Consider the following 115,343-nt stretch of genomic DNA (forward strand, 5'->3'; position numbering starts at 1 on the left):
AAAACCGGCAATATGAGTACTATTAGTTTTTTCATCAGTATTTTTCTCTTTATTTTTATGAAACCTGCAAATGCATGCAGGTTTCATATTGGTAATTATAAATTAGTAGCCTAGAATCTAAACTTAAAGTTGAAACCAAGGTTTCTAACTGAAGGGTAGGCACCACTTTGGTATCCCTGAATATTTCCTGAACTTAATCCAGCTTCCGGATCAGAAAAAGGAACATTACTGTGGATAACCCATAGGTTACGGCCAACTAATGACACATCTATACCTTTAATTGCTTTTTCACCTAACCATTTACTAGGAACTGAATAAGTGATAGCAGCTTCACGTAATTTCACAAAACTTGCATCATAAACGAATGCTGCTTGTGGGTTGTGAGAATAGCCGTATGGGGTAGTACCATTGTCATAAGCCTCAACTCTTTTTGTGTTAGGTGTACCATCAGCTGTTACACCTGGTAGCAATACACCACCACCTGCACTGATTGGAAGTCTTTTTGGATTTCCTAAATCATTTAAGCCAGCTGTGATAGGATATAGTCCTGTTGCTTGTCCGTAGTATTGGTCAAGAGAGAAAACACTTCCGCCTTTTTTAATATCAATTAAAAAGCTCAAGCTAATATCTTTGTATCTGAAGTTATTCTGGATACCACCTTGCCAATCTGGATTAACATCACCAATGATTTGGTTAGCCGCAGAAAAAGCATAATAACCATTTGCATCAACAACTTTCTCTCCATTATTATAAACAAAATCAACAGCTCTTAATGTACCGAAAGGCTGACCTTTAGTTGCATTAAGGGTTACACCGCCTTGGAATGATGCCAACTGAAGGTTGTCATTCTCTCCATACAGGTCCATCACTTTGTTTCTGTTTCTAGAGAAATTGAAGTTCATTGTCCAGGAGAAGTCTTGTGTTCTAACCGGAAGAACAAAAGCAGAAACTTCAAATCCCTGGTTTCTTACTGTACCTGCATTGACGAAGTTTTTACCATAACCAGTAGTAGTTGATACATCAACTGCCATAATCTGGTCAACTGATGTGGAACGGTAATAACTTACATCAAAACCAAGTCTACCATTTAAGAAATTTGCTTCTAAACCAGCCTCTACACTTTTAGTACGTTCCGGTTTAAGGTTAGCATTGTTTCTGCTGATTGGCATAGACGTTAGCATATTGCTATTATATACTGTTTTAATCGTATAAGTATCTAACAAGCTTAATGCAGCCGCATCATTACCTACTTCAGCATAGTTTAAACGAAGTTTACCATAATTTAACCAGTTTGAATCTTTCATCAGGTTAGAGAATACAAAACTACCTGCTACCGAAGGGTACCAATAGCTGTTGTTGTTGGTTGGTAAAGTTGTACTCTGGTCACGTCTGATACTCGCATCTAAGAATAAGAATTCTTTATAACCAAAGTTTGCGCTGGCGAAAATACCATCTACGCCTACACGCTGATAGTTTTCAAGTGGTGCATTGATCAAATTCACTGAACTTGACAGGGAATAAAAATCAGCAATTGCTAAACCACCATTGGTTTCTGCAAAAATTGAGTTAAGATTAGACCTTCTCAAGTTGGTTCCTAACAAACCAGTGAATGTAATATCTTCAGAAATGTTTTTATTGAAATTAACTAATAAGTCATAGTTGGTTTCGCTAAATGATCTGTTAAATCTTGAATAAGAAGAAAGATCTGCGCCACCTACAGCAACACGTTCTTCCTGCATTTCACTAGATCCGTCATAAGAGATACGACCCATCACATCTAACCATGCTAATGGTTTCCAAGTCAAGGCTACGTTACCAAAATACCTGTCTCTAGTGTCATTCTGGAAATTCTTATATCTTGACCAGTAAACGTTGTTAGAGTAAATCGGACTTGAAGCCGTTTCATCAGACCAGTTCCATGTCGCATTTTTACCTTCTCTTTCATAGGCTGCTTTCAAATCCTGAACGTCAACATTCGTTTGCCACCATTGTCTGAATTGTTGATTCGGGTTAGAACCATCATATCCTGTTCCATAACGACCTAAACCCTTAATTTGAGTGTAGTTTGCCGCAGCACTGATCGTTAAGTTTTTGGTGATGTTATGATCACCACCGAAGTTGAAATTGTTTTTTGAGATCTTACTGTTTGGTAAAACACCAGTTTCATCACTTCTCATGTAACCAAATTTGAAGGTTGTGTTATCACTTCCACCTGTCAAACTTACACTTTGATTAGAGCTCACTGCTGTTTTGTAAAAAGTACTTGGATCATTTGCACCGGCAACCCAAGGAGTTGCTTTTCCATAAGTAGGAGAAGCAGGATCAAAAGAATCCCATTGGTAAACCAAAGTGTTTGGATTAAATGCACCACCATAAGAAGCATCTTCTGTAAATGGTGTAATTAAGCTATTTCCTGCACCATGAACATCTTCATACCAGAAATTACGGTCTGGAGAACCATAGCCAGCTAATGCACCTCTACCATTACGTGAATATTCATTTACATAACCTGCACCATATTCATTTTGATATTTTGCAAAAGTACTTTTGTCGATTTTACCAAAAGTAACGCCTGAATTAACTGTAATACCCAGAGAATTCTTCTTTCCTTTTTTGGTCGTAATCATGATTACACCATTAGCAGCTCTTGAACCGTATAAAGCAGATGCCGCAGCGCCCTTCAATACGTTAACAGATGCAATGTCATCAGGATTAATATCTGCAGCAGCACTACCATAATCGTAACCACCGCCACCTTGTGCCTGAGCAGATGTGTTGGTATTGGCATTACTAACAGGTACGCCGTCAATAACAAATAATGCCTGGTTATTTCCTGTTAAGGATTTATAACCCCTCATGACTACGTTTGTTGAACCGCCCATGGTATTAGACTGTTTAATTTCTAAACCTGCAACCTTACCAGATAAGCCGTTAACGAAGTTATTATCCCTTGTACGGGTTAAATCATCGCCTTTAACTTCCTGAGCTGCATATGGCAATTCATTTTTCTTACGTTGAATACCTAATGCCGTAACAACGACTTCAGATAACGCCTGAGCGTCACCTGCTAAAACAATATTGATTACATTTTCGGTACCAACTGTACGTGTTTGTGGAAGATAACCGATTGAAGAGAATTCAATAACTGTCGCATTTGCGGGAACGCTAAGTTGAAATTTACCCTCTGCGTTAGCACTCGTTCCTGTTGTTGAACCCTTAACTCTTACACTTACTCCAGGTATTGGCAAGCCATCTTCTTTACCAGTAACTGTTCCAGTGATTGTACGTTGTTGTGCTATTGCAGATGCCGCAAAAAACACTAACACGAACAAACTTAGTAGAAGTTTTTTCATGAAAAATTTAAATTTAGGTGAATAATAATCCCTAAATATATTGGTTTTTCTAACATTATTAAGGATCACTCTCCATTATTTTGGAGTATACTTAAAAATATAAGTATATACCACCAATTTTTGACACTAACATGATACTAGCAACCCCTTAATAATGTGCTTCTTAAAGCAACCGACCGTTGATTTAACATAATTTAACACAAAAAAAAAGCAGTATATATACTTCGACTTCAATTCTTAGAACAGTCTGACTGTCAACGAAGGATCGTCTTCCAAGATATTAAAGAATTAAGCGGGTCATGGTTTAAGAAAAGACGGATTGCCCGTTCCTAAAGGTTATTAGGATTGCCTAATGAATGTCTACCTACCCTTACGATAAAAGCCTGCCTCATTCATCATGAGACAGGCTTTTATGGTAAAAATTGCTAAATTTTAAAGTACATCCCAAAATAACTTGGTCCCCACTTCATCGCCACCGATCGATGAAGCAGCGCTTTCCACGTTAGCCTGGTTTAAGGTACGCTCACTGGTTGGATAAGTTAAACGCAATGGGATAACACTTAAAGCATTAGCCGCTGGTGTAAGCTGCGGATAATCCAACCGCCTCCATTCCGTCCAGGCATCATGGCCACGGTTAAAAAGCGCAAGATATTTCTGTTCGCCAATTTTCTGCTTATAATTACCTGCGGCACTCGCATAAGCAACAGCCGGCTGCGCTAGATAAGTAGCGGCATCTGCAGCTGTTCCTCCCCAATAGGTAATAGAAGCCGTAATTGCATTGGTATAATGCTGTTCAGGCGTTCCTAGAATTCCCCACCGGGCAGCAGCTTCCGCAAGAATAAATTCTACTTCCGCATAATCCAGCAGTATAGCTTCGAAATTTGCCGCAGAAACTTTGTCACTAACATGGGAATAATTTGCATAATTGTTATTAACCCCTATCAGACCCCCTACGTAAGCTCCACCCACTGTAGTGAAATAAAAAGGTCTTCGAGGATCATTCAAGGCGTTTAATTTATCAGTCATTGTTTTACCGGCAATGTAATCCTGCCTTGTGGTAAAAATCGGGTTAATTTCAGTCGATATCGGGTTATTATTCGGTTGCGCATTTAAATACTGAAAGGTAGCATTATCCGCATTACTGGTGAAGGCATTTGGTGCCGCAGCCTCAATTGCTGCTCTGGCAGTAGCCTCATTCACATCAGCAACGGTAATCGCCAATTTCATTTTTAAGCTATGTGCAAACTTTATCCAGCCTGCAGTATCATCATTATATAACAAATCTGCTGAACCAAAGTTAGCTCCGGGGGACATTAAACCGATGGCAGCATCTAAGCGGGTAAATAAATCTGCATAAATGTCTGCTGCTTTATCGTATTTAGGTTGATTGATACCAGCCAGTGCTTCTGAATAAGGGACATCACCCCAGGTGTTCACGAGCACCATCCAGGCATAAACTGAGGTGACTTCAATTACCCCTATGCGGTTATTCTTCACTTCCGGACTAAGATCTGTATCTGCTTCAGTCAGCCTTTTGCTCTCTTTTAAATCGGGCAGAACCTCACGGTAAAAAGGTGTCCAATAATTTAAAGATATATTCCGGGTCACAAAATTATACCGCGGCTCATCCTGGTAAGTGGTAGTGGTCCACTGCTGTGTCCATAACCTAAACACGTTAATGTTTATACTGGAGGTGGTCTGGTTATCGGTTAATTCGATCAGCGCATTACCAAATAAAGGGGCAGCAGAGACTGAGGACGGATTTTTCTGATCAACATTATATTCATCTAAATCCTTTGCACAGGAAACCAACAGCATCACTGGCAAAATATATATTAATAGTTTTTTCATCGGAGTAATTTTTGCTATGTAAGGGTGATGAAGCTATCATAAGCTTGTTTATTGCTATTTATAGGCGGTAAGCTTATGATGGTTTCATAATTGTAAGTCTAAAACTTGAGCTTAAAATCTAAATTTCACGTTGAAACCAAGTGTTCTCACAGATGGATAGGCACCACTTTGATATCCCTGTATATTTCCAGAGCTCAAACCAGCTTCCGGATCAGAATAAGGAACATTACTGTGAATAATCCATAAGTTACGGCCAACCAAAGAAAGATCAATTCCTTTAACGGCTGAGGTTCCCAGCCAGCTTGTCGGCAACGAATAGGTAAGGGCTGCTTCACGCAACTTCACAAAACCTGCATCGTATACAAAGGCTGCTTGTGGATTGTTAGCATATCCGTAGGGGGTAACAGCGTTATCAAATGCTTCCACCCTAATGGCATTGGGAGAACCATCAGCTTGCACACCTGGTAAAACCACACCACCACCTTCACTGATAGGAAGTCGTTTTGGATTGCCCAGATCATTTAAACCGGCAGATTCCGGATAAACACCTGTTGCCTGGCCATAGTACTGGTCGAGCGAGAATACACTGCCTCCCTTTTTGATGTCAATTAAAAAGCTCAGGCTTAGTTTTTTATATCGGAAGTTATTTTGGATACCCCCTTGCCAATCAGGGTTCACATCCCCGATCACAGAGTTTGGTGGGCCGAAAGTGTAATATCCATCTTCGCCAACAACTTTCTCTCCGTTAAGGTACACCAGGTCACGACCTCTTAAAGTACCGAAAGGCTGACCTACAGTAGCATTTAGGGTAACACCTCCCTGGAACGTTCCTAGCTGGAGATTGGTATTCGATTGATACAATTCAACGACCTCATTTTTATTTTTAGAGAAATTCAAATTAAGCGTCCAGGAAAAGTCGGGTGACCTGACCGGAAGTACGAATGCCGAAAGCTCGACACCTTCGTTTCTAACTGTACCTGCATTCACGAAATTTCTGCCATAACCTGTCGTTGTGGAAACATCAACGGCCATGATCTGATCTACTGAAGTAGAGCGGTAGTAACTGAAATCGATGCCGAACCTGCCATCCATGAAGTTGGCCTCCACTCCGGCCTCCACACTGCGGGTACGCTCAGGTTTAAGGTCAGCATTATTTTTATTGATCGGCAGTGAGGTCAACATATTACTGCCAAACACAGTAGTGATTGTATAAGTATCATACAAACTCAGTGCAGCGGCATCGTTACCCACCTCAGCATAATTTAAGCGAGCCTTTCCATAACTTAACCACGATAAATCCTTTAATAGATTAGAAAACACAAAGCTACCTGCAACAGAAGGGTACCAATAGCTATTGTTTTCAGTAGGCAATGTGGTACTCTGGTCACGCCTGATGCTACCATCTACAAAGATCAACTCCTTATATCCCAGGTTTACACTGGCAAATAACCCATCCACAGCAATACGTTCATATTTTTCAACAGGCGGATTAATTAAATTGACTGAACTGGATAATGCATAGAAATCGGTAATCGCAAGTCCTCCATTAGTTTCAGCAAAAATAGAAGAGAGGTAATTTCTTCTCAAGTTGCTACCCAATAAGCCTTTGAAAGTAATGTCTTCGTTAATATTTTTGTTGAAATTAACCAATAGATCATAGTTGGCCTCAGATGCTGTTCTGTTAAATCTGGAGTATTCAGAAATATCTGATCCACCGACTGCAATACGCTCTTCCTGCAGTTCACTTGAGCCGTCAAAAGTTACCCTACCCATTACATCTAGCCACTCAAGGGGTTTCCAGGTAACGGCTACATTACCCCAGTACCTGTCTCTTGAATCTGTTTCAACGTTTTTGTAGCGCTGCCAGTAAGGGTTATTAGAATAAATCGGTCCTTCTGCTTCTTCACTCGCCCAGTTCCAGGTAATGTTTTTACCTTCCCGCTCATAAGCAGCCTTTTGCTCTTTGATGTCAACATTGGTTTGCCACCACTGTCTGAATTGCTGGTTCGGATTGGCACTATCATAACCAGTTCCATAACGCCCTACCCCTTTTACATTGGTGTAGTTCGCTGAAGCGCTGATCGTTAAATTTTCAATAATATCATGGGAACCATTAAAGTTGAAATTATTCCGGGTGATTTTGCTATTTGGCAATACGCCTGTCTCATCGTTTCTTAAGTAACCAAATTTGAAGGTGGTTTTTTCACTACCACCATCTAAAGTTACACTCTGAGAGGAGTTAACACCCGTTTTGTAAAATGTGCTGGGGTCATTAGCACCTGCAATCCAGGGTGTTGCTTTACCAAAGTTTGGAGAATTCGGATCAAATGCGTCCCATTGGTAAACCAATAGGTTTGGATCAAATGCACCACCGTAAGAAGCATCTTCTGTAAATGGTGTGATTAAGCTACTTCCCTGCCCAAATACATCCCTGTACCAGAAATTCCGGTCGGGAGATTCATATCCTGCGAGTTCGCCATCGCCATCTCTTGAGTATTCGTTTACATAACCTGCTCCATATTCTTTCTGGTACTTGGCAAAAGTACTTTTATCTATGTTCCCGAAGGTAACACCGGTGTTAACAGTAATGCCAAGTGAATTCTTTCTGCCTTTCTTGGTGGTAATCATGATAACACCATTTGCTGCCCTTGAGCCGTATAAAGCAGAAGCCGCAGCGCCTTTCAATACGTTTACCGATTCAATATCATCCGGGTTAACATCCGCAGCGGCGTTACCATAATCGTAACCACCGCGACCAGTCGTTTGATCGGTGGTGTTGGTATTGGCATTGCTGATAGGTACACCGTCAATAACGAATAATGCCTGGTTATTACCTGTCAATGATTTATAACCCCGCATCACCACGTTGGTTGAACCACCCATGGCATTAGATTGCTTGATGTCCAGACCAGCAACCTTTCCCGATAAGCCGTTGATAAAATTGACATCCCTGGTACGGGTTAAATCATCGCCCTTCACTTCCTGAGCAGCATAGGGTAATTCATTCTTGTTACGACGGATGCCCAATGCGGTTACCACAACCTCGGATAAAGATTGTGCGTCACTGACCAAAACTACATCTATAACAGTTGCATTGCCGATAGTTTTGGTTTGAGTCTGAAAGCTTAAGGAAGAGAAAATCAATTCTGTGGCGCCCGCTGGAACCGTGATGGCGTATTTACCTTCCGCATTGGCACTTGTGCCGGCATTTGAGCCTCCAATCTTTACACTAACGCCTGGAATAGGCTGCCCATCTTCTTTGCTAATAATTGTTCCTGTGATTGTTCGTTGCTGAGCCATTGCGGCCGACGCTGCAAAGAGCAGCAACACGAGCAAACTTTGTAAAAGTTTTTTCATGAGTCTTTTTATTTAGGTGAATAATAATAATATCTAATATATCGAATTTCCACCTTTAAATACGGCCGACTCAGTATTTTACACACTGATTTACAGGAGTTTACAGTGTTTAATAGTTAATAATATTGAACCATAAGCAAGCGTTTTAAAAAGCACTTTTTACATAATTAAGACAAATTCAAAAGAGGTAAATAACATAACTAATAAGCATTACTAGCTAACTATATGTTAATTTCAACTCTTTGTATGCAATCGTAATATTTGTATGCACATCACAAAAAAGACCTTATTCTACATCCCACCAAACACGTCTTAGCAAACTGGTATTCCGGGGTGCGTTTACATTATAACGCTGTTCTCCAGAAGGATAAGGCAATGATCTTGGCAGTTCTCCACCTAAAGAACTACCCTCAGGGGCAACGAGCGTTGGGTAACCAGTTCTTCTCCAGTCGGTCCAAACCTCCGGACTTAAAAACAAGGCAATGTATTTTTGAGTCATCACGTCTGCCAAAGTAATATTAGCTCCGGTTTTGGCAATAGTGGCGGCATAACTTTCATTGCTGATGGTCCTGCTCAGGTTGGCTCTAACGCCTTCATTGTAGGCTGTAGCAGCGGCGCCAGCATCACTGGCCGATTTTTGAAGATGGCATTCCGCTTCAATAAACTTCAGCTCGTCGTAACTCATTAAAAATACCGACGAATTGTTACTGCCATACAGCGTTCCTAATCCTTCTGCACCATCACTATATACCGCCAAACGGGGATCACTAGCCGCAGCCATCATATCATAAATATTGCCAGTAAAACCAATATCAGCCCTTTGTGTGTTAAACTGGTACCAGGGATTCTCAGAAGTCACACTGGTGCCTGCAAATCTCACTTCAGCATTTTCACCGGGCAGAAAACCTAATGCAGCTTCTGTCAGGGCCCTGTCGTAATTAGCCCTGTCGCGCTTTGCAAGGTGTAAAAAGAATTTCGCTCTCAAGGAATGGGCAAACCTTAACCATTGCTCCAAATCACCTCCGAATAAAAGGTCTTCAGAACCAGGCTGGAACGGCGACTCCTCTTCTGTGCCTAAGGACGTGATTGCACTGGTCAGCAACTGATCAATGGATGCATAAATCTGTTCCTGGGTATCATAAGTGGGTTGTGTATTCTCGATACCTTTAAATGCTTGAGTATAGGGCACGTCTCCCCATACATCTGTTGCCAGGCCCAGGTTAAAAGCCATCATTACCTGGCCTAAAGCTGCGTAATGTAATTGATTTTCACGTGTTGCTATATTGATTAAGGCATTTGCATTATTCATTATTCCTCCGCCATACAAGCCCGCAGTCCACATATTATCTACATCATCTGATGACACCGCATAATTGTTTGCCAAAACCGATTGGTTGGCAGCACCGGTAACCTGCTGCATAAATATGGAAGAAAAACGGGATGCATCACCTCCCCAGTTATAGCCTGTACTTAGAATAATTCCCGGCACCAGACTGGATGGAGCAGGATCCTGCAATTCGGAAGGATCTACATTGATGTCATCGTAGAAGTAGTCTTTTTTACAGGATGGCACCAGCATTAAACCTATTAATAGCATGTACCACCGACCTGCTATCTTTTTTATCAAAGTTTTCATCGCGTATAAATTTGTTTTTAAAGGTGATGAAGCTAAAATTTAAATCTTAAATTCAGGCCGTAGCTTGCTGTTCCGGGGTTATTGAAATAATCAATTCCCTGGGCACTGGTTGCACCGGTTAAACTTGTTTCAGGGTCAATACCATGATAAGGTGACCAGATGATAATGTTTCTTGCATACAGGCCGGCCGATAAGCCCTTCACAAATGGGTTTCTCATTTTCGAAAAAAGCGTCTTGAAATCATATGACAGGGTGACTTCCCTTAATTTTATGTAAGATCCTTCTTCAATAAAGGATTCCACCAGGTTACCAAAACCGCCACCATCACCCAGATACCAGCTTTCATCTAACGGAACACTAGTGGCATTAACCGCTCCGCCACCGGGCACTTCTGCGCCGCCAGCATCAAAATGCACCAGGTCTCCATTTTCATTCAAATGGCCAAGAACACCTGGAAATACAGTTTGTGTACCCCTGTTATTGGTAAGGTCTGAGGTACCAATAGCAGCCAGAGAACCTCTTGTGCCATTCCAGATATCCCCTTTGAACTTCCAGTCTACCAAAGCATACAAAGAGACATTTTTATAGGTAAATGTATTTCCAAAACCCATCAGGAACTTCGGGTTAGGATCCCCGATTTTCTTCTGCACATTGGTATTACTAATTGGATAGCCCACATTATCGCGGTCGTCAATAATAATATTTCCATTATCATCCCTGGTGTAGCCATAGCCATATATTGAACCTGCAGGCTCGCCTGGCAACTGGGATATCGTGGTTCCGGTAAATCCATTGAGTGTGATCTGGTTCACGCCGGGAGCAAGCGCCAGCACTTTACTTCTGTTTAAACTGAAGTTTAGAAAAGTTGCCCATTCGAAATCTCTTGCTTTAATGGGTACTCCTGTAAGCTGTACTTCCACACCTCTGTTCCTCACAGAACCTGAATTTAAAGTAATGAACTGATAGCCACTGGAGCCTGAAATAGGCACATCCAAAATGAGGTCATTTCCCTTGCTGGTATAGGCCGTAACATCAAGGCCTAAGCGGTTTTGAAAGAATTGCAATTGCGCACCAACTTCCCATGCTGTTGTTTTTTCGGGCTTTAGGTTTGGATTACCTAAGGTTTCATTTAAGCCATAACTTGAAACGCCATTGCTTGGAAATGAAATACCGGAAGTATAGCCATCTGGATAGGTCAGTGGAACAAAATAAGTTTGTGTTAAAAATGGTCCCGGATCTTTACCCACTTGTGCAAATGAAGCCCGCAGTTTACCAAAAGTCAACACTTCTCCTCCCTTCATCCCATCCAGCTCAGAAAACACAAAGCTTAAACTTGCTGAAGGATAAAAGAATGAATTTTTACCTTTTGGAAGGGTGGATGTCCAGTCGTTACGGCCAGTGGTCTCCAGAAACAGCATATCCTTGTAGGATAAATTGATGAGGTAATACAACCCGATTTTCCGATAAGGCTCGATGAAATTAGCCGACTTTATAGAATTTGCATTATAGATATTATCGAAGCCGGGAGCCACTAAACCATCCCCCTGGGTGTATAATTGATCTTGTTTCCTGCCATAAAAGTTATTACCTACTTTTATATCAAGCTGTAATTGCTCGGAGAAATCTTTTCTGTAACCAAGTATCAAATCAGAGTTTAAACTTCGGTAAGTGTAGCGGTCATCGAAGATCCTGCCACCCGGATAGGCACCGGATTGCAGCTCGAAATATTGATGCCGGTTATCTGCGTAGGTGTCCAATCCAAACCTGTAAAGGGCCGTAAATCCATTGCCCATATTATAATCTACCTGCAGATTGCCGAGTAACCTATCTAAATAAGTAGTATAAGGGTTCTTGTTAATGGTCCAGTAAGGGTTATCATAGATACCGTTCCGATAAGACCGCTGCAACCCATTAGACAATAAAAAGGCTGCCGGATCTTCTGCATCATCTGTACCGTTGGAGTTATCAAACGATATCGGCGTCCGCGTTAAGCCAAGCATGATTCCTGATGTATTACTGCCTTGTTGTGGCATATTGCCATCGCTGGTGATATAATTCAGCGTGGTTCCAATTTTTAACCTTTCAGAGAGTTTCAGCTGACCGGCGAAGGTTACCGAAGTTCGCTGAAAATCTTGCACCGGAACGATGGAATTGGAGTAAGAATTACTGATGGAAGCCCGGTAGGTTGCCGTTTCATTACCACCAGACAGGGACACGGAATTGGTAAAGGTACTTCCGGTTCTAAAGAAGTTGTTTAAATTGTCGTAAGGCACAAATGGAATTCTGGCAAGCGGACTATTACTGCTTACAATGTTACCATTGCGGTCGTATTCGTTAGGCACGCCATCCCATGATAAGGTATCAATCTTTGCACCCCATGAATACCTGTTGGTGGAAGTGAATGGTGCAATTTGACCACCTTGTCCTTTTATCCATTGGTATTGAAGTTTAGGCATGCGGTTGATCTCGTCAAAAGATACACCAGTGTTAAATTCCACCTGCATTTTTCCGGCCACACCTTTTTTAGTGGTGATTAAAACGGCTCCATTTGCGGCTTCAATCCCATAAACTGCTGCTGCTGCTGGCCCTTTCAATATAGTGATGCTTTCAATCTCATTCGGGTCGATATCCGCACCCCTATTGGTGTTTGTTGCCCCAAACAGCAAGGTATTCTCGTCATCTGAAGGGTCTCCCGAGAAATTCTGGGCATTATTGATGGGGCTGCCATCTACAACGAACAGCGGCTGATTATCGCCGGTTAAGGTGTTGGAACCCCTTAACTGAATATAACTTGATGCACCAGGTGTACCTGATGAAGAGGTAATCTGTACACCAGCGATCTTACCGGAGAGAGATTTCAAAACATCGGTCTGAGCTGCCTTGGTAAGGTCTTCACCCTGCACACTTTGTGCCGCATAGCCCAGCGCCTTAGATTCCCTTCTGATACCCAAGGCTGTTACCACAACTTCAGATAAGCTTTTGGTATCAGAAACAAGGGTTACATTAATGACACTTTGTGTGCCAAGAGGAACAGTCTGGGGCACAAAGCCGATATAACTAAACTCTAAAGCGGTTGTTCCCTCGGGCGCACTAACGGTATATGTTCCTTCATTAGTTGTTACAGCACCCCCGGGAGCACCTTTAATTCTTATGGTTACACCGGGAAGTGGTGTACCGTCATCTCCGACGACTTTCCCGGTAATTGTCCGTTGTTGCGCTATCCCTGATAGCGCAAGGAGCATAAATACGAACAAAGTTTGTATATGCTTTTTCATGATTCAAGAAAATTATATAGTTTCCTTATTTATCCCACCATACTGGCTCATAAACTGGTACAGAACCAGGAAAATTTAAATTAGTGTTTACCTCAGAACTTGGATACAAAAAGCGTAAGGGCAGCCTTCCTTCCCCTATAATAGAAGCAGCAGACACAACCAAAAAATTAGGGTAACCGGTCCTTCGCCATTCTGTCCATGCTTCAAAGCCCTGGAAACCACACATGGCATAATATTTTTGCGTGATGATCAACCTGAGCTGCTCTGCCGGAGTTCCTGTTAACTGGGCATCCGGAGCAGAAGCAATATATGCCGCTGCCTCTCCCGGTATGCCTGTGGCAGCAAAACTTGCTGTAATACCCTGGTTAAACAAACTGGTTACATCGCCAGCAGTTGCCCAGCCCCTGTTTACAGCCTCAGCCTGCAAGAAGTAGCTTTCTGCAGCAGAAATAAGCTTTACAGGTGCCGTCGCCGAAAGCGGGTCTGTAGCCCTGCCGCCAACCAGTGCAGAAGGTGGTGATACACGTTTTAATGTATTAGCCCTGTAGGTTCCCTGAGGGATATAAGCAATGGTGTCTTCGGGAGCGCCGGTCTCAACGGATATATTCGGCTCATAAAATTCAAAAAGCCTTGGGTCATTATTTCTGTTAAATTGCTGCACTGCGGTACCACTTGCTACTATATTTTGTGTTCTGTTGAGCGCAACCATTTCATTATACAAAGGATTATCGTTTCCACCGGTAGTGGTATAAGCAATACTGGCATCCTGGGTTAAAAACACCGGATTTGTGGCATATAACGCTGCTATTCCTGCCTGTGCTTTAGCCGGATCTACCTGCGACAACCTTAAATAGGCCCTTAGTTTTAAAGTGTTGGCAAACGCGCGCCACAGCTCTATATCACCACCGAAAAGGAGGTCCTGTTCTCCAGGTGAGGTGGCATTTGTGGCATCGAAGGCGGCCAGGCCAAGGTCGATATAGTTGTAAATACTGTCGTAAACCAGTTGCTGAGGGTCATAATGTGGATTTCCAGCTTCATTCCCCTTCAAAGCCTCGGTTAACGGAACATCACCAAATCCATCAGTGGCCAGCTGATAGGTATAGGCTTTCATGATATAGGCCATCCCTTTCAAATGCTCATTGTTTGGCGTATTACTATTGATAATCAGCTGTGCATTTTGCAAGGCATTACGGTAAAGGATCAACCAGGGCCAATCGAAATTTGTATTCGTTACGTTATATTGTTCATATGCCCTGTATTGAGATGAAGTTGGATTCTGAGTCCAGTATTGCGCCCATATATTTCCATACAGCTGGAACTGATTACCAACCAGCTGTCCTACTGCTGCTTGCACAGTGGGCAATAATAAAGTAGGACTTGCAGTATCTGGATTATTTGGGTTTTCGTTCACATCTAAAAACTTCTTACATCCAGCAAGTCCGACTGTGCCGATCATAAGCAGAACAAATAGTTTTTTAGCTATTTTTTGATATTGTGCTTTCATGGGTAGCTGCGTTAAAATGATACTCTTACATTAAGTCCATAGTTTCTAACTGAAGGCTGGGCTGTATAATCGAAGCCCTGCACATTTCCGGCTCCGGCAGAGTTAACCTCCGGATCAGCATATTTATTCTCACCTGGTGTCCAGATGAATAAATTGTTGCCGTAAAGACCAATGGTCAGCTGGCCAAAAGGTGTTTTTGAGAGCTGTTGTTTATTGAAGGTGTAGGAAAGAGAAAGGGTACGTAATTTAACATAAGTAGCATCAACGATGTCGTGACCAGGATTAAGGTCTGGGTAGTAATCCTGCTTATTGTAAAGCACATCCGTATTGACCACACTGTTTCCATTTTCATCTAAATAAACTGAATTTGGGAAAATTACACCAATCCTGTCTCCGCCGGTTTCTTCAGAAGTACCGACAAAGGCCATTAAATTTCTGGTTCTGGAATAAAATACGCCACCATGTTTAGTATCAAAGAGTACATTCATGGAAAGGTTTTTATATTTTATATTTGCGCCCGCAGAAGCCTGGTACTTAGGATTATAACTTCCCAGGTATTGTGCTGATTCGGTAGGCAGCGGCAACCCGGTTCCCGGATCTACGATGGTTCTTCCCTGTGCATCTTTAGCATCGTCAACTCCATAAAACTCGCCATATGATTTTCCTACGGCTGCTACAATCGCCATTCCCGAAAAACCACCTAAAACAACCTGGTCTACACCTGGCAACAATTCAACGACCTCACTTTTATTTTTGGTATAGGTAGCAAAAAGTTCAACCGATAAACCATTGCCTGTTCTGATCGGGGTTCCCCTCAGACTTAATTCCACTCCTTTGTTTTGAATCTCACCAGCGTTGACTACACTAAAGCCATAACCTGTTGAATTGGCAATTGGAATACTTAAAATCTGGTCTTTTGAACTGTTGGCATAATAGCTAAAATCTACTGCCAGCCTGTTGTCAAAGAAACCCAATTCTGTACCAACCTCAAATGAACTTGTTTTTTCTGGCTTAAGTCGTTCGTTTCCAATAGTTGTATTGGCCATCAATGCAGCAACATTTCCAAAAGGGAAGGTGGTACTACCACGGCCAGTCAGGATCTCGCCCCTGGCAAAGGTGGTAAAAAGCTGGTAAGGGTCTGTATCATTACCCACCTGCGCATAACTGGCCCTGATCTTTCCATAATCAAGAAACTTAGTGATAGGACTTTCTTTCAAAAGTTCAGTAAATAAGAATGAACCGCTCACACTTGGATAAAAGAACGATTGGTTCTCTTCAGGTAATGTAGAAGACCAGTCATTCCTGCCGGTTACCTGCAAGAAAAGCATATTTTTGTAGGACAAGTTTAAATCTGCATATAAACCAAATAGCCTTCTTCTGGTCCAGTTATCAGTTAATACTGCCACCGGACCGTTACTATTCGCCAGGTTGTAATAACCCGGCACCACCAAACCACCAGCTGTATTTGTAGAGGTAAGGACAGTATTGGTATTTCGTATACGGATATTATTACCAATCATCAAGGAGCCTTCAAAATCGTCATTAAATTTATGGCTACCTGTAACCATTAAATCATGAACAACTTCATTGATATTGTATTGATCAATTTCATAAGAACCATTGCTGTTTTGAACGTTATCCTCAGAATAATTACCAGCCTCGTCAGCAGGAAAAAAATTGTATTTCGGCGCTAACAACCTTCTTCGGTCCGAATAGGTATCCACACCTAAACGCTCGGTAATATTTAACCATTCAAAAGGTTTGTATCCGATATTAAAGTTCCCGGTAAGCCTGTTTAAATCATCGAAATTATCGTAATTTTGAAGTACATAATAAGGATTTATGGCATATGCACCATAATAGCCATATAGATCATCATGCCTTACCCCGTCAGCGGTAACAATTCCATATCCATAATATTTATTGTTAAGGTCCTTCAAATCTTCAAGAGGAATGTCCCTTGGGGTTTGCAGCACGTTGTCGTAAACTGAGCTATTTATCTGTCCACCGGCTACCTGGTTGCTGCTGATTTTGGAGTAATTAAAGGAAATACCGGCATTGAACTTGTTGCTGAATTCAGCATTGCCATTAAAACGAACATTATAACGGTCGAACACATCTTTATCCCCAGGGTAAATGCCATTGGAATTTAAGGCATTTAAACCCAGGTAAAAACTGGTTTTTTCGCCACCGCCAGAAAAACTTAAGTTATTGTCCGTGGAATATCCTGTTTTGAAAAAATTTTGTATATTATCTTCAATTGCAGCATAAGGTTTCATCAAACGTACACCATCTATCTGTTGCCCCCATTCCTGCATTTCTCCGGTAAAAGGCGCACCCCAACTCCAGTTTTCCTTCGGGTCATTGAAATAGGTGGCCTCGGTACCATCATCAGAGATCACATCGTAATAGCCTTGCCCGTATTCGTTTTGAAAATCGGGCAGTTTTAAGATCGAGGAAGCAGCCGTAGCTGTGCTAAATGTAATCTCCGTTTTGTCCGCTCCTTTTTTACCGGTTTTGGTGGTAATGATCAAGGCACCGTTTGAGGCACGGGAGCCATAAAGGGCAGCAGCAGCAGGTCCTTTCAAGACCGTTACCGAAGCAATATCGTCCGGGTTGATATCGTTTCCCCTGTTACCAAAGTCGACACTACCTAACTCGTTTTCACCGCCAATAACACTAGAGTTGTCTATAGGCACACCATCGATCACCATCAGGGCCTGGTTATTACCAGAAATGGAAGAACCGCCACGCAAAACAATCCTGGAGGAGGCTCCCGGTGTATTTGATGTGGTGGTGATGTTAACACCAGCTACCCGTCCGGTAAGGGAATTGATCGCACTGGCATTTTGTCCCTGGGTTAATTCTTCGTTACTAACGGTAGGTGCAGAGTAACCAAGGGTCCTTTTTTCCCTTCGGATGGCCTGGGCAGTGACTACCACCTCACCAAGCGTTTTAGCATCACTCACTAAACTTGCATTGATGACATTACTGGTACCTATGTTAACTGTCTCCGTGATATAGCCGATGGATGAGAAGTTGAGTGCTGTTGCTTCCGGCGGGACTGAAAGGGTGTATTTTCCTTCACCATCAGCTTGCGTTCCGCCTTGTGCACCGCGGATTCTAATTGTAGCCCCCGGAATGGGTAACCCATCTTCTCTGCCAGTTACCGTTCCGGTAATTGTTCGTTGCTGTGCGACTGCACAAATTGAAAAAAGCATGAATACGAACAAACAAAGTAGTAGTCTTTTCATGGTTTTAAAAATTAGGTAAAATCTTACACTAATTTACCAATACAAAGAATTTAAAACAAGCATATTTTATTGAAAAAACTTACAATTTATTAAAATAAATAAACCGTAACTAATTAATTAAGAGATGTATATAAATATTTAGGTGGTTTCCTAAATTTAGTAAGGGAAAGATGACTTCGGGGACTTTAAGCAAATAAAAACACCGTATTTACAACAGATAAATTGTGTAAACACGGTATTAGGTTATGGAAGGAATGGATTTAAAGATGATAGCTTAGTTGACCATAAATATGGCATTAGTAAACATTTGTTTACCACTTTCCCAAAAAAGGCGGAACAACACATTGGAGCCTAAGTAAACCACATTACCTTTACCAATGGGCTGCACGCCGAATAAAAGTCCTGTCTCAATTTTTTTCTGTACGTTTTTACCAGCGATGCCCGTCACGTAGGCCCCTTGCTTGAGCATGCCTACATTCCAGCCTTCTACCAATGGTTCATAGATTTTTTCTGCGGTTACTAAGGTATAGTAGGGGTTTAATCCTAAGGTAAGCGGATGAGTTTGATCAAGATTCACTTTATAAATCGCTCCCGGTATGGCATCATTTAAATCATCCCTGCCTTTTTCAGCATAGGAACGTGTATTTGGCTGCTCCTGTTTTAAAAATTCCCTGGCCTTTATTTCATATGGTTTAGTGCCTGCAAAAGCATTAATGGCATCTTCCATTAAAATCAATTTACCACCGTTTTGTACCCATGTAGTCAATTGCTCGCCCATGTTTTTAGGATAATTTCCGTCAGGTATCACCAGCACATTGATATCTTCTGAATTTAGCCTTGCAAGACTTTGTACATTAATCATGGTAACCGGGAAGTGTAATTCCTGTTCAAAGAAATTCCAGATCTCACCGACTGACTGCGAGGAGGTTTCTGTGCCGGAAACCACAGCAACTTTAGGCGTTTTTAAAATCGTATATACCGAAGATCCAAAATCTTTTCCTTTATCTACATAACCCGAGCCAATGGTGTTTAAACTGATCTCTGCACTTATAGCGATAGCCTGCATCCTGGCTTTGAGTGTGCCTGCCTGTTGCTCATTCTCCCTTCTGTAAACTAATAGGGTACCAGCAGGATAGGATTTGCCTCCACTGCTGAAGCCTTCTTCTGCCACCCGTACTTTTAACTTTGCTTTTTGCAAGGCAATTAACACCTTGGCATCATCAAGGCCGTTCCATGGAAAAACCCAGGCATAAGGATTTTCTGTTTGGACGGAAACCGGTTGAACTTCTTCCAGGCTTTTGAACTTACCAGTCACGCTTTCTTTTAAAGCATAGGCTTCTAAACCATAAGCATAAGGCAAGGCCCAGGCTGTAATATCATAAGTATTGGAGTCGCTAACCATTGTTTGCGGCTCAAACAATACGCCCGCCAGCAGTGACCTTGGCTGCTGCAGATTGATGACCAGGTCATTCCTTTCTATTTTAAATGACTTTTTCTTCCTTGTTTCAAAATCAAAGCCATTCAGGGAACGGTCGCCACCATAAGTGAATTCAATATGATTTTTGGTTAACAATTCGGCTAATTTTTTAAGCCTCGGTAAATGATTTGCCTTTACTACATAACTTTTATACGCACCTGCAGGGTCAACAGCCGACTGCACAAAGAAGTTCTTGAACTCTTGCACCAGCCTTTCTGCATGTGTGGAAACAGTTTCAATGGTTGCCATGCCGCTGGTAAAATGATGGTCGATACGGTCTTTCAGCGTCAGCGTATCGCCGTCTGCAGTAACTACTGCCAGGCCGGCACCAATGCCACCCTGTTCATAAGTCATCCCAATAGCGCCGTTGTATAATGGATAGGTATCGCCGTAAGAGGGGTATAACAAGTCAAAGCGTTCTTTAGTGAAATATTGCCAGCCTTGCTGATCAAAGTATTTCGCATTGTTCTTCCCGATCAGCACCTGGAACTCCCGTTGCCAGGAATTGACATGCTCATGTACAGGCTCTGCTGCAGGAGCAAAATAATAGGGTTCATTATATCCTTGTTCATGAAAATCCACATGCACTTCCGGCATCCACTGCTGGTAAAGCGCCATGCGGCTTTGTGTTTCTAGCTGTGTTTGCCAGGCCCAGTCGCGGTTTAAATCAAAGTAATAATGGTTTGAACGCCCTCTTGGCCATGGCTCCTGGTGCTCACGTGCATAAGGATTTGCGTCAGGGACACTCCCTACCACCGAATTGAAGTGGCTCACAAAACGGTCCCTCCCATCGGGGTTTAAACAGGGATCAATGATTACCACTGTATTATTTAGCCATTGCTTTATGTTGGCCGCTGTACCCTGCGACAAAGTATAAATCATTTTCATGGCCGTTTCCGTGGAACTGGCCTCATTTCCATGCACGTTATAGCTCAGCCACAATAGGGCAGGCTGTTTCTTGACATCAATATGCTTAGAAGCCTTGCTCATGGCTACATTATTCAGTCTGATGGACTCCAGATTGTTCATATTGGCCTCAGAAGAGATAACTGCCACAAATAATTCCCTTCCTTCATAGCTTTTTCCGTAGTTCAGAAGTTTTATATTGGGATGTTGAGCTGCTACATACTTAAAATAGTCCACTACTTTCTGATGAACCGTAAAACGACTGCCTAAAGGGTAACCTAAGTACTGATCAGGTGTTTGAGTTTGTGCTTTTGCACCTAAAACACCTGAAATAAAAAGCAGCGAGAGTAAAAATGACTTCATATATATAAATATACAGCCAATTTACTAAAGTTTATTTTTTGTTTGTGAAGCATAATGTAATTTTACCTCTACAAATACAACAAGCTACAAACTCGCTTTATCTATCCCGGATGTCAGACATACAGAATCTTTACCAGCTTTATTTAAAATACCCTAGCCTTTCAACCGACACCAGGAACATCAGTGAAGGCTGTATCTTTTTTGCATTGAAGGGTGAACATTTTAATGCCAATACTTTTGCTGCACAGGCCCTGCAGCTCGGTGCAGCTTATGTGGTGATTGATGATGCAGCTTTTCAGTTAAATGAGCGCTGTATTTTAGTGCCGGATGTCCTCCAGGCGCTCCAGGAACTTGCCCGTTATCACCGTCGACAGTTAAATATTCCTGTTATTGGCCTAACAGGCAGTAACGGAAAAACAACCACTAAAGAACTGCTGAAAGCCGTCCTTTCCGAGAAACTGAAGACTTTTGCCACAAAAGGCAATCTGAATAACCATATTGGTGTGCCGCTTTCCATTTTATCGATCAACGCAGAAACCGAAATTGCCGTTATTGAGATGGGTGCCAATCACCAGCATGAAATTGAGTTCCTGTGCAGCATTGCCCAGCCTACCCACGGCTTGATTACCAATATCGGGATGGCACATCTGGATGGTTTCGGGGGTTTTGAAGGTGTTAAAAAAGGAAAGGCAGAGCTTTACGCCTATTTGAAGCAAAACGAGGGCACCGTGTTTATTTACCGCGATAATCCATACCTAATGGAAATGAGTGCCGCTGCTTCCTTAAACAAGGTGGTTTATTATGGTACAGACAGCCACAATAAGATATCCGGCAAGCTGATGAAAACGGATCCTTATATTGAATTTACCTGGACTCATGCTGGCGAAACTTATCCTGCAAAAGCTAACCTGACCGGTGCTTATAATTTCGAGAATATATTAGCTGCAATTTCTGTAGGCAACTTCTTTGGCCTGAACCCAGTAGAAATTAATCATGGCCTGGCCAATTACTTCCCGAACAACAACCGCTCTCAGCTCACTAAAACTGCCGAAAACACCTTGATCTGTGATTTTTACAATGCGAATCCCAGCAGTATGGCTGCAGCATTAACTAATATATCAGGCTTGACGGCGACGCATAAAGCAGCAATTTTGGGTGATATGTTTGAGCTTGGAAAAGAAACCCCGGAACAGCATGAATTGATTGCAAAAATGGCTGAAAAAGCAGGTTTAACAGCGCTAATTTTTATTGGAAAGCACTTCTACGCCTTTAAAGACCAGTATGAGGGTCTATTCTTTCATACGCCAGCGGAGGCGGCTGCCTATTTAACACAAAATCCGATAAAAGATTCGCTGATCCTGTTGAAAGGCTCAAGGGGAATGGCTTTGGAGCAGTTGATGCCCTTATTGTAACAGGGCCTTAATTGCCGGGATCTTCATGGGTGCTTACCATTATTCCGGCATCACTGATGTGATGTAAGGGATTATCCCGCATGGCTTGCTCGACCACAAGCGTATACTTCCCTGCTGCAGGGAACTTGTAATTGCGAAGTAAGGGGAAAGTTGAGGAGAACAGATCACCTGAACCAGCACCTAACCAGTGACCATCTAATTGCGCCAGCTTATATTCATACCTGCGCGTTACCTCCTTTTCGCCAGGAGCCTTGAAGTGAAATAATATATAGATGTTTGAATAGCGGTACTTTGCCGTATGTCTTAATTTAAAGAAAAGATCATACGTTTTCGTATGATCTTTTATATCTACCTGGGCAGTAACCTTATCAATATAACTCCAGCGATGTTTTGGCATCGAAACATTGACATCAGCGACGTTATTATTCTTGATGCATCCACTTAATAAACTAAAGCTTATAATAGTGACAGCAACAACCAGGCACTTTACTTTATTCATTTCCTGGTTTATCCGTAGGTTTATCTGAGGATTTATCTGCGTTTTTATCAGCATTCCTGTTATTTCTTCTGCGGTTATTCCTGCTTTTGTTTTTACTTACAACAGCTTGTCCGGGTTGTGCCTCGACTACTTTTTTAGTTTCATCAACAGCTTTTTTCGGCTGTGGCGCTCTTCTTGCAGGCTCTGCACTACTTTTTACCTGATCAGGCTTTTTACTGCCGTCGGCAACTTTCCGGGCTTGCTGAGGGCGTGGCCCTCTTTCAGTTCTGCCAGCATTTTGATTGTTGCGCTGATTTGGGTTTTTGTTGCGGCTTGGTTTATTCTTTTTATCATCCAAACGGGTCAAACTATCTTGCCCTACCACGTTTTCATAATCATGCACTTTTTCTACAACAGCAGTTGCCTCTAATAAAACGGCTTCTTCTTTCAGGTTATCAGGCTTTTGTCCACGTTTGTTCATGGCCATAATTTCCTTCACACGGTCAACCTTCAAAGGAATCCAGTCTTCCTGATTCGCATAGCTAAACCACATTAACTTCTTGAAGATATCCGTTTTCTGGTGACGGGCAATTCCGACTTCCGTTTGCAAACTCTCTATACGGTCTGGAATATCTTTTAAAGCATCCAGGTAAGTATCAAGCTCGTAGTTTAAACAACATTTTAATTTACCGCACTGACCGGCAAGTTTTAAGGTATTCAGCGATAAATTCTGGTACCTGGCAGCAGCGGTAGAAACGGTTTTAAAATTGGTTAACCAGGTAGAGCAGCATAATTCCCGTCCGCATGACCCAATTCCGCCTAATCTTCCGGCTTCCTGACGCATACCAATCTGGCGCATCTCAATCCTTATTCTAAAAGTTTCAGCCATCTTTTTAATCAGTTCCCTGAAATCTACACGGCCTTCAGCTGTATAATAAAAAGTCGCCTTGGTTTTATCTCCCTGGTAATCAACATCGGAGATTTTCATAGATAAACGCAGGTCCAAAGCCAGCTTGCGTGCTTTGTGCATGGTTTCCCATTCCATATCCTTGGCCAATTTCCATTTCTCCACATCAGCTTCTGAAGCTTTACGGTAAATTTTCCTGGTAACCTGGTCCATTGCCGTTTTTCGGCGTTTCATTTGTGTCCTGACTAATTCGCCGGTCAATGAAACATGGCCAATATCATAGCCACCTGTTGGGCCTTCAACAGCCACAAGCTCTCCGATCTCAAGGTAAATGTTATCATTATTCAGGAAAAACTCCTTTCTTGCTCCTTTAAACTTTACTTCTACAACTTGAAAAGGTATATAATTTGAGGGCATGTCTAAATTCGACAGCCAATCGTAAACTTCTAATTTCTGGCAGCCACCGGTAAGGCAATTGCCATTACTTTTACAGCCAGCAGGGGCGCAACCGCCTCCTGTTGAACAACTTCCACATCCCATAATTAACTATATATATTGAGTCCCTTGCGGGAACGTTTTAAATTTGATTATTTTAACCAATTGTAAAGATACATCTAAAAACAGAATTTTTGGATTGGCATTCCTTTCAATGTGGTAATGAGCAGTCTCCAATTCACTGATAATAGCACCGGCCATATTTAAATTAAGCACATGGGTGCTTAGCTTTTTTGCCGTTTCCAATGCCCTCGGCGGCAATTTCACCAGTGCGCCGGCCTCACTCAATAGTAAACTGCAGTCTCTCAGAAAACTGATACCATATTTTAAAAAGTTTTTCTGATTCTCTCTTCCCCAGCTGGCCGCCTGGTCTACAAAGGCAATTAAATCCAGTCCTTTGTTGCTATAACCCATCCTTAACCATTCCGCAAACTTTTCTGCATGATCGTTGTGGCTTTGCTCCACTAAAAGTTTTGCATCGATCAGATTTCCGTCTGCCAGAAAACTGTATTCGATAGCCTGTTGTTCCGATAATCCATGATGTTCCACCAGGTATTGCTCCACTGTCGCATCAGAAAGCTTGGGTATTTTAACAATTTGGGTACGGGACAATAAAGTCGACAAGATCTGCTCCTGGTTATTCGCAACCAACAGGAATAAGGTGTTTTTAGGCGGTTCCTCAATAATTTTCAATAAAGCATTGCCTTCTTTATCTAAAAATTCAGGCAGCCATAAGATCAGCACTTTGGTCTCCCCCTCAAAAGCTTTATAACTTAACTTTTTAATGATATCATGACACTCAGCGATGTTAATATTGGCCTGCTTGTTTTCAGCCTGAAGCTGGGAACGCCAGATATCCAAATCAAAATAAGGATCGTGGAGCAGCATACTACGCCACTCTTCCAATACATCTACAGCAGTTTTAATATCTTTCGAAGCAAAAAAAGGATAGGAGAAATGCAGGTCAGGATGGATATAACGGGCATATTTACGACAGGAAGAACAAACACCGCAACTATCTACAGGAGATTTGTCAAGGCAATTTATGTACTGCGCATAGGCAATGGCTAAGGGCAAGGCACCACTGCCAGAACTGGAAAGAAACAGCTGGGCATGACTCACTCGGTTATCAGCAACTGTTTGTATCAATTGCCGCTTTATAGCCTCTTGTCCGATGATCTCTTTAAATTGCATCCGGTGCAAAATACTAATTTTTTGATATGGTTTCGCCATATTTGTAAAATGGCACGTATTATCGCATTTGATTATGGTACCAAGCGTATCGGTGTAGCGGTTACAGACCCATTGCAAATTATTGCCACAGGTCTTGATACCATACACCCTAAAGAAATACTGGAATTTTTAAAGAAATACCTCCTCACTGAACAGGTGGAAGCTTTTGTAATCGGGAATCCCATGCAAATGGATGGCTCACCATCAGCTTCCGCACAACATGTAAAAGGATTTTCAACAACGCTGAAAAAGAACTTCCCTGAGATCCCCCAATTCTGGGTAGATGAGCGGTTTACCTCCAAATTAGCCCACGAAACCATCATGAAAAGCGGCCTGAAAAAGCAGGACCGGAGGGACAAAGATCGGGTAGATACCATTGCCGCAACAATCATCCTACAATATTTCATGCAGGAACAGCGTTAATTACAACCATATGAGCATGATTAATGAAGACCTGCAGCATTTATTACTAAGGTATTGTGAGCCAGAAAGTGAGCTGTTGCAGCATATTGACAGGGAAACTAACCTGAAAGTGCTTATGCCCAGGATGTTGTCCGGCCATTACCAGGGCCGGGTACTCAGCATGCTCAGTAAACTGATCAGTCCCAAAAGAATTCTTGAAATAGGCACGTTTACAGGCTATGCCACCTTATGCCTTGCCGAAGGCTTAAGCAATGACGGAATGTTATACACTTTGGACATCAACACGGAACTGGAAGACATGGTCAGAAAAAGTTTTGCACAATCAGGCTACGACCAGCAGATCAGTTATATACTGGGTGATGCCACCACGACCATAAATACGCTAAATGAGGTTTTTGACCTTGTTTTCATCGATGCGGACAAGAAAAACAACGGTACTTATTACGACTTGATCTTCGACCGGGTGAGGCCTGGAGGACTTATAATTGTGGATAACGTGCTATGGAGTGGAAAAGTCCTTAATAACCAACAAGATAAAGACACTAAAAATATTGTTACATTTAATGACAAGATAGCAAACGACGTTCGGGTAGAGAAATTGATATTACCAGTACGCGACGGATTATTCATCATAAGAAAAAAGTAATATGATTAAAAAGCTAATGTTTATCTGGATCAGCCTGTTGTTTACAGCCGCTGCATCCCAAGCACAAACCACGCTACAATACATCAATAACAATGTAGCTTATGCGCAGGAACTCATGAGAGAAAACCAGATCCCGGCCAGTATCATTCTTGCAGTCGCCATTCACGAATCTGCCGCCGGCACGAGCAAAATCGCCAAAAATCTCAACAACCACTTCGGCGTAAAAGGTAAAAACTACAGTAAAAAAATCAAATCAGCTTATAAAGGCTATGGCACCGTGGAGGATTCCTATGATCATTTTATCGAAGTACTCCAGAATAGAAGTGCATTCAGCCGCCTTTTTGATAAATACGGCGCAGATAACTATATTGGCTGGGCTAAAGGCATACAACGTGGCGGCTATGCCCAAAGCCAGTTGTGGTCAACAAAAGTCATCGCCTTGATTGAAAAATACGAACTGTTTAAATACGATAAAAAACCCGTGCAATACCTGCAGGCCGTACTGCCTGTTTCAAAGTTGAAATAAAAAATGAAATACAAGCTACTGTTTCCTATACTCATCATTTTACTAGCATCCTGTAAATCACAAAAATACAGCAAGAATAACCGGCAGATTGAGAAACAGGCAACGAAAGCCAATCCAAATTACAATACCTATACCACCCAAAGCTATATTGACACCTTTAAGGCGGCCGCTATCAGTCAAATGAACGCATCTGGTATTCCCGCTAGCATCATCCTGGCGCAGGGAATCCTTGAGTCAGGCAATGGAAACAGCAGCCTGGCAAGGTATGCTAATAATCATTTTGGTATCAAATGCACATCTGAGTGGAAAGGAAAGGGTTACTATAAAGATGATGATAGTAGAAATGACTGTTTCAGGGTCTATAAAGACGCACGCGAATCCTATAAAGACCATTCTGAGTTTTTAAAAAGAAAACGCTATAGCTTTCTGTTTGAGCTCGACCGGAATGATTACAGAAACTGGGCCTACGGCTTAAAAAAAGCTGGCTATGCGACCAATCCTAAATATCCGGATTTGCTGATCAACCTGATTAACAGACACAAATTATATCAATACGACAGTCCGGAAACCGAGAGGGAAAAAATCCTGAGGGAAGACCGTATCTTTTCAGAAATTAACGAGAATATACCGAAGGAAAACGAAAAGTTTAAACCTGTGGATGTTCCTGCCACGAGGAAAGTAACCGCACCAGAAGCCGGAGCTAGTCCTGCGACACCAGTGACACCAGCGACTCCCGCCGCTTCAGCAAATACAAGCACCACAGGAAAGCACCATACTGTTGTACAGGGTGATACATTATACAATATCTCAAAACGTTACAATATTACGGTGGATGAGCTTAAATCATTAAACAGCCTTTTTAATGAGGGCATTAAAATCGGCCAGCAGTTACAGGTCGTTAAATAATGTTAATATAAAGCATTGCAGCTTCAGTTGTTGTAGTTTTGCATAAGGAATGAAATTTACAGGACTCTATATACTTTTTATTATTTTCTCCTGCACTGCATTTGCTCAGCAAAAAACTTTTCAGGGTTTTGTGATGGATAAAAACACCCGGCAACGCCTGGCAAAAGTTTATATCTACAACTCCCGTAATGATGATGCTTTGTACAACAACAGCAAAGGAGAATTCACCTTCAAAGCCATCCCAGGCGATACGCTTTTTGCTGCCTTACAAGGATATGCCATAGACACCATCGTCTATAAAGGCCAGAACTCGGTCCTCTTCCAGCTAAACCCGCTTTTTATCAGGTTAAAAGAAGTAAAAATTGTAGGGAGCATGCCTACGCCTCAGGAAAAATACGAGAAAACGCTTAAAGAATATAAATATGCCACCGACAGGGGCAGCTCGAAGGACCTCTTGAACCTAGGTGGTGGTGGCGTAGGTTTAGGCATAGATGCCATATACAACCTCTTGAGTCGCAAGGGAGCCAATGCCAGGCGCTTACAGGGGATCCTGGAAAGAGATTACAAGGAACAGATCATTGATTTCCGGTTCCGCCCAGAATTTGTTGGACGTATATTAGGGATCAGTGACTTTGAACTGAGTGATTTTATGCAGCAATACCGGCCGACTTATGAATTTGTGTTATCTGCCTCAGATTATGCTTTTGTGGTTTTCCTAAAGAACAACTATAAAGCCTATAAACGAAACCCCGCCGCTTTGCGCTTAAAGCCCTTGAAACAACCTGTAATTGAAGAATTAACCCCTTAAAATAGTTAGAGATATATACCCAAATTTCAATTAGTTTACTTTTAGGTCTTCAAAAAGGAACATTTTTGTTTTCTTTGTAATAATGAAAGGTTTTTATATCAGCACATTACTGTTTATTTCAATTTTCACCAGCAACGTATTTGCACAGGAAATTGACACGGTCCCGATTAATACGAAAGATCTTCATATTAAACTGAAACGCAGCCCCCTGCCGGCAAGAACGGGTAATTTAGAATTCCAACCACTTAGCCTTGCGCCCAAGGTCGTAGATGCAAAAATTAATTACTGGAACACCAGGACTTCTGTGGGGATTAACCTAAACCAGGCTGCCTTCAGTGATAACTGGAAAAATGGCGGGGTAAACTCCATGGCTCTGGCAGGTTTGATCAATTATAAAACTGAGTATAGGAAAGAGAATTTCAGCTATGCCCAAGAAGCCATCTTAAACTATGGAAAAGTGAAAAGCAGGGGTCAGCTGGAAAAGAAAACGGTCGACAGGATTTACTGGGATCATAAAGCGGCCATGCAATTATCTAAAAACTGGTACTTCTTCGCTTCCCTCAACTTTGAGTCGCAGTTTGATGATGGATATACCTACAGAATGGTCGATGGCGTAGAAGAAAGATTGCTACACGTCTCTAAATTCATGTCTCCGGGATATTTAACAGAATCTATCGGTTTTGAATACAAGCCTAATCAATATTTTTCTACCAGGATTGGTACAGGAACTGCAAGACAGACCTTTGTACTTGACGAAAGTGTAAGAAGTGTTAAAGACTATGGAGTAGCACCCGGTTATACCGTTAGAAATGACCTCGCTTTCCAGATCGTTATGAATTATGATAAGGATATCTTTAAGAACATCAACCTGAAATCAAAATACATGGCTTTTATACCCTATGATAATTTTGGTTATACCAACCACAGGCTGGATGTGGCACTTACTGCAAAAGTAAACCGCTTCATGAATACCTCTATTACAGGTGTTGGTTTATATGACCGGAATTCTGATAGTAAGATACAGGGAAGTCAAACATTAGCACTCGGACTCACTTTTGTATTTCCGAGATAAAAGATTAGTATAATATCACTTCTGATTCAAGCAAAATTAATAACTTTGCCTACTTACAAAAAACTGAACACTAAGCACTAATAAAATGTTTGAGAATTTACAGGATAAACTGGACCGTGCGTTTAAAGTCTTAAAAGGACAAGGAAGCATTTCGGAGATTAACGTGGCTGAGACCATGAAGGAAATCCGCAAAGCGCTTTTGGATGCTGACGTAAATTACAAAACAGCCAAATCTTTTACGGATGATGTTAAAGAAAAAGCATTAGGCTTAAATGTATTGACGGCGGTTTCACCAGGTCAGTTGCTGACGAAAGTGATGAACGATGAGCTTACAGCCCTGATGGGTGGTGAAGTGACCGAACTAGATTTAAAAAATAACCCAACAATTATATTAATTGCAGGATTAAACGGAGCTGGTAAAACTACCTTTTCCGGTAAACTTGCTAATTTTCTAAAAAGCAAAGGAAAAAAACCTTTACTGGTAGCGGGCGACGTTTATCGTCCGGCAGCTATTGACCAGCTGCAAATCCTTGGTGAGCAGATTGGCGTCCCTGTTTATGCCAATAAGGAATCCAAAGATCCGGTTGCCATTGCATTGGAAGGTATTGCGGCAGGTAAAGCGCAAAATAACAACGTCATCATTATTGATACCGCGGGTCGTCTGGCCATCGATGAGCAAATGATGAATGAGATTGCTGCTGTTAAAAGCAGTACGAAGCCACATGAGATTCTGTTTGTGGTTGATGCCATGACTGGTCAGGATGCGGTGAATACGGCTAAGGCATTTAACGACAGGTTAGATTTTACCGGGGTTGTTTTAACCAAACTTGATGGTGATACCCGCGGTGGTGCTGCCCTTTCCATTAAATCTGTAGTTAACAAGCCTATTAAATTTATAGGTACGGGTGAAAAAATGGAAGCATTGGATGTTTTCTATCCTGAGCGTATGGCATCCCGTATTTTAGGGATGGGTGACGTGGTTTCCCTTGTTGAGCGTGCGCAAGAGCAATTCGACGAAAAAGAAGCTGCTGAACTACAGAAGAAAATCCGGAAGAACAAATTTGATTTCAACGATTTTTACAACCAGATCCAGCAGATCAAAAAAATGGGTAACATGAAAGACCTGATGGGCATGATACCTGGTGTAAGTAAAATGATGAAGAACGTAGAGATTGAGGATGATGCCTTTAAAGGTGTTGAATCCATCATTCAATCGATGACTAAGTACGAAAAAGAGAATCCAGACAGTATCAATCCGAGCAGGCGTTTACGCATCGCTAATGGATCAGGTAATAAAGTAGAAGATGTAACCAAACTGATCAAACAGTTTGAAGATATGCGTAAGGTGATGAAACAGTTCTCTAACCCGGCTGCTGCCGCTAAGATGATGCGAAATATGCCAAAAATGCCGCAAGGAAAAATGTAACAGGAAACATCCTGATTGACTTATAAAGGCCGTATCATTGAAAAATGAACGGCCTTTTTTGATGAGACAAATTGACCTCAAGGAGAATTTACACCTTCAAAATTCTGATAAAATTATTAAATAAAGAATTAAAACCTTAGCTTTTGGGAGGATAGCTTTACCACCTTTAAATCACAAACTAAATCCAATGAAAATAGGTGCTCTTTTAATAATGATTTCCTTAGCAACTGCCGCTTTCAGTCAGGATCGAAACGGACAGCTAGATTCACTATGTAATCAACTCGTAAATGAGCTGCAGAGAGCCGCCGAAACTGATCGCATTAAGCTTGACCTCTTTAACGGACACATGGGCTCTGTCTCGAAGCTAGATATCAGGATCACAAAATCAAGGGATTTTTTCCGTGTGGAATGTCGAACTGGCGAGCAGTTTGTGAACGGTCCATATGATTTAAAGACGCTTAAATTTAAAATGAGGTTAGATACCGTGTACCAAATCCGCTCAGGACAACTCATCTCCAACTTGAGAGAAGAAATGAAGGCTGTGAAAAGGCGTATGATTTTGCTTCCAGATTTTTATTTAGCCAGGTTAGATGCGAACTCGAAATCCCGAGCGTATTCATTAGCATACGGAAGCGGCGATGGATTAATGCTGCTGTTTAGGAAAAACATGCTTTATGAGCAGTATTTTGAGAACCGCCGCTTGCAGAAAAACATATTCTAAAATTTCCAACCAACCTGATCTTCATTTCATTTACATTGGCTTATTTGATCTTGAAAATATGCTGGTAAAAACTTTTGGAAGTGCTGTGTTTGGTGTCAATGCCCTGACCATTACCATTGAGGTAAGTATTGGGGGCGGTAACCGGTACCATATCGTCGGTTTGCCTGACAACGCCATTAAAGAAAGCTTGCGCAGGATAGAAAGTGCCATTCAAACTGCAGGACTCCGGATGCCCAGGCAAAAGATCGTGGTCAACTTAGCGCCGGCCGATATCCGTAAAGAAGGTTCCTCTTACGACCTCCCTATTGCCATCGCGATTTTAGCCGCCTCAGGACAAATTGAACAAAAAGACCTCCACCAATACTTCATTATGGGAGAACTCTCCTTAGACGGCGGCTTACAGCCCATCAAAGGAGCCTTGCCGATTGCCATCCAGGCCAGGTCGGCAGGCTTTAAAGGGTTCATTCTGCCCGCCGACAATTCCAGGGAGGCCGCCATCGTCAATGAGCTGGAAGTTTACGGCATGAAAAACCTCCAGGAAGTCATCGCCTTTTTTAATGAACAAACTGTTTTTGAGCCGGTGATTGTGAAGACCCGCGAGTTATTTTTTGCCAATGTAAACCATTATGAACAGGATTTCTCTGATGTCAAAGGACAGGAAAACATCAAAAGGGCATTGGAAATTGCGGCTGCAGGCGGACATAACCTGATCCTGATCGGTCCGCCGGGTGCCGGTAAAACCATGTTGGCAAAAAGACTGCCCACCATATTACCGCCCCTAAACCTGCAAGAAGCCCTAGAAACCACAAAAATTCACTCAGTAGCCGGAAAGTTAACAGCTGCAGGATCCTTGATGACGGAAAGGCCCTACCGCAGTCCCCACCATACCATTTCAGATATGGCCCTGGTTGGCGGCGGTGCCGACCCGCAGCCCGGGGAAATTTCCCTGGCACACAATGGCGTTTTATTTTTAGATGAACTGCCGGAATTTAAACGCGCTGTACTGGAAGTGATGCGCCAGCCCCTGGAAGACCGGCAGGTCACCATCTCGAGGTCGAAGTCTAGCGTAGAATACCCTGCAAGCTTCATGCTGATTGCCTCGATGAACCCTTGTCCTTGTGGTTTTTACAACCACCCCAACAAGGCCTGCATTTGCGGTCCTGGCATGGTGCAGAAATACCTAAGTAAAATATCTGGTCCATTGTTAGACCGGATTGACCTGCATGTAGAAGTTACACCGGTTAATTTCAATGACCTGTCTTCTTTAAGAGTGGCAGAGAAAAGTGCGGAAATCCGGACGAGGGTGATCAAGGCAAGAGAATTACAGGAGATGAGATTTGAAGGAACACCTTCCCTTCACTGTAATGCACAAATGAGCCCTAACATGGTCCGCAACATTTGTGACATCAATGAGGCTGGAAGGATGCTGATCAAAAAGGCGATGGAAAAACTGGGCTTATCCGCAAGGGCTTACGACCGGATCCTCAAGGTTTCGCGAACCATCGCAGACCTGGATGAAAGTGAAGACATCAAACTGGAGCACCTGGCAGAAGCTATACATTACCGCAGCCTCGATAGAGAAAGCTGGGCTGGTTAATTTTCCTCAGGGAAATCTTCTGCTAAATCATCTTCGTCCTCATCCTCTTCAGGAACGTAGGCCATAATTTCTTTTCCAATGTTATTGATTTCTTCATCAGATTCAAATAAAGGGGTCTCCGTTTCCGGATCAAGCTTAATCCACTGAAGTTCGGTATCCTTTTGAATATGAACGTATTCTATACCATCCTTAAAAATCACATACTTGTCTTCTCCTTCCGGAAAAACGGCGTAATCAATGTTTCCTATGGTAATGTCGAATGGTGATTGCATAACTATCTATTTAATTTTTTGTATTCTGGAATCAAAAGCAAATTTATACAGATTTGTTTCAATTCACAGCTTAATTTACGTCGGGGGCATATTTAGAGGTTTGACAAGGGGCGATGTCAATACTTTCCTTAACACAAATACTACATCTCAATTAACTGATTGATGAAATCAACGAACTTTTGATCGGCATAATTGGCTGCACCTTCGCCATGGTAAGAGAGCCTGCCCATTTTATCAAAGACAACTGTAGTCGGCAATGACCCTTTAAAAATAGTTTTGGGGATAGGGCTGGCGACTGCATATACAGGCATTTCATACTTTTTCTTGTCCATAAACTGCTGCGACCTTTCGAATTCGCCATCAGCATCGACAAGGAGGAAAACCACATCCTTATGGTCTTTAAACTGCTCATAGAGTTTGTTGACAGAAGGCATTTCTGCGATACATGGAGGGCACCAGGTGGCCCAAAAATTAACAAAGACCACCTTGCCTTTTAAAGCACCCAGATCAACGACATTTCCTTTAGCATCCTTAAATCTGACGCCTGCTAAATCTGTGGTACTACTTGCAGCTTTTACATCCGTATCAGGCTTAAACAGCCCTATTTCCATTAAACCCTGTAATAAAAAAGCTTTGGCTGAAGGAACAAACAGCAGAATTAAAATCGCCGAAATGAATAATATATTGACTATGCCTTTTTTACTAAAAATCTTTTTATTCATTGTAATATCAACTAAGTAAAACCTGTGTTGCAGATTGTTGTTTAAATAATACCTTATAACTACATAAAGTATGGAAGATCATAAATATACGGAAGTTGCGCCTGGCATTTGGGGCATGAAGATCGTTTTTGTAAATATTTACATGGTTGCGACAGGCCCTGATGAATGGGTTTTAATTGATGCCGGCCTCAAAGGCAGTACCTGCAGGATCAAAAAGATGGCGGAAGAGCTTTTCGGCGAAGACAACCCACCGGCAGCCATCATTTTAACTCATGGCCATTTCGACCATGTAGGTGCATTGCACGAACTATTGAAAACATGGAATGTACAGGTTTACGCCCATTTACAGGAAACCCCTTATTTAACTGGTCAAAATGCCTATCCACCTGCTGATCCCTCTGTTGGGGGCGGTTTGATGAGTCTGTTGTCGGTGATGTACCCCAACAAGCCGATCAACCTTGGGTCACGCATTCATGCCTTAGCCAAAGATGGCAGTCTGCCTAAAATGCCGGATTGGATTTACATCCATACACCGGGACACACGCCCGGTCATATTTCCCTGTTCAGGGGCAGGGATAAAGTTTTAATAGCCGGGGATGCTTTCGTAACCACCAAGGCAGAATCTGCCCTTTCAGTATTCAGTAACCGGAAAGCAATATCAGGGCCACCAAAATACTTTACACCAAACTGGATCTCTGCAGCGCTTTCGGTACGCAAGCTGCGTGATTTAAGGCCTGCCATTGCAGCAACGGGACATGGTCCGACCATGAGTGGGGAGGAGCTTTCAGAAGGCCTGGAAGAACTGGTAGATCAATTCAAAGAAATCGCTATTCCCAGAACCGGCCGCTATGTCAGCGAGCAATTTCCCACAGAAACAGTCAGTAGAACTTTGTTGGGTGCTGTAGTCGCCATTTCTGCGGTGGTGGCTTTTAGTTTATTCAGTCAGATGAGGAAACAGTAGTAAAATGAGTTGTTGGCGAGTTACTGCTTAAGGTAACTTCGCTGAAGAGTTAAGGATCATTAATCGTAAGCGCGGAAATGAGGCCGCACAAAGAGGGACCTTCTTATGTGCAACTCATCTTTTAGGGATCCTTTATTGATCCTTAATTGAAATGCAAGTGAACGATAAAAGGGAAACAAAAAAGCCTGTCAGCATGATGAATGCGACAGGCTTTAAATATGATTGATTAATTGCTTAGATCAACTCCACGCTTCTGCTTACAAAGGCTGTTAATTCAGCACCGGTAAGCATTCCTTGTGTTAATAAAGCTAAATCTACGGCTTGCTTAGCCAAAACTTTCTGTTCTTCTTCATTCTCGGTTTTCAAGATACGGGAGATCAGCTTATGGTTACCATTGATGGCTACTTTGTAGTTATCAGGCATGGTGCCATAGAAACTCATACCGCCACCCATTTGTGCCATATCCTTCATCCTGCGCATAAACTCGTCCATGGTTACAGTTACCGGAAGTTCATCCGGATTTAAACCTACCACCTCTACATTCATCCCTGGTTTGGTAATTGCTTTTTCAAAAACTTCCTTTACCTGTTTTGCCTGTTCTTCGCTTAATACAGATTCAGTGATTTCATCCTTTTCAATCAGCTTACTGGCAACACTTGAATCAACACGCTTCAAGGCTGTTTTCTCCAGCTTACTCTCTAATCCCTGGATAAAGTGATTATCGATCGGTGAATCCATCACCAACACATCATAATCTTTTTTATTAGCCGATTGGATAAAGCTATCTTGTTTAGATGGATCGGTTGAGTAAATATAAACCACCTGGCCATTTTTATCCGTCTGGTTATCTTTTACCTTTTCTTTGTATTCTTCTAGGGTGTAATTCTCTTTTTTAGTATTGGTCAATAAGGCAAAGTCTTTCGCTTTTTCGTAAAACTTTTCTTCACTTACCATACCGTATTTCACAAATAGACCGATATCGCCCCATTTCTCTTCGTAACCTTTACGGTCTTTATTGAAAAGCTCACCTAATTTATCAGCTACTTTTTTAGTGATATAGCTATTGATCTTTTTCACGTTTTTATCAGCTTGTAAAAAGCTTCTGGAAACGTTCAAAGGAATATCCGGTGAATCAATTACCCCGTGCAGCAACATCAGGAATTCCGGCACAATATCTTTTACCTCATCGGTAATAAATACCTGGCGCGAAAACAACTTGATCTTGTTCCGTTGCATTTCGAAATCGTTCTTCACTTTAGGGAAGTACAACACACCGGTCAGGTTAAATGGATAATCTACATTAAGGTGTATCCAGAATAATGGATCTTCTGAGAAAGGATATAATTGTTTGTAAAAATCAAGGTACTCCTGGTCTGACAAATCTGCAGGTGCTTTTGTCCAGATCGGGTTGGTGGTGTTAATGATGTTATCAACTTCAACCGAAGTGGATTTAGGTTTACCTTCTTCGTCTTCACCATCAGGAACCTGTTCTGTTTTAGTACCGAATTTAATAGGCACAGGTAAGAATTTACCGTATTTATCTAGAATTTCTTCCAGTTTAAATTTGCTTAAAAACTCTGCTGATTCTTCATTAACGTGTAGAATGATGTCTGTACCACGTGTAGTTCTGGTACCTGTTGTGATTTCATATGAGGTACTACCATCACAAACCCAGCGTGCAGGTTCTGCACCATCCTGGTAACTCAGGGTTTGAATTTCAACTAAATCAGCCACCATAAAGGCAGAATAGAAGCCTAAACCAAACTTACCAATGATTTCATTGGCATCTTTGGCGTCTTTAAATTTCTCTACAAACTCGCTTGCCCCGGAAAAAGCCACCTGGTTGATATATTTTTTAATCTCTTCGGCCGTCATTCCCAAACCATTATCAGAAATAGTAATGGTTTTATTCTCTTCATCCAAAGCCACTTCTACTTGTGGATTGCCAAGCTCGCCATTGTACTGACCTAGTGCTGCTAAACGTTTTATTTTCTGAACGGCATCAACCGCATTGGAAACCAACTCCCGCAAAAAAATCTCATTGTCTGAGTACAGGAATTTCTTAATGATGGGGAAAATGTTTTCGGTGTGTATGGAAATACTTCCTTTTTCTTCTATGCTCATATGTTTAGACTAATTTTTGTTTTACTTCTCCCTTACAGCAAGCTGTGTTCCAATCTTAATATTTGACATTTTGACAGTAAACAGCTTATGCTACAGTTGCGTATCTTTGCGTTGATTATGGTCTATAACGTACATACTTTAAAAAATGGCATACGTCTTTTACATGTGCCTTCTCCTTTTGCAATCTCCCATGCCTGCATCATCATCAACAGTGGCTCAAGAGATGAAAGCGAATCACAATCAGGACTTGCCCATTTCATAGAGCACCTGATTTTTAAACGTACCGAGAAAAGGAGTACCAACCAGATTTTGAACCGGCTGGAGAGTGTAGGTGCGGATTTAAATGCCTATACCACTAAAGAATATACCTGCGTACATGCTTCATTTTTAAATCCTTACCTCGACCGCACCCTGGAATTGTTTAATGACATAATTTTTCATTCTACCTTTCCTGAGGAAGAAATGGAAAAGGAAAAGAGTGTGATTCTGGATGAGATTGCCTCTTACCTTGATCAGCCGGAAGAAGCCATTTATGATGACTTTGAAGACCTTCTTTTTGATGGCCATCCCCTTGGGCGCAATATTTTGGGTACGAACGAGAGTGTCAGCAAATTATCAAGAAAGGATATCGATGACTTTATGGCCGCCAATTACCATACTGATGAGGTGGTGATTGCCGTGTTGGGCAATTATTCTCTGGCTAAACTGGTAAAAATAGGCGAAAAGTATTTCGGCGATATTCCCGCTAATTTAAAACAAAGAAAACGAGCGGCACCGATCACCAATCCGGTTAAAGAGTTGATTTTCCAGAAGCCGATTTCACAGGCACACAGCGTTTTAGGGAGTCAGGCTTACAGCTTGCATCATCAAAATAAAACCGGTTTATTGTTGCTGAACAATCTTTTGGGAGGTAATGGCATGAGTTCTATCCTGAATTTACAGATCCGTGAAAAATATGGTATTGCCTACACCATTGAAAGTGGTTACAGCCCTTTAAGTGATACCGGGTTATTTACCATCTATTTTGGTACGGATAAAGAAAAAGTGGAACGTGCGCTTTCCCTCATTTTTAAAGAATTAAAACGGCTGCGCGAAAAGCCATTAACTGACGTCCAACTGCAGAAAGCTAAGCAGAAATTTATCGGACAAATTGCTTTAGGGGAGGAAAACAGGATCGGATTGATCGTTTCTATGGCAAAAAGTTTAATAGATTATGACAATATTGACGATCTGCAAACCGTTTTTACCAAGATACAGGCCGTAAGCAGGCCAGAAATGGCCGATATTATCAACGAAATCCTCGATGAAAAAAATCTTAGTGCCCTAACTTTTTATCCTTTAACCTAATATTCGTATTTTTGTGCCATGAAGTTTCCAATAGTAGCCTACGGCGATCCGGTTTTGAAAAAAGTTTGTAAGGATATAGAACAAACTTACCCTGATCTAAAACAACTCATCAGCGATATGTACGAAACCATGTATGGAGCCAGTGGAGTTGGATTAGCGGCCCCTCAGATTGGTTTACCCATCCGCCTGTTTGTCATTGACACCGGGACTGATGAAGACGGAAAAGAAGGCTTTAAAAGAGTACTGATCAACGCAGAAATTGTAGAAGAATCTGGCGAAGAATGGGCTTTTAATGAAGGCTGCTTAAGTATTCCTGACATCAGAGAAGATGTAATGCGCAAACCAGTCATCTTAATTAAATATTATGATGAAGACTGGGTATTGCACCAGGAAAGAGTTTCAGGTATGCCTGCACGTGTAATACAACACGAATATGATCATATTGAAGGTAAGTTGTTTACTGATAAATTAAGCTTGCTGCGTAAAAGAATGCTAAAGGCTAAATTAGACAACATTGCTAAAGGAAATGTGCACACAGAGTATAAAATGCGCTTCCCTAAAGTAACTAAGAAACGCTAATCTTCTGAGCGGTTTTTATCCCCGTTTAAGATTTGCTGCGTTAATTTACCCCATGCAAACGGATTTAGTAATGGATTCGTTTGCACCATATTCTTGTTTAAGGCCCTGTCGTGGTTCAATCTCCAGTTTATGGAAGAAATCTCTCCCGCATCCCTGGACAAGGTCTGTCCCATGCCGACTAAACTTTGTCTGCTTAAGTTCTTTTTTGCAATTTCCAGGTCATCATCCGCAACTTTCATCGATAAAAAGTCCTTGGTGAATTCCTCCGCCGTTGCCCATGGATAAATGTTTACCGTGGGCAGGTAAACAATTTCACTCTGCATTTTCACCATCGCAGTATACTTGTCCTCAGGAAGATCATGAGGAATGACAAGCTGTGTTTTGGTGAAACCTACAGCTGTATAAACAATGGTATCTCCGGGATGTGCAACAAATGAAAAGTACCCTTTATAATTGGCAGAACGCTGTTCATTGGTATTAAGATTACTCATCGTTACATAGGGCACAACCCTATTGCTATCTACATCTGTAATTATTCCAGAAAACTGTATCAACTTGCTTCCTGAAGGCTTTTGTTGTGCAAAAGCCCCAAGAACAAGAAATAACAATAAAATGGTAAAATTATACTTCATTCTACGAAAGTAAAGGTAATAATAGCAATGAATAGTTAAAAATTGTTAAAAGGTATTAAACCGGTTCTGCCAGGTCAACAGCGACAACAGAAGTAATCTGCGGTACTGCTTTCATAATGGCTTGCTCAATGCCTGCTTTCATGGTCATATAGCTCATTTTACAAGATCCGCAATTCCCCAATAATTTCAGTTTAACTACATTATCTGATGTAATTTCCTCTATGGCAACATCTCCCCCATCTGCTTTTAAATAAGGTCTGATTGTTTCCAATGCCTGCTCTACTTGCTCTATTAAATCCATCTGACTATCTTGTTTATATTATCTATGATTTATAAAAATACTAATTATTTGGCAATTACACCTTGTGCATTGTTAATTGCCACTTGCTGTGCCACTCTGCCGGCTATTTCTGAAAAGCAGGCTGCTAAAACACTACCTTCGTTCAAGGCTACCGGCCTACCGCTATCGCCACCTTCGGTGATACTTTGAACAATAGGGATCTCCCCAAGGAAGGGCACATCAAAGGAAGCTGCAAGGGCTTTACCGCCATCTTTTCCAAAAATATAATACCTGTTATCCGGCAATTCTTCTGGCGTAAAATAAGCCATATTCTCTATAACGCCCAGAACCGGGATGTTAATACCTTGCATTTTGAACATCAGCAAGCCTTTTCTTGTATCGGCAAGTGCTACTTGTTGTGGTGTGGTCACAATTACCGCCCCCGCTATTGGGAAACTTTGTGTAATTGTGATATGAATATCACCGGTGCCCGGTGGCAAATCTACAATCAGGTAGTCAAGTTCACCCCAATCTGCGTCGTTGAACAATTGCTTCACCGCATTGGATGCCATAGGTCCGCGCCATGGCACAGGTTGATCAGGATTGGCGAAGAAGCCCAGAGAAAGCAGCTTAATGCCGTATTTTTCTATGGGAACGATCAGCGTTTTTCCATCTGCTGTTTCTCTGGCAGAAGGTTTTGCATCGTTTAACCCAAACATCATCGGAACGGAAGGACCGTAGATATCGGCATCGATTAAGCCTATTTTAGCCCCATTTGCAGCCAATGTTACCGCAAGGTTACTGGCTACGGTAGATTTACCCACCCCACCTTTACCTGAGGAAACCAAAATAATATTGCGGATGCCCCGCAACTGTGCTGTATCTGCAGGTTTGGTAACCCGGGAAGTAACATTGATATGAACCACGGCATCCTGCGCCACGAAGTATTTAATGGCATTTAGACACGCGTTGGTAAGCATGTCTTTCATAGGACAAGCCGGCGTCGTTAATTCCAGCGTAAAGCTGATCTCTTTATCTGCGATTTTCAGGTCCTTGATCATGTTCAAAGTAACCAGATCTTTCTTAAGATCAGGATCTTCCACATTTCTCAGGGCGGCTAAAACTTGTTCGTTCGTAATAATCATTACCCAAAAATAACCAAAACCCCTTACAATAAATTGAGTTTAGGGTTTTTAAGCGTAATTTTAACACGAAATAAACATTTGTGTTTATCGTTAATCAAAATACTGCTATATTATCGCATGGATTTACCGAAAATTAAGATCCCAAAAAAATATATAAAAATTGGTGCCTGGATAGCAGGCATATTTCTTACCCTCTTTATTGTTGCCGGCGCTGTTGCTTATAGCAAGAGATCTGACCTCTTAAAAACCTTTATCGCAAAGGCCATAGACAAAGCGGATAAAAGTTATGGCTTAGAAGTTAAAATTGGCTCTGCCGGCTTTAATGGATTAAGTACGCTACACATGAGCAATATCACGGTGGTGCCGAAAGACAGGGACACCCTGACCACTATTGAAGATCTTACCATTGGTGTGAAGCTGTTCCCCCTGCTTGTTGGAGATATCAAACTGTCTGAGATGACACTGAGCAATGGCAAAGTAACCGTGGTAACGAGAGATTCATTGACCAACCTTGATTTTATTCTGAAAAGAAAAAAGAAAGACAGTACGGCGACTAAAAACAAGACCGACCTGGCTCACCTTGCACAAAACCTGCTGAACCAGGTTTTATATAAAATACCGGATAACATGGTGGTGAAAAACCTCTTGTTTCAGTTTAACGACAATGACACGGCTAAAGTAGATTTCATGACCAGCACCGCGACCATTGATGACGGTGATTTGAAATCCACCATCGTGGTAAATAACCAGGAATCCACCTGGCATGTCAATGGCGTCGTTAATCCGGCTAAAAAGCACCTGGATGTGCTGCTCTTTGCCGAGAACAAAAAGGTTGAACTACCCTACCTGAACAGAAAAATGAATGCGAAGTTAAGCTTCGACACCGTAAGGACGGTTTTAAAAGAAGCCAACTACCGAGCAGGGGTGTTTAAGGTTCAGGGATCATGGTCTGTTAAAAACTTATTGATTAACCATGCAAAGATTGCCGCTAATGATGTGGTTGTTCCCGAGGCAAGGATTGATGCAGATGTGTTATTTGGAAAGAACTATGCTGCCTTAGACAGCACCTCCACGGTTTATCTAAAAGACGCCACATTTCATCCCTACTTAAAATACACCTTGTCGCCGAACAAAATCTACGAGGTTAAAATTCATGCCGCAGAGCAGGAAGCGCAGGCTATTTTAAATGGCTTTCCACAAGGGCTTTTTGAATCGCTGGAAGGGTTGAAAGTAAGCGGAAAGGTGAAATATGATCTTCATTTTTTCCTTGACTCTGCCATTCCAGACAGTGTAAAATTTACTTCAAGCCTTACGCCGAACAATTTTAAAATACTGAAATGGGGTAAAACCAACCTGCAGAAAATAAACAACACCTTTGTTTATACGCCATATGAGTATGGGAAACCGATGCGTAACATTACGATTGGCCCTTCTAACCCCAACTTCACACCATTATCGGAAATATCCAGTAATTACAAAAACGCTTTGTTGACTGCTGAAGATCCTTCTTTTTTCACCCATAAGGGCTTTGTGATGGAGTCCATCCGTAAATCTTTTGCGGTAAATTTTAAGGAAAAAAGATTTGTGCGGGGCGGAAGTACCATTTCGATGCAGCTGGTTAAAAACGTGTTCTTGAGCAGGAATAAGACCCTGGCCAGAAAAGCGGAGGAGATTTTAATTGTATGGCTGATTGAAAATAACCGCCTGGTGAGTAAACAACGCATGCTGGAGGTTTATTTCAACATCATTGAAATGGGCAGGAATGTTTATGGCATCGGTGAAGCTTCCCGCCATTATTTTGGGAAAACGCCAGGCAATTTAAGTGTTGGTGAGGGAATATTTCTAGCCAATATTGTGCCCCGACCGAAAATTGCCATGTATAAATTCAGGGGAGATGGGGGTTTAAAAGACTATATGTACAATTATTTCAGGTACATGGGCAATATCATGGCCAGACGCGGCCTAACTCCTGTCGATACGAATGGTTATGGGTTTTACAATGTACGTTTGAGAGAGGGCTTGCGACAGTACTTGTTACCTGATTCAACAACTTTGGATACAACCGCCTTTGATGACGATGACGATACGCCGGTTATAGAAATGCAGGATGAGTCTAAGAACCTATTCGACAGGCTTTTTGGACCTAAAAACACTAAGGACACCAGCGGAAAAGCTACCGCGAAACCAGATACGGTTCAAAAAACCAAAAAACAGTTGCGTCAGGAACGTAGAGAACAGCGCCAAAGGGAAAAAGAAATGGAAATACCGCAAAGCGGCGGACAATAGTTTTTTTAATAAAATATGAATTTCATACAAATAGAAGATAAGGATTTTGAAATCTTTCTGGAGAATGACCAGATCAGTAAACGAACCCGTTTAATAGGGATACAACTAAATGTGGATTATGAAGATCGTTGCCCCATCATTATCGGGGTTTTAAATGGCAGTTTTGTGTTTATGGCAGATCTGTTGAAAGAAATTGAGGTTTCCTGTGAAGTCGCCTTTATCCGCGCCTCCTCTTATAATGGGACAGCCAGTACCGGTGTCATTAAAGAAGTTTTGGGATTGCCTGATAACCTTCGTGACCGGGATATTTTGATCGTTGAAGATATTGTAGAAACGGGTATTACGTTAAAATATATTCTGGAAAAAGTTTATTTACAAAACCCCGCTTCCGTGAAGGTATGTTCGCTGTTATATAAGCCCGCTGCCTTGTTGAAAACCATTCCTGAATTGGAATATATTGGGTTTGAAATTCCGAATGAGTTCGTGGTTGGCTATGGATTGGACTATAACGGGCTTGGAAGAAACCTGAAAGACGTCTACCGGGCGGTTAAAAACAGTTAATTTACCACTTATATCTTTATAATTTTAATGTTGTGCGTGTCTGTTGGAATAAATTTACCAATTTTACGCCAAATTATTTTTTGACCAAATGACGATACATAAAGAAGGCTATACAACGATTGCAATTACTTTGTTGTTTATTTTTGTTTTAAATGCTTTTATTGACTACCGATATGCTGATATCACCTGGCTTCGCTGGCTGATTTATATCTTGTCTTTTGCCTTATTTTTAACAGTCCTGCAATTCTTCAGAAATCCGAGACGCGCTTTTGCTTCGGATGATCAGGTGATGATTTGTCCCGCTGACGGTAAAGTTGTGGTTATTGAAGAAACTGAAGAAGGTGAGTATTTTAAAGACAGGAGATTGCAGGTTTCTATTTTCATGTCGCCGATCAACGTTCACATCAACAGAAATCCGATTTCCGGTGTGGTGAAGTTTTTCAAATATCACCCAGGAAAATACCTGGCAGCATGGAACCCTAAATCATCTACCGAGAATGAGCGTACAACAGTAGTTGTAGAGCACAGTTCTGGTGTTCCGGTATTATACCGCCAGATTGCAGGTGCTTTAGCCAGGCGTATCGTGTGGTACGTAAAAGAGGGTGACATCGTTGAACAGGGAAAAGAATTTGGCTTTATAAAATTTGGTTCAAGGGTAGACATCTTTTTGCCTTTGGGCACCAAGGTTAACGTAGAGCTTAACCAGATGGTTAAAGGTGGTATTACTGTACTTGGTGAACTGAAAAGCTAATCTCCCTTAGAAGCGATTTTTGCTATTGGACCATCAGTGATAACGGGTGTAGCTTGTGTGCAAGCAATTCTCCAAACATCATTTTGTTTTACAAAGGTATGGATGGCCATACCTTCCCTTTTATGACCTTTCGTATCTCCTTTGGTGCCATCAGGAAAATAGACATCCCGTTCAGTCTGGTCTGCGGCATGTACAATGACCAAAGCCACTGAAGGTGCCATAAAGCGAATATTCTTAACGGTATATTTGGTGCTGAAGTTTTTTAATATGATGTCTTTTACTACAGCGATGCCCTTTTCAATCTCTGCCTGCCCATTCCAGACCGCGCCAAGGGGATTAATTAGAATGGCATCCGGCATATAGGTTTCATCTGTAAAAAATGAAAAATCATCTTTGTTCCATTGGTTTTCCAATTTTTGAATGATATCCTTCAATTGTTGTTCGTCATCAGCGCTTTGCCCAACAGCAGTGAAGCAAATCAGCAGACTGAAAATTAATAATTTGATGGTTTTCATGAGCTTCAGGTATTATGTTCATCTTCAATTATCTATCATAGCTAATTTATACAAAGCCCCTGCCTGTGCATAGCATAAACACGACAATAGTTGTGGAGCATTTATACAATCGTACGATACAGTAATCGCCAGCAGCTCTTTTCGATATCCTTTTTTAAGAGTTCAGGGGTTGTACCGGCGAAGTCTTTGAACGCCCTGATCATGTGCGTCTGGTCGGCATAACCGCAAATAGCCGCTATCTGCAGCCAGGTAAACTGTGGTTGTTCCTCACTTAATATACGCGAATTGTCGAAACGCTGGAGCCTGGAAAACAAGACAGGCGACAGGCCAATTCTTTCTCTAAATTGCCTTTCAAGTTGTCTTTTACTAACGCAGGCCATTTGGGCCAACTGACTGATGTTGAGCATCTTTTTCGTGACCAGCATTTGCTTAAGTACCCTGTCGACCGGCAATAAGGGCTTTAGCCGCTTTACCATCTTCAATAGATAAGCTTCAATAACAGCGATCATCCTGTCAAAATTAGACTCTTCGCGCAATTGTATGGACACTTGTTCAATTTCCGGCCCTAAAAGCAAGGCTGCGTCGAAATACTGATCAACCATTTCATGCATGGGCCGTCTTAACAAACGGTGCAGGCCGCTAGGATGAAAATTAACGATAATGATGAGCATGTGACTGCCCATACAGAGATCAACACGGGTTAATTGTGGCCCGACAATGGTTTGTTGAGGTAACTGGACAATATGCTGATAAGTGTTACTAAAGCATGTAACCTTATCATAAGGAAAGAAATAAAGGGAATGGCCAGGCTGTGGAGGAAAAGGGAAAAGTGCTTCCAGTCCGGTTTGATCAACCTTACGATGGATCAGAATAAACTGGCTAATAAAATCCTGCAGGCGCCATTGAGGTGTATAGCGAAATGATACCATAACACATCGATAAGGTATTCATTACAAAGCGATTAACCTTACAATTGTTTTGCTAAACTAGCCAGGATTATTTAAAACACAAAAAGCCTCCCTGGTTAACCCAGGAAGGCTATAATATGTTTGAAGAGAATTAAACTCTTTTAGTTTTAATACGGGCGGCTTTACCAGTCAATGCACGTAGATAGAATAATTTCGCTCTGCGCACTTTACCGTGACTGTTAACTTCGATTTTTGCAATGTTAGGAGAGTTGATCGGGAAAATACGTTCAACACCTACGCCATTGGACATTTTACGAACTGTAAAAGTTTCATTAGCACCTACACTGTTACGTTGTAACACTACGCCTTGGTAAATTTGAATACGTTCCTTATTACCTTCGCGAATTTTATAGTGAATACTCACTGTATCTCCTGATTTGAATGCAGGAAATTCATTTTTTACGATTACCTGCTCTTCAACAAATTTTACTAAATCCATGATTTTAAGCTATTAAACCGACTTTCTGTTGATTGAAAATCGGATTGCAATATTAGGGATATTTTTTGGAATATAAAAGCTATTTTTTGAATTTCTCCACATTCTTTAAATTTTCCACATTCTTGTGCTATTTATTGTTGATCTATTTCCTTAAATATTTGATAGAACATCTAGTATTTTGCTTAAATTTATAAGAACCAAACAATGTTTTCTTAAAATCAAAAAAAGATTTAGAAATTAAAGCGCTTGTTAAACTCAACTCAATCACTATGTATTTAAAAACGATAGTCGCCGAAATCTTAAAGAAGAATAACAGGTCTCTGAGCTGGCTTTCTGTTGAGATGAACAAAACCTTCGACGGGTTAAAGCTGAGCCTTCTAAAGGGCTCTATGAAGTATAATGACCTGCTTTTAATGGCCAAAGTTTTGGATGTGCCGCCTACTATATTTTTTGAGGAAACTAACCCGACTCATGTAACGGAAAAAGAAGCTTTAAAAGTGGCAGACACCAATCACCAGACCTCACATTTGGAATTAGAGCTGAGAAACTACAAAGAAATGGTATCTACTTTGAAAGAGCAGTTGAAGGATAAAGACAAAATTATATTCCTGTTGAGCAAATGATTAGTCATTCAATAAATCCGGTCTTCGTTCACGCGTTCTGGCCAGCGCTTGCTCGTGGCGCCACTCGTTGATTTTTGACTCATGTCCGCTCAGTAAAATATCAGGCACCTTATGACCTTTCCAGTCAGCGGGCCTGGTATATACCGGGGCATCTAAAAGCTCGCCCTGGAAGCTGTCTGACAGGGCAGAAGTTTCATCATTTAATACACCGGGGATCAGTCTTACAATGGCATCTACCAGTACAGCTGCAGGAAGTTCTCCGCCAGATAACACATAATCTCCTATAGAGATCTCCCGGGTCACAAACAGGTCCCTGATGCGTTGATCTATGCCCTTATAATGCCCGCAAAGGATAATGATGTTGCCTTTACCAGATAGTTCGTTAGCGATGGTCTGGTTAAGCGTAACGCCATCGGGACTCATAAAAATTACCTCATCATAAACTCTTTCCGCTTGCAGTGCTTCAATACACCTGGCAAATGGAGGAATAGACATCACCATGCCCGAACCTCCGCCATATGGATAATCATCAACGCTTTTTTGCTTGTTCTCCGCATAATCCCTCAAATTGTGTATAACAATTTCTACAATGCCCTTATTCTGGGCACGCTGTAAGATAGAATGAGCAAATGGACTCTCCAATAAAGCTGGTAACACAGAGATGATGTCAAAACGCATTATATGGCGATTAAGGGTTAAGGTATAAGTCTAATAGACCTTCGGGAAGGTCAACGAGTAAGGTTTGTTTCTCTTCGTCAATTTCAATGATCATATCATCGTTTAACGGAAACAGCACTTCTTTATTTTGATAAGTGACCGTAGCGACGAATTGTTGCGGATATTCATTGACTTCAAGGATTTCACCGAGCTCACCATGTGTTTCATCTGAAACGGTAAAGCCTACCAGATCAAAATAATGAAAATCCTCGTCCTCACGGTCAGGCATCTTGTCGGCAGCAATGTATATTTTCTTTTTCACCAGTGCCTGCGCCTTGTCGATATGGTCGATATCATCGAAATAGATGTTCCCGGTGCTGTTATTTTGTAACTTAACAGACGAAACAAAAAAAGGAACCATCTTACCGTTGATGTCAGCAAAAACTACATCCAGATCCAGAAGTTCAGGCGCATCGTATTCAAAATACAGCTGTAACTCCCCTTTCAGGCCTTTTGTTTTAGTAATATAACCGATGTAATGCGCTTCTTCCAATTTCATGATGATATAATATCCGCCGTTTTATGGCGATAAATATGGTGGTAAATAAAAAAAGCGAAGGGGATCCAACTGAATGACTCCTTCGCTTTTTTCTAACATTAAAAAAGACTAAGCTTCTTCTTTGTTTTCTTCTGATGCAGTTTCAGCAGCAGGAGCTTCTTCAGCAGCTTCATCAGCAACCGGTTCTTCAACTACTTCTTCTACAGGTGCATTTTTCAATGCAAGTGCAGCGCCACGATCAGCATTTTTCTTAGCTTCTGCAGCTAATGCAGCAGCTCTAACTTCACCTTTAGATTTAGTTAAGTTATCTTTTTTGCCTTCAATCTGCTCACCTTTAGTACCTAACCATTCAGCAAATTTAACTTCTGCTTGTTCTGCGGTTAATGCACCTTTTTTAACACCACCTTCTAAGTGTTTTTTGTATAAAACACCTTTGTAAGAAAGGATAGCACGACAAGTATCCGTAGGTTGTGCACCTTTGTTTATCCAGTCTAATGATTTTTCAAAGTTAATATCAATGGTAGCAGGATTGGTATTTGGGTTGTAAGAACCTAAACGCTCAATAAATTTACCATCTCTTGGTGAACGGGAATCCGCTACCACTACGTGGAAAAAAGGTTTTCCTTTTTTACCGAATCTTTGCAATCTGATTTTAGTTGCCATTTTACTTTAATTTATGTATTCAACATAGTCCCGGAGCTGAATGCTTGCGGGGATGCAAAAGTAAGTAAAATACTAATGGCAAGCAAGATGCAACAAATTAAAATTCATATGTACAAATCCCGCCTCAATTAAAGATATTTGAAATGAACAAAGACAGCCTTATGAGAATAGCGATAGACATGGATGAAGTACTAGCCGATCCTTTGAAAAAATTCATCAAACTGTACAACAGGGATTATGGCATCCCACTGGATACTTTGATTGATCCGGGAAACGAAGTTTACCACCATGTACCTGAACACCTGAACCGTAAATGGTATGAATACATCAATGAAAAGGGCTTTTTTAGAGACCTGGACGTTATTGAGGGCAGCGTTGAAGCCCTGAAGAAACTCCAGGAACAACACGAAGTTTATATAGTTTCGGCAGCAATGGAGTTCAGGAATTCGCTGGAAGATAAGCTGGACTGGCTGACGGATCACTTTCCATTTATTTCCTGGGAAAACATCATCTTCTGCGGCAATAAAATAATTGATGCCGACGTCCTGATAGACGACCGGATCAAGAATTTCAATAACTTCAAAGGGCGTACGCTGTTGTTTTCGTCACCTCATAATCTATTGATTAACGACTATGAAAGGGTAGACACGTGGAAGCAGGTCCTGGAAAAGCTCTATGTAAAGGCTTAAGTTTTACAGGGATAAAATTTCCACCAGTTTTAACCATGCAGGACTTACTTCTTCGATATCTATATGTTTGACGGCATGATCAAAGGGAGTAAACACAATTTCCCGGTTCATCTGACCAACCATTTCACCAGTATGACCGCTCAAAAGACCTTCTACAGCCGCAACACCAAATCGGCTGGCAATCACCCTGTCCATGCAGGTTGGGCGGCCGCCTCTTTGAATATGGCCTAATACGGAAACCCTGATATCATAGTTAGGGAATTTGCCTTTTAATACTTCTCCAATATTGAAGGCGCCACCGGCATCGTCACCTTCAGCAACGATCACTATTTTGGAAGCTTTATCCTTACGACCGTGTTCCAGCCTGTTAATTAAGCCATCCATGCCATCTTTAGCTTCCGGAATGAGGATAGCCTCAGCTCCAGCGCCAATACCACTGCGAAGGGCAATTAAACCGGAGTCACGACCCATCACTTCTACAATAAACAAGCGGTTATGTGATTCTGCTGTATCCCTGATTTTATCTACAGCATTAATTACGGTGTTGATTGCCGTGTCATAGCCTATTGTAAAATCTGTACCAGCGAGATCGTTATCTATTGTACCAGGTAAACCAATAATTGGAAAATCAAACTCCTTCATGAAAACGTTGGCACCATTGAAGGTACCGTCACCACCAATTACAATCAGGGCATCGATGTTATGAGCTATAAGTTGATCATAGGCTTTTTGTCTCCCTTCAGGTGTACGGAAACTATCACAGCGTGCGGTTTTTAAGATTGTGCCTCCCCGCTGAATAATATTCGCCACAGATTTGCGGTCCATATCAATAAAATCACCCTGAACAAGTCCTTCGAATCCTCTTAAAATCCCCGTAACTTTTAAATCATAATAAATTCCAGCCCTAACCACTGCCCTGATGGCAGCATTCATTCCTGGAGCATCTCCTCCTGAGGTTAAAACCCCTATATTTTTAATTTTATTCATTTACTTTCGCTTTATAATTATCTATACCGCTTTGTAAAAAAGCAGCGTAGGCTTTGGCATCAAATATAGCGCCTTCCGGTGCTACGAGGGGTTTTAAATCTTGTCCGGCCATCACGTAAAATGGCTGGGAATTACTTTGGTAAACCGAAGCCTGGAAATCACTGTTCCATTTGCCTAAATCCGTAGTTTTAGTGCGGAGGACTTCAGAATAATGTACTTTATTTTCAGGCATTTTAATGCCTCGCTCATCCACATATAACTGGATCAGCACAAATTCTTCTTTAATCAACCGGGCTACTTCTTCATCTACCCACACCCGATCTTCCATTTTCCGGCAGTTAACACAAGAGTGACCGGTAAAATCTATGAGTACCGGTTTGTCAACGATTTTAGCATAAGCCATGCCCTCATCAAGGTCAAAGAAAGCATTAAAACCATGGGGCGGATGTAGTACGTCGTCATATTTCACCTTAGACGGAAAATCGCTGACACTCGTGGTGCTACTGGAAGTATTGCCGCCAAGAATAAAATCCTGAGTGTGCATCGGCGGTGCGATACCACTTAAAATATTAACTGGGGCACCCCATAATCCTGGTACTAAATACAAACCGAATGCAAGGGAAATGATGGCAAAGAATAGTCTTGGCACCGATACATAAGGCAAATCACTGTCATGAGCGAACTTAATTTTTCCTAAAATATAGATTCCCATCAAAATAAAGATCACGATCCAGAGTACCAGGAAGACTTCCCTGTCGAACCATTCCCAATGCCATACCAGGTCTGCTGCAGAAAGGAATTTTAAGGCTAATGCCAGCTCCAAAAACCCAAGGCAGACCTTTACACTGTTGAGCCAGCCGCCCGATTTTGGCATGCTGTTTAAGAAGCCCGGAAAAATAGCTGATAAAGTAAAGGGCAATGCAAGGGCAAGGGCAAAACCAAACATCCCTACTGCAGGGCCAAGGATTTCGCCTTTAGCACTCGCCTGAACCAATAACGTACCTATAATTGGGCCTGTGCAGGAAAAAGACACCAGGGCAAGCGATGCTGCCATGAAGAAAATACCGCCCAAACCCTTACTGGTATCGGCTTTCTGATCTATTTTATTTACCAAAGAACTCGGTAAAGTAATTTCAAATGCTCCAAAAAAGGAGATGGCGAAAACAACCAGCAGTATAAAGAAGGCAAAATTAAACCATCCGCTGCTACTCAATTCATTCAGTTTCGCAGAACCAAAAAATACGGTAATGAGTAGTCCGAAGGCCACATATATAATGATAATTGATATTCCGTAGATAATGGCCTGACCGATTCCTTTTTTCCGGCTGCCTGCTCTTTTGGTGAAATAACTAATCGTTAAAGGCACCATCGGGAAAATACAAGGCATCAGGAATGCAATTAAACCACCGGCTAATCCCTCCAGAAAGGTTTGCCATAAAGTTCTCTCTGTATCATCACCAACTTTAACAGGCGTATTTGCTGTTGTAGCGACCTGTGTATCAGGCTTAACGTCAGCAACCTGACCTGTGTCTTTTCGAAGATTATTTGCCGCTGTGTCTGCAGCCGAGCCTATTTCTGTAAATTCTATTTCTTCAAAAACCGCAGTACTATCCGGATCCTGCTGGAAAGCATTGACCGGCGACAGGTTAAGTGTGAAAAGGGTGAGAAATATGCCTAAAAATAATATAAACCTTTGCATAGTTTTTTATAAGGCGGTGAAATTAGCGATAATTTTTTTGGAACAAAAAAAGCGCGACCAGTTTGGTTGCGCTTGTTACAATTCGATGTCATAAAATCTATAAAAATTACTTGACCTGGACAGTGAACTCTACTTCGGTGGGCGGTAGACATTTGGTCTCATCACATACCATATATTCCAGCTTGCCTTTTATGGTGGCGGTTGGCTTTAAGAGCTTTACCTTCTGCTGGAAAATTACTTGATTTTTAAAATAACTTACATCCATATTGAAAACCTTTTCAAATTTAGTGGCAGGCTTTGGCTCTATGGTCTTCCCTACCTTGACAAAATCTTTTGAGGGAGCAAATGTGAAACTGGTTTTTATCGGACCACCTGGTTTTATGTTTTGGGAGTAAATATGCCAGCCATCCTCTATAGTCGCTTTTAAATAAATAATAGCTTCAGTCTTGCTAATTTTCTTTTGTCCGTACGACCAGGTAACCGGATTTTCTATCTGAGCAAAAGCGCCAAAGGAGATAAAAAAGAATGCTAAAATTAATGTTACTTTTTTCATCATTATATGGTTTGTTATCTATTGTTATCTAAAGGTGATGAAGCTATCATAAGGTGATGATGGTTTCATCTAAAATTTATTTAAAAGTGATGCCCGCTGTCATCATTTTTTTGCAATTCAGGTTTATTCAATTAAAAATTCAACCTCTTTAAAATTATAGGCTTTTTCAATGCCCTTACTTTTAATCACCAGCAAGCCTTGATCCGTTACGCCGGTTAACACGCCTTCAAATACCTGGCCATTATGCAGATATTTGCCAGGTTGATTGTACCACATTAACCGCTCCAGGTAATCTACTTGCAATGAAAAATGCTTGTTTGATTTTAATTTTAAATACTGACTTTCAATATGACTGCAAATAACCGCTAATAGCTTAATCAAATTAACATCTTTATGTAAAATTTGTGATAGAGAAATTGCGCGGTCTTTCAAAGCGCCTGAAAAAACGGCTTGATTCACATTTAATCCTATGCCGATAATTCCGGTTTTGTAGGTATGCCCGCTCAAGAGGTTTTCTATTAAAATACCCCCTAATTTCTTCTTCTGAAAATAGATGTCGTTGGGCCATTTGATTTGAATGTCATCCCCTACCAGTTCCTTTAAAGCATCATTTAAGGCCACACTCACCACCATATTTAACAGAAATTGCTTTTGAACAGGAAGAAAAGCAGGCCTTAAATATAGGCTGAATGTAAGGTTTTTACCGGGTTCAGACTGCCACGAGTTTTGCTGTTGTCCCCTTCCAGCAAATTGATTATCTGCCATAATTACAGTACCTTCTGCTAATGGCTCGGATTTTGACACCAATAATTTTAAATAATTATTAGTAGAATCGACATCTGATAATTTGATAAGATTTTGACCAACAAAAAGTGTTGAAAAAGTGTTATTTTGCAAGTGTTGATTTATATTTGTTGTTGATCAAAACTAAAAAATTTAATGGTAAAAAAGAAAATAGGAAACCTTTCAACATACTTATCTGAAATAGCTGTATATGGTATACAGGAAAAAAAAGGTAACGATATTGTGCGTTTGGATTTAAGAAACCTTAATAGTGCTGCTTCAGATTATTTCATCATCTGTAATGCAGATTCTTCTACACAGGTAAAAGCCATCGCGGATAGCGTAGAAGATGAAATTTACAAAAAAACCCAATCAAATCCCTGGCGCAAAGAAGGTCAAGACAATGCCGAATGGATAATTCTTGACTATTTTGACATTGTAGTTCATATCTTTAAAACCGAGAAGAGGAATTTTTACGGAATTGAAGATTTATGGGGCGATGCTCTGACGACGTCCTACCAAAGCGCTTAATTAATATATAACATTTTGAATCAATGATAAAAGATAAAGAAACTACGAAGCCCAAATTGATTAAAAGAATTCCGAATATTCCTAAGAAGCCGCAAAAAGGCGGAAAATTCAATATCTTTTGGGTTTATGCTGCCATTATTTTGGGATTGATCTTACTTCAATTCCTTTTCAATGCCGACACCAGCAAGCCTGTGCCTTACAAAACTTTTGAAACACAAATGCTTCTAACCGGTGACGTAGAAAAGATTGTGGCTTATAAATATGAAGACCTGGTAAGGGCTGATGTTTTTATTAAAAAAGATAAAATTAAAGATCCTAAGTATGATCCATACCGTACCAAAAGTAATTTTGGGGCAGCAGAAGGTCCAACCGTTTACTTTACGGCAGGTTCTATGGATGGTTTGGATACGCAGCTAAAAGAATCACAAAAGGATATTCCGGAAAATGCACGTGTGTTAGCGGTTAAAGAAACCAGACAAAGCACTTTTAATTCGTGGTTCTTTACTATTATTGTTCCAATCTTATTGTTTGCGGGATTCTGGATTTTCATCATGCGCCGAATGGGTGGTGGAGCCGGTGGTGGTGGCGGACAGATCTTCAATATTGGAAAATCTAAAGCAACCTTATTTGACAAGGAAAGCCAGGTAAACGTTACTTTTAACGATGTTGCCGGTCTTGAAGAAGCAAAACTGGAAGTAATGGAAATCGTCGATTTCCTTAAAAATCCTAAGAAATATACCAACCTGGGTGGTAAAATCCCTAAAGGAGCCCTTTTAGTAGGTTCTCCTGGTACTGGTAAAACATTGCTAGCCAAAGCTGTTGCTGGCGAGGCCCAAGTGCCTTTCTTCTCACTTTCAGGCTCTGATTTTGTCGAAATGTTTGTGGGTGTTGGTGCCTCAAGGGTACGTGACTTATTTAAACAAGCCAAAGATAAAGCTCCTTGTATCATTTTTATTGATGAGGTGGATGCCATTGGCCGTGCGCGTGGTAAAAATAGCATGATGGGTGGAAATGACGAGCGTGAAAATACATTAAACCAGTTGTTAGTGGAAATGGATGGTTTTGGAACCGATTCAGGAATCATTATCCTTGCTGCGACAAACCGTCCTGATGTATTGGATTCAGCATTGTTAAGACCTGGAAGGTTTGACCGTCAGATTTCTATCGACAAACCGGATTTAGTAGGCCGTGAGCAGATCTTTAAAGTTCACTTGCAACCTATCAAAACCGCCGAAGTAGTGGATGCTAAAAAGCTTTCTGCTCAAACGCCTGGCTTTGCTGGTGCTGAAATTGCAAACGTATGTAATGAGGCTGCTTTGATTGCTGCCAGACGCAATAAGACGTCGGTTGACATGCAAGATTTCCAGGATGCCATTGACCGTGTTATCGGTGGATTGGAAAAGAAAAATAAAATCATATCACCTGAAGAAAAGAAAATTGTTGCCTACCATGAAGCTGGTCACGCTATAGCCGGATGGTTCCTTGAACACGCGGATCCATTGGTTAAGGTTTCCATTGTACCTCGTGGTGTTGCTGCTTTAGGTTATGCTCAATATCTTCCTAAAGAGCAGTTTCTATATACTACGGAACAACTAACTGATGGCATGTGTATGACCTTGGGTGGACGTGTAGCTGAAGAAATTGTATTCAGTAAGATCTCTACCGGTGCACAAAATGACCTTGAACGCATTACTAAATTAGCCTATGCAATGGTTACCTTTTATGGTATGAATGCTGCAGTAGGTAATGTGTCGTTCCATGACCCAGGAAATGAATATAACTTCAATAAACCTTATTCTGAAAATACAGCTCAGCTGATAGATGAAGAAGTTCGTAAAATAATTTTTGATGCCTACGAAAGAACTAAAAAACTGCTTACAGATAACCGCGCTGGTCTAGAAAAACTTGCTAAGAAATTATTGGAAAAAGAGATCCTTTTCCAGGCAGATTTAGAAGAGATTTTAGGCAAACGTCCATTCGATCACCGCACCACTTACGATGAGTTTGTAAATGGAACCGGAGATCAGACGCCTGCAGCTGAAGGTCTGTTGCATGATGGTGTTGGTGAAACCGCAGATCCGTCTGAAATCAACACCAACAATCCTACACCGAAAGTGACAAATTAAATTATATCCTGCTGCCGTTCCTGGAACGGCAGCAAATTTAATTCCTATGCAAGAAAATATTACTTCTAAAGAGCTGATGTTAAAGAAGATCCGGAAAGCACTCCTTGAAAAAAGAGATAATCCGTATCCTAACCTGGAAGACACAGCGCTGTATAAAAGTAATGATGAAATTCTGGAAGTACAATTTGCCGAACAGCTTAGTGCCATGTCCGGCAATTTTATTTTCTGCGAAAATGGAATTGATTTCATAGAAAACATTCTGGAACTTGCTGATAAGTATAACTGGAGAAAAATCTACTGCTGGGAACCTGAATTACAAGCATTGCTTGAACATTATGAATTCCCCTTTTATAAGACCGATAAGGACTTCGAAATGGCCGAGGTTGGCATTACACTCTGTGAAGCTTTAATTGCTCGTAATGGCTCTGTAATGGTGTCAAATCATGGAGAAGCTGGCCGAAGGTTAAGCATCTACCCCCACCATCATCTTGTGATTGCCAGAACCGGACAATTAGTCCCGGATTTGAAAGAAGCTTTTGCTTTGCTCAAAAGTAAATATGGGACACAGTTACCATCCATGGTCAGTACAATCACTGGCCCCAGCCGAACGGCAGACATAGAAAAGACGCTTGTTTTAGGTGCACATGGACCAAAAGAGATCTTCGTTTTTCTGGTTGACGATTTCAGTTAATTTTGTTCTTTGATTAATTAATGTTAATTTTATACTGTATACTAAAACAGTATGTAGTACAAAATGAACAATAACAAGCACCTATACTCTATAATCGCAGGAACAGGAAGTTATATCCCTGAAACTAAAATAGCCGGAGACTCCTTCCTGGGCGCCACATTTTTCGAAAACGGGCTGAAACTGGAAAAGGAAAATTCAGAAATAATATCAAAATTCACAGAAATTACCGAGATCGTCGAAAGACGGTATGTCGACACCCTACATGTCAACAGCACCATCGCTTCCATTGCTGCTCAAAACGCAATTGATGATGCGGGCATCGACAAAGAAAGTCTTGATCACATCATCTTCTGCCATAATTTCGGTGACGTAAAGCTGGACAGTAACAGAATGGATATGTTGCCTGCCCTTGCTGCAAAAGTCAAACAGGAGCTCAGCATCTTAAACCCTGACTGTGTAGCTTACGACCTCATATTCGGTTGTCCTGGATGGATACAGGGATCGATACAGGCAGATTACCTTATCAGAAGTGGTGATGCCAAACGGGTACTCGTTATCGGATCAGAAACATTGTCCAGAATCATTGATCCTCACGACAGAGACAGTATGATATTTTCAGATGGCGCAGGCGCCGTTGTGTATGAAGCAAGAGAAAGTGAGGAGCCTGTAGGAATACTGGCACATAAAACCCAAACTTTTGCTGCAGATTACGGCTATTTGCTGACCATGGGAAAGAGCAATAATCCGGAGGCCTGTCAGGATAATACCTACCTCAAAATGCAAGGCAGAAAACTTTACGAATTTGCAGTAATTAACGTTCCGCAGGTGGTAAAAAAAGCACTGGATAAGGCTGGCGTAGGCATAGAACAGATTAAAACCGTGTTTATCCACCAGGCTAACGGAAAGATGGACCATGCCATCATGAAACGCTTATTTAAACTTTACAACATAGATAAAGTACCGGAAAACCTTGTTCCGATGACCATTTCCTGGTTGGGGAACAGTTCCGTTGCAACCATTCCGACGCTATTGGATCTCGTAAGAAAAGGTGAGGTAGATGGATATAAAGTGGAGGAAGGACAATATGCTGTATTTGCATCTGTTGGTGCGGGAATGCATATTAATGCCTTCGTTTACAAGTTCTAATTACTTGTTTCAAAACAATTGATCGCCAGATTGATTACCTATGTGTGGAAACAGGTAGGTAGTAGTAGATTAAACATCATAAAAACAAAGATTTTTGACCCAAAATAATGATTTTTGATCATTTAATGAAATGAACATAATATGCTAAAAACATAAAAAAACGGCCTGATAAATTTATCAGGCCGTTTTTTTATGTTTAAATGTCTTATTGTTGTTCTGCTAATTCCTGCGTTAAAGCTTCATCAACTAAAATTCTGCCACAGTGCTCACACACAATGATCTTTTTGCGTTGACGGATATCCAACTGACGCTGAGGCGGAATCTGGTTAAAACAACCAGAACAAGAATCCCGGTCGATAGTTACCACAGCAAGACCATTGTTGGCATTTTTTCTCAACCTGTTATAGGCAATCAATAGCCTTTCTTCGATTTGAGTTGAAGCTTTATCTGACTTTTTATTCAGGTTTATTTCTTCTTTTTCCGTTTCTGCGGTAATGGTTTGTAATTCTCCTTTTTTGATATCAAGATCTTTTTTTCTTGAATCAAGGTCCGCTAACGCTTTTTCATAAACCTCAGTTTTCTGGGCAATTTCAAATCCATGTTCACGGATTTTTTTCTCACAAACCTGGATTTCCAAGGTCTGGATTTCAACCTCTTTCGTTAAAGCATCGTATTCACGATTATTTTTAACATCTTTTAGCTGGGTTTCATACTTTTTGATCAGGTTCTGAGACTCTTTGATCATATTTTTACGCGTTACAATCGCATCTTCAATATCATCAAGCTCGCTTTTGAATTTCTGAATGCGGGTTTCCAGTCCGGCAACTTCATCTTCCAGGTCAGCAACTTCCATAGGTAATTCACCTCGGATCTGACGTATTTTATCGATTTTTGTATGAAGGGTTTGTAATTCGTATAAAGCTTTAAGCTTTTGCTCTACAGTTTGTTCCATTAAAAGAAATAATTTATGGGGTTTGTATTATGCTCCGTTAAACGGATTGCAAAGTTAGGGAATTTTTCTTGAATAATTTCCACTAACAAATTAGATGTAAATTGTTCACTCTCAAAGTGTCCGATATCAGCAATCATCAATTTTTTGTCGGCGTCAAAAAACTCATGGTACTTAAAATCACCGGTAATAAAGACATCCGCATTCGCGGCTATGGCATCACCTAATAAAAAGCTTCCTGAACCGCCGCAAACGGCAACTCTGCGGATCTTTTTAGGTAGCGGATTTGTATGTCTGATCACCGTTAATTCCATTCGATCTTTTAAGTAATCTAGGAATTCCTCTGCTTCCATGCCTTCCTCGAGCCACCCGACCATACCTGCACCTACATTACTTAATTTATTATCCAGCGGATAGATGTCGTAGGCGACTTCCTCATAAGGATGGTTCTCCAGAAGGGCAACAATAATTTTCCGCTCATCCTGGGCCAGAAAAATGGTTTCTATCCTCACCTCAAGTTCCTGGTGGTGAACACCTTTCTCGCCTACAAAGGGATTGGTATATTCACTACCTTTAAACGTTCCATAGCCTTCGGTATTGAAACTACATTCACTATAATCTGAAATTTGTCCGGCACCAGCATGAAAAAGAGCGGCTCTTACCTGCAATGCCTGTTCAAAAGGACAAAAAGTAACGAGTTTCTTTAATAAATCACCTTTAGGCCGCAATACCCTGGGATTTTTAAGACTTAATCTTTTGCAGATCTCACCACTTACCCCGTTGTGTACATGGTCAAGATTGGTATGGATGGCATAGAGTGCAATATTATTTTTAATGGCCATGATGACCACCCTTTCAATATAATTTGAACCGTTAAGCCTTTTTAAACCTTTAAAGACAATAGGATGGTGGGTAATAATCACGTTGCAACCATGAAGAATCGCTTCCTCGACAATTTCCTCAGTACAATCAAGCGCAACTAACATGCCTGAGATCTCCTGTTCACTATCTCCGATAATCAATCCGGAGTTGTCGTAACTTTCCTGATAATTTAATGGGGCATAGCTTTCCAGAAACCTGGTTAACAACGATAACTTCATGAAGTAAAATTACATTAAATTTCCCATTTTTATCATCTGTAAACTCTCAAAAACCATGCGTTGGTTATATTCAAAGGCCAGACTCTTATAATTAATCAAATCAATGATGGTACCAATGAAACATAAACCCCAGGTAAAGAAGTACAAAACCCCCATACCAATCTGGTTGAGCAGGAACCTGGGTAATCCCGGCACAAAGAAGCCCAGGATGCAATACAGCACCATATCGTCAGGATTTCTACGTTTACTGCTATAAATCATCAAAAAACCTCTTAATTGTTGCTCACTAAATCCGGTAGTTGCAGACTGCAAGTACGAATATTCCTGGGGTGTGATACCCGGCAGCATCATGAACGGTGAACTAAACATAACTCTTTTCCTTTCTCTCTAAATTATTTTTTCTGCTTCTACTAAACTGTAACCTGATTAAAATGCTTATCCGGTATAACAAAATGATTAAGGCTGGCAGACCAAACCAATGCAATTGAAAACTTAAACCCAGGTTCCCATGAAACAAAGCGGTGATAGACCTCCCGATGCCACAACCAGGGCACCAGTCTATACCCAGATTTGCCAACGGACAGAACGTAAAATGTGCTGCTGTATGTTGCTCCGGGACCTTGGCGCTTGCCAGAAAAACCAATGCGGTGATCCAAAAAATCAGTTCTATTGGTATTCGGAGCCGCGTTTTCATCTGGTGCTTTTATTTTTAGATGTAAATCTTAACCCATTGTTACACGATAGCAATTCATAAATATTACATTTGTGTTGTGAACATCCGCGACCTGATTAACAGATATAAAACAGATGACCGCATTGTCGCATTGGCAAAAGCACTCAACGGTCCGAAAGGTAATAAAGTACAGCTTAAAGGATTAGTTGGTTCTGCTGATGCTACAATTGCTGCAGCAAGTTATCTTTTACTGCATAAACCACAACTTTTTATTTTACCCGACCGAGAAGAAGCTGCCTATTTCCTATCTGATATAGAAAATATTTTAGAAAAGGAAGTACTCCTGTTTCCGTCCTCGTTCCGCAAAGGCTTTGATTTCACACAAATTGATACGGCAAATGTATTGAGCAGGGCAGAAGTGCTCAATGAGCTTAACCATAATTCCGAATTTGGTAAAATCGTGGTGACCTATCCTGAAGCGCTGGCAGAGAAAGTAATTGACAGGGCGGTACTAGAGAAAAACACCCTTGAAATTAGTGTCAATACTAAATTAGGCATTGAGTTCATCAATGAATTCCTGATCGATTATGACTTTTCAAGAACAGATTTCGTTTATGAACCTGGTCAGTTTTCCATCCGCGGGGGTATTGTAGATATTTTCTCTTTTTCCCATGATCTTCCTTACCGGATAGAGTTTTTTGGTGACATCGTGGAGAGCATCCGCACCTTCGAAATTGAGTCTCAGCTTTCTGTAGAGGACGTCAAGAGCCTGATGATTATTCCAAACGTGCAATCCAAATACCTCACAGAAAATAACATCAGTTTACTGGAATACATAGAAAAAGATACCCAGTTATGGTTTAAGGATGTAGAGTTTACCCTTGATATTGTGAAAGGTGGCTATAAAAAAGCAGCAGAACTCTGGAAAGAACTTCCTGTTAAGGAAAAAAATGAAAATCCTGACTGGATCGATCCTAAGTATAGCTTTACGGATGAAAAAATGGTGGCAGATATGCTTCAGGACTTCTACCTGGTTGAATTTGGAAAACAGTACTTCTATAACACAGCGCATGTGCTCACTTTCGATACCAAGCCACAGCCTTCTTTCAACAAAGATTTTAACCTGTTGATCCATAATCTTAAAGAAAATGAAAAACAGGACATTCATAATTTCATCTTCAGTGCGGCACCCAAACAAACCGAAAGGCTGTATGCCATTTTAGATGATATCGATAAAACTGCCAAATTTACGCCGGTCCACCTACCTTTAAGAGAAGGATTTATAGATCCTCAGCAACACCTGGCCTTTTACACAGACCACCAGATATTTGACCGTTTCTACAAATACAAACTTAAAAGAGGTTACCAGCGCAGCCAGTCGATTACCCTGAAAGAGTTACGCGATTTAAAACCCGGTGATTTTGTAACCCATATTGACCATGGTGTCGGCAAATATGCAGGCCTGGAAAAGGTGGAAGTTAATGGCAAAACACAGGAAATGATCCGTTTGGTATATGCCGACAATGACCTGCTTTACGTTAACATCAACTCCCTGAACAGGATTGCCAAATACAGCGGCAAAGATGCTGCTGCACCTAAACTCAATAAACTGGGTACGGAAGCATGGGACAAGCTGAAAAAAACTACTAAAAAAAAAGTTAAGGACATTGCCCGTGACCTGATCAAACTGTATGCCTTAAGGAAATCACAGGTCGGTACCGCTTTTTCGCCTGATGGTTATATGGAGACTGAACTGGAGGCGTCTTTCATTTACGAAGATACCCCCGACCAGGAAAAAGCCACCAACGACTTCAAGAAAGACATGGAGGCGCCGCATCCAATGGACCGCTTAATTTGCGGGGATGTAGGTTTTGGAAAGACAGAAATAGCTGTGCGGGCTGCCTTTAAAGCGGTGGCTAACGGTAAACAGGCGGCTATTTTAGTGCCAACCACTATTTTGGCCACCCAGCATTTTAAAACCTTCTCTCAGCGCTTAAAAGAGTTCCCGGTTACTGTAGATTACATCAACCGTTTTAAGAGCAGCAAACAGATCAAAGAATCCCTTGCCAAGCTGGCAGAAGGCAAGGTCGATATCATCATTGGTACACACCGTTTGCTCAGTAAAGATGTGAAGTTCAAAGATCTGGGTATCATGATCATTGATGAGGAACAGAAATTTGGTGTGAGCTCCAAAGAAAAACTGAGGTCTTTAAGGGTCAATGTCGATACGCTAACCCTTACGGCAACACCCATTCCAAGGACCCTCCATTTCTCCCTAATGGGCGCAAGAGATCTCTCTATCATCAACACACCGCCGCCTAACCGGCAGGCGGTGAATACAGAACTTCATGTTTTCAACGACAAACTGATCCAGGAAGCCGTACAGTTTGAATTGGACCGCGGAGGACAGGTATTTTTTATCCATAACAGGGTAAATGACCTGCCACAACTGGGTGGTTTAATCCAGCGACTGGTGCCTAAAGCACGGATTGGTATTGCCCACGGACAATTGGACGGTGATGCACTGGAGGATGTTATGCTAGATTTCATCAATGGTGAAAAGGACGTACTGGTGGCAACAACCATCATAGAGGCCGGTTTAGATATCCCTAATGCCAATACCATCATCATCAATCACGCCCATATGTTTGGCTTGAGTGATTTACACCAGATGCGCGGCAGGGTAGGCCGGTCGAATAAAAAGGCTTTTTGTTACCTGTTGAGTCCACCCTTAGCCACCTTGACTTCTGAAGCACGTAAAAGGTTAAGCGCCATTGAAGAGTTTTCAGACCTTGGGAGCGGTTTTAATATTGCGATGAGGGATTTGGACATCCGGGGCAGCGGTAACCTCTTAGGAGCCGAGCAAAGTGGCTTTATTGCGGAGATAGGCTTTGAGATGTACCATAAGATCCTTGATGAGGCTATCCAGGAACTAAAGGAAGATGAATTTAAAGATTTATTCAAGGATGAGCCCTTACGCCCCTTTGTCAGTTTCACCCAAATAGATACTGATCTTGAACTCTATATCCCGGATGATTATGTAACGAATATCACAGAAAGATATAACCTGTATACAGAATTGTCTAAAATAGACAACGAAGAACAGTTAAAAGCTTTCGAGTCATCCTTAAAAGACCGTTTCGGACCGGTACCAATACCTGTTAAAACCATGCTCAACGTGTTGCGACTGCAGTGGGTGGCTAAAAGGCTGGGTTTTGAAAAGCTAAGTTTTAAAAAAGGGGTGGTCAGGGGTTATTTCATTCCAGATAAGCAAAGTGCTTTTTTTGATTCTGCTATGTTCAATAAAATACTTCAATTTGCACAAATGCATCCGCGGTTATGCAACCTCAAAGAGGTAAAGAACTCTTTGAGGATTGCCTTTGAGAATCTGAACACCGTAGATGATGCCGTAGAAATGCTGAATATGGTTGCGGAATAACCGCTAAAAACATTAACACCTTAAATAGATGAACCCACAAATCCTGAAAGACCTGGTGAGCATACGCATGCCTTTTGGCAAACATAAAGGCTGGATCCTCTGCGACCTGCCAGAAACTTACCTGGTATGGTTTCACAGCAAAGGTTTCCCTCCCGGTAAACTGGGAGAATTATTGGGTACCCTGTATGAAATTAAACTCAACGGCCTTGAATACCTTTTAAAGCCGCTGAGAGCAGGCAGATAAGCCTTTAATAAAGCACAAGGTATAAATAAGTAAACACCAGGGGAGCAGCAATGAGCAGTCCGTCAAAACGGTCCAAAAGTCCACCGTGGCCAGGCAATAAGTTTCCGGAATCCTTTACATTCAGGCTCCGTTTCAGCATGGACTCCACCAGGTCGCCCAAAGTGCCGAAAGTAACCACTAAAACAGCCATCCCTATCCAGACAGTCATACTGATTTCCTTAAAAAACAGGGAGATGATAATCGCCACTATGGTACTGGTAAATACCCCGCCAAAGAATCCTTCCCAGGACTTTTTAGGAGAATGGCGCTCAAATAACTTTGTCTTTCCTAATTTCCTGCCAAACAAATAAGCTCCTGTATCACTTGCCCACAGCATCAGTAAAAAAGCAAGGGGTAAATGGAAGTTGTAACCATCGTCAGAAAATGCAAAACCCAGGGCATAAAAAAAGCAAAAAGGAACAGTTACATAGATCAATCCGATAATGGTATAAGAGATGTCTCCAAAAGGGGACGTTTCCTTTTTATAAAGTTCTGAAATGAAGACAGAAAAGACCAGCGGAATTAATAACAGCAGGTAACGGGTTTCGAATTTTAAAAAGTAATAAGAAGCCAGAACCAGGAAGATAACCGCACTGGTTACCAGTCCGATACCAACATGAGGTTTGAGTCCGGAAGTTTTAATGAGTTTATAAAATTCCATCAGCGCCAGCAGGCTCAGCAGCAGATAAAAAACAGTAAAAGTATAAGCTCCCAGGAAGATGGAAGCCAACATCACCAGCGTAAAAAAGAACGCTGTAATTGCACGGGTCTTCATTATAAATTGTTTTCTAAAATATATGTATTGGCTTTATCAAAATCTTCAGGGCGTACCATTACTGTAAGTACGCCAAAACTCTTATAAGAAGAATCCTGTTTATTCAAAACAACCGCTGGAATTTCACTTTCAATAAGCCCCTGTTTAATAATTTCTGCCGTAAAAGCATTTTCCGTGGTATAAACTTTAACCCAACTGTTTTCCATAATTTGTATTTTGTTTAAATTTCCATAAAAATAAAGCCGTGATGATCAGGCTGATGGCATAACCATACCATTGAAAATGAAATGTTTGCTCTACCTCGCTTAAAGGCTGGTTCTTGGATTGTAAATACCAGGCCATACATACCGCAAATCCATTATTTAAGAAATGCGCTAAAATGGCATACCATAAACTTCCACTCCAAAGGTAGATGTAACCAAAGGCAGCACCCAGCAAAATCCGGGGCAGAAAGCCATAAAACTGCATGTGGATGGCACTGAATATGAATGCCGAAAGCCAGATAGCCACATGAGGATTACCAAACATACGGTTAAAAGAACGCTGCACACCACCCCTGAACATCAATTCTTCCGCCACGGCAGGAAGCATTGCAATCATAAAAAGATTGATCAGAAAGTCCCATATTCCATTAACGGTCAACAATACAATGGTCATCCGCATTGCTTCCGCTTCCTTGGCTTTCATCCATACTTCCAATGGCTTTAAAAACTCAGGAAGATGCATTTTCTGGTTCCACAGGGCTGTCCATTCCATAAAAGGCATAGACACGAACATGGTGAGGATCAGTAAGGCAATCAGGTTAGGTTGTGTCTTTTTAAAATCATAAAAATCCTTTATTTTCTTTCCCTCAATCAAAGGCAGGAGCAGGGGCGGTGCTAAAAACAATCCTATCGAAGATAAGATCTGAAATATTTTTAAACCATTTAAATATTTAGGATCACCACTGGCGAAGGCAACAGGATCGATTAGAACAGCCTGACCATACATGCCATAGAGAATAATCAAACCAATGAAGGAAAAGACGATTAAGCCGCTTAAAGCCAGTCCACACAGGATAAGTAATTGTATATAAGCACTTTTTTCATGCTTTTCGGGGTATAGAAAACTCATTATTCTTATTATTTGTACCTTTGTACTTTAAATTTTGGTTTGAAGATAGAAAAATGTCTGTAAAGATAGGAAATATAGATTTGGGAGCCTTCCCTTTATTACTTGCACCGATGGAAGATGTGAGTGATCCGCCGTTCAGATTCGTCTGTAAACAAAGTGGTGTTGATATGATGTATACGGAATTCATATCATCCGAGGGATTGATCCGTGATGCGGCCAAAAGCCGTCAAAAACTCGATATATTCGAATATGAAAGGCCTATAGGCATTCAGATTTTCGGAAGCGAGATTGATCATATGCGCGAAGCAACGGAAATAGCGAGTCTGGCCAACCCCGACCTGATGGACATCAATTACGGTTGTCCGGTTAAAAATGTGGCCTGTAGGGGTGCTGGGGCTAGTTTGTTACAAGACATCGATAAGATGGTTAAAATGACAGAAGCGGTCGTAAAAGCCACGCATTTACCCGTTACTGTAAAAACCCGATTAGGCTGGGACGACAACACGAAAAACGTAGATATCGTTGCAGAAAGGTTACAGGACATTGGTATTCAGGCATTAACGATCCACGGACGTACACGTGCCCAATTATATAAAGGTGCAGCCGACTGGACGATGATCAGGGATATCAAAAGGAATCCAAGAATTAAAATTCCTATATTCGGAAATGGTGACATCGATAGTCCACGGAAGGCTGCAGAATGGCGCATGCAATACGAAGTAGATGGAATTATGGTGGGCAGAGCAGCAATTGGCTATCCATGGATATTCCGGGAAATTAAACACTTCTTTGAAACCGGACAATTATTGGCTGGCCCTACGGTGCAGGAAAGGGTATCCGTATGCAGAACCCATTTTGAAAAATCATTGGCATGGAAAGGACCAAGGGTAGGCATATTTGAAATGAGAAGGCATTATGCTAATTATTTTAAAGGTTTACCTGATTTTAAAGGTTATAGAATGCAACTGGTGAAGGAGGAAAACATAGAAGTGATCCACAGCCTGCTTGACGAAATAGCTTATAAGTACGAACATATTGAGCCAGTTAACGAAATGGCTTGATTTTTGAAACCCAATTATAAAACAGATTTAAAATGGTCACTGCAATAACTCAGGACGTAAAGATTTCCGTGGAAACGATGTATCAGGATGATTATTCGAATCCTGCTAGTGAGCAATTTATGTTTGCTTATCGAATTGAAATTGAGAATTTATCAGAATATACCATCCAGTTAAAAAGACGGAAGTGGCATATATTTGATTCCAATGGCACCATCAGAGAAGTAGAGGGAGAAGGTGTAGTAGGTCTGCAGCCGGTCCTGGAGCCAGGAAGTACGCATGCTTATGTCTCTGGTTGCCAGCTCACCACTGAAATTGGCAGCATGAAAGGACATTATTACATGTCAAGAGTGGTGGTTGATAAAGAATTTACTGTTGATATTCCTGAATTCCAATTAATAGTTCCCTATAAATTGAATTAAAATAAGCAGCGCTGTGGTCCAATGGCGCTTGTTATTTTCCTTTGCCAAATAGTACTGAAGTATAATAAATTAAGTTGGCCAGTGCACCCATCGCGGCTATTACATAAGTCATCGCAGCCCACCATAAAGCATCTTTTGCCTTCCTGTTTTCTTCTTTGGTGTACATCACATCCCTGTTGGTACTTAACCATAACAGTGCCCTTTTACTGGCATCAAATTCAACTGGGAGGGTTACCAGGCTAAATAAGGTAATTAATACCAGGCCCAAAACACCAAAGGTTAAAATAAAGGAATTCCCAGTGAAACCGATCATCAGCACACCTAGTATCAAAACCCATTGCAGCAGATTAGAAGATATACTCACCACCGGAACCATATTAGACCTGAATTGCAGCCAGTGGTAAGACCGGGAATGCTGCACGGCATGACCACATTCATGTGCAGCTACTGCTGCTGCCGCAATGCTTCTTCCATGATACACATCTGTACTTAAATTAACTGTTTTATTACCTGGGTTGTAATGGTCTGTGAGTTGTCCGTCTGTGCTCATGATCTGCACATCATATATACCATAATCAAATAACATTTTCTCCGCCACTTCTTTACCCGATAACCCCGAACTTAATTGCATTTCAGTGTACTTGGAAAACTTTTTTCTAAAACTCCACTGCACCACCATGCTGATGACCAGCATGATTACAATCGCTATCAAATACGTTTCCATTTCTCTAAGGGTATGTTTTTCAAAATGGTGTAATCAAAAAGCGTTCCCTATTTTAATATTCAATCACAAAGGATATAAAATTACTCCTGTAGATTTAACTTATCTTATAACGATTGAAATTTCCGCAATTGAAAGTAAAAATGCAGCTTATTGGGACAATAATTATTACTAATATATTTGTTATATAGATATTTAATACTCATTTTTGATAAAAATATTAGCAAATGGAACTCATTGCAATTGTACTGCTCCTGGTCATTTTATTGGTGATGATCTTTTTTCTGGTGAAAAAGCCGGTTAACACCCCATCGACATATTTACTGGAACTAAAAGAGCAGGAACATCAGAAAGCGATTACCTGGTTAAGGGAAGAAAAAGCAAAGGCAGAAGATGAATTAAATGATTTAAGGGTCTTATTTTTTGAAGAAAGAAGCAAACTGTATAAAGCAGAAGAAAACCTTCGCAGTATGGTGGAGAAACAACAAGAGCAAGCACACTACATTCATGAACTTCATCAAAAATCAAGACTGGAATTTGAACAGCTGGCCAATAAAATACTGGAAGAGAAAACCAGTAAATTTACAGACCAGAACAAGCTGAATTTAGACCATATTCTCAATCCCTTAAAAGAAAATATCAAAGCTTTTGAAGAAAAAGTAGAAAAGGTTTATAAATCTGAATCAGAAGAAAGGCATACCTTGAAAGGGGTCATTTCCCAATTGATGCTACAGACTAAACAAATTCAGGAAGAGGCAAATACGCTGAGTAAAGCATTAAAAGGCGACAATAAGAAACAGGGTAACTGGGGTGAGGTGATCCTGGAACGTGTACTGGAGCGTTCAGGCCTGGTTAAAGACCGTGAATATCGTACACAGGCCACTTATACAGGCAAAGACGGTCTGCGTTTGCAACCGGATGTAATCCTGGATCTTCCTGATGATAAACACCTGGTGATTGATGCTAAAGTTTCTTTGGTAGCTTACGAAAGGCTGGTTGCTGCAGAAACGGAAACTGAAAAGGATGTACAGCTAAAACAACACATCTTATCCATAAAAGCACATATACAGGGACTTTCCGGAAAAAATTACCATGATCTTTATCAGATCAATTCCCCGGATTTTGTGTTGCTTTTTATACCCATTGAATCATCTTTTGCACTGGCCGTTCAAAAAGATGCCGAATTATTTAACTATGCCTGGGAGCGTAAAGTGGTTCTGGTAAGCCCATCAACCCTGTTAGCCACCCTCTGCACCATCGCCAGTCTCTGGAAACAAGAAAGGCAAAACAGGAACGTTTTGGAGATTGCCCGACTTAGCGGAAGCATGTACGACAAGTTTGTTGGCTTCCTAAGCGATATGGATAGCATAGGACGTAACATCAGGCAGAGTCAGGATGCTTATGACAAAGCCATGAACAAACTCTCTACAGGGGCAGGAAATCTGGCCAGTACATCTGAGAAAATTAAAAAGCTGGGTGCAAAAACCAACAAACAAATAGATTCGAAGTTTTTGGACCCAGCCTTGTTAGCCGAGAATGAATTATAGCTTGAAGGCATTCCAGCCCTGTGCTTTTAATTCATGAACGATATTTGATTTTGATATCATTTTAGCACCCGAATTTTTATCAGTAATGTGGCCAATTACAGTAATGTCTACATCATTTTTAAGCTTATCATAGTCTGCCTGTTTAATGGTAAAGAGTAATTCATAATCTTCACCACCATTTAAAGCACAAACTGTTGGATCCAGTCCTAATTCCCTTGCGGTTTCATAGGTCATGGGATCAATAGGCAATTTGTCCTCGTAAATGGTACAGCCTACGTCACTTTGATTACAGATATGCAGAATTTCTGATGCCAGCCCGTCTGAAACATCAATCATTGATGTAGGTTTAATCTCCATCTGACTTAATAAATCAACTATATCCCGTCTTCCTTCTGGTTTCAGCTGGCGTTCAATGATATAATCTTTCCCTTCCAGATCAGGTTGTATATTCGGGTTCTCCAGAAAAATCAGTTTTTCCCTTTCGAGGATCTGTAAACCAACATAAGCACCACCTAAATCACCTGAGACACATAATAGATCATTTTCTCCGGCTCCATTGCGGTAACAAATATCTTTTTTCTCTGCATAACCAATACTGGTAATACTGATTACCAGTCCTTGTTTGCTGGAAGAGGTATCACCACCAATCAAATCGATATTAAATTTATTACAAGCCAGTTCAATTCCTTTGTACAGTTCTTCTACGGCTTCCAATGGAAATTTGCTCGATAAACCCAAAGAAACCGTAATCTGAGTGGCTGTACCGTTCATCGCATAAATATCACTCAGGTTCACCTGTACGGCCTTATAGCCTAAATGCATCAGTGGTGTATAAGCCAGGTCAAAATGTATGCCTTCCAGCATTAAATCTGTAGATATAAGTACCTCTTTGCCATCAAAATTCAACACTGCAGCATCATCACCAATCCCCTTTATACTGCTTTCATGGTTGATTTTAAAATTCTCAGTCAGGTGCTTTATCAGACCGAATTCGCCAAGCAGGGCAAGATCAGTCCTTTCTTTATTTTCAAACATTTTAGTATTTTAATTTAATTTTAAATTATGCCATTGTTTACAAGCCTAAACGGGCTGAAATCTCCAGCATTCTTTCAATTGGTTTACGGGCCTGGCTAATGATATGTTCAGGAACAGTGACCTCAGGTAAACCATTTTTCAGACACAGGTATAACTTTTCCAGTGTATTTCTTTTCATGTAAGGGCAATCATTACAAGCACAATTGTTATTCGGTGGCGCCGGAATAAAAGTCTTTCCAGGATTTGCCTTTTGCATCTGGTGAATGATCCCACTTTCAGTAGCAACAATAAATTCCCGGGCATCACTTTTAATGGAATAATTTAACAAGCCGGTGGTGGAACCAATGAAATCTGCCATCTTCAAAACAGCCTCTTCACATTCCGGATGTGCAATAAATTTTGCCTCAGGATGTCTTTCCTTCAGCTTGGTGATTTTTTCCCTTGAAAATATCTCATGAACCATACACGCCCCGTTCCATAAAACCAGGTCACGTCCTGTTTTTTTCGCTACCCAGGCACCCAGATTTTTATCAGGACCAAAAATAATCTTCTGCTCTTTTGGCAGGCTTTCTACAATCTGTACGGCATTGGTAGAAGTACAAACAATGTCACTCATCGCCTTCAATTCTGCAGTACAATTCACGTAAGTGATCACCAGGTGATCAGGATATTTTGCCTTGAATTGTTTGAAAAGATGCGGCGGACAACTGTCAGCCAAAGAACAGCCTGCTTTCAGGTCTGGAAGCAAAACTGTCTTCTCAGGAGATAAAATTTTGGCTGTTTCGGCCATAAAATGTACTCCAGCGAACACAATCACATCAGCTTCGGTTTTTGCTGCCTCCTGCGACAAGCCCAAACTATCACCAATATAATCTGCTACATCCTGAATATCAGGTTCTTGATAGTAATGGGCTAGTATTATCGCATTTTTCTCCTTTTTTAATTTTTCTATTTCTTCAAAAAGATCGAGGGTTGGATCGATATGTTCCTCAACAAATCCTTTGCTTTTTAATTCTTCTAAGGTATCCATTTTCAACGTTTCAATAATTAATAATTATTTAATATAAATAGAATTCTATTGTTTATTAGTGTGTTGGTAATGTTGGTAACTACTATTTTATTCTAGTGAGAAATGATTTATTACATAGTTATCAACATCATATCTGCTTTTCATTTTAAAATATCAGCTGATTTTCAACGGTATATTATAACTCCTAAAAACTTATCCATATAATTTTGTTCATTGTTTGTCTATGGGTAAAAAGTTAATAAGCCTCACAAAGTTGCTTAAAAATAACTGAAAAGATTGTGTCAAAATCCCTTTTTAGCTTAGCTTTAACATTCTGTAATATTTACTCTATTTATATAGACAAGAAACTAACATATAAACAGGAGTTATTAACAAAGTGCCGTAATTAGCTTAATTTAATGAGAAAGGTCGATTTTTTAGTCATAGGCTCGGGTATAGCTGGTTTAAGCTTTGCTTTGAAAGCTGCCCGCCATGGCAAAGTTTTAATTATTACAAAGTCCAACGAGGACGAATCTAACACAAAGTATGCCCAAGGTGGCGTTGCCGTAGTTGTTGATAAAGGTGATTCTTTTAGTAAACATATTCATGATACTTTAATTGCTGGCGATGGGCTATGTGATCCTGAAGTGGTGGAAATCGTTGTTACTGAGGGACCTCAGCGTATTGATGAAATCATTGAGTACGGGATCAACTTCGATAAAAATCCTACAGGGGTCTATGATCTGGCTAAAGAAGGCGGGCATTCTGAACACCGTGTATTACATTATAAGGATGTAACGGGCTATGAAATTGAAAGTGTTTTGTTGCGTCAGATTCACGAGAATCCGAACATAGAGATATTAACACATTACTTCTGCCTGGAGTTGATCACCCAACATCACCTGGGTGAGTTTGTGGACAAGAGTTCAAAAGATATCCACTGTTTTGGTGTATACGCCTTTAACACAGAGCATAACGATGTGGAAAAGATATTAGCAGGTGTGACTATCATGGCTTCTGGTGGTGCCGGACATATCTATTCCAGCACGACAAATCCGGTTATTGCAACTGGAGATGGGATGGCTATGGTTTATCGTGCAAAGGGAAAATTGAGGAATATGGAATTTATTCAGTTCCATCCCACGGCACTTTATCATCCCGGTGAGTATCCTTCCTTCTTGATTTCTGAGGCGGTCCGTGGTTTTGGCGGTGTGCTGAGGAGGAAAAACGGGGAGGAATTTATGTATGAATATGATGCCCGGGGATCCCTGGCACCAAGGGATATTGTGGCCCGGGCGATTGATGCGGAGATGAAAAAATCTGGTGAAGATTTCGTTTACCTGGATATTACACATGGGAAAAAAGCAGACATTCTGGCACACTTTCCTAATATCTATGCGAAGTGTTTATCTATAGGAATAGACATGACCAAGGATCTTATTCCGGTTACACCGGCAGCACATTATATGTGCGGTGGAATTCTGGTAGATCAGGATGGCCGTTCCAGCATTCAAAATCTTTATGCTTGTGGGGAATGTTCTTCCACCGGCCTTCATGGAGCGAATCGTTTAGCTTCAAATTCCTTGCTTGAGGCGCCGGTTTTTGCCCATCGTATATACCTGGATGCACTCGAAAGATTTAATAAAACAGTAATCCCCGACAATATTCCTGAATGGAATGAGCAGGGCGTTACCCAAAGTAATGAGGATATCCTGGTGACGCATAACCTGCGGGAGACGCAAAAACTGATGAGCGATTATGTCGGTATTGTACGCTCTGATTTTCGCCTTGACCGTGCCTTACGCAGGTTGTTCTTGTTGTATGAAGAAACTGAAGATTTTTATAAAGGTAATAAAGTGTCTGTTAAACTTTGCGAGCTCCGTAATGTTATACAGGTTGCTTATATCGTCATTAAATCAGCAATGGCCAGGAAAGAAAGCAGGGGTTTACATTATACCACGGATTACCCTGAACATGCGGGGAAAATCAGGGATACAATTTTTTAAAATATAATTATAGGATTATGGCAGTCATTTTGCCCGTTAAAGGTAAGTCTCCCGATTGGGGAGGAAATTGTTTTATAGCACCAAATGCGACCATAGTAGGGGATGTAACCATGGGCAATAATTGCTCAGTTTGGTTCAATGCAGTGATCAGGGGCGATGTGAATACCATCACCATTGGTGATGATACCAATATACAGGATGGCGCAGTGATCCATGCTACTTATATCAAGGCATCAACAACCATAGGTAACCGGGTTTCTGTTGGTCACAATGCCATTGTACATGGTTGTACAGTGCAGAATAATGTATTGATCGGCATGGGTGCCATCGTCATGGATCATGCTGTTGTAGAGCCTTATTGCATCATTGCTGCAGGTGCGCTGGTCTTAGAAAACACCATTTGTGAGAGTGGCTTTATCTATGCCGGAACCCCGGCTAAAAAAATAAAGCCCATTACTGAACAGCAAAGGGCTTTATTAAATAAGTTACCTGATAACTATATCATGTACGCTGACTGGTTCAGATAGTTTTTGGCTCTTTTGGGATGGTAATGGTTTCATTTCTATCCCAATTGGCCTTTATTGATAATTCTTTCGGTTCATTATAGATCTTTTCCGGCTGCTGCTTTTTAGCTACATTTCCGGTGTCCCATTTGCCATTTTTATTGTTATCATATACAATCCTCACCCAATACCTTCCGGCCTTGTAATTACTAAACTTTACCGTGGTATCTTTCTGGATGATACTGGTGCTGATTAGGTTTTTATTTTCATCGATCACCTGTAAAATGTATTGCTTTTTCAATTCGGGGGTAACCACTTTGAGCTGCAGGGTACCGTAATTATCTTTACCAGCCAATTCAAAATTCTTTACGAATTCCTTGTTTGTGGACTTAAAGATGCCGGCAAAAGCGCCGCCATTAAATTTAATTTCATACTTCCGTTTGGCAAGCCATGGATAATTGACGTAGTAGGAGAGGAAGTCTGCCGTATCTTTTTCCAGCGTTAAACCCGTCTTTACCACAGAATCCTGGGTAAGGGTAATTTTACTGGCATCCACACTTTCTACAGGCAGGTTAAACGTTAATTTTAAAGGCCTGTTTGGATTCAGTAAATTTCCTTCAAGGTTATCTGTAGCAGTCAGTACTCTTTTGTAGGTGTCTTTTTTACCTCGGGTAAACTTAAGGGTATCTAAAGGCTTCCCACTATCCAAAACCACTACTCTGGTGGAGTCAAAACTCATGTCCTTTAACCACATTTTAAGGGAATCATTGGTCACATTAAATTTAACCAGTTTGTCTTTATCCAGGTCTGCTGGTTCGATAACCTTTACAGATGGTTGTTTTAACTGCTGGTTCAGGCTCATGAAAATACTACCATCATCATTCAGTTTCCGGTCAACTACCCTGAATAAATTAGCTTCTTCTTTAAAAGTTTGCAGGTTGATGTTTCTCAGGTTTGTATCCAAAACCAGGGGAGCTTCCAAAAAGCCGACCTCATCAGTTGCCTGCTGGTATATTTTATCACTGCTCTGTTCCTTTATCGCATAAATTTTATAGCTATCTTGTTTAAGGTTCTTCAGCTGATAATTTCCACTGCTGTCTGTGGTGGTGAAAATCAAAGCTTTTTTCTTGCCAAATAAAGTATCCCTGTCTTTCGGAAAAATCATCACCACTGCTTCAATTTCCGGCAGGCCGGTCGTTGAATTCGTCACCTTTCCACTGATGCCTAAAGAATCCAGTTTCGGGCCCGTTGCAAAAACATAAGTGAAATTTTTAATGGCGTTGGACTCGTTGATGTCTGCTATACCTTTACCGAAGTTAAGGGTATAGGTCGTATTTTTTTCCAGCGTGTCCTGGAATGATATTTCCAGGACTTTCTTTTTTACCTTTAATATAGGTTGGAGTTCAAACTCTGGCGAGACTGAAAATTCTTTTGCCTCATTGACAAGTTTAAAATACTCATCAAATTCTATCTCTACTTTATCCCCTTTAAAGTTGGTCTGTAAGTTTTCCGGCATCATTTTCAAAACCTTCGGTGGAATGCTGTCCCTGGGGCCACCAGTAAGTTGTCCTTGGGTTCCACAGCCATAAATTAAGGACATAACTAATATTAACGATAAAAAAACGGGGACGATGAGAACTATACCTTTTTTAGCCATTTTAACGCTCTATAATTGAATTTTTACTCGTTTAGTAAATTATGTATCTGAAATTTTAAAAGTCGCTTAAAACGCTTTAAATGAAGCTGATTTTTAAACGCTTTTAAAATTAAGTAATATATTGATAATCAATGATTTGTAAATTATTTACTGATATGAACCATCAAAACCGATATATCTGACGGTGAAACACCCGAAATTCGGGAAGCCTGACCTAATGTACGTGGTTTAATCTTTAATAATTTTTCGCGCGCTTCTTTTGACAAGGATATCAGGGTGGCATAATCAAAATCTGGATTGATATCTTTATCTTCCATCTTCTGCATTTTGTTGACGATCTCCTGCTCTTTCTCGAAATAGCTCTCGTATTTTATTTTTATCTCTGCCTGTTCAACTGTTTCTTTATCAAATTGATTTAGGAGTTCATCGAAACCCGGGCTCACTTTTCTTACATCTTCAATACCAACTTGTGGCCTGCTCAGGATGCTGAATAACTTCACGTTTTGATTTAGGGTACTGGTTCCTAAATTCTCGAGCATTTCATTCGCCGCATTTCTGTCTATCCCTTCCTTTTTGGTGAAGGCAACTATAGCATCTGAATTGGCAACTTTCTGTTTTACGATTTCCATTCGTTCGTCATTGATCAGTCCGAGTTCGTAGCCAATAGGGGAGAGGCGGATGTCCGCATTATCCTGGCGTAAAAGTAAACGGTGTTCCGCACGGGAGGTAAACATCCGGTAGGGTTCTTCAGTTCCTTTGGTAACCAGGTCATCGATTAAAACACCAATATACGACTCCGAACGCTTCATAATGAGCTCATGTTTGTCGTTTACCTTCTGATGCGCGTTTATACCAGCAATAAAGCCCTGACTAGCAGCCTCTTCATAGCCTGTAGTACCATTAATCTGGCCCGCAAAGAACAAATTCTGTATTTTTTTAGTTTCCAGGGTTAAGGTTAACTGTGTAGGCGGGAAAAAATCATACTCTATTGCATATCCCGGTCTGAACATTTTAGCATTTTCGAATCCGGGTATTTTGGTGAGTGCCCTATATTGTACATCCTCAGGTAGGGAGGTAGAAAAACCGTTTACATAAATTTCGCAGGTATTCCATCCTTCAGGCTCTACAAAAATCTGGTGTCTTTCCCGTTCAGCAAAACGATTAATTTTATCTTCAATGGAAGGACAGTAGCGCGGGCCCAGGCCTTTGATTCTTCCGGTAAACATCGGAGATTTTTCAAAACCTTCTTTCAACGTTTCGTGTACTTCACTATTGGTATAGGTAATCCAGCAGCAGCGTTGTGCTGTTGGCCGCTCCACATTGGTGTAAGAAAATCTTCCGGGATTTTCATCACCCCATTGTTCTTCCATCACCGAATAATTTAAAGACCTTCCGTCTACGCGGGGTGGGGTACCGGTCTTCATGCGGCCAGCTTCGAAACCTAAGCTAGTCAGTTGCTCAGTTAATCCTGTTGCTGCTTTTTCTCCTGTACGGCCGCCACCGAATTTCTTTTCGCCGATATGGATGAGTCCGTTCAGGAAGGTACCATTTGTCAACACTACCGTTTTACCTTTGATCTCTATACCCAGTGAAGTTTTAACACCTACCACTGTATTATTTTTAATCAGCAAGCTGCTCACCATTTCCTGCCAGAAATCTACATTTGGTGTGCGCTCCAGGGCTAGTCGCCATTCCTCTGCAAAACGTTTTCTATCGTTCTGTGCACGGGGGCTCCACATGGCAGGGCCCTTTGATAAATTCAGCATTCTAAATTGAAGCGTGGTCTTATCGGCGATAATTCCCGAGTAGCCACCCATGGCATCAATCTCCCTTACAATTTGTCCTTTTGCCACGCCACCCATTGCAGGGTTGCAACTCATCTGCGCAATGGTCTCCATGTTCATGGTAACCAGTAGAACGGAGGAACCTAAGTTTGCAGCTGCCGCTGCAGCCTCACATCCTGCGTGTCCGGCACCTACAACGATGACATCATATTCTTTAAACATTGTCTGTTATTTTTAATGTTTCACGTGAAACGTTGAAGCTGGTTTCGGTTTCAAGGGGCTTGGGGTTTCACGTGGAACGTTTACTTTTTGTATTCTCCTGGAGTGTCAGAAATACCTTAGCTCTCGGTATATGGTCTTATTTAGGGTGCTGGATTTACTTAAGCATTTTCGCCGGTTTTGAACCCAGCACCCCTTGATAATTAATTTATTTTTTCAGACAACTCCAACCATCTTTCTGTTACCGCATCAAGTTGTTTTTGGTGTGTCTCTATAATTTGATTGACTTCCTGCATCTTCAAATATTCAGTGCTGTCGATCTTCAATAGAGAAGCCGTTAAGTCGGCTATTTTATTTTCCAATGCAGCAATACTTACTTCAGCATCTTCTAATTCTTTCTGCTCTTTATAACTCAGCTTCTTGCTAGGGGCAGGGGCAGACTTTGAAACTTCTGCTGCTTTTGGTGTTTTAATTTCCTTGCTCTTTTCTGTTTCTAAACTGATCCGGTATTCAGAGTAATTGCCGTTATAAATATTAACGACTCCATCACCTTCCATGATAAACAATTGCTCACTCATCTTATCCAGTAAGTACCTGTCGTGGGAAACCAACATTAAAACACCTGGGAAATTTTCTAAGAAGTCTTCCAGCACATTCAGTGTGTCAATGTCCAAATCATTGGTCGGCTCATCCAAAATTAAGAAATTTGGATTCATCATTAAAACCTTCATTAAATGTAAACGCTTCTTTTCACCACCGCTTAGTTTCTCTACCATCCCATGTTGTTTCTTGGGTGGGAATAAAAACAGCGTCAGCAATTGCGATGCGGAAATGGTTGACCCATCTGCCATCTTGATATATTCGGCGTCGGATTTAACGATATCAATTACCCTTTCTTTTCCGTTGAAAGCCAGGCCACCTTGTTTGTAATAACCATATATGGTTGTATCTCCAGTGTCCACTTTTCCTTGATCAGGTTGCAGATTACCGGTAATCATGTTTAAGAATGTAGACTTACCAGTACCGTTTTTTCCAGCCAGACCAATGCGGTCGCCTCTTTTAAAAGTATAGGTAAATTCATTAATGATTTTTTTATCACCAAATGATTTAGCAATATGGTCCAGTTCTAAAATCTTGTTTCCCTGGCGCGACATTTTCATGTTTAAAGTAACACTTTGATTGTCAGTACGTTGTTTTGTCTTCTCGTCCAGATCGTAATAGGCTGTAATTCTGGACTGTGACTTGGTACCCCTTGCCTGTGGCATTCTTCTCATCCACTCCAACTCTTTCTTCAGCAGGTTTTTGTTTTTCTGGAAAGTACTCTCATCAGAAGCTTCACGTTCCGATTTTTTCTCCAGGAAGAAAGAATAGTTTCCATTATAGTTGTAAATCTTACCACGGTCTAATTCTACAATCGTGTTACAAACGTTGTCTAAGAAATAACGGTCGTGCGTAACCAGCAGAATGGTTTTATTTCCTGAAGTCAGCAATTTCTCCAGCCATTCTATCGTATCGATATCCAAATGGTTGGTTGGCTCATCCAAGACATAAATCTCCGGATCTTCAATTAGAAGTTTGGCAAGGGCGATACGTTTTTTTTGTCCGCCAGAGAGGGTATCAATTTTTTGCTGCAGGTGATTAATGCCCATGCGGCTTAAAATTGTTTTAATCTCATGCTCGTATTCCCAGGCGTTATGTTCGCTGAGTTCTTCGTACAAGCGGTTCAAAGTGTTCTCATCCGGGTTGGGATCTTCGATCAGCTCCTCATATTCCTTGATCAGCTGCTGCTGTTTATTTTCCAGTGAGAAAATAAAATCAGAGATGCTGTAACCATCAGGGAATGTAGGTTCCTGATCAAGGAAACCAATTTTTACGAATTTGTTCTTTACTATTTTACCTTCAAGGGGATTAAACCTTTCGGCTAAAAGTTTCAACAACGTACTTTTTCCTGCTCCATTAATACCAACCAACGCTACGCGTTGTCCGGCTTGGATACCCAGTGTTAGATTTTTAAATAGCCATTCATCATGATAGGCATGACCCAGGCCTTCAGCTGCAATTAGTGTGCTCAAATTATATTTTTAACGGTTTGTCAGTTAAGAAATTATTACAAAAGTAAGCAATAATTTTTTTTAATAAGTGTGTGCAGGGAAACCAAAAAATTAACGACAAAAAAAAGACAACCGAAGCTGTCTTTCTCTGCGTATAAACGGCAAATTCAGGGATCACGTGTTATCTTGTTGCCATCTCGTAAAGTTGCAGCAAAGCATCTGTTTTGGTATCCTCAATAGTGGCGGCATGTGTTCGATCAGTAAATTCTTCTGCGGTACCTGCTAAACTTAATTGGGCATCATTACCTACATTGACTGTTAACTGGGTAGTATTGATATTCATATCTGCTTTGGCCTGATCGCGCAAGGCAATATCTAAACCTAGTAAATAAAAACTGCCATAGGTTTTAACACTTGATTTATCTTCTAACTCAATGGCAGTCAAGTTTTTAACATGGACTTCAACTATTAATTTATCCCTGCTGAAGGAGCTGATGCGCAGCAGGCCATCCTTTTCCTGGATCAGGGCGTTATTGGCATAATAATCATTGTAAACTTTTACCTGGTCGGCTACATCCTGGATTAGAATCACTTCTACATTTCCGGATACAGCTATTTTATTGATTTTTTTAACGGAACCTATTATAGCGGTATTGTTTTCACCGTTTGCTGCTTTAGCAGCGATACTGCTTCCAAGTATAACGGTTGCAGCTAAGCTGGCAGCGATAAAGTTTTTGATGGCATTTTTCATGATTCCTGCGTGTTTTATTGTTTTTAATTGCGAACGTTTAACCCTTAATTGTTTGTAAATAAGACGTTAAAAGATCGAAAACGTTTCAGGAGATCTGCCAGATTTAGACCAGTTTCAGCCCATTGACGACCAACGCCATTTATATTTCGACGAAGGGAGGAGGGGTTGCAGGGTTTAGTCGAAGGCTGAGGAAAGATTGTTCAACAAAGAAGGAAAATTGATGGTTAATAGGGTGCTGGCAGGGGGTTGGTAGGGCCTTAGTAGGGCACTGGCAGGGCTAATTGCCCTACTAAGGCCCTACCAATGCTTAAGTAATGTCCTCGAGAGGAGGAGTTAGCTATTAATTTTCCTCCAACTGTTTCAGGTAATAGTCTTCTTTTTGTGTCATCAGCGTTTTATTTGCTTTCGATTTATCTTTATAACCCAAAAGATGTAAAGTGCCGTGCACCATTACCCGGCACAATTCAGCAGCTACACTACTTTTAAATTCCTTGGCATTTTCCTGGATCCGTTCTATACTGATAAAGATATCACCAACGATGGTTTTAGGTGTTTCTGAGTTGTCAAAAGTGATCACATCAGTATAGGTGTCATGGTTAAGGAATTGCTGGTTCATATTCAACAGGTATTCATCCGAACATAAAATGAAATTCAGTTCTTCTAAAGAATAACCTTCTGCTTTAATGGTTTCCAGCAACCATGTTCTGATGCGGGTTTTTTGTTTCAGGGTATAGGAAACGTCTTCATTAAAAAAATTGACAGCAATTTTGCTCATGGTAAATAATTTATGGCCGCAAATTTAGCAATTTAATTAAAAACCGTATTTTCCATAAATAATTGAAATGATATGAAACTTTTCCTTCCTGCTTTCTGCTGTTTAATACTTTTCGCTACGGCCAGCCTTGCACAGACTTTTCAATGGCATAAGAACCCGGTTATTGCCCACCGCGGTGCCTTTAAGAAGAAAAACCTGCCTGAAAATTCAATCGCAGCGTTAAAAGAGGCCATCCGTTTAAAGTGTTATGGTACTGAATTCGATGTCCACATGACCAAAGACAGTGTGTTGGTGGTTAATCACGATCACGATCACCAGGGGATGGTGATTGCCACTTCTACCTATGCAGCATTGAAAAAACTTCCTTTAAAAAACGGCGAATCTATCCCTACGCTGGAAAGTTATTTGAAGGAGGGCAAAAAGCAAGTGCGGACTAAACTTATCCTGGAGATTAAGCCTGATAAAGATCCTGAGCGTATGCGTGAGATAGCGGATGCCGTTGTGGCCATGGTTCGGAAATTAAAAGCACAGCAATGGGTAGAATATATAGGCTTTAATTATGCCTCTATGTTAAGGGTTTTAGCATTGGAACCAACAGCTACAGTGGCTTACCTTAATGGCGATGCCACTGCAGAGAAATTAAAGCAGGATGGTTTTGCCGGTGCTGATTATCATTTTACAGCGTATAAAACTAGCGACTGGTTTAGTAAGGCAAAGGAGCTTGGCTTAACGCTGAATGCCTGGACGGTAAATAACGCCGAAGACATGCAATGGCTGCTGGATAATAAGGTTGAATTTATTACCACCAACGAACCGGAATTACTTTTTGAAATTTTAAAAAAGAATTAAAATGTTTAAGCGGTGAACTAGTGTATGACCAGTGCACAATCGATCATAACTTTCTGATAATCGGCCATCCTGATTTCTTTATTCATCAATTTTAAAAGAAGCTGGATGGCCTTTTTGCCTACATCTTCAGGGTTTTCTTCTACAGAAGCCAAAGGCGGATTTTCTAGATAACTGATAAAAGGGCTATTGCCAAAGCCAATGCATTCTACTTCCTGACGATGGATATGGCGTAAATATTTAATGGCATCGAAGAGAACTGGCTCTTTAAAGGCGACCAGTGCTGTCGGTTGATGGGCTGGGTTTGAGAATAAATTCGCCATCGCGCTCACGGTGTTTTCTTTATTAAAATCAGTATAAGCAACCAGACTTGCCTGAAAGGGTACATGGTGATCTTTTAAGGCATTGATATAACCATTAAAACGATCATGTGTAAAATTGATCATTTTTGGTCCGCCGAGATAAGCAATATTGGTATGCCCGCGGTTAATCAAAAACCTCGTGGCTTCATAACATCCCTGAAAGGTATTCCCTAAAACCTTGTGACAGTTAAGGTTAAAACTCGGGTTGCGGGTATAATAAACGACAGGTACGCCCATCTGCTCAAACTGGTCGAGGTGTTTAAAGTTTTCCGTGTTTTTTGAAATCGCAACGATTAAGCCATCAACACGGCTTTTAAATAACATATCCGCCAGTTCAATTTCCTTTTCAAGGTCATCGTACGACTGGCTGATGATCACGTTGTAACCCTGTTCTCTTGCCATTTGTTCGATACCATAAATGCTGCGCGTAAAAAAATGGTCGCCTAAATGAGGGAGGATGACGCCAATAATCCGGGACTTCCTTCCTTGCAGGGAGATGGCTGATTGATTGGGGATATATTGCAGATCCCGGGCCATTTCCTGCACCCGTTTTCGCGTGTATTCATTAATGGTGGGGTAATTATGAAGGGCCTTTGAAACCGTAGAAATAGACATCTTTAATTTTGCTGCCATGAATTTCAGGGTAACAGGTTTGAGGATATGTATAGCTTCTGTTTTTGGAGGCATAACCGGACATCGTTAAAAAAATATTTCAAACGTTTGAAACGCTTCGAAAACAAGTTTATGGCTTTTTAGCGGATTTAACGAAATAATTAATGCTGAATGTTAATAGATTCGTCTGAAGAAGTTTTAAACTCACCAAATCATGTTAAAGTATACCAGATATATCCTCGTTTTTTGTTTTTTGCTGAACAGTAGTTATTCCTTCGGGCAGCAGGCCTCCAGGCTAAATGACAACTGGGAATTTATAAGACAAGATCTGGGAGGCATCTGGGAAGCCGTAAGGCCGGTAGGTGCAGGAAATCCCGAAAGTGTGCCCCTTTGGGAAAAAGTGAGTTTGCCACATAGTGCTAATGCTGTGGATGCCGTGGATCCTCATGTAAACTATTACCAGGGCCCCTCCTGGTACCGCAGCACGTTAAACATTGAAAATCCTTATGCAGCCGGCAGGACTTTATTACATTTTGAGGGCGCCGGACAAAAAACAGATGTTTATATACACACCACCAAAGTGGGGACGCATGTAGGTGGTTATGATGAGTGGACCGTAGATATTACGGATGCCGTAGCGGCCTTTAAAAAAACGGAGGTATACAACAAGCAATTTAAAGGCAAAATTCCACTTTCCATTCGTACGGATAATTCCAGGGACCTGGAAATGATCCCTTCTGATTTATCTGATTTTAATGTTTACGGCGGGATCTATCGCTACCTGAACCTGGTTTATACCCCGGCACTTTCTGTCGACAAAATGTTTGCCAAAGCTGAAGTGGACGCTGGCGGAAAGCTTGGGAAAGTTAAGGTGAGCACAAGATTTTATAACCCTAAACGTTTAAAAGAGGCACAAATTAATTTTAAACTGATAGATCCGAACGGAAAGGTGGTTGCCCGGGCACAAAAGTCACTGAAGGACTTGTCGGGAGATGCCCAAACATGGAGCTTTGAAGTAAAAAAACCACAATTGTGGAGCACAGAAAAGCCTTTGTTATACCAGGTTGAGTATGAAGTGGTATCGGCAGCCGGGAATTATAAGGGTAAAGAAAATATAGGCTTCAGAAACTTTGAATTTGTAGAAAAAGGCCCTTTCCTATTGAACGGACAACGCCTGCTTTTAAGGGGCACGCATCGCCATGAAGACCATGCTGGTGTTGGCCCTGCAATGACTGAGGATCAGATCCGCCAGGAGATGCTGCTGATGAAAGAAATGGGCGTTAACTTTATCCGCCTGGGGCATTACCAGCAAAGCCGGATTGTGCTGGATCTTTGTGATCGCCTTGGTATCCTGGTTTGGGAAGAAATTCCATGGTGCCGTGGTGGTTTGGGCGGTCCTGTTTACCAAAAACAAGCAAAAGACATGCTGACGAACATGATTGAACAGCATTATAATCATCCTTCCATTATTATCTGGGGTTTAGGAAATGAAAACGACTGGCCCGGTGATTTTCCTGAATTTGATAAGGAGAAGATAAGGACCTTTATGAAGGAGTTGAATGTATTGTCGCACAAGCTTGATCCTGAACGCTCGACAGCCATCAGGAGATGTGCTTTTTGCAGTGACATCGTCGATGTTTATTCACCCTCTATCTGGGCAGGATGGTATCGTGGGGCTTATACTGATTATAAAAAAGTTTCGGAAGATGAATTTAAAAAAGCCACCCGCTTTTTGCATGTGGAATGGGGTGGCGACAGCCATGCGATGCGTCATTCAGAAACGCCCAATGAAGCCTTAACCAAAATTAAAACGGGCGGTAGTGCAGATGAACGGGCAGGGGATGCCTCCCTTTATGGTGGTGCTGCCAGAGTTTCAAAAGATGGGGACTGGAGTGAGTCTTATATCAGCAATTTGATCGACTGGCACTTGAAAGAACAGGAAACGATGCCATGGTTAAGCGGTACGGCTTATTGGCCTTTTAAAGATTTCTCTACACCGGTACGTCCGGAGAATCCTGTGCCTTACATGAACCAAAAAGGTGTTGTGGAAAGGGATTTCACCCCGAAAGAATCCTTTTATGTTTTTCAGTCTTACTGGACCGAAAAGCCAATGGTGCGTATTTATGGGCATAGCTGGCCGGTGCGCTGGGGTGAGGAAGGCGAGGAAAAAATGGTCAAAGTTTATTCGAATGGTACTGAAGCGGAGCTCTTTCTAAACGGTAAAAGCTATGGCACCAAAAAGCGTAATTCACAGGATTATCCTGCTGCAGGTTTACGCTGGAACCTGCAATTCCTAAAAGGTGAAAATACCATCAAAGTGGTGGCTAAGAAAGGAAAAGTGACCGTTACTGATGACATTAAATTTAATTACCAGACCGAGAAATGGGAAAAACCGGCTGCAATAACCATCACTAAACTGGCACAGGATGGTGATATCGCTACTGTTGAGGTTAAATTATTGGATCAGCGTAAAGTGCAATGCCTGGATGCCGCCAACTGGATTAATTTTACGCTGAGTGGTGACGGTAAGCTGATGGAAAACCTGGGAACTTCTTCAGGCTCCAGCAAAGTGCAGGCTTACAATGGCAGGGCAATTATCAAAGTTAAATTAAATGGTGGTAAAAGCGTTGTTGCGGCTACTTCACCGGGTATGACAACTGAATTCATTTCCCTTTAAATTGATCGCGGAAGCAGTTTAGTTGAGGAATTTTTTAATAGGGCTTAAGTGTCTCAAGATGCTTATATTTAGCATCCTACAATAACCAAATAAATAAATCCCGTATGAAATTATCATTTAAACTAATGCTGGTGCTGCTGGTGTCTGGCAGCCTGGTGAAGGCGCAAAAGGTGAAGGTCTCCAAGGCTTTTGAATCTGCAACCAAACAAACCGACTTGCTCATCGGCCATGTAGATGCGGCAAGGAAATCGGCTCCTGAAAAGGTATCGCCCCGTACTGTTGAAAAAGGGAAATTAAAAATGGTTGTTTCCAGAGACTGGACCAGTGGTTTTTTCCCTGCTCAGTTGTGGTATTATTATGAGTTTACCAAAGATAAAAAATGGCTTAATCTTGCCCGTCGCTATACTGAAGACCTAAAAAACGAACAATTCAACAAGGGTACACATGATTTAGGCTTTATGATTTACGGCCCGTTTGGCAATGGTTACCGTTTAACAAATGATACTGCTTACCGATCGGTCATTATACAGGCTGCAGCGTCGCTTTCTTCAAGGTTTAACCCTACGGCGGGCGTCATTAAGTCCTGGGATCACAATACCGATAAATGGAAGTATCCCGTAATTATTGATAACATGATGAACCTGGAGCTGCTGTTCAACGCTACAAAATTAAGCGGCGACTCTTCTTTTTATAAAATTGCGGTTTCTCATGCTGATGTGACGATGAAGAATCATTTCAGACCGGATTATAGCTCATGGCATGTGATAGATTATGATACCAACAGCGGTATGGCTACCCAAAAGCATACGCACCAGGGTTATAGCCATGAATCATCATGGGCACGCGGACAGGCATGGGCCTTATATGGCTACACCCTGTGTTTCCGTGAAACAAATAATACCGCCTACCTGGAACAGGCTGATGGCATTGCTCAGTTTATTTTAACCCATAAAGCTACGCCTGCAGATGGGGTGCCGTATTGGGATTACAATGATCCAAAAATACCAGCGGCTCCAAGAGATGCTTCTGCGGCAGCGATAACGGCCTCTGCATTGTATGAATTGGCAAAATACAGTACGGAGGGCAAACAGTATAAGGCAGCGGCTGATAAGATCCTGGCTTCGCTCAGCTCGAAGTACACCAATAAGCCAGGAGAGAATTATGGCTTTATATTAGCACACAGCACTGGTCATTTGCCAGGAAACTCTGAAATTGATGTGCCGATTAACTATGCGGATTATTACTACCTGGAGGCTTTGTTAAGAAGCAAACAGTAGGAAAATTAAAACATAAAAAAAGCTTCCTGATGTGAATCAGGAAGCTAGCACGAGTGAGTTATAATAATTCTTAGATTACTTTAACATTAATCGCATTCAACCCTTTTTTGCCGCTTTCTACGTCATACTCAACTTTATCGTTTTCACGAATTTCGTCGATAAGGCCTGTTGAATGTACAAAGATTTCGCTATCGCCGTTTGCAGGGATAATAAATCCGAAACCTTTTGTTACATTAAAAAATTTTACTGTTCCTTCTTGCATTGTATTATGTATTAATAATTAAGTCTGCAAGATAGTAATTATTTTCAGATTTACTATAAATGCCGATTTTTTTGATAAATATATGGTAATAAGCATTTTGGTTACCCTATTTAACCCCTTTTACCGATAAGGTGATCTCACTTGAATGGGGTATCCCAAGGGTTGTACCGGGTTTAATGATCAATAGATTTTGCAGGTAAACGGAGATAATTCCTTCCAGTACTTTCTTCCGTACTTCATGGTATTCAGGGATATGGCCACTGAATGTGCCGAGGTGCATCTTGCCGTTCTCATCAACCAATACGGTGAAAGTATAACCAAAATCTTTATATGCTTTCTGGATAACGATCTTGTAGCTGGGGTATAGGTAATCATATGCGGGGGTCTTTCCGTTCAGCTCATCAACCGAGGAGATCTTCTTTACGGTGATCAGCTTGCTTTTAGGAATCAGCTCTACAGGCTGGCGGCCAGCGAATACACTGTCACGGTGGGTGGGATTGCGGTTGGCCCTTGCTGATAGTTCCCTGATGAAGGCTGTATCTCTGGCTGTGGGCCTTTGCAATTCCGCTGCAGTGGTTTTTAGCGTATTTTTGATATAGTCCTGTGCATAGAAGGTAAGGTTGACATCGGAACGGATATCCTTTGCAATTTCTTTATTGCTGACATACAAACGCTGCATCACGATGCTGTCTTTGGAAATGCTTTTTATGCGGAACCATTCTTTGGCGAAATTATAGACATCGCCATGATCGTAATGTAAATGAAAGCCCTGCATCGCTTTTTTCTGCGGACTATAAGCCATCACTGAATCGTTTGCTACAAATTGAATGATCCAGCTGGGTTCCTGCTGGAAACCCAATGTGTCGAACGACAAGCCATTGGAGAAGCGTCGTTTTACTTCCTCGAATTTAATCCCTTTAATGCTTTCAAAGGATAGCCTGGTTTTCGGGGCTGTTTTATTGGTTTTTACCGCTGATTCGGATTGATTACAGCTGTATAACAAAACACAGAGACTAAATATGCTGAACAGGAAAATGGATTTAAGCATGGAAAGTTATTTGGCGCAAATATAAAACCTTAAATCCGTCTTTTTAAAATCAGGATTTTGTAAAGCATTTTATCTTCACGGCCTAATTGCAGGATAATCCGCTTTCCATCACCACCTTTCAACATGTGATCGATGTCATCAAGGTTATAATCAGTCACCGGTTTAAAGTTCAGCGACAGCACCTGGTCGTTTGTTAAAATACCCGCTTCTGCTGCTGGAGAGTCTGGCTCAATTCTGCCCACAAAGTAAATATTGGGATCGCCCTGCTGTACATACACTTCCATGCCTGACATGTCGTGCTCAAAAGTGGCGTTTGAATAGGAATTGCGTTTCAGGTAAATTTCTCCCTGGGTATAATCTATCGTCAGGTCGAAATGCTTGAGCAGGTTGCTGCCAACATTGCCATTGCGCACCGACACCCCGGTTTTAGCTCCTGCCTGGGTAAAATCTGGATAGGAGGTAAGGACATCCTTAAAAGTAAAGCTGCCGATATCGACACGGTTCATTCGGCCAATGTGGCCACTGATTAATCCGGCGAAGCCTATACCCAGATTTGCCTTGATGGTTTTTTTGGGTAGCGGAAAGGGTTTGCCCTGATAAGCTTCCAGGGATATCGCATGACTGGCACCGATATCAAGGATCATTTTTACCTCCTTTCTTTCATCGTCGGTAGGACTGATAAAAAGCTGTATATAGGGTTTATTACTGATCATCTCTAAAGGAAGCCTTTCGCCTTTCTTCTTCAACTTGGTATCAGGCAGGGCAAAAGTCATCCTTTTAGCGGGATATTTAATTTTGACGGTGAAACTGTTGAAGAAATAATAGCCTATAAGACCATAAATACGTATCCCTACATGGTTTGACAGATTGAAGATGTCTTTTTTTAAAATGGCTGTCGGCATGTTGTCCATAATTGCGCTCTCCAGTCTTACGCTGATCTGGTTAGTTAAATAGGCTTCTATATCATTTCCTTCACCCAGTCCTGCCAGTTTGGTGGTGCGCAGCGATTTTAAATTCAGGCTATCAATAATGCTGGCATCGGTAATGATCAGCGGGTTCACTCCCGTATCCAGGATAAAGCTGTAGGGGCCTTTGCCATTGATGTAAAGAGGGACAATAATCAGGTTTTTGATCAGTACAAAGCTCATACTTTGTTTTTTACGATCGCCTTCGAAGCTGAAACGCTGGGCATGACCATAGCTGATGGTCAATAGTTGTATCACGGACATAATTAATATCATCCATATAGAAAATATTTTTATAGGCCGTAAAATGAATATCATGAACTAATTTAATAAATTAGACACAGATTCCCTAAGCAATATTACAGACCCTAAGCAAATAAATTTAAGCATGCATTTTAACCGGCTACCTGGTCATTATTTTATTTTTTGTACCTTATTTATACTCTTACTACAGTCTTGCGCTGTCAATAAACGCATGGCTAAACGGTTGGATAAAACTTTTAATAAGTCTACAGTAGTGAACCAATATGCGGTTGGTTTTGCCTTGTATGACCCGGAAACCAAAGAGATGGTCTATGAAAAGGACGCAGATAAATACTTTACGCCTGCTTCAAATACCAAACTTTTTACGTTTTATGCCGGCTTAAAAATGATTCCGGATTCAATCCCTTCGTTGCGTTATGTGGTTAAAGGTGACTCGCTCATCTTTTGGGGCACTGGGGATCCCTCTTTCCTGCAAACTCAGCTCAAAGGCACCAGAGCGCTTGAGTTCCTGAAAAATAGTCCGCAGCAGTTGTTCTTTTCGCCGGGCCGTTATACAGGCAACTTTTATGGCTATGGATGGGCTTGGGATGACTATAACGACTATTACCAGGCTGAAATTAATGAATTGCCCATGATGGATAACCTGGTGACAGCAAAAGCAGAATCAGGGAAAATGAAGATTTCACCAAGGTTGTTCACCGATTGTTTCTTTCCGGACAGCAGTCGTATAACAGGGAAGTTTAAGGTCATCAGAGATTTTGATACGAACGCTTTCCATTACCCACAGGGAGAAATAAGCAGTACTTTTAAGCAGGAAATCCCATACAAGGTTAATACGGCAACTACCCTGAGCTTGCTAAGCGATACCTTACACCGGGAGGTGGGACTGGTGCAAATGACCATTCCTGAAAACGCCAAAACCATTTATAACATTAAAACTGATTCTGTGCTGAAGCAGATGATGCTGCCCAGTGATAATTTTGTGGCCGAACAGCTGCTTCTGGTTTATGCCAACCAGATTTCTCCCGAACTTAACAGTCAGGCGGCAATTGCACATATTCTGAAAACCTATTTATCAAGCCTGCCAGATCGGCCTTATTGGGTGGACGGCTCTGGCCTATCCAGGAATAATTTGTTTACCCCGCGTACCATCATTGCCTTGCTGGGGCTAATTTACGACGAAGTTGGCGACCGTAACCGGCTTTTTTCCCTCTTGCCTGCTGGTGGAAAAAGCGGCACGCTGCAAAAGGCTTACCCTGCTACAGATACGCCTTATGTTTACGGTAAAACGGGAACTTTAGGAAATGTACACAACCAAAGTGGCTACGTATTAACTAAGAAAGGCAAACTATATATTTATTCTTTCCTCAATAATAACTTCGTTCTGCCTACGGCAACTGTAAGGAATGAAATGGGAAGAATTGTGACCATGATACATGAACGCTATTAATTTTAATCAACTTACAGGGGGTTTGGGCCCTAGAATCAATTACGGGGATCAGTCTTATCTCTATTTTGGTGGCACTGCCTATTTGGGCATTCCTCAAAACAAACGCTTTTTGGCTCATTACCTGGAGGGTGTCCATACCTTTGGACTAAACAATGGGACCAGCAGGAGCAATAATGTACAGCTGGGTATTTATGATGATGCTGAAAAAGCGGCTGCACAGCGTCATGGGGCGGAAGCAGCTTTAATTACTTCAAGCGGCTACCTCGCTGCGCAGCTCACGGTACTTCACTTTGCAGCATGGGGACAAGTGGTCTATGCACCACAGACACATCCTGCCTTGTGGGTTGCAGGTAATCCTGGTGTTTCCGGTTCTTTCGGCTATTGGAGTCGTCATGTCGTGGAGCTCATCAATAAAAGCAGAGCCACCCGCTGGGTCCTGGTCAGCAATTCTATCAATAACCTGTTCCCTGAAAGCTATGACTTTTCATTTTTGAAGGGCATTGATCCCGGAAAGGAAATTATGCTCATCGTAGATGACTCGCATGGCATTGGTGTGCTTGGACAGGGCTTAGGTTGTTTTCCCAGCTTACCGCAGCTTCCTTTTGTACATGTGGTGGTGGTAGCATCGATGGCGAAGGCACTTGGTGTGGATGCGGGCATGGTATTAAGTTCAGCGGCAATTATCAGGCAGCTGAAGAAAACACCTGTGTTTTTGGGCGCTTCTCCACCTGCCGCTGCCGGTTTATATGCTTTTATGCAGGCAGAAAAGATCTATGAGGCAGAAGTGCACAAACTGCAGTCGTTATGCCGTTATTTCTCCGCCGGATTGGGTGCTTCAAAAGCAGAATTTGCGGCTATGGATGGCTTTCCTGTTTATTTGAGTGAAGATCAGCAGCTTGCTGACGCCTTGCTGCAACAGAAAGTCCTTATCTCTTCGTTTGCCTATCCTGATCAGGATGGAGAATTGTTGAACCGGATTGTTCTAAGCAGCTGGCACCAGGAGGAGGATCTTGATATTTTATTGAAGCTGATGAGGTGTTTGGCGTAAAGGGCTTATCTTTGCAGGCATAATCCCATTTGTGATGCCGAAGAGTGATGATTCTATTTATACCCTGCAATTTGGGCTTGTCTGCTTAAGTTCTTTTCTTTTTTCTGCAAGCTTCAATATGCTGATACCAGAGCTGCCTGCTTATCTAACGGCCATGGGCGGCGCTGAATACAAGGGTCTCATCATTGCCCTTTTCACGTTAACGGCAGGCATTTCCAGGCCTTTTAGTGGTAAACTCACCGATACGGTGGGAAGAGTTCCAGTAATGGCCGTCGGTTCTGTGGTATGCGTTCTATGTGGTTTTCTTTACCCCGTTTTGACCACCGTTGCAGGCTTTTTATTTTTGAGGTTGCTACATGGCTTTTCTACAGGGTTTAAGCCTACGGCAACGGCTGCTTATGTGGCGGATATCGTTCCTGTAAACCGCTGGGGTGAGGCCATGGGGGTTCATGGTGTCTGTTTCAGTACGGGATTAGCCATCGGGCCAGCAATTGGGAGTACCATCACCGCCTATTTCTCCATCGACTACCTTTTTTACTGCTCTTCCTTGTTCGCCCTTTTGTCTATTGTGATTCTTGCCAACATGAAGGAAACCTTACCAAAGAAGCAAAAGTTCAATTTCTCGCTGTTAAAAATTACCAGGCATGAAATTATCGAAATCCAGGTCATCCCTTCGGCCATCATTACTTTTATGAGTTATGTAAGTTATGGCGCTATCCTAACGGTTATCGGCGACTGGGGTTCACATTTGGGGACGAGTAACAAGGGCTTGTTTTTTATGGTGTTTACCGTTTCCTCCCTGCTCATTCGCTTTGTGGCTGGAAAAGTATCTGACCAGCATGGAAGGGTGCTGATCCTGAAGATCTCGCTGGTGTTACTTGTAGCAGCGATGCTTTGGATTGGTATGGCCGGTTCTTCTTTATCTTTAATGGGGGCTTCGGCTTTATATGGTGTGGCAACAGGGATGCTATCACCAACTGTATCTGCATGGACTATCGATTTAAGCAGGCCTGAACATCGGGGCAAGGCCATGGCTACCATGTATATCGCTTTAGAAGCCGGCATCGGGATCGGTGCATTGTTTGCAGGATGGCTTTTTATCACTGATATTGCTATGATTCCGATTATATTCTACTGGTGCGCAGGGATTACCTTCCTGGCATTAATTTACCTGCACTACATTTACAAGGTGAGGAATCCTGCTAAAGGTGTTTAAAGGGGATATCCATCAATTCGAAGTTTTGCCAGCCGATGAAATCATAGTGCCACCATTCATTATGCAGCACTTTAAAGCCATGTGATTGCATGGTTCTAATAAGGAAGTCCCGGTTTTTCAGCACTGCTGCGGGCAGGTCCTGGTAATTGGCTGCCGCTGCCGCTTCAAAGCTATCGTAGGGCGTTGGCATCGGTATCTCTTCTTTCGTTTCGTAATTGATCAGTGTAAGGTCTATGGCACAGCCACGGTTATGTTTGGAACCCTTGGCCGGACTGGCAACAAAGTTTTTGTCTGATGCCTGCTGGTAAAATGCTACAGTGATGGCATAGGGACGGTAGGCATCGTATATTTTTAATCCGTAACCTTTCTTCCGCAGTTCTTTCTGGATATTTTTTAATTGCTCCACCACAGGCTTTCGTGCAAAAGCACGTGCTTCAGGATACATTACCCTTTTCATGAAATTGTTACTGCTTGCATATCGGATATCTAAGGTGATATCAGGGATTGCCGCTTTGATATCTACCAACTGCTTCTCCGGGGATTTTTTTACCGAGGCTTCGTAGGCGGCCAGCGTGCGGGTAACTTCGAGTTTTTGTGCAACAGCAGGTAGCGTAGTGGTGGCCCATAAAACAAGGACCGCGAGGCGTAACAGTATTTTCATTGGTATCTATTTATTTTGATAGGTTATGAAGCTATCGTCAGCTTATATTCATTGCTTTTTGTAAGCTGCAAGCTTATGATGGTTTCATTAAGCTATGCGTATATATTTCGTTAATTAATCAGCTTTAACTCGATTAACAGCTCCAATACTTATTGATTTGATACCACCAGCAGTTCGAGGTCTTTAAAGGGCAAATTAAAGGTGTTAGCCAGATCTTTACTGGTTAAATGACCCTGGTAAATATACAGAGCTTCCCTAATGCCCGGGCGGTTCCAAACGACATTCATTAAGCCACCCAGATCACCTATATCCATAAGTATGGGTGTCAGGATATTGGTTAGTGCATAGGAGGCCGTACGCGGGACCCTGGAGGCGATATTAGGGACACAATAATGGATCACGTCATATTTGCGGAAAACAGGATTGGTATGGTTGGTCACTTCCGAAGTTTCAAAACAGCCACCCTGGTCGATGCTCACATCAATAACCACAGAATCTGGTTTCATGCGACTTACGGTATCTTCCATCACCAGGCATGGACTTCTGCCGTGCTTGGAGCGAATGGCACCAATCACCACATCACAAGTAGTAATGGCTTTGGCCAACACGATGGGCTGCATGACTGAAGTGAATACCCTGCTGCCTAAATTGTTTTGCAGACGCCTGAGGCGGTAAATAGAGCTGTCAAACACCTTCACTGATGCACCAAGAGATAAGGCCGTACGCGCGGCATATTCACCTACGGTGCCAGCACCAAGGATGACGATCTCTGTGGGCGGCACCCCTGTAAAACCACCAAGCATCAACCCTTTACCGCCGGTCACGTTACTCAGGTATTCTGCAGCGATCAGGATGGATGTTGCCCCCACAATTTCACTCATGGCACGTACTACACTGAGTACATTCCCTTCATCGCGGAGGTGTTCAAAGCATAAGGCGTTAATTTTTTTATTCATCAAGGCCTTGATATAGTCCTCATTTAAATTGCCCATTTGCAGCGCCGATAAAAGCGTTTGGTTTTTATGCATCATGGCTATTTCCCCCAGTGTAGGGGGGGCAATTTTAACGATGATATCCGCGTCAAAAACTTCTTTTTTATGGTAGGTAATGATGGCCCCCTGTTCGCTGTAATCCCTGTCGGAAAAATTAGCACCAACACCGGCACCTGTCTCTATAACCACCTTATGGCCGTTGTTCACCAGCAGGGCAACGGACAATGGCGTGAGGGCGATTCTGTTTTCCTGGAAAGAGATTTCTTTTGGAATACCAATATACAGACTGTTGTTTTTCTGTTGAAGCGCTGATAAAGTCTCTTTAGGTTGTTGTAACCCTTTTTGAGCTATAGTGGCCATTCCTTCTCTTAATCCTGTAGACATTTTATAAATTTTTTTCGCTTAAATTTAACAATAATAAACTTAACTTGAATAACCTAAGGTTTAATTTTAACGAAGCTGATTCGCCGCTGAGCTTCATCTAAAGGTGTAATCGTTACCTTTATGTATTGGTCAGGCAATAGTTCAGCTATTTTTTCAGGCCATTCAATCAGGCAAATACAATCAGAATAAAAATACTCTTCATAGCCGATGTCATATGCTTCCTGCAAATTTTTGATACGGTAAAAATCAAAGTGGTACAGCGACTGTTGCTCCCTGTTAAGGTATTCATTTACAATGGAGAAGGTAGGACTGGAAACCACATCCTCCACACCCAGGGCATGGCAGATTTCCTTGATAAAAGTAGTTTTTCCAGCACCCATACTGCCTTCGAAGACGATGACCTTGTCATCGCCGGCAAATTCTAAAAGTTGATGAGCGGCCCCCTCTAAATCCTGGAGGCCGTTTATGTCTAGGTTCATGGTTTTAAATAACTAGCGTGAACTATAAGTGGCAATGGGAATGATCATTTCCTCCAATGAAATTCCTCCGTGCTGGAAGGTTTCATTGTAATAGTTTACAAATTGATTATAATTATTTTGATAAACAAAATACCTGTCTTCCTTGGCAAAGATATAGTTGGAACTGATATTAATTTTAGGCAATTGTGCCTCATGAGGGTTTTTAATCAACAGGACCTCTTTGGCATTGAAATTAAGGTTCCTGCCTTGTTTATAGCGGAGATTGGTATTGGTGTTTCTGTCGCCGATTACCTTACTTGGTCTTTTTACCCTGATCGTTCCATGATCGGTGGTGATGATTAATTTCACCTGTTTCTGACTCAGTTTTTTTATCAGCTCGAGTAGTGGCGAATGTTCAAACCACGAGAGGGTGAGGGAACGGTAGGCAGCATCGTCATTGGCCAGCTCTCTGATCATCTGCATGTCGGTACGCGCATGAGAAAGCATGTCAACGAAGTTATAAACGATAGCGTTGAACTCATTTTGCATGAGGTTGTTAAATTGCTCGTTCAAGGCCTTGCCATCATCATAGGTAAGGATCTTATTGTAGCTGAATTTACAATCTTTGCGAAGGCTGCGTTTGATCTGATCCGCTAAAAAAGCCTCCTCGTGCATGTTTTTGCCCCCTTCTTCATCGTCATTCTGCCACATAGACGGGAATTTCTTCTCCATTTCATATGGCATCAGTCCGGAGAAAATAGAATTCCTTGCATACTGAGTTGCCGTAGGCAGGATACTCGAATAGGTATCTTCCTCTTCCAGCCTGAAATGTTCAGTAATTAAGGGATTGATAATTTTCCACTGATCGTAGCGCAGGTTATCAATTAAGATAAAGAATACGGGTGTTGTAGAATTGATCAGCGGGAACACTTTCTTTTTCAAAAGGTTATTGGAAAGTAAAGGTGCTGTACCTTTGCCATTTACCCACCCCAGGTAATTATCTTCAATAAACTTAGAGAACTGCATATTGGCTTCTGCCTTTTGCATGGTGAGTATTTCATGCATCTGTGGATCGTCGAGTTTTTCAAGTTCAAGTTCCCAGAATACCAGCTTTTTATAAACTTCTACCCATTCCTCATAACTAAGCTTGTCATTTAATGTCATGCCAAGACGTCTGAAGTCCTGCTGGTAAGCCATCGAAGTTTTAGCACTGATCAGACGTTTGTTATCTATGATTTTTTTGATAGTCAGCAATACCTGTTTAGGATTAACCGGCTTAATTAAGTAGTCATCTATTTTAGAACCGATGGCATCTTCCATCAGGTTTTCTTCCTCGCTTTTTGTGATGAGCACCACAGGTACATCACTTTTTATGTTTTTAATGGCTGAAAGTGTTTCCAGCCCACTTAGACCAGGCATGTTTTCGTCTAGGAAAACAAGATCAAAATGTTCATTTCCAAAGGCTTCCAATGCATCATTGCCATTGGTGAAGGTGGTAACGTGGTAGCCTTTTTCATTTAATAATAATATATGTGGTTTTAATAAGTTGATCTCATCATCGGCCCATAGAATTTTGGTTTCCTGCATTATCTTTCAAATTTGTAAATAAAAATAGCAATTTTTGTACCGTATAATTTATTTAGCAGCTTTGAATAAAAAGAAAATAATAAATGACCCGGTATATGGTTTTATAAATATACCATTTCCGCTGGTATTCGATCTGATTTCCCATCCTTATTTTCAAAGGCTCAGGTACATCAAGCAGTTGGGTATGACACATTTAGTTTATCCGGGTGCCTTACATACCCGTTTTCACCACGCTCTTGGCGCCATGCACTTAATGAGCCTGGCCATTGAAGTGCTGCGGGGCAAAGGTCATGAAGTAACAAAAGAGGAAGAAGAGGCGGCGACTATAGCCATTTTGCTACATGACATTGGGCATGGACCCTTTTCTCATGCCCTGGAACATACCCTTGTAAAGGGCATCAAACACGAAGATCTTTCCATTTTTATCATGGAAAAGCTGAATATAGAATTTGGGGGCCAGCTGCGTACCGCAATTGCGGTGTTTAAAGGCGACTACCAAAAAAAGTTCCTCCATCAGCTCATCTCTAGTCAGCTGGATCTTGACAGGATGGATTACCTCAACCGGGATAGTTTTTTTACTGGAGTGAGTGAGGGTGTCATCAGTTTTGACCGCATCATCAAAATGTTTAACGTGGTTGATGATCACCTGGTGATTGAAGAAAAAGGGATTTATTCCATAGAAAACTTCCTGATTTCGAGGAGACTGATGTATTGGCAGGTTTACCTCCATAAAACAGTGATCGCAGGCGAGCAGCTGCTTGTCAAGATCCTGGAACGTGCCAGGGAACTGGCTTTAAAGGGTGAATTGCTTTTTGCAACACCTGCGCTGCAGCATTTTTTATCAAACCGCATCAGTGAGGGTGAGTTTTTTGGGCAGGAACTGCACCTGAAACAATTCATGAAGCTGGATGACCAGGATATTTTTGCTTCAATTAAGGTCTGGGAAGATCATCCGGATAGCATTCTAGCCCGTTTATGTACGATGTTAACCGGCAGGAATTTGTATAAAATAGAAATTACAAATCATGCGCCAGAAGAAGGCCGGTTGGAATTGCTTCAGGAAGAAGTGGCTTCAAAGCTTCAAATCAGCTTAAAAGAAGCACGTTATTTTGTTTTTAAAGACGTTATCAGGAACCGCGCTTATAATGCCGGGAGCGGTAATATTAATATATTATTAAAAAATAATAATCTAATTGATATAGCCAAGGCATCCGATTTATCCAACCTGGAGTCCTTAGATAAGACCGTAAAAAAACATATACTGTGCTATCCAAGAATAATTTAGCGTTTTTTAACAAAAGAATTCTATTTTTATTCCGTTTTTAGCTGATGTATATTCGAAAGAAATTTATAAGATAACCCGTAAAGGGTTTATTTGTTCATGTCAATTTAACATTTACCTTTGTAAAATGCAATTTACTGCCAAGCAGATAAGCGAATTATTAAGTGGAACCGTTGTGGGTGATGAAAACGTTCATGTGGCGGAGCTTTCTAAAATAGAAGACGGCAAACCGGGTTCCCTTTGTTTTTTATCCAACCCCAAATATGAAAACTATTTATACTCTACTAACGCCTCTGTCGTCATAGTAGGCATAGATTTCGTTCCATCACAAAAGGTTAAATGTACTTTAATTAAAGTTAAAGATCCATACAGCGCGTTTTCTATTTTGCTGGAGAAATACCAGGAGATCATGAGACAAAGCGCCAATCGTACGGGCGTTGAGCAACCCAGCTTTATTCACCCTACAGCGAAAATTGGTAAAAACGTTTACATCGCAGCTTTCAGTTATATTGCTGAATTTGTAGAGATCGGTGATAATTGCAAAATATTCCCCCAGGTTTTTATCGGAGACCATTCGCGCATCGGAAACGACTGTGTGATTCATCCCGGTGTTAAGCTTTACAACGGGTCGGTTTTGGGTGACCGCATCACCATACACTCCAATACGGTAGTCGGTAGTGATGGCTTTGGCTTTGCCCCGCAGACCGATGGTACTTATACAAAAATTGCACAGATAGGAAATGTAGTCATAGAGGATGATGTAGAAATAGGGTCAAATACTTCTATTGACCGCGCTACCATGGGCTCGACTTTTATCCGTAAAGGCGTAAAGCTGGATAACCTGATTCAGATCGCCCATAATGTGGATGTAGGTTCACATACGGTTGTGGCAGCACAATCCGGAATTTCTGGCAGTACTAAGTTGGGTGGAAATTCTATTATTGGCGGACAAGTGGGTATCGCCGGGCATTTAACTTTAGCCAAAGGCACACAGATTGGTGCTCAGGCCGGCTTAAATTTTAATATTACTGAAGAATATAAACAATGGCATGGTAGTCCGGCCCAGCCTTTAAGAAACTGGATGCGGGCATCGGTCATTTTTAAGCAGCTCCCTCATGTGGAACAGCGGATTGCTAAACTTGAAGCGGCAATTAAAGAATTAACTCTAATTAATAGAACTAAGTAGCATACAAGGAAAAATGAACGTTAAACAAAAAACCATAAAAGCGGAAGTCTCAGTAAGTGGTGTCGGTTTACACACCGGTGCTAATGTGACCTTAACTTTTTGTCCTGCTCCGGAGAATCACGGGTTTAAATTTCAACGAACTGATCTGCCGGGCCAACCGATAGTGGATGCAGATTGTGATAATGTAACCGATACGGCCCGTGGCACGACCATCACTCAAAATGGCGCCAGCGTGAGCACGGTTGAGCATGTGATGGCCTCCTTGGTAGGGATGGACCTGGATAACGTTTTAATGAAGGTTGACGGACCGGAAACGCCTATTATGGATGGCAGTGCCATCCTCTTTGTAGAAGCGCTTGAAAGTGCGGGCCTGGTTTCTCAGGATGTTGACCGTGAATATTTTCAGATCCCGCATAACATTACTTATACCGAAACTGACAGAAAGGTTGAGATCGTAGCAATGCCTTTAGATGATTACAGGTTTACCTGTATGATAGATTATAATTCGCCTGTGTTGGGCAGTCAGCACGCAGGTATTACCAGTATTGCTGAGTTTAAAAAGGAAATTGCTTCCTGCCGTACATTTTGCTTCCTGCATGAACTGGAGTACCAGTTAAAAAACAACCTCATTAAAGGTGGCGATTTAAATAATGCCATCGTAATTGTGGATAAGGAAGTGACGCGTGAGGAGCTCGATCACCTTGCCACCATCTTTAAGCGTCAGGATATTGATGTTGCCCCACAAGGCATTCTCAATAACATGGAGTTGCGCTACCAGAATGAGCCTGCCAGACATAAGCTTTTGGATATGATTGGTGACCTTGCCCTGGTAGGGGTACACTTAAAAGGCCATATCATGGCGGCTCGTCCCGGACATGCGGCTAATATTGCTTTTGCTAAAAAGATCAAAGCGGCAATTAAAAAAGAGAAAAACAAGAAAATACAACATATTTACGATCCAGCGGCAAAACCTCTATATGATGTGATGCAGATCATGGATATTTTACCACACAGACAACCTTTTTTGTTCATTGATAAGATTCTTGAATTAACCAAAACCTATGTAGTTGGTGTGAAGAATGTGACCATGAATGAAGAGTTTTTCAGAGGACATTTTCCGGGTGCACCGGTTTTACCTGGAGTGATCCAGATTGAAGCCATGGCACAAACTGGAGGTGTATTAGTGTTAAGCACAGTCCCTGATCCAAGAAATTACCTTACTTATTTCCTTAAAATAGATAATGTACGATTCCGTGCCCAAGTGTTACCTGGAGATACCATCGTTTTTCGGTGCGATCTAGTTGAACCAATCAGAAGGGGGATTGCTCAAATGAAAGGCGTGGGCATGGTTGGTGAAAAGATAGTGGTGGAAGCAGAAATGATGGCCCAGATTTCAAGAGTAAAAGATAGCGAACGCACCTTATGATTCAACCCTTAGCATATATACACCCCGAGGCCAAAATTGCAGACAACGTAGTAATAGAACCTTTCGCAGTTATACATAAAGATGTAGAAATTGGAGAAGGCACCTGGATTGGATCTAATGTAGTGATCATGGATGGTGCCCGTATTGGCAAGAATTGCCGCATTTTTCCTGGGTCAGTGATTTCAGGTATTCCACAGGATTTAAAGTTTGCAGGCGAAAAAACTACTGCAGAAATTGGCGACAATACAACCATCAGGGAATGTGTTACCATCAATAGGGGTACGAAGGATAGATGGAAAACCGTTATTGGCAGCAATTGCCTCTTACAAGCCTATACACATGTGGCTCACGATTGTGAAGTCGGTGATTACTGTATCTTTTCAAACAGTACCACACTGGCAGGCCATATCACTATTGGTGATTATGTGGTGCTGGCAGGACTGGTCGCTATTCATCAGTTTGTTAAAGTAGGTTCTCACGCTTTCATTACCGGTGGTTCTTTGGTACGTAAAGATGTCCCTCCCTATGTAAAAGCCGCAAGAGAACCGCTTTCTTATGCAGGGATTAACTCTGTTGGGTTAAGAAGAAGAGGTTTCTCTCCTGAAAAGATCAATGAAATCCAGGAGATTTACAGGGTGCTTTTTGTTAGGCATAATAATATATCCAAGGCTTTGGATATTATTGAAGCAGAATTTCAGCCTACAGAAATCCGTGATGAAATTGTTGACTTTATCCGTAACTCCAACCGTGGTGTAATGAAAGGTTACGGCTCGGGAAGCTAAAATTACAATGACAATAGACTTAAAGAGTGCCGGCCGCCGTTTCAACCAGGAGTGGATCTTCAGAGATATCACCTACCAGTTTGTAACGGGGGGTAAATACGCCATTTTGGGGCCAAATGGCTCTGGAAAGTCTACCTTGTTAAGTATGCTCATGGGTAATTTATCGCCTTCTGAAGGCAGTATCTCTTACCACCACGACAAGGTAATTCCTGTCGAGGACTTATACAGATACATTAGTTTTGCAGCGCCTTACCTTGATCTGATCGAGGAATTTACCCTGCAGGAAACCATACAATTCCATTTTAAATTCAAAGCTTTTCATGAGGGCATGAATGCAGATCGTGTTTTGGAGCGCCTTGGCCTCGCCAAATCGCAGGATAAAGCATTAAAATACTTCTCCTCCGGAATGAAACAGCGAACTAAACTTGCGCTCGCTTGTTGTTCAGATACGCCCATTCTTATGCTGGATGAACCCACTTCAAATCTGGATCTTCAGGGCATGAAATGGTACAAAGACCTTATTCATGAATTTACTGAAAACCGCTTAGTCCTGGTCTGTTCAAACCAGGAAGCGGAGTACGGTTTTTGTGAACATTTAATACAGGTCACCGATTATAAATAGGGGGAGCCTTCGCTGACTTTTCTAATTGAAATGTCAAGAATCCGGGGAAATATAGCCTTACAAATATTTTTTTTATTTACTATTGTAGAATCAATTAATTGTCTTTACCTTTGCGGCACGAAATAGGGTCGGAGAGACGGACTCAATTTCAAATAAAAATGGCAAAAGCATCAGAAGTAAAAAGTGGTAATATCCTTCGGTTTAACGGAGAATTAGTACAAGTAGAAGAGTTCCTACATCGTACGCCCGGCAACCTGAGGGCTTTCTACCAGGCAAGGATGAGAAATATCAAGTCCAGCAAATTGGTTGAGTACAGATTCAGAACAGACGAAGAAGTTACGATCTGCAGAGTTGAAACTAACGATTACCAGTACCTGTATGAAGAAGCCGATTTTTTAGTGGTGATGGATAACACCTCTTTTGAGCAGTTTAACATTCCAAAACAATTGTTTGGAGAGTCTTTACGCTTCATAAAAGAAGGAATGAATGTGATCATCGCGTTTGAAAGTGATGAGCCCATTATGGCACAGGCGCCACCACATGTTGAATTAGAAATTACCTACACGGAGCCAGCCGTAAAAGGCGACACTTCTACCAGTGCATTGAAATATGCTACAGTAGAAACCGGAGTAGAAATAAAGGTGCCGATATTTATCAACCAGGGCGATAAGGTTAAAGTTGATACACGTACAGGCGACTATATAGAAAGAGTTAAGTAAGAATTTTCATAGTTTAGTTTTAGGTTTAGGTTGATTGTGGCTTCGGAGTGGTTCCCGAAGCCATCTTTTTTTATCTTTGTTTGTAAATGAACAAAGCAGAAATCAGAAAAGCAGCCATGCAACGCAGAAATGCTTTAAGTCCCCTTCAACTACAGGAACTCAGCCAGCAGCTGTTGACTCAGTTCTCCCGGCTTGACCTGAGCACGGTCAACGTCATTCACCTTTTCCTTCCCATTGAAAAGAAAAAAGAACCCGACACGTATCTTATGATCGACTGGCTGCAGCTCCACCATCCTGCTATTAAAATACTGGTACCCAGGGCCGACTTTAACACGGCGCTAATGACCCATCATGTCTATACCGATAGCAAAGGCCTGGAGAAGAATATTTTCGACATCATGGAGCCTCAAAACGAGCATGCGCACCAAGGCGACATTGATATGGTATTGATCCCTTTGCTGGCATTCGACCAGCATGGCTACCGGGTCGGCTATGGCAAAGGCTTTTATGACCGCTTCCTTCAAGGCATCAGCACGAAGAAAGTCGGATTGTCACTGTTTCCTCCCCTCGCTGAAATAACCGACACAGATGTGCATGATGTAAGGATGGACCTTTGCCTTACCCCAGATAAAATTTATGAATTTGACTGAGCTTTAATAAAGTCTGTAGCCAGGTAAACAAGGGCTTTTGCGGTACTTTGATCGGTACGGCCATCACTTAATGCCACAGCTCCCTCTGCAAGGTGCAAGTACGACAATTTCTTTTTCGTGGTCATCACCATCTTGCGAACGTCGTTCAGCGTAAAGCCTGAAGGCGTAGCCGCACTTGACAACATATTTTCTATGGAATCAAGGTCAATCTCCAGGCCCATACGGTAGTCGAAAGACTTATTGAAATCAGCCCAAACGTCCGTATGATCGCTGGTTTTGACGAGTTCATCAAAATAAATGTAGCTGATGTTATCGCTGCTTTCAATTTTCCTGAGCACCGCCGCATTATTGTAGTTTTCCTGCAAGCCATAAATACCGTAATTTTCCAGATAGCCATCTTTAATGGCATAACTGAAGGCATTGCCGCTATGGCGGGAGCCCGTGCTTCTTAAGTCAGCATGTGCATCAATGTTAATCACATCCACAGCTTTGCCTTTGGCTAATGAAAAACCCTTGATAATGGGATAGGCATTGTTATGGCCTCCGCCAATAACAACCGGCACCTTTCCAGCTGCAATGATGCTGCGGATTACAGGATACACCAGGTCGTCTATTGCGTCAACTTTAGCGCTCAAAGCTGCAAGGCTATCCTCCTGTGGCGGGTCAAATTCGAAATGACCAAGCAAAAGGATCTCCTGACCTGTTAAAAACCCCGTACTCTGAACGTTGACCAGGGTTTTTAAAAAAGGCTCCCAGGTGCCTGCTGTGCCTGCAATACCATGGTTTGCGCGTACACCGTAATCTTCGGGAATGCCTAAAACTACAAACTGAGCATTGCTGTGGGCAATTTCTTCCAGTGAAGTAACGGTCTGCATCTTCTGACCGATTTTTATCTCTCCGTCCCTGATATTGGTGATGGCCAATAACTCCGTATGGGTATACAGTTTAAATCCTTCCATGTCAATACAATAGCCTAATTTAATATATTTTACCGTTGATGATCATCTTTTCCATTTGCGGCTGACCAAAGCTATAGGGCAGGAAAGCCAGTGAAGCGGTGCCGGGCCGGGTAACAAAAAAGTTGGCTCTTTTGCCCTTGGTGATGCTGCCCAGGGTAGCGCCGAGTTCCATGGCTGCGGCACCATTTAAGGTAGCGGCATTGATGGCCTCTTCGGGTAGCATTTTTAGTTTGATGCAGGCCAGGGAGACCACAAAGTTCATGTTCCCCGAGGGCGATGACCCTGGATTATAATCTGAAGCAAGCGCAACAGGTACATTTGCATCAATTAATCCCCTCGCATTGGCGAAAGGCATGTTCAGGTAAAAAGAGCAGGAAGGCAATAAGGTAGCGATGGTGTTCCCGCCTTTTAAACATTCAATAGTGGCATTATCGGTCGCTTCAAGGTGGTCTACGCTTAGCGCATGGTGTTGAACACCGATTTCCACACCGCCGGAAACGGAGAGCTGGTTAGCGTGTATTTTTGGCCTCAGGTTATAGATGGCCGCAGCACTTAAAATCCGATCTGTTTCTGACACAGAGAAAAAACCTTGTTCACAGAAGACATCTATATAATCAGCAAGGCCTTCACCAGCCACCTTTGGCAACATGTCGTGAATGATCAGGTTAATGTATTTTTCATGATCATTTTTATATTCCTGAGGATAAGCATGTGCCGCTAAGAAACTCGCTTTAACGGGTATAGGTGAAGATTCTTTAAGTCTGCGGATCACCCTTAGCATTTTTAATTCACTTGCTGTGGTCAGACCATATCCACTTTTAATCTCTATTGCGCCGGTTCCTTGTTGAATAACATCTTCCAGGCGGACCAGGGCGCTATCGAACAACTCCGTTTCTGTAGCTTGCTGCAGGCTCCGTGCGGAATTTAAAATGCCGCCCCCTGCAGCAGCAATTTCCTCGTAACTTTTCCCTTGAATTTTCATCACAAACTCCTCTTCCCGGGATTTAGCAAAGACCAGGTGTGTATGTGAATCACACCAGGATGGAAATACGGAGCCGCCACGAGCAGAAATCACCTCCAGCGAATTCGGTAGGTCTTCAGGAAGCGCTGTCATCAAGCCGAAGTCCTTGATCAGGCCGTCTTCACAAAGCAGCCAGGCGTTTTTCAAAACCGGAAGCTGCGACAACTCCTGGCCACGTAATAAGGTTACATCGGCAGGATGGGTGCCGGCCAGTAAGCCAATTTCTGTCAGGAGTAATGCAGGCATAGTTAAACGCTTAATTCAAGTAAAACCGGACAATGGTCGGAGTGCACAGCATCAGGTAAAATAGTCACCGTTTTAAGCCTGTCGAGCATAGGTTTTGTGGCAAGCTGGTAATCAATACGCCAGCCCAGGTTCTTGGCTCTTGAATTTGCACGGAAACTCCACCAGGTATAATGGTGCGGATCTTTGTTAAAATGCCTGAAGGTATCAATGAAACCATTGTTAAGAAAGAGCTCCATCCATTCACGTTCTTCAGGTAAAAAACCTGAGGAATTAGCATTAGATTTTGGGTTATGGATATCCATGGCCGTATGGCAAATGTTATAATCTCCGGAGATGATTAAATGAGGCCTTTCCTTGCGGAGTTCATCCACATAACCATCAAAAAACTTCATGAACTCATACTTTTTCACTTGCCTTTCATCACCGCTGGAGCCTGAAGGCATGTAAAGGCTCATCAGGGAAAAATCATCGAAATCAACCCTTATGATTCTACCTTCCTTGTCTATCCATTCTTCGCCACAGCCATATTCAACATGGTTTGGTTTAACTTTACTAAAAATGGCCACCCCACTATAACCTTTTTTTTCTGCAGGGAACCAAAAATGCTGGTAGCCGAGCTGCTCAATCACATTAATGATGTCAGGGATCTGAGAAGGCATTGCCTTTACTTCCTGTAAACAAACCAGGTCAGGGTTAACCCCGTTAAGCCATTCCAGGAAGTTTTTAGTTACCGCTGCGCGGATACCATTGATATTGTAAGATATGATCTTCATGCTTTAGTCAGTTTGTCGTTTTTAGCTTGTTTTGCAAGCGTTTTTTCTAATTTTTTAGCTTCTCTTTTTTTTAGGACGGTTACCACCATTTTTACATCAGTAACAGGGCGGTCACGCGGCCCGGTTTCCATAGCTGCAATTTTATCGATCACCTCCATGCCTTTGATTACCTCACCATAAGCCGTATAATTTCTGTCCAGGTGTGGTGTGCCACCAATGGTTTTGTATACCTCACGATGTGCTGCAGGAATTTTAAAATGAAGGCGATTGGTTTCCAGTGCATCCAGCTGCGCATCGGTCAAAACCTTGCCTTGTACGAGGTAAAACTGGCAGCCGCTGGAGGCTTTAAGTGGATTGTCATCCCGGGCAGCGGCCAGTACGCCTTTTTTATGGAAGATACTGTCGTTAAATTCCGCAGGAATGGTATAACCGACATCGCCTTCACCAAGTTCCTTTCCGCTTTCTGCGTTTTTTGAATCCGGATCTCCGCCCTGGATCATGAAACTTTTAATGACACGGTGAAATATAGTGCCGTTATAAAAGCCCTGTTTAGATAGTTTAACAAAGTTATCGCGGTGTAAAGGGGTTTCATTGTAAAGCTTGATCACACATTCACCCGCGCTGGTGGTAATTCTGACGTATTGATGCTGCGGTTTTTTAGCGATGGTCGTGATGAAAATAAAGGAAAGTAAGCAGGTGAGTAGATATTTCATGGAAACAAATTTAATTAATCTCAACATACAAAATGTATTGTGTTTTTTTAATTAAAATTCTTAATTTTGGTACAGTCATTCAAAACAACCTATATACTGATGAAAACGCGTAATAAAATAGCTATAGGTTTAGGTTTCTTTTACCTGCTTAGCGTAACAGGGGTAGCCCTTAACCTGCATTTTTGCAGTAATGAACTTTCATCTGTCCACTTTACCCAAAAAGCCGATTGTAATACTTACAAACCTGCAAACAACCAACTCCTGGCTAAAAAAGATACCCGTCAAAAAAGCACTACAGCAGAAGCTAAATGCGCCGATGGGCAGGAAACTGCGGCTAAGAAAGATGCCGATGAGCGCTTCAGTGTTGCCTCATTTTTTACACCCGTTATCGGAAAATTCATGGAGTATCTCATGCCCGGCCTATTTTTCAAAATTCAGTATTAAGCACAACCTCTTTCATTAAGATATTCATATACCTGCAAGCTCATAATGTTTTCAATGCCTTAAAATTAAGGTCATTAGTTATCCTATGTCAATGCAGCCCTGGTACCTACGGTGTACCTTTGTATAAATTAAATTTATCTTAATGTCAGATTTATCAGCAATAAAAACCATGTCGGCTACCCTGCCTGTTCAGGAGCAATTGATGCCGGTCCTTTTTATCGGCCACGGCTCTCCGATGAATGGGATAGAAGATAATGAGTTCAGCAGGGAATGGGCGGCGCAGGTGAAGGATATTCCTGAACCTAAGGCTGTCATTGTGGTATCGGCACATTGGTTTACCAAAGGTACCTTTGTAACGGCGATGGATTTTCCGTCTACCATACATGATTTTGGGGGCTTTCCACAAGAATTGTTTGATGTGAAATATCCTGCACCCGGCAATCCGGAATTGGCAGCCCTAACGGCTGGATTAAGCAGAAACACAGACATCCACCTGGATCATGAATGGGGTTTAGATCACGGTGCCTGGACAGTGGTGAGGCACATGTATCCTTTGGCAAATATTCCGGTATTACAGTTGAGTATGGATTACACCAAATCTCCTCGGGAACACTATGACCTTGCAAGAGAGTTATATGCTTTGCGAAGAAAAGGGGTGTTGATTATAGGCAGCGGAAACATGGTGCACAACCTGCGCATGGTGCGCTGGGATATGATGCAGGGTGGCAGTTATGACTGGGCGCAGGAGATCAATGAGCAATTTAAAAACCTGATCCTCAACCATGAACACCAGCCTTTAATCAATTATCAAAACTTAGGCTCAGCGGCCCGACTGGCTATTCCAACACCGGAACATTATCTTCCTATGCTTTACACATTGGGCTTACAGGGTGATCATGAAGAGAGCGTTGTATTTAATGATAAAACCGTGGGTGGCTCGTTAACCATGACGTCTATAAGGGTAGGCTAGGTATATAGTTTTTGTCTATATGGGTATCGAGATTAAGTATCCTTTATTAGCATTCCGGGGTTGCGTTTCAAGACAGATACCTGTATCTTTGTGGAAAGAAAATTAAATAAAAATTATGATAAACATAGGTCAACAATTCCCATCATTCACGAAAACAGCAGTAGTAAGTTTAGAAAAAGGAAAAGAATTTGAAACACTATCTTCAGATTCATTAGTTAATGAAAACAACCAGTGGACCTGTATGTTCTGGTGGCCAAAAGATTTTACTTTCGTTTGTCCTACTGAGATTGCAGAATTCAATAAGCATTATGGCGAATTCCGTGATCGTGACACTACATTAATTGGTGCTTCAACAGATTCAGAATGGGTTCACCTGGCATGGAGAAACAACCACGACGATTTACGTGGTTTGAAATTTCCAATGCTTGCTGACACATCTAAGTCATTAGCTGAAGCTTTAGATATTTTAGAACCAAATGAGAAAGTTGCTTACCGTGCAACCTTCATTATAGATCCTCAGGGAATTGTACGTTGGGTAAGCGTTAACGATTTAAGCGTTGGCCGTAATGTAAACGAAGTAATTAGAATTCTTGATGCTTTACAGACAGATGAGCTTTGCCCATGTAACTGGGAAAAAGGTCAGGAAACGTTAACCGTTTAATTTCCCGTTTTAATTCTAATCCCTGCGAAATGCATTTTTGCAGGGATTTTTTATTCCCTAAAATTTAAATAACATGAGTGAAATAACAGAAAATATACAAGAACTATTAACTATTGCAGGCCTTGATACTGCCTATAGAAATGAGAGTTTAACCCTATTAGAAAAAGGAAACTCGAGATATGTTCGCGATTTGAAATTAAACTTTACCAGTACTTTTACCTCTGCACACTTAACAGAAAAAGAATGTGCTTTGCTGGCTTTAAGTATTGCGGTGAACAACAGCAACAAAGTATTAACTGACTTTTATGAAAGCCTGGCGCTGAAAAAAGAGGCTACAGCAGAAGAAATTGCAGAAGCAGTTGGTTGTGCATCTTTATTAGCCTTAAATAATGTGTTTTATCGTTTCCGTCACTTCACAGGAAAAGAAAAATATACAACAATTCCTGCCCGTGTGCGCATGCAATTGATGAGCAGCCCGGTAACCGGAAAAGAGTTCTTTGAGTTAATGAGTACCGCCGTTTCCGCCGTTAACGGTTGTGAGATGTGTGTTAATGCACATGAGAAATCACTTTTAGCATTGGGTGCAACAGAAGAGCGCGTATTTGATGCGGTAAGAATTGCATCGATTGTTACTTCAGCAGGTAAAGTTCTTTACTAAGAAAAGGTTCAGGACATCTGCATAAAAAAAAACGATACTTACATGGTGTAAGTATCGTTTTTTTATTTAGTTTTTTTATTTTCGGGACCTTATGCAGAGTTCCGCCCTGCATTAACAATTCCGTAAACTGTGCGGATAGCCAGTTTTTCATAGGCTTGCTGCTCTTCAGCTGATGCTGTTTGCAGGTTTTTAAGCGCGTAATGCTGGATAAGTACCAATGGCAGGATGATCTTCTCCCTCACGGCAATTGACCTGCGTTCAACGGGATAGTTTTCCATTAACGCCGATTGATCTGAAAGTTTCAATAACATCGCTTTAGAAAGCTCATACTCATCATTCAGCATTTTCCAGAAAGCACCAAACTCCTGGTCATTTATAAAATGTGCGGTGATGGAAAAGTCTGATTTGCTCATTGACATCATACAGTTGTCAATAATGGTTTTAAAATAACCCGACTTATGGTAGGTTTTCTGCACATTTTCCCAGTTGCCTTTTTCTTCCTGTCTTTTTAATGCGGTACCTACGCCGTAAAATCCGGGAATATTCTGTTTCAGCTGCCCCCAGGAAGTCACAAAGCTAATTGCTCGCAGGTCTTCCAGTTTCAGACGTTGTCCTGAATTACGTTTCACCGGCCTGCTGCTGATGTTAATCTTCGATAGCAGTGTAAGCGGCGAGAATTTCTCCAGGTAACTTAAAAAGAGCGGGTGCTTGCGCAGGGCAAGGAAAGTCTCGTAGCTGTCGCTGGCCATGGCATCCATTAACTCTTTGTTCACAGGATCCAGGAGCACATTATGCTTTTCGCGGATCCCTGCGGTAATACCTGCATTAATCAGCTGCGCCATATTAAATTCGGCACTATCAATAGAGCCATATTGTGAACTGATGGTTTGACCCTGAATGGTCAGTTGTATATTTTCATTGGCAATTTCTTTACCCATGGAAGCATAGAAACGATGCGTTTTACCACCGCCTCGAGCTGGGGGGCCGCCACGGCCATCAAAAAACGCAAGACGGATGTGATGTTCATCGGCTACACTTGTTAAGGCTACTTTAGCGTTAAAAATTGACCAGTTGGCCATTAAATAACCGCCATCCTTGGTGCTGTCAGAGAAACCCAGCATGATGTCCTGCTTGTTGCCTCTATTTGCGAGGTGTTTCTTGTAAAACGGATGGTTATACAGCGTCCTCATGATTTCATCAGCACCTTCAAGGTCATTTACGGTCTCAAACAGCGGTACAAAGTCGATCGTTAAATCATCTTCTTCCCAGCCATTCCATAGAAACAGCTCCATCAACTGAAGGATATCGCTTGCCTGCTGACAATTACTAATGATAAAACGGTGGCAGGCAAGTTCTCCGTTCGATCGTTGTATCCCTTTTACTTCGGCAATGGTCTGCAGGGTATCGTTGATCAGCTGATCAGCTTGCTCTGGGTAAATTACCTTTGCGCTTTTAAAAGATAGAAGCTTAATTTTCTCTTCCTCTGGCAGGCTATCATATTCATCAGGGAACAGGGAAATGATGGGTTTACTTTGACGGCAGAAAGCATGCACATCCCGTAACACACGACTGTCCTGTCTGATGTCTAAGGAGGCGAAGTGACAGCCAAATAAATTAACTTTTCGGATCAGGTCGTCTACCAGGTCTGCAAAAAGACCATCATGATCGGCCAGCAACGTATTTTTGATCTCGTTTAAATTTTCAATCAAGGTATCGGCAATATATTCAGGTTTCGAATTGGTATCGAAGGCATTTTTGTAAAGCACATCCTGAACAACAGCAATGGTGTCTTCTACACCCCTGAAGGTAATGCGGCGCTTAATATTTCTAAAATCGCGGTAATAACAACGGAACAAAATCTGGCGCAGCATTTTTGCAACCTGTATGGTGTCCTCTGTATGCACATTCGGATTACCATCTCTGTCGCCACCCGGCCAGAAGCCCAGTTCGATAATCTTTTTTGACTCCAGCTCAAACTCATTTAAGTTCTGGTCTACCTCTGCCTGAATTTGTGCAGCAGCAAAATAAAATACATTCTCCAGGTACCAGGCAAGGCTCAGCGCTTCATCAACCGGGGTTGGTGATTTCTTATTGAAGAAAGGCGTCTTTCCTAATTGCTGTAAAAGCTCATTGATACTGGTGATGTCGTTTGTTTTTAACGCAGCAGTAAGGTCTGTGATGATAGAAAGCACACTGCCGGGATAAAACTGCGTAGGGTGAGCAGTTAAAACCAAACGTAAAGAAAAATCAGCGATCAGGTCCTTGATTTTAATCCCCAGTTCTTCATTATCTACCCCTTTAGAAAGATAGGAGTGAAGCGAACTTTGGTCATCCATGGTGTTCAGCTTATTGAAGGAAGCATCCTCCACTGCATCAAAGAGCACTACCTGGCGTTCAATATATTGGATAAAGCGGAAAAGTAAATCTATGACATCCTTATCGCTATAATCCTGGGCATATTTCTCAAAAAATGTGCTTATAATTTGTCCTGAGGTCTCACGGGCCTTTACACCTTCTTCGCAATGTTTGATAAAAAGTGGCAATAATGTTCCTGTATCTTTGACCTTATAAAAGGGCAGGGTTAGGAATAAACTATTATACAATTCGAATCTGGAAACGACTTCATTATTAAAGATCGCTTCTTTTTGTCCGGTAGCTTTTAGTTTGTGGTTCATGTTAACGGCTATTATTTTGCGCTTAATCTAAGAAAAATGATTTACATAAGGATTATTTGATTCCTAAAATTTGGAATAATGTAAAAAATCTTTAACTTGCTATTCATTAAGGTTAAACAAATTCATCAAACTAAACCGTTGTATTTTGTTGATGCGTTAAGACAAAATACAGTAAACAACCACATTTTTGATTTCAAAAGAAGGCCGCAGCACTGATCGTGATGCGGCCTTCTTTTTTGCGCCTGGGTGATCAGTAATATGGATCACTCGTGGGCAGGTTACCATGTGTCCGCACTCCCTGCAGTAAGTGCAGGGTGAGCGCACGGTTTGTTCGGCAACACGTGGACTGACTGTGCACTCATGGTGGACTCACTGTGGACTCACCCTAATTTGTCACTTAATGCTTTACCGGTACTTCTAATTTTAAAATAATTCAATACCTTTGACACATAACAATTTGAATAAAATGATTAACGAAGAAAATAACACAAGTTTTGATTGGGTTTATTATGTTTTAGGCCTGTTTTTTGGAATCCTGACAGCAGCTATCACAACAGGTAGTTTTGGAAAATCCTTGTTAGGTGGAATCATTGGTCTTATCATCTCCGCATTATTCCTGCATAAAATTGTAAAAGGACGTAAATACTAATTATATTTAGGTT

The 115,343-nt window shown here is 41.5% G+C and carries 103 protein-coding genes (1 of these 103 running past the window's edge); 47 read left to right on the top strand and 56 right to left on the bottom strand.

Annotation, left to right across the window (positions count from 1 at the left end):
- The 9 genes from WG905_RS08400 to WG905_RS08440 form a co-directional block, all read right to left on the bottom strand.
- On the bottom strand, window positions 1-35 hold the start of the coding sequence (locus tag WG905_RS08400; protein WP_339591270.1) for a SusD/RagB family nutrient-binding outer membrane lipoprotein. The gene continues 1,402 nt to the left of window position 1, outside the view; 35 of the gene's 1,437 nt are visible here — the first part of the coding sequence; the start codon lies at window positions 33-35; its stop codon lies beyond the left edge, outside the window.
- A gap of 75 nt (window positions 36-110) precedes the next feature.
- Complete coding sequence (locus WG905_RS08405) at window positions 111-3,353, bottom strand: SusC/RagA family TonB-linked outer membrane protein (RefSeq protein ID WP_339591271.1); 3,243 nt, start codon at window positions 3,351-3,353, stop codon at window positions 111-113.
- A 432-nt stretch (window positions 3,354-3,785) separates the two neighbouring features.
- A complete protein-coding gene (locus tag WG905_RS08410) occupies window positions 3,786-5,204 on the bottom strand; it encodes a SusD/RagB family nutrient-binding outer membrane lipoprotein (RefSeq protein ID WP_339591272.1) in 1,419 nt (472 codons plus the stop codon).
- A gap of 111 nt (window positions 5,205-5,315) precedes the next feature.
- The gene (locus WG905_RS08415) at window positions 5,316-8,561 is read right to left on the bottom strand and encodes a SusC/RagA family TonB-linked outer membrane protein (protein WP_339591273.1); all 3,246 of its coding nucleotides are present in this window, start codon (window positions 8,559-8,561) and stop codon (window positions 5,316-5,318) included.
- A gap of 286 nt (window positions 8,562-8,847) precedes the next feature.
- The gene (locus WG905_RS08420; RefSeq protein ID WP_339591274.1) at window positions 8,848-10,197 is read right to left on the bottom strand and encodes a SusD/RagB family nutrient-binding outer membrane lipoprotein; all 1,350 of its coding nucleotides are present in this window, start codon (window positions 10,195-10,197) and stop codon (window positions 8,848-8,850) included.
- Between the two features lie 32 nt (window positions 10,198-10,229).
- A complete protein-coding gene (locus WG905_RS08425) occupies window positions 10,230-13,472 on the bottom strand; it encodes a SusC/RagA family TonB-linked outer membrane protein (protein ID WP_339591275.1) in 3,243 nt (1,080 codons plus the stop codon).
- 25 nt (window positions 13,473-13,497) lie between these two features.
- Window positions 13,498-14,976 carry a SusD/RagB family nutrient-binding outer membrane lipoprotein gene (locus tag WG905_RS08430; protein ID WP_339591276.1) on the bottom strand — a complete coding sequence of 493 codons (1,479 nt, stop codon included), beginning with the start codon at window positions 14,974-14,976 and terminating at the stop codon, window positions 13,498-13,500.
- 11 nt (window positions 14,977-14,987) lie between these two features.
- Window positions 14,988-18,230 (bottom strand): SusC/RagA family TonB-linked outer membrane protein, encoded by a 3,243-nt coding sequence (locus WG905_RS08435; RefSeq protein ID WP_339591277.1) that lies wholly within the window; start codon window positions 18,228-18,230, stop codon window positions 14,988-14,990.
- A gap of 274 nt (window positions 18,231-18,504) precedes the next feature.
- Window positions 18,505-20,976, bottom strand: coding sequence for a M14 family metallopeptidase (locus tag WG905_RS08440; protein ID WP_339591278.1), 2,472 nt, complete (start codon window positions 20,974-20,976; stop codon window positions 18,505-18,507).
- 110 nt (window positions 20,977-21,086) lie between these two features.
- Here WG905_RS08440 and WG905_RS08445 point away from each other — a divergent pair, with 110 nt between their 5' ends.
- Window positions 21,087-22,388 (top strand): UDP-N-acetylmuramoyl-tripeptide--D-alanyl-D-alanine ligase, encoded by a 1,302-nt coding sequence (locus WG905_RS08445; RefSeq protein WP_339591279.1) that lies wholly within the window; start codon window positions 21,087-21,089, stop codon window positions 22,386-22,388.
- A gap of 7 nt (window positions 22,389-22,395) precedes the next feature.
- On the opposite strand, the gene WG905_RS08450 is transcribed toward WG905_RS08445, so the two are convergent.
- From WG905_RS08450 to WG905_RS08460, 3 genes are read right to left on the bottom strand one after another with little or no spacing between them, the layout of a single operon-like run.
- Entirely contained in the window at window positions 22,396-22,887 is a 492-nt protein-coding gene (locus tag WG905_RS08450) for a gliding motility lipoprotein GldH (RefSeq protein ID WP_339591280.1), read from the bottom strand.
- Complete coding sequence (locus tag WG905_RS08455; RefSeq protein WP_339591281.1) at window positions 22,880-24,313, bottom strand: PSP1 domain-containing protein; 1,434 nt, start codon at window positions 24,311-24,313, stop codon at window positions 22,880-22,882. Before WG905_RS08455 ends, WG905_RS08450 begins: the two co-directional genes overlap by 8 nt.
- Window positions 24,314-24,319: 6 nt before the next feature.
- On the bottom strand, window positions 24,320-25,462 hold the full coding sequence (locus tag WG905_RS08460; protein WP_339591467.1) for a DNA polymerase III subunit: 1,143 nt from the start codon (window positions 25,460-25,462) through the stop codon (window positions 24,320-24,322).
- 48 nt (window positions 25,463-25,510) lie between these two features.
- On the opposite strand from WG905_RS08460, the gene ruvX reads away from it, so the two are divergent.
- From ruvX to WG905_RS08505, 9 genes are all read left to right on the top strand, one after another.
- Window positions 25,511-25,924 (top strand): Holliday junction resolvase RuvX, encoded by a 414-nt coding sequence (gene ruvX / locus WG905_RS08465; protein ID WP_339591282.1) that lies wholly within the window; start codon window positions 25,511-25,513, stop codon window positions 25,922-25,924.
- 10 nt (window positions 25,925-25,934) lie between these two features.
- Window positions 25,935-26,570, top strand: coding sequence for an O-methyltransferase (locus tag WG905_RS08470; RefSeq protein ID WP_339591283.1), 636 nt, complete (start codon window positions 25,935-25,937; stop codon window positions 26,568-26,570).
- Between the two features lies 1 nt (window position 26,571).
- Window positions 26,572-27,096: a glucosaminidase domain-containing protein gene (locus tag WG905_RS08475; RefSeq protein ID WP_339591284.1), complete on the top strand. Its 525-nt coding sequence runs from the start codon at window positions 26,572-26,574 to the stop codon at window positions 27,094-27,096.
- Window positions 27,097-27,099: 3 nt separating this feature from the next.
- Complete coding sequence (locus WG905_RS08480) at window positions 27,100-28,002, top strand: glucosaminidase domain-containing protein (protein WP_339591285.1); 903 nt, start codon at window positions 27,100-27,102, stop codon at window positions 28,000-28,002.
- 49 nt (window positions 28,003-28,051) lie between these two features.
- On the top strand, window positions 28,052-28,810 hold the full coding sequence (locus tag WG905_RS08485) for a hypothetical protein (RefSeq protein WP_339591286.1): 759 nt from the start codon (window positions 28,052-28,054) through the stop codon (window positions 28,808-28,810).
- Between the two features lie 82 nt (window positions 28,811-28,892).
- A complete protein-coding gene (locus tag WG905_RS08490; RefSeq protein ID WP_339591287.1) occupies window positions 28,893-29,882 on the top strand; it encodes a DUF3078 domain-containing protein in 990 nt (329 codons plus the stop codon).
- Between the two features lie 85 nt (window positions 29,883-29,967).
- Window positions 29,968-31,308, top strand: coding sequence for a signal recognition particle protein (gene ffh, locus WG905_RS08495; RefSeq protein ID WP_339591288.1), 1,341 nt, complete (start codon window positions 29,968-29,970; stop codon window positions 31,306-31,308).
- A gap of 187 nt (window positions 31,309-31,495) precedes the next feature.
- Window positions 31,496-32,029 (top strand): hypothetical protein, encoded by a 534-nt coding sequence (locus WG905_RS08500; RefSeq protein WP_339591289.1) that lies wholly within the window; start codon window positions 31,496-31,498, stop codon window positions 32,027-32,029.
- 58 nt (window positions 32,030-32,087) lie between these two features.
- Window positions 32,088-33,626 carry a YifB family Mg chelatase-like AAA ATPase gene (locus WG905_RS08505; RefSeq protein WP_339591468.1) on the top strand — a complete coding sequence of 513 codons (1,539 nt, stop codon included), beginning with the start codon at window positions 32,088-32,090 and terminating at the stop codon, window positions 33,624-33,626.
- Here the strand turns inward: WG905_RS08505 and WG905_RS08510 are convergent.
- Both WG905_RS08510 and WG905_RS08515 read right to left on the bottom strand, forming a co-directional pair.
- On the bottom strand, window positions 33,623-33,898 hold the full coding sequence (locus WG905_RS08510) for a hypothetical protein (RefSeq protein ID WP_339591290.1): 276 nt from the start codon (window positions 33,896-33,898) through the stop codon (window positions 33,623-33,625). The two genes, WG905_RS08505 and WG905_RS08510, sit on opposite strands and share 4 nt — an antisense overlap.
- A gap of 140 nt (window positions 33,899-34,038) precedes the next feature.
- Window positions 34,039-34,620, bottom strand: a complete 582-nt coding sequence (locus WG905_RS08515) for a TlpA family protein disulfide reductase (RefSeq protein WP_339591291.1) — start codon at window positions 34,618-34,620, stop codon at window positions 34,039-34,041.
- A gap of 70 nt (window positions 34,621-34,690) precedes the next feature.
- Between WG905_RS08515 and WG905_RS08520 the strand changes: the two genes are divergently transcribed.
- Window positions 34,691-35,581 carry an MBL fold metallo-hydrolase gene (locus tag WG905_RS08520; RefSeq protein ID WP_339591292.1) on the top strand — a complete coding sequence of 297 codons (891 nt, stop codon included), beginning with the start codon at window positions 34,691-34,693 and terminating at the stop codon, window positions 35,579-35,581.
- Between the two features lie 234 nt (window positions 35,582-35,815).
- Here WG905_RS08520 and htpG read toward each other — a convergent pair whose 3' ends face one another.
- Window positions 35,816-37,705, bottom strand: a complete 1,890-nt coding sequence (gene htpG / locus WG905_RS08525) for a molecular chaperone HtpG (protein WP_339591293.1) — start codon at window positions 37,703-37,705, stop codon at window positions 35,816-35,818.
- Window positions 37,706-37,822: 117 nt separating this feature from the next.
- Between htpG and WG905_RS08530 the strand changes: the two genes are divergently transcribed.
- Window positions 37,823-39,052, top strand: a complete 1,230-nt coding sequence (locus tag WG905_RS08530; RefSeq protein ID WP_339591469.1) for a M16 family metallopeptidase — start codon at window positions 37,823-37,825, stop codon at window positions 39,050-39,052.
- Window positions 39,053-39,070: 18 nt separating this feature from the next.
- Window positions 39,071-39,631 carry a peptide deformylase gene (def, locus tag WG905_RS08535; protein ID WP_339591294.1) on the top strand — a complete coding sequence of 187 codons (561 nt, stop codon included), beginning with the start codon at window positions 39,071-39,073 and terminating at the stop codon, window positions 39,629-39,631.
- On the opposite strand, the gene WG905_RS08540 is transcribed toward def, so the two are convergent.
- The 3 genes from WG905_RS08540 to WG905_RS08550 are packed head-to-tail and all read right to left on the bottom strand — an operon-like array spanning window position 39,628 to window position 41,688.
- Window positions 39,628-40,263: a hypothetical protein gene (locus WG905_RS08540; RefSeq protein ID WP_339591295.1), complete on the bottom strand. Its 636-nt coding sequence runs from the start codon at window positions 40,261-40,263 to the stop codon at window positions 39,628-39,630. The genes def and WG905_RS08540 overlap by 4 nt on opposite strands.
- A gap of 55 nt (window positions 40,264-40,318) precedes the next feature.
- Window positions 40,319-40,564 carry a NifU family protein gene (locus WG905_RS08545; protein WP_339591296.1) on the bottom strand — a complete coding sequence of 82 codons (246 nt, stop codon included), beginning with the start codon at window positions 40,562-40,564 and terminating at the stop codon, window positions 40,319-40,321.
- A gap of 44 nt (window positions 40,565-40,608) precedes the next feature.
- Window positions 40,609-41,688, bottom strand: coding sequence for an Mrp/NBP35 family ATP-binding protein (locus tag WG905_RS08550; protein WP_339591297.1), 1,080 nt, complete (start codon window positions 41,686-41,688; stop codon window positions 40,609-40,611).
- Window positions 41,689-41,805: 117 nt separating this feature from the next.
- Here WG905_RS08550 and WG905_RS08555 point away from each other — a divergent pair, with 117 nt between their 5' ends.
- From WG905_RS08555 to WG905_RS08565, 3 genes are all read left to right on the top strand, one after another.
- Window positions 41,806-43,974, top strand: a complete 2,169-nt coding sequence (locus WG905_RS08555; protein ID WP_339591298.1) for a transglycosylase domain-containing protein — start codon at window positions 41,806-41,808, stop codon at window positions 43,972-43,974.
- Between the two features lie 15 nt (window positions 43,975-43,989).
- Window positions 43,990-44,535, top strand: coding sequence for a hypoxanthine phosphoribosyltransferase (gene hpt / locus WG905_RS08560; RefSeq protein ID WP_339591299.1), 546 nt, complete (start codon window positions 43,990-43,992; stop codon window positions 44,533-44,535).
- Between the two features lie 88 nt (window positions 44,536-44,623).
- On the top strand, window positions 44,624-45,286 hold the full coding sequence (locus WG905_RS08565; protein WP_339591300.1) for a phosphatidylserine decarboxylase family protein: 663 nt from the start codon (window positions 44,624-44,626) through the stop codon (window positions 45,284-45,286).
- Here the strand turns inward: WG905_RS08565 and WG905_RS08570 are convergent.
- The 3 genes from WG905_RS08570 to rplS form a co-directional block, all read right to left on the bottom strand.
- Window positions 45,283-45,801, bottom strand: a complete 519-nt coding sequence (locus tag WG905_RS08570) for an SgcJ/EcaC family oxidoreductase (protein ID WP_339591301.1) — start codon at window positions 45,799-45,801, stop codon at window positions 45,283-45,285. The two genes, WG905_RS08565 and WG905_RS08570, sit on opposite strands and share 4 nt — an antisense overlap.
- 101 nt (window positions 45,802-45,902) lie before the next feature.
- Window positions 45,903-46,730 carry an AraC family transcriptional regulator gene (locus tag WG905_RS08575; protein ID WP_339591302.1) on the bottom strand — a complete coding sequence of 276 codons (828 nt, stop codon included), beginning with the start codon at window positions 46,728-46,730 and terminating at the stop codon, window positions 45,903-45,905.
- Window positions 46,731-46,860: 130 nt separating this feature from the next.
- Window positions 46,861-47,208: a 50S ribosomal protein L19 gene (gene rplS / locus WG905_RS08580; RefSeq protein ID WP_431844508.1), complete on the bottom strand. Its 348-nt coding sequence runs from the start codon at window positions 47,206-47,208 to the stop codon at window positions 46,861-46,863.
- A 269-nt stretch (window positions 47,209-47,477) separates the two neighbouring features.
- On the opposite strand from rplS, the gene WG905_RS08585 reads away from it, so the two are divergent.
- Window positions 47,478-47,831 (top strand): hypothetical protein, encoded by a 354-nt coding sequence (locus WG905_RS08585; RefSeq protein ID WP_339591303.1) that lies wholly within the window; start codon window positions 47,478-47,480, stop codon window positions 47,829-47,831.
- On the opposite strand, the gene trmD is transcribed toward WG905_RS08585, so the two are convergent.
- The 3 genes from trmD to WG905_RS08600 form a co-directional block, all read right to left on the bottom strand.
- Entirely contained in the window at window positions 47,832-48,509 is a 678-nt protein-coding gene (trmD, locus tag WG905_RS08590) for a tRNA (guanosine(37)-N1)-methyltransferase TrmD (protein WP_339591304.1), read from the bottom strand. It lies immediately after the preceding gene.
- A 10-nt stretch (window positions 48,510-48,519) separates the two neighbouring features.
- Window positions 48,520-49,047, bottom strand: a complete 528-nt coding sequence (gene rimM, locus WG905_RS08595) for a ribosome maturation factor RimM (RefSeq protein ID WP_339591305.1) — start codon at window positions 49,045-49,047, stop codon at window positions 48,520-48,522.
- A 108-nt stretch (window positions 49,048-49,155) separates the two neighbouring features.
- Window positions 49,156-49,710, bottom strand: coding sequence for a 30S ribosomal protein S16 (locus WG905_RS08600; protein ID WP_339591306.1), 555 nt, complete (start codon window positions 49,708-49,710; stop codon window positions 49,156-49,158).
- A 143-nt stretch (window positions 49,711-49,853) separates the two neighbouring features.
- On the opposite strand from WG905_RS08600, the gene WG905_RS08605 reads away from it, so the two are divergent.
- Window positions 49,854-50,399 (top strand): 5' nucleotidase, NT5C type, encoded by a 546-nt coding sequence (locus WG905_RS08605; protein ID WP_339591307.1) that lies wholly within the window; start codon window positions 49,854-49,856, stop codon window positions 50,397-50,399.
- A 3-nt stretch (window positions 50,400-50,402) separates the two neighbouring features.
- On the opposite strand, the gene pfkA is transcribed toward WG905_RS08605, so the two are convergent.
- The 4 genes from pfkA to WG905_RS08625 form a co-directional block, all read right to left on the bottom strand.
- The gene (pfkA, locus tag WG905_RS08610; RefSeq protein ID WP_339591308.1) at window positions 50,403-51,386 is read right to left on the bottom strand and encodes a 6-phosphofructokinase; all 984 of its coding nucleotides are present in this window, start codon (window positions 51,384-51,386) and stop codon (window positions 50,403-50,405) included.
- A complete protein-coding gene (locus tag WG905_RS08615; protein WP_339591309.1) occupies window positions 51,379-53,085 on the bottom strand; it encodes a protein-disulfide reductase DsbD family protein in 1,707 nt (568 codons plus the stop codon). Before WG905_RS08615 ends, pfkA begins: the two co-directional genes overlap by 8 nt.
- A gap of 106 nt (window positions 53,086-53,191) precedes the next feature.
- On the bottom strand, window positions 53,192-53,641 hold the full coding sequence (locus tag WG905_RS08620) for a protein-disulfide reductase DsbD N-terminal domain-containing protein (RefSeq protein WP_431844509.1): 450 nt from the start codon (window positions 53,639-53,641) through the stop codon (window positions 53,192-53,194).
- Window positions 53,642-53,761: 120 nt separating this feature from the next.
- The gene (locus WG905_RS08625) at window positions 53,762-54,535 is read right to left on the bottom strand and encodes a biotin--[acetyl-CoA-carboxylase] ligase (protein ID WP_339591310.1); all 774 of its coding nucleotides are present in this window, start codon (window positions 54,533-54,535) and stop codon (window positions 53,762-53,764) included.
- A 42-nt stretch (window positions 54,536-54,577) separates the two neighbouring features.
- Here WG905_RS08625 and rsfS point away from each other — a divergent pair, with 42 nt between their 5' ends.
- From rsfS to WG905_RS08645, 4 genes are all read left to right on the top strand, one after another.
- Window positions 54,578-54,952 (top strand): ribosome silencing factor, encoded by a 375-nt coding sequence (gene rsfS / locus WG905_RS08630; RefSeq protein ID WP_339591311.1) that lies wholly within the window; start codon window positions 54,578-54,580, stop codon window positions 54,950-54,952.
- Between the two features lie 23 nt (window positions 54,953-54,975).
- On the top strand, window positions 54,976-57,078 hold the full coding sequence (gene ftsH / locus WG905_RS08635) for an ATP-dependent zinc metalloprotease FtsH (RefSeq protein WP_339591312.1): 2,103 nt from the start codon (window positions 54,976-54,978) through the stop codon (window positions 57,076-57,078).
- A gap of 46 nt (window positions 57,079-57,124) precedes the next feature.
- The gene (locus WG905_RS08640) at window positions 57,125-57,769 is read left to right on the top strand and encodes a LutC/YkgG family protein (RefSeq protein ID WP_339591313.1); all 645 of its coding nucleotides are present in this window, start codon (window positions 57,125-57,127) and stop codon (window positions 57,767-57,769) included.
- Between the two features lie 63 nt (window positions 57,770-57,832).
- On the top strand, window positions 57,833-58,915 hold the full coding sequence (locus WG905_RS08645) for a 3-oxoacyl-ACP synthase III family protein (RefSeq protein ID WP_339591314.1): 1,083 nt from the start codon (window positions 57,833-57,835) through the stop codon (window positions 58,913-58,915).
- 205 nt (window positions 58,916-59,120) lie between these two features.
- On the opposite strand, the gene WG905_RS08650 is transcribed toward WG905_RS08645, so the two are convergent.
- The 4 genes from WG905_RS08650 to WG905_RS08665 are packed head-to-tail and all read right to left on the bottom strand — an operon-like array spanning window position 59,121 to window position 61,658.
- Entirely contained in the window at window positions 59,121-59,867 is a 747-nt protein-coding gene (locus WG905_RS08650; protein ID WP_339591315.1) for a zinc ribbon domain-containing protein, read from the bottom strand.
- Window positions 59,867-60,964, bottom strand: coding sequence for a Nif3-like dinuclear metal center hexameric protein (locus WG905_RS08655; protein WP_339591316.1), 1,098 nt, complete (start codon window positions 60,962-60,964; stop codon window positions 59,867-59,869). The genes WG905_RS08650 and WG905_RS08655 overlap by 1 nt, the downstream gene beginning before the upstream one ends.
- Before the next feature lie 9 nt (window positions 60,965-60,973).
- Window positions 60,974-61,333 carry a TM2 domain-containing protein gene (locus WG905_RS08660; RefSeq protein WP_339591317.1) on the bottom strand — a complete coding sequence of 120 codons (360 nt, stop codon included), beginning with the start codon at window positions 61,331-61,333 and terminating at the stop codon, window positions 60,974-60,976.
- Window positions 61,326-61,658: a DUF2752 domain-containing protein gene (locus tag WG905_RS08665; RefSeq protein ID WP_339591318.1), complete on the bottom strand. Its 333-nt coding sequence runs from the start codon at window positions 61,656-61,658 to the stop codon at window positions 61,326-61,328. Before WG905_RS08665 ends, WG905_RS08660 begins: the two co-directional genes overlap by 8 nt.
- 76 nt (window positions 61,659-61,734) lie before the next feature.
- On the opposite strand from WG905_RS08665, the gene mfd reads away from it, so the two are divergent.
- Both mfd and WG905_RS08675 read left to right on the top strand, forming a co-directional pair.
- Window positions 61,735-65,076, top strand: coding sequence for a transcription-repair coupling factor (mfd, locus tag WG905_RS08670; protein ID WP_339591319.1), 3,342 nt, complete (start codon window positions 61,735-61,737; stop codon window positions 65,074-65,076).
- A gap of 28 nt (window positions 65,077-65,104) precedes the next feature.
- A complete protein-coding gene (locus WG905_RS08675; RefSeq protein WP_339591320.1) occupies window positions 65,105-65,320 on the top strand; it encodes a DUF3820 family protein in 216 nt (71 codons plus the stop codon).
- A 4-nt stretch (window positions 65,321-65,324) separates the two neighbouring features.
- Here WG905_RS08675 and WG905_RS08680 read toward each other — a convergent pair whose 3' ends face one another.
- From WG905_RS08680 to WG905_RS08690, 3 genes are read right to left on the bottom strand one after another with little or no spacing between them, the layout of a single operon-like run.
- Window positions 65,325-66,134: a phosphatidate cytidylyltransferase gene (locus WG905_RS08680; protein ID WP_339591321.1), complete on the bottom strand. Its 810-nt coding sequence runs from the start codon at window positions 66,132-66,134 to the stop codon at window positions 65,325-65,327.
- On the bottom strand, window positions 66,134-66,340 hold the full coding sequence (locus WG905_RS08685) for a putative signal transducing protein (RefSeq protein WP_339591322.1): 207 nt from the start codon (window positions 66,338-66,340) through the stop codon (window positions 66,134-66,136). The genes WG905_RS08680 and WG905_RS08685 overlap by 1 nt, the downstream gene beginning before the upstream one ends.
- Window positions 66,321-67,247, bottom strand: coding sequence for a CPBP family intramembrane glutamic endopeptidase (locus WG905_RS08690; RefSeq protein ID WP_339591323.1), 927 nt, complete (start codon window positions 67,245-67,247; stop codon window positions 66,321-66,323). The genes WG905_RS08685 and WG905_RS08690 overlap by 20 nt, the downstream gene beginning before the upstream one ends.
- Window positions 67,248-67,300: 53 nt before the next feature.
- On the opposite strand from WG905_RS08690, the gene dusB reads away from it, so the two are divergent.
- On the top strand, window positions 67,301-68,308 hold the full coding sequence (dusB, locus tag WG905_RS08695; RefSeq protein ID WP_339591324.1) for a tRNA dihydrouridine synthase DusB: 1,008 nt from the start codon (window positions 67,301-67,303) through the stop codon (window positions 68,306-68,308).
- Window positions 68,309-68,340: 32 nt separating this feature from the next.
- Window positions 68,341-68,727, top strand: a complete 387-nt coding sequence (gene apaG / locus WG905_RS08700; protein ID WP_339591325.1) for a Co2+/Mg2+ efflux protein ApaG — start codon at window positions 68,341-68,343, stop codon at window positions 68,725-68,727.
- A 31-nt stretch (window positions 68,728-68,758) separates the two neighbouring features.
- Here apaG and WG905_RS08705 read toward each other — a convergent pair whose 3' ends face one another.
- Entirely contained in the window at window positions 68,759-69,451 is a 693-nt protein-coding gene (locus WG905_RS08705) for a zinc metallopeptidase (RefSeq protein WP_339591326.1), read from the bottom strand.
- A 224-nt stretch (window positions 69,452-69,675) separates the two neighbouring features.
- Here WG905_RS08705 and WG905_RS08710 point away from each other — a divergent pair, with 224 nt between their 5' ends.
- Window positions 69,676-70,995, top strand: coding sequence for a DNA recombination protein RmuC (locus tag WG905_RS08710; RefSeq protein ID WP_339591327.1), 1,320 nt, complete (start codon window positions 69,676-69,678; stop codon window positions 70,993-70,995).
- Here WG905_RS08710 and thiL read toward each other — a convergent pair.
- Together thiL and nadA are read right to left on the bottom strand one after the other, a co-directional pair.
- Entirely contained in the window at window positions 70,990-72,030 is a 1,041-nt protein-coding gene (gene thiL, locus WG905_RS08715; RefSeq protein WP_339591328.1) for a thiamine-phosphate kinase, read from the bottom strand. The two genes, WG905_RS08710 and thiL, sit on opposite strands and share 6 nt — an antisense overlap.
- Before the next feature lie 37 nt (window positions 72,031-72,067).
- Window positions 72,068-73,060, bottom strand: coding sequence for a quinolinate synthase NadA (nadA, locus tag WG905_RS08720; protein ID WP_339591329.1), 993 nt, complete (start codon window positions 73,058-73,060; stop codon window positions 72,068-72,070).
- Between the two features lie 398 nt (window positions 73,061-73,458).
- Between nadA and nadB the strand changes: the two genes are divergently transcribed.
- Both nadB and WG905_RS08730 read left to right on the top strand, forming a co-directional pair.
- Window positions 73,459-75,045, top strand: a complete 1,587-nt coding sequence (gene nadB, locus WG905_RS08725; protein ID WP_339591330.1) for an L-aspartate oxidase — start codon at window positions 73,459-73,461, stop codon at window positions 75,043-75,045.
- Between the two features lie 17 nt (window positions 75,046-75,062).
- Window positions 75,063-75,572 (top strand): gamma carbonic anhydrase family protein, encoded by a 510-nt coding sequence (locus tag WG905_RS08730; RefSeq protein ID WP_339591331.1) that lies wholly within the window; start codon window positions 75,063-75,065, stop codon window positions 75,570-75,572.
- Here WG905_RS08730 and WG905_RS08735 read toward each other — a convergent pair.
- The 5 genes from WG905_RS08735 to ybeY form a co-directional block, all read right to left on the bottom strand.
- Window positions 75,565-77,148, bottom strand: coding sequence for an Ig-like domain-containing protein (locus WG905_RS08735; protein ID WP_339591332.1), 1,584 nt, complete (start codon window positions 77,146-77,148; stop codon window positions 75,565-75,567). The two genes, WG905_RS08730 and WG905_RS08735, sit on opposite strands and share 8 nt — an antisense overlap.
- Before the next feature lie 200 nt (window positions 77,149-77,348).
- Window positions 77,349-79,211, bottom strand: a complete 1,863-nt coding sequence (gene mnmG, locus WG905_RS08740) for a tRNA uridine-5-carboxymethylaminomethyl(34) synthesis enzyme MnmG (protein WP_339591333.1) — start codon at window positions 79,209-79,211, stop codon at window positions 77,349-77,351.
- A gap of 200 nt (window positions 79,212-79,411) precedes the next feature.
- Window positions 79,412-81,280 carry an ABC-F family ATP-binding cassette domain-containing protein gene (locus tag WG905_RS08745; RefSeq protein WP_339591334.1) on the bottom strand — a complete coding sequence of 623 codons (1,869 nt, stop codon included), beginning with the start codon at window positions 81,278-81,280 and terminating at the stop codon, window positions 79,412-79,414.
- A gap of 160 nt (window positions 81,281-81,440) precedes the next feature.
- The gene (locus WG905_RS08750; RefSeq protein ID WP_339591335.1) at window positions 81,441-82,010 is read right to left on the bottom strand and encodes a GIN domain-containing protein; all 570 of its coding nucleotides are present in this window, start codon (window positions 82,008-82,010) and stop codon (window positions 81,441-81,443) included.
- Window positions 82,011-82,350: 340 nt separating this feature from the next.
- Entirely contained in the window at window positions 82,351-82,785 is a 435-nt protein-coding gene (gene ybeY, locus WG905_RS08755; RefSeq protein ID WP_339591336.1) for an rRNA maturation RNase YbeY, read from the bottom strand.
- Window positions 82,786-82,857: 72 nt separating this feature from the next.
- On the opposite strand from ybeY, the gene WG905_RS08760 reads away from it, so the two are divergent.
- Window positions 82,858-83,634, top strand: coding sequence for a glycerophosphodiester phosphodiesterase (locus WG905_RS08760; RefSeq protein ID WP_339591337.1), 777 nt, complete (start codon window positions 82,858-82,860; stop codon window positions 83,632-83,634).
- 17 nt (window positions 83,635-83,651) lie between these two features.
- Here WG905_RS08760 and WG905_RS08765 read toward each other — a convergent pair whose 3' ends face one another.
- A complete protein-coding gene (locus tag WG905_RS08765) occupies window positions 83,652-84,680 on the bottom strand; it encodes a LacI family DNA-binding transcriptional regulator (protein WP_339591338.1) in 1,029 nt (342 codons plus the stop codon).
- A 139-nt stretch (window positions 84,681-84,819) separates the two neighbouring features.
- On the opposite strand from WG905_RS08765, the gene WG905_RS08770 reads away from it, so the two are divergent.
- Window positions 84,820-87,282: a glycoside hydrolase family 2 TIM barrel-domain containing protein gene (locus tag WG905_RS08770; protein ID WP_339591339.1), complete on the top strand. Its 2,463-nt coding sequence runs from the start codon at window positions 84,820-84,822 to the stop codon at window positions 87,280-87,282.
- A 104-nt stretch (window positions 87,283-87,386) separates the two neighbouring features.
- Entirely contained in the window at window positions 87,387-88,559 is a 1,173-nt protein-coding gene (locus WG905_RS08775) for a glycoside hydrolase family 88 protein (RefSeq protein WP_339591340.1), read from the top strand.
- A gap of 70 nt (window positions 88,560-88,629) precedes the next feature.
- Here WG905_RS08775 and WG905_RS08780 read toward each other — a convergent pair whose 3' ends face one another.
- The 3 genes from WG905_RS08780 to WG905_RS08790 all read right to left on the bottom strand — a co-directional run bounded on the left by WG905_RS08780 (window position 88,630) and on the right by WG905_RS08790 (window position 91,110).
- Window positions 88,630-88,821: a cold-shock protein gene (locus tag WG905_RS08780; protein WP_008241764.1), complete on the bottom strand. Its 192-nt coding sequence runs from the start codon at window positions 88,819-88,821 to the stop codon at window positions 88,630-88,632.
- A gap of 106 nt (window positions 88,822-88,927) precedes the next feature.
- A complete protein-coding gene (locus tag WG905_RS08785; protein WP_339591341.1) occupies window positions 88,928-89,869 on the bottom strand; it encodes a hypothetical protein in 942 nt (313 codons plus the stop codon).
- Between the two features lie 29 nt (window positions 89,870-89,898).
- Window positions 89,899-91,110 carry an aspartyl protease family protein gene (locus WG905_RS08790; protein WP_339591342.1) on the bottom strand — a complete coding sequence of 404 codons (1,212 nt, stop codon included), beginning with the start codon at window positions 91,108-91,110 and terminating at the stop codon, window positions 89,899-89,901.
- A gap of 199 nt (window positions 91,111-91,309) precedes the next feature.
- Between WG905_RS08790 and WG905_RS08795 the strand changes: the two genes are divergently transcribed.
- From WG905_RS08795 to WG905_RS08805, 3 genes are read left to right on the top strand one after another with little or no spacing between them, the layout of a single operon-like run.
- Entirely contained in the window at window positions 91,310-92,548 is a 1,239-nt protein-coding gene (locus WG905_RS08795; protein WP_339591343.1) for a D-alanyl-D-alanine carboxypeptidase/D-alanyl-D-alanine-endopeptidase, read from the top strand.
- A complete protein-coding gene (locus WG905_RS08800; RefSeq protein ID WP_339591344.1) occupies window positions 92,535-93,596 on the top strand; it encodes an aminotransferase class I/II-fold pyridoxal phosphate-dependent enzyme in 1,062 nt (353 codons plus the stop codon). The genes WG905_RS08795 and WG905_RS08800 overlap by 14 nt, the downstream gene beginning before the upstream one ends.
- A 34-nt stretch (window positions 93,597-93,630) precedes the next feature.
- On the top strand, window positions 93,631-94,812 hold the full coding sequence (locus tag WG905_RS08805) for an MFS transporter (RefSeq protein ID WP_339591345.1): 1,182 nt from the start codon (window positions 93,631-93,633) through the stop codon (window positions 94,810-94,812).
- On the opposite strand, the gene WG905_RS08810 is transcribed toward WG905_RS08805, so the two are convergent.
- From WG905_RS08810 to porX, 4 genes are all read right to left on the bottom strand, one after another.
- A complete protein-coding gene (locus tag WG905_RS08810; protein ID WP_339591346.1) occupies window positions 94,799-95,473 on the bottom strand; it encodes a M15 family metallopeptidase in 675 nt (224 codons plus the stop codon). The genes WG905_RS08805 and WG905_RS08810 overlap by 14 nt on opposite strands.
- Before the next feature lie 149 nt (window positions 95,474-95,622).
- Complete coding sequence (locus WG905_RS08815; RefSeq protein WP_339591347.1) at window positions 95,623-96,849, bottom strand: alanine dehydrogenase; 1,227 nt, start codon at window positions 96,847-96,849, stop codon at window positions 95,623-95,625.
- Between the two features lie 53 nt (window positions 96,850-96,902).
- Window positions 96,903-97,328 carry a tRNA (adenosine(37)-N6)-threonylcarbamoyltransferase complex ATPase subunit type 1 TsaE gene (gene tsaE / locus WG905_RS08820; RefSeq protein WP_339591348.1) on the bottom strand — a complete coding sequence of 142 codons (426 nt, stop codon included), beginning with the start codon at window positions 97,326-97,328 and terminating at the stop codon, window positions 96,903-96,905.
- 12 nt (window positions 97,329-97,340) lie between these two features.
- Window positions 97,341-98,894, bottom strand: a complete 1,554-nt coding sequence (porX, locus tag WG905_RS08825) for a T9SS response regulator signal transducer PorX (RefSeq protein WP_339591349.1) — start codon at window positions 98,892-98,894, stop codon at window positions 97,341-97,343.
- Between the two features lie 61 nt (window positions 98,895-98,955).
- On the opposite strand from porX, the gene WG905_RS08830 reads away from it, so the two are divergent.
- The 7 genes from WG905_RS08830 to WG905_RS08860 all read left to right on the top strand — a co-directional run bounded on the left by WG905_RS08830 (window position 98,956) and on the right by WG905_RS08860 (window position 105,561).
- Window positions 98,956-100,179: an HD domain-containing protein gene (locus tag WG905_RS08830; RefSeq protein WP_339591350.1), complete on the top strand. Its 1,224-nt coding sequence runs from the start codon at window positions 98,956-98,958 to the stop codon at window positions 100,177-100,179.
- A gap of 124 nt (window positions 100,180-100,303) precedes the next feature.
- Window positions 100,304-101,362, top strand: a complete 1,059-nt coding sequence (gene lpxD / locus WG905_RS08835) for a UDP-3-O-(3-hydroxymyristoyl)glucosamine N-acyltransferase (protein ID WP_339591351.1) — start codon at window positions 100,304-100,306, stop codon at window positions 101,360-101,362.
- 13 nt (window positions 101,363-101,375) lie between these two features.
- A complete protein-coding gene (locus tag WG905_RS08840) occupies window positions 101,376-102,788 on the top strand; it encodes a bifunctional UDP-3-O-[3-hydroxymyristoyl] N-acetylglucosamine deacetylase/3-hydroxyacyl-ACP dehydratase (protein WP_339591352.1) in 1,413 nt (470 codons plus the stop codon).
- Complete coding sequence (lpxA, locus tag WG905_RS08845; protein ID WP_339591353.1) at window positions 102,785-103,570, top strand: acyl-ACP--UDP-N-acetylglucosamine O-acyltransferase; 786 nt, start codon at window positions 102,785-102,787, stop codon at window positions 103,568-103,570. The genes WG905_RS08840 and lpxA overlap by 4 nt, the downstream gene beginning before the upstream one ends.
- Before the next feature lie 7 nt (window positions 103,571-103,577).
- Window positions 103,578-104,192, top strand: coding sequence for an ABC transporter ATP-binding protein (locus tag WG905_RS08850; protein ID WP_339591354.1), 615 nt, complete (start codon window positions 103,578-103,580; stop codon window positions 104,190-104,192).
- Between the two features lie 158 nt (window positions 104,193-104,350).
- Complete coding sequence (gene efp / locus WG905_RS08855) at window positions 104,351-104,911, top strand: elongation factor P (protein WP_339591355.1); 561 nt, start codon at window positions 104,351-104,353, stop codon at window positions 104,909-104,911.
- An 86-nt stretch (window positions 104,912-104,997) separates the two neighbouring features.
- Window positions 104,998-105,561 carry a 5-formyltetrahydrofolate cyclo-ligase gene (locus WG905_RS08860; protein ID WP_339591356.1) on the top strand — a complete coding sequence of 188 codons (564 nt, stop codon included), beginning with the start codon at window positions 104,998-105,000 and terminating at the stop codon, window positions 105,559-105,561.
- On the opposite strand, the gene WG905_RS08865 is transcribed toward WG905_RS08860, so the two are convergent.
- From WG905_RS08865 to WG905_RS08880, 4 genes are read right to left on the bottom strand one after another with little or no spacing between them, the layout of a single operon-like run.
- The gene (locus tag WG905_RS08865; protein WP_339591357.1) at window positions 105,546-106,520 is read right to left on the bottom strand and encodes a formimidoylglutamase; all 975 of its coding nucleotides are present in this window, start codon (window positions 106,518-106,520) and stop codon (window positions 105,546-105,548) included. The two genes, WG905_RS08860 and WG905_RS08865, sit on opposite strands and share 16 nt — an antisense overlap.
- Before the next feature lie 19 nt (window positions 106,521-106,539).
- Entirely contained in the window at window positions 106,540-107,787 is a 1,248-nt protein-coding gene (hutI, locus tag WG905_RS08870) for an imidazolonepropionase (protein WP_339591358.1), read from the bottom strand.
- A gap of 2 nt (window positions 107,788-107,789) precedes the next feature.
- A complete protein-coding gene (locus WG905_RS08875; protein WP_339591359.1) occupies window positions 107,790-108,560 on the bottom strand; it encodes an exodeoxyribonuclease III in 771 nt (256 codons plus the stop codon).
- Window positions 108,557-109,273, bottom strand: coding sequence for a peptidylprolyl isomerase (locus tag WG905_RS08880; RefSeq protein WP_339591360.1), 717 nt, complete (start codon window positions 109,271-109,273; stop codon window positions 108,557-108,559). The genes WG905_RS08875 and WG905_RS08880 overlap by 4 nt, the downstream gene beginning before the upstream one ends.
- A gap of 99 nt (window positions 109,274-109,372) precedes the next feature.
- Between WG905_RS08880 and WG905_RS08885 the strand changes: the two genes are divergently transcribed.
- The 4 genes from WG905_RS08885 to WG905_RS08900 all read left to right on the top strand — a co-directional run bounded on the left by WG905_RS08885 (window position 109,373) and on the right by WG905_RS08900 (window position 112,006).
- A complete protein-coding gene (locus WG905_RS08885) occupies window positions 109,373-109,717 on the top strand; it encodes an HYC_CC_PP family protein (protein WP_339591361.1) in 345 nt (114 codons plus the stop codon).
- A 142-nt stretch (window positions 109,718-109,859) separates the two neighbouring features.
- Entirely contained in the window at window positions 109,860-110,687 is an 828-nt protein-coding gene (gene ygiD / locus WG905_RS08890; RefSeq protein ID WP_339591362.1) for a 4,5-DOPA-extradiol-dioxygenase, read from the top strand.
- A gap of 115 nt (window positions 110,688-110,802) precedes the next feature.
- Complete coding sequence (locus WG905_RS08895) at window positions 110,803-111,348, top strand: peroxiredoxin (RefSeq protein WP_339591363.1); 546 nt, start codon at window positions 110,803-110,805, stop codon at window positions 111,346-111,348.
- A 73-nt stretch (window positions 111,349-111,421) separates the two neighbouring features.
- On the top strand, window positions 111,422-112,006 hold the full coding sequence (locus tag WG905_RS08900) for a carboxymuconolactone decarboxylase family protein (protein WP_339591364.1): 585 nt from the start codon (window positions 111,422-111,424) through the stop codon (window positions 112,004-112,006).
- A gap of 89 nt (window positions 112,007-112,095) precedes the next feature.
- Here WG905_RS08900 and WG905_RS08905 read toward each other — a convergent pair whose 3' ends face one another.
- On the bottom strand, window positions 112,096-114,681 hold the full coding sequence (locus WG905_RS08905; RefSeq protein WP_339591365.1) for a phosphoenolpyruvate carboxylase: 2,586 nt from the start codon (window positions 114,679-114,681) through the stop codon (window positions 112,096-112,098).
- A 466-nt stretch (window positions 114,682-115,147) separates the two neighbouring features.
- Here WG905_RS08905 and WG905_RS08910 point away from each other — a divergent pair, with 466 nt between their 5' ends.
- Window positions 115,148-115,330, top strand: coding sequence for a hypothetical protein (locus tag WG905_RS08910; RefSeq protein WP_339591366.1), 183 nt, complete (start codon window positions 115,148-115,150; stop codon window positions 115,328-115,330).
- Window positions 115,331-115,343: the final 13 nt, after the last annotated feature.

Source organism: Pedobacter immunditicola (assembly GCF_037482985.1).
Classification (GTDB): Bacteria; Bacteroidota; Bacteroidia; order Sphingobacteriales; family Sphingobacteriaceae; genus Pedobacter; species Pedobacter immunditicola.

Coding starts and splice junctions, on each gene's coding strand:
- WG905_RS08425 (WP_339591275.1), bottom strand. CDS start 13,472: ATGAAAAAGCATATACAAACTTTGTTCGTATTTATGCTCCTTGCGCTA.
- WG905_RS08520 (WP_339591292.1), top strand. CDS start 34,691: ATGGAAGATCATAAATATACGGAAGTTGCGCCTGGCATTTGGGGCATG.
- WG905_RS08420 (WP_339591274.1), bottom strand. CDS start 10,197: ATGAAAACTTTGATAAAAAAGATAGCAGGTCGGTGGTACATGCTATTA.
- WG905_RS08785 (WP_339591341.1), bottom strand. CDS start 89,869: ATGCTTAAATCCATTTTCCTGTTCAGCATATTTAGTCTCTGTGTTTTG.
- WG905_RS08650 (WP_339591315.1), bottom strand. CDS start 59,867: ATGGAACAAACTGTAGAGCAAAAGCTTAAAGCTTTATACGAATTACAA.
- mnmG (WP_339591333.1), bottom strand. CDS start 79,211: ATGTTTAAAGAATATGATGTCATCGTTGTAGGTGCCGGACACGCAGGA.
- WG905_RS08910 (WP_339591366.1), top strand. CDS start 115,148: ATGATTAACGAAGAAAATAACACAAGTTTTGATTGGGTTTATTATGTT.
- WG905_RS08765 (WP_339591338.1), bottom strand. CDS start 84,680: ATGCCTCCAAAAACAGAAGCTATACATATCCTCAAACCTGTTACCCTG.
- WG905_RS08605 (WP_339591307.1), top strand. CDS start 49,854: ATGAACAAAGACAGCCTTATGAGAATAGCGATAGACATGGATGAAGTA.
- WG905_RS08515 (WP_339591291.1), bottom strand. CDS start 34,620: ATGAATAAAAAGATTTTTAGTAAAAAAGGCATAGTCAATATATTATTC.
- ftsH (WP_339591312.1), top strand. CDS start 54,976: ATGATAAAAGATAAAGAAACTACGAAGCCCAAATTGATTAAAAGAATT.
- WG905_RS08900 (WP_339591364.1), top strand. CDS start 111,422: ATGAGTGAAATAACAGAAAATATACAAGAACTATTAACTATTGCAGGC.
- WG905_RS08500 (WP_339591289.1), top strand. CDS start 31,496: ATGAAAATAGGTGCTCTTTTAATAATGATTTCCTTAGCAACTGCCGCT.
- htpG (WP_339591293.1), bottom strand. CDS start 37,705: ATGAGCATAGAAGAAAAAGGAAGTATTTCCATACACACCGAAAACATT.
- rplS (WP_431844508.1), bottom strand. CDS start 47,208: ATGGATTTAGTAAAATTTGTTGAAGAGCAGGTAATCGTAAAAAATGAA.
- WG905_RS08735 (WP_339591332.1), bottom strand. CDS start 77,148: ATGTCCTTAATTTATGGCTGTGGAACCCAAGGACAACTTACTGGTGGC.
- WG905_RS08865 (WP_339591357.1), bottom strand. CDS start 106,520: ATGGAAGGATTTAAACTGTATACCCATACGGAGTTATTGGCCATCACC.
- WG905_RS08575 (WP_339591302.1), bottom strand. CDS start 46,730: ATGGTATCATTTCGCTATACACCTCAATGGCGCCTGCAGGATTTTATT.
- WG905_RS08810 (WP_339591346.1), bottom strand. CDS start 95,473: ATGAAAATACTGTTACGCCTCGCGGTCCTTGTTTTATGGGCCACCACT.
- WG905_RS08480 (WP_339591285.1), top strand. CDS start 27,100: ATGAAATACAAGCTACTGTTTCCTATACTCATCATTTTACTAGCATCC.
- WG905_RS08795 (WP_339591343.1), top strand. CDS start 91,310: ATGGCTAAACGGTTGGATAAAACTTTTAATAAGTCTACAGTAGTGAAC.
- porX (WP_339591349.1), bottom strand. CDS start 98,894: ATGCAGGAAACCAAAATTCTATGGGCCGATGATGAGATCAACTTATTA.
- WG905_RS08550 (WP_339591297.1), bottom strand. CDS start 41,688: ATGATTATTACGAACGAACAAGTTTTAGCCGCCCTGAGAAATGTGGAA.
- WG905_RS08750 (WP_339591335.1), bottom strand. CDS start 82,010: ATGAAAAATGCCATCAAAAACTTTATCGCTGCCAGCTTAGCTGCAACC.
- ffh (WP_339591288.1), top strand. CDS start 29,968: ATGTTTGAGAATTTACAGGATAAACTGGACCGTGCGTTTAAAGTCTTA.
- WG905_RS08685 (WP_339591322.1), bottom strand. CDS start 66,340: ATGGAAAACAGTTGGGTTAAAGTTTATACCACGGAAAATGCTTTTACG.
- WG905_RS08860 (WP_339591356.1), top strand. CDS start 104,998: ATGAACAAAGCAGAAATCAGAAAAGCAGCCATGCAACGCAGAAATGCT.
- WG905_RS08675 (WP_339591320.1), top strand. CDS start 65,105: ATGAACCCACAAATCCTGAAAGACCTGGTGAGCATACGCATGCCTTTT.
- thiL (WP_339591328.1), bottom strand. CDS start 72,030: ATGTTTGAAAATAAAGAAAGGACTGATCTTGCCCTGCTTGGCGAATTC.
- ruvX (WP_339591282.1), top strand. CDS start 25,511: ATGGCACGTATTATCGCATTTGATTATGGTACCAAGCGTATCGGTGTA.
- ygiD (WP_339591362.1), top strand. CDS start 109,860: ATGTCAGATTTATCAGCAATAAAAACCATGTCGGCTACCCTGCCTGTT.
- apaG (WP_339591325.1), top strand. CDS start 68,341: ATGGTCACTGCAATAACTCAGGACGTAAAGATTTCCGTGGAAACGATG.
- WG905_RS08645 (WP_339591314.1), top strand. CDS start 57,833: ATGAACAATAACAAGCACCTATACTCTATAATCGCAGGAACAGGAAGT.
- WG905_RS08660 (WP_339591317.1), bottom strand. CDS start 61,333: ATGTTTAGTTCACCGTTCATGATGCTGCCGGGTATCACACCCCAGGAA.
- WG905_RS08450 (WP_339591280.1), bottom strand. CDS start 22,887: ATGAATAAAGTAAAGTGCCTGGTTGTTGCTGTCACTATTATAAGCTTT.
- hutI (WP_339591358.1), bottom strand. CDS start 107,787: ATGCCTGCATTACTCCTGACAGAAATTGGCTTACTGGCCGGCACCCAT.
- WG905_RS08445 (WP_339591279.1), top strand. CDS start 21,087: ATGTCAGACATACAGAATCTTTACCAGCTTTATTTAAAATACCCTAGC.
- WG905_RS08815 (WP_339591347.1), bottom strand. CDS start 96,849: ATGTCTACAGGATTAAGAGAAGGAATGGCCACTATAGCTCAAAAAGGG.
- WG905_RS08880 (WP_339591360.1), bottom strand. CDS start 109,273: ATGAAATATCTACTCACCTGCTTACTTTCCTTTATTTTCATCACGACC.
- WG905_RS08770 (WP_339591339.1), top strand. CDS start 84,820: ATGTTAAAGTATACCAGATATATCCTCGTTTTTTGTTTTTTGCTGAAC.
- WG905_RS08655 (WP_339591316.1), bottom strand. CDS start 60,964: ATGAAGTTATCGTTGTTAACCAGGTTTCTGGAAAGCTATGCCCCATTA.
- WG905_RS08615 (WP_339591309.1), bottom strand. CDS start 53,085: ATGCAAAGGTTTATATTATTTTTAGGCATATTTCTCACCCTTTTCACA.
- WG905_RS08475 (WP_339591284.1), top strand. CDS start 26,572: ATGATTAAAAAGCTAATGTTTATCTGGATCAGCCTGTTGTTTACAGCC.
- WG905_RS08800 (WP_339591344.1), top strand. CDS start 92,535: ATGAACGCTATTAATTTTAATCAACTTACAGGGGGTTTGGGCCCTAGA.
- WG905_RS08565 (WP_339591300.1), top strand. CDS start 44,624: ATGACGATACATAAAGAAGGCTATACAACGATTGCAATTACTTTGTTG.
- WG905_RS08485 (WP_339591286.1), top strand. CDS start 28,052: ATGAAATTTACAGGACTCTATATACTTTTTATTATTTTCTCCTGCACT.
- rsfS (WP_339591311.1), top strand. CDS start 54,578: ATGGTAAAAAAGAAAATAGGAAACCTTTCAACATACTTATCTGAAATA.
- WG905_RS08505 (WP_339591468.1), top strand. CDS start 32,088: ATGCTGGTAAAAACTTTTGGAAGTGCTGTGTTTGGTGTCAATGCCCTG.
- nadB (WP_339591330.1), top strand. CDS start 73,459: ATGAGAAAGGTCGATTTTTTAGTCATAGGCTCGGGTATAGCTGGTTTA.
- WG905_RS08905 (WP_339591365.1), bottom strand. CDS start 114,681: ATGAACCACAAACTAAAAGCTACCGGACAAAAAGAAGCGATCTTTAAT.
- WG905_RS08620 (WP_431844509.1), bottom strand. CDS start 53,641: ATGATGAAAAAAGTAACATTAATTTTAGCATTCTTTTTTATCTCCTTT.
- WG905_RS08690 (WP_339591323.1), bottom strand. CDS start 67,247: ATGAGTTTTCTATACCCCGAAAAGCATGAAAAAAGTGCTTATATACAA.
- WG905_RS08405 (WP_339591271.1), bottom strand. CDS start 3,353: ATGAAAAAACTTCTACTAAGTTTGTTCGTGTTAGTGTTTTTTGCGGCA.
- WG905_RS08850 (WP_339591354.1), top strand. CDS start 103,578: ATGACAATAGACTTAAAGAGTGCCGGCCGCCGTTTCAACCAGGAGTGG.
- WG905_RS08895 (WP_339591363.1), top strand. CDS start 110,803: ATGATAAACATAGGTCAACAATTCCCATCATTCACGAAAACAGCAGTA.
- WG905_RS08440 (WP_339591278.1), bottom strand. CDS start 20,976: ATGAAGTCATTTTTACTCTCGCTGCTTTTTATTTCAGGTGTTTTAGGT.
- WG905_RS08705 (WP_339591326.1), bottom strand. CDS start 69,451: ATGGAAACGTATTTGATAGCGATTGTAATCATGCTGGTCATCAGCATG.
- WG905_RS08540 (WP_339591295.1), bottom strand. CDS start 40,263: ATGAAGTATAATTTTACCATTTTATTGTTATTTCTTGTTCTTGGGGCT.
- WG905_RS08585 (WP_339591303.1), top strand. CDS start 47,478: ATGTATTTAAAAACGATAGTCGCCGAAATCTTAAAGAAGAATAACAGG.
- ybeY (WP_339591336.1), bottom strand. CDS start 82,785: ATGAGCAAAATTGCTGTCAATTTTTTTAATGAAGACGTTTCCTATACC.
- WG905_RS08665 (WP_339591318.1), bottom strand. CDS start 61,658: ATGAAAACGCGGCTCCGAATACCAATAGAACTGATTTTTTGGATCACC.
- def (WP_339591294.1), top strand. CDS start 39,071: ATGAAGTTTCCAATAGTAGCCTACGGCGATCCGGTTTTGAAAAAAGTT.
- WG905_RS08805 (WP_339591345.1), top strand. CDS start 93,631: ATGCCGAAGAGTGATGATTCTATTTATACCCTGCAATTTGGGCTTGTC.
- WG905_RS08415 (WP_339591273.1), bottom strand. CDS start 8,561: ATGAAAAAACTTTTACAAAGTTTGCTCGTGTTGCTGCTCTTTGCAGCG.
- hpt (WP_339591299.1), top strand. CDS start 43,990: ATGAATTTCATACAAATAGAAGATAAGGATTTTGAAATCTTTCTGGAG.
- WG905_RS08530 (WP_339591469.1), top strand. CDS start 37,823: ATGGTCTATAACGTACATACTTTAAAAAATGGCATACGTCTTTTACAT.
- WG905_RS08840 (WP_339591352.1), top strand. CDS start 101,376: ATGAACGTTAAACAAAAAACCATAAAAGCGGAAGTCTCAGTAAGTGGT.
- WG905_RS08545 (WP_339591296.1), bottom strand. CDS start 40,564: ATGGATTTAATAGAGCAAGTAGAGCAGGCATTGGAAACAATCAGACCT.
- WG905_RS08430 (WP_339591276.1), bottom strand. CDS start 14,976: ATGAAAGCACAATATCAAAAAATAGCTAAAAAACTATTTGTTCTGCTT.
- tsaE (WP_339591348.1), bottom strand. CDS start 97,328: ATGAACCTAGACATAAACGGCCTCCAGGATTTAGAGGGGGCCGCTCAT.
- WG905_RS08455 (WP_339591281.1), bottom strand. CDS start 24,313: ATGGGATGTGGAAGTTGTTCAACAGGAGGCGGTTGCGCCCCTGCTGGC.
- WG905_RS08780 (WP_008241764.1), bottom strand. CDS start 88,821: ATGCAAGAAGGAACAGTAAAATTTTTTAATGTAACAAAAGGTTTCGGA.
- WG905_RS08760 (WP_339591337.1), top strand. CDS start 82,858: ATGAAACTTTTCCTTCCTGCTTTCTGCTGTTTAATACTTTTCGCTACG.
- WG905_RS08875 (WP_339591359.1), bottom strand. CDS start 108,560: ATGAAGATCATATCTTACAATATCAATGGTATCCGCGCAGCGGTAACT.
- lpxD (WP_339591351.1), top strand. CDS start 100,304: ATGCAATTTACTGCCAAGCAGATAAGCGAATTATTAAGTGGAACCGTT.
- dusB (WP_339591324.1), top strand. CDS start 67,301: ATGTCTGTAAAGATAGGAAATATAGATTTGGGAGCCTTCCCTTTATTA.
- WG905_RS08600 (WP_339591306.1), bottom strand. CDS start 49,710: ATGGCAACTAAAATCAGATTGCAAAGATTCGGTAAAAAAGGAAAACCT.
- WG905_RS08790 (WP_339591342.1), bottom strand. CDS start 91,110: ATGATATTAATTATGTCCGTGATACAACTATTGACCATCAGCTATGGT.
- WG905_RS08730 (WP_339591331.1), top strand. CDS start 75,063: ATGGCAGTCATTTTGCCCGTTAAAGGTAAGTCTCCCGATTGGGGAGGA.
- WG905_RS08460 (WP_339591467.1), bottom strand. CDS start 25,462: ATGCAATTTAAAGAGATCATCGGACAAGAGGCTATAAAGCGGCAATTG.
- WG905_RS08410 (WP_339591272.1), bottom strand. CDS start 5,204: ATGAAAAAACTATTAATATATATTTTGCCAGTGATGCTGTTGGTTTCC.
- trmD (WP_339591304.1), bottom strand. CDS start 48,509: ATGCGTTTTGACATCATCTCTGTGTTACCAGCTTTATTGGAGAGTCCA.
- nadA (WP_339591329.1), bottom strand. CDS start 73,060: ATGGATACCTTAGAAGAATTAAAAAGCAAAGGATTTGTTGAGGAACAT.
- WG905_RS08680 (WP_339591321.1), bottom strand. CDS start 66,134: ATGAAGACCCGTGCAATTACAGCGTTCTTTTTTACGCTGGTGATGTTG.
- WG905_RS08510 (WP_339591290.1), bottom strand. CDS start 33,898: ATGCAATCACCATTCGACATTACCATAGGAAACATTGATTACGCCGTT.
- WG905_RS08640 (WP_339591313.1), top strand. CDS start 57,125: ATGCAAGAAAATATTACTTCTAAAGAGCTGATGTTAAAGAAGATCCGG.
- WG905_RS08710 (WP_339591327.1), top strand. CDS start 69,676: ATGGAACTCATTGCAATTGTACTGCTCCTGGTCATTTTATTGGTGATG.
- WG905_RS08570 (WP_339591301.1), bottom strand. CDS start 45,801: ATGAAAACCATCAAATTATTAATTTTCAGTCTGCTGATTTGCTTCACT.
- efp (WP_339591355.1), top strand. CDS start 104,351: ATGGCAAAAGCATCAGAAGTAAAAAGTGGTAATATCCTTCGGTTTAAC.
- WG905_RS08435 (WP_339591277.1), bottom strand. CDS start 18,230: ATGAAAAGACTACTACTTTGTTTGTTCGTATTCATGCTTTTTTCAATT.
- WG905_RS08555 (WP_339591298.1), top strand. CDS start 41,806: ATGGATTTACCGAAAATTAAGATCCCAAAAAAATATATAAAAATTGGT.
- WG905_RS08490 (WP_339591287.1), top strand. CDS start 28,893: ATGAAAGGTTTTTATATCAGCACATTACTGTTTATTTCAATTTTCACC.
- pfkA (WP_339591308.1), bottom strand. CDS start 51,386: ATGAATAAAATTAAAAATATAGGGGTTTTAACCTCAGGAGGAGATGCT.
- WG905_RS08775 (WP_339591340.1), top strand. CDS start 87,387: ATGAAATTATCATTTAAACTAATGCTGGTGCTGCTGGTGTCTGGCAGC.
- lpxA (WP_339591353.1), top strand. CDS start 102,785: ATGATTCAACCCTTAGCATATATACACCCCGAGGCCAAAATTGCAGAC.
- rimM (WP_339591305.1), bottom strand. CDS start 49,047: ATGAAATTGGAAGAAGCGCATTACATCGGTTATATTACTAAAACAAAA.
- WG905_RS08470 (WP_339591283.1), top strand. CDS start 25,935: ATGAGCATGATTAATGAAGACCTGCAGCATTTATTACTAAGGTATTGT.
- WG905_RS08885 (WP_339591361.1), top strand. CDS start 109,373: ATGAAAACGCGTAATAAAATAGCTATAGGTTTAGGTTTCTTTTACCTG.